Source organism: Stenotrophomonas sp. YAU14D1_LEIMI4_1 (genome assembly GCF_003086815.1).
GTDB lineage: Bacteria > Pseudomonadota > Gammaproteobacteria > Xanthomonadales > Xanthomonadaceae > Stenotrophomonas.
In genome coordinates this window covers 3,098,919-3,214,261 of sequence record NZ_CP025997.1, presented here as the reverse complement: position 1 = coordinate 3,214,261, position 115,343 = coordinate 3,098,919, and the positions used below count along the sequence as shown (strand labels likewise).

The following is a 115,343-nucleotide window of genomic DNA, read 5'->3' as shown; positions in this document are numbered from 1 at the left end:
GCTTCGATGAAGCCGCCGTTCTGCGCGCGCACTTCGTAGCGCAGGCCGCCGATGCAGGGCATCCACTGCGTGGTCTGGTCGCTGCTGCCGTCATCCACCACCAGGATCTCGCAGCGCACCGCCGGTGGGTGCGCGGCCAGTGCGCGCAGGCAGGCCAGCGTGTGCTGCACATGGTTGTAGACGGGAATGACGATGCTGACCTGCGGGGCATCGCTGCTGGGAACGCTGAACGGCGCGAAGGCCTGCGCCGCGGGCAGGTACAGGGGCGTACGCGGTGCCGGCACGGCGCGCTGGGTGTGCACGCGGATGCGCTGCCAGGTGGCCCGCCAGCCGCGGGTACGCAGACTGGCCAGACTGCGCTGCGCCAGGCCGGTCAGGCGGTTCAGCAGGTAGCGCCATTCGGCCAGGGACATCGCCATCCGGTAACAACTCCAGCTTAAGCAGGGAATCGGCGGGAATTCGCCAGCCACAGCGGCTGGGGTAGACTCGCCAGACCCTACATTGTCGCATTCCCGTGCCCCGACGCTACGATTCCGACGACATCGACGATCTCGACGACGACACCCCGACCGGTGACGGCCCCTCCTGGCGCAGCCGCCTGATCACCTGGAGCATGGCCGCGTTCGCGCTGGGCCTGGGCTTCCTGATTCCGTACACGCTGTACCTGAACCAACAGGTGACCCAGCGTTTCGGTGAACTGCGCTGGCAGATTCCCACGCGGGTGTACGCGCGACCGCTGGTCGTGGTGCCCGGCAAGGCCATGGACGCGGCCACCCTGAAGACCGAACTGGCGGCCTCGGCTTACCGCGATGACGGCCAGGGCAAGGAACCGGCCACCTACGCGGTGCAGGGCGGTCGCTTCACCATTTCCAGCCGCGGCTACAACGATGTGGATGGCCGCGTGGCCCCGCGCCGGGTGGAACTGACCCTGTCCGGTGGCAGCATCGCCTCGCTGCGCGACGCCGACAGCCGCAAGGCGCTGAAGGCCGCGCGCCTGGACCCGGCGCGTATCGCCACCCTGTACGGGCAGAAGCAGGAAGAGCGGCGCCTGGTGCGCATGGATGAAGCGCCCGACCTGCTGGTGACCGGCCTGCAGGCGGTGGAGGACAAGGACTTCAACCGCCACCACGGCATCGATCTTTCCGGCATTGCCCGCGCCGTGTGGGTCACGATCCGTTCCGGCGGGCAGAGCCGCCAGGGTGCTTCCACGCTTACCCAGCAGCTGGCGCGCAGCGGCCTGCTGGGCATCGGCAAGGAACAGACCGTCACCCGCAAGTTCAATGAAGTGCTGTACGCGCTCATCATGGAAGCGCGCTACGACAAGCGCACCATCTTCGAGGCCTACCTGAACCAGGTGTACCTGGGCCAGCGCGGCAGCCAGGCGATCCATGGCATGTCCTCGGGTGCGGAATTCTGGTTCGGCCGCGATCTGTCGTCGCTGGAAACCGAACAGGTGGCGCTGCTGATCGGTCTGGTGAAGGGGCCGTCGTACTACGACCCGCGGCGCAACCCGGAACGCGCGCTGGACCGCCGCAACTTCGTGCTGGGCAAGCTGCACGAGGCGGCGCTGATCGACGACGCCGAGTACCAGCGTGCGCTGAAGGCGCCGCTGGGCGTGCCGAAGACGCCCGGCCTAGTGGCGGCCAACCGCTTCCCGGCGTACGTGGATCTGGTGCGCCGCCAGCTGGGCCACGATTACCCCGAAGCCGCCCTGCAGGGCGCCGGGTTGAGCGTGATGACCGGCATGTCACCGTCGGCCCAGGCGTATGCCGAGGGTGCAGTGACGCGCACCATCAAGTCGCTGGAAAGCAAGCGCCGCCCGGAACTCCAGGCCGGCATGGTGCTGACCGACGTGCACAACGGCGACGTGCTGGCCGTGATCGGCAGCCGCGAGGTGTCCGAGGTCGGCTTCAACCGCGCCATCGAGGCACAGCGTCCGGTGGGTTCGTTGCTGAAGCCGTTCGTCTATCTGCTGGCGCTGGCCCAGCCGGACCGCTATTCGCTGGCGACCTGGGTGGATGATTCACCGGTGACCGTGCAGCTGGGCCGTGGCCGCAACTGGAGCCCCGGCAACGCTGACAACCGCAGCCATGGCACGGTGCGCCTGATTGATGCGCTGGCCCATTCCTACAACCAGGCCACGGTGCGCGTGGGCATGCAGGTGGGGCCGGAACGGGTCACCCAGCTGATCCACGTGCTGGCTGGCCTGAAGGCCGAGGCCAACCCGGCGGTCATCCTGGGCTCGACCGACCAGAGCCCCTACGCCATGGCCCAGCTGTACCAGTTCCTGGCCTCGGGCGGCGAGATCCAGCCGCTGCACGCCGTGCGTGGCGTGCTGGACCCGCAGGGCAAGCTGCTCAAGCGCTACGACAAGACCCCGGCGCCGGCGCAGGAAGGCGATTCGATTGCCGCCAACCTGATCAGCATCGGCCTGCAGCAGGTGGTGGCCAGCGGCACCGCCCAGCGCCTGAATGCCGACGGCCTGGGCCGCCTGCAGCCGGCCGGCAAGACTGGCACCACCAACGATGGCCGCGACAGCTGGTATGCCGGTTACACCGGCGACCACCTGGCGGTGATCTGGATGGGCAACGACAAGAACGAGCAGGCCGGCCTGTACGGTGCAACCGGCGCCATGCGGGTGTGGTCGGGCATCTTCCAGCGCCTGCCCAGTGCCCCGCTGAAGGTCAGCAACAAGGGTCTGGACTGGCAGCCGGTGGCCGCCACCGGTACCAACAGCACCGATGAAGGCTGCCCCGGCGCGCGTCGTTTCCCGTTCGTGGTGGGCTATGCCCCGGCCTACGCGCCCTGTGCGCCGGCCAGCGTGCCCGAAGAGCAGGGCGGCGAAAGCGAAGGTGGCGGCTGGCGCAGCTGGTTCGGCTTGGACCGCAAGCCCGATCCGCCCGCCGAACCGGCCGCTGCCCCGGCCGCCACGACCCCTTCCCCCAGCCGGTGATGCCGATGAACCTTCGAACCCTGTATGCGCCGATGGCCGTGGCCACCCTCAGCCTTGCCCTGGCGGCCTGCATGAGCAGTGCGCCGCAGGTGGTCAAGCCGGTGGACACCACCACCCCGGCGCAGCGTCTGGCCGCCGTGGATGCGGCTGCGGGCCCGGACGACAAGGAACTGTCGGTGCAGCCGCTGCGTGATTCGCAGGTGGAAGACCTGCGCCAGGCGGCGTTGGCACAGCGCCAGGGCAATGATCTGGCCGGTGCGGCCGGCAGCCTGGACCAGGCGTTGCAGATCGTGGCCGGCGACCCGTCGGTGCTGCAGGAGCGAGCCGAGATTGCGTTGCTGCAGGGCCAGTGGGCCGAGGCAGAGACCTTCGCGCGCAAGGCGGTGGACCTGGGTTCGAAGACCGGGCCGCTGTGCCGGCGCCACTGGGCGACCATCGAGCAGGCACGGCTGGCGCGTGGCGAGAAGGAAAACGCGGTATCGGCGCATGCGCAGCTGGAAGGCTGCACCGTGCCGGGGATCAAGCGGTACTGAGTTTCCAGCCAACGGCGCAGCCCCTCGTGGCTGGCTGGCGGGCGGTAGAGTCGACTGTTAGTCGACTGACGCTGAGGGTTGGCCGGGCGGGTGGGTTGCGCAGGGGACGCTGCAAGTACGTCCCTGTAAGCTCGTAGGCGCCATCCATGGCGCCTGCGCCCCTGCGCAACCCACCCGCCCGGCCTCTGACAGTTCCCGTGTGCGTCCAGCCACGGAAAAGAAAAAGAAAGTCAAAAGCGGGTCGCGCGCTGCGCGCACTCGCCAGGGGGTCGGATCCGTTTTCCGCAGGAAAACGGCTCCGACCCCTTCTTTTCGGTTACTCACACCGCTTCTGGATCCAGTCGAGCAAGCTCGACTCTACGAAGCATGTCCGTCCGCCCCACCCAGCACGCAGCAACCCTGAGCCATGAACAACGCTTTGGCTTTGGCTTTGGCTTGAAACGGGTGCCGGGCAGCGCCCGGCCCGGTATCCTTTCCCTCTGATGTCCGACCTTGTCCACGCCAGCCGCGAGGCCCTCAGCGACGGCGGCGCGCTCGCCTCGCACCTGGATGCGTTCGTGCCGCGCCCTGCGCAGCTGCGCCTGACCGAGGCCATCGCCGATGCGCTGCAGCAGCGCGATCTGCTGCTGGCCGAGGCGGGTACCGGCACCGGCAAGACCTTCGCCTATCTGGTACCTGTGTTGCTGTCCGGGCTGCGCACCATCATTTCCACCGGCACCCGCGCGCTGCAGGACCAGCTCTACCATCGCGATCTGCCGCGCGTGCGCCAGGCGCTGGGCGTGGGTCTGCGCAGTGCACTGCTGAAGGGCCGCGCCAATTATCTGTGCCGCTACCGCCTGCAGCAGGCGCGCGGCGAGCCGCGCTTTTCCAGCCCGGAACAGGCCGCGCAGTTCCAGCGCATCCTGGCCTGGTCCGGTCGCTCGGAATTTGGCGATATCGCCGAGCTGGATGGCCTGGCCGACGATTCACCGCTGTTGCCCATGGTCACCTCCACCGTGGACAACTGCTTGGGCACCGACTGCCCGTTCTGGGATGACTGTTTCGTGGTGCGTGCACGGCAACGCGCGCAGGCTGCCGATGTAGTGGTGGTCAACCATCATCTGCTGCTGGCCGACCTGGCCCTGAAGCAGGATGGTTTTGGCGAGCTGCTGCCGGGGGCGCAGGCCTTCGTCATTGATGAGGCCCATCAGTTGCCTGAACTGGCTGCGCAGTTCTTCGGCGAAGGCTTCGGCATGCGCCCTTGGCAGGAGCTGGGGCGCGACTGTCTGGCCGAAGCGCGCGGTGTGGGCGGGGCGCAGGCCAGCCTGCAGGACGGCGTCGATCAGTTGCAGCAGGCACTGCTGGCCCTGCGCCTGGCCATGGAAGGGTTGCCGCAACGGGGCACGCAGTGGCGCGCGCTGGCGATGCCGCAGGTGCGCGACGGCTTCGACACCGTGATGCGCTGCCTGGTGGCCCTGGAGCAGACGCTGCAGCCGTTGCGCGATGCCGCGGCGGGCCTGGATGCCTGCCATGCACGGGCACGTGAAGCGGTTTCGCGTCTTGCGCGCTGGCTGGGCGAGGACGAGCCGGTGCTCGATTTCGATGCCGATCCGAACGATGCACCGGCGGCGGCCGATGTGCTCTGGTATGAGCTGACCCCGCGCGGCTTCCGCTGCCAGCGCACGCCGATGGATGTGTCCGGTCCGTTGCGCGAGCACCGCGAGCGCAGCCGCGCCGCATGGATCTTCACCTCGGCCACGCTGACCGTGGGCGGGGGATTCGACCATATCGCCACGCGGCTGGGGCTGGATGATCCGCATACGCTGGTCCAGCCCAGTCCGTTCAACTGGCCCGAGCAGGCACTGTGCTACCTGCCCGAGGGCCTGCCCGATCCGGCCGCGCGGGGCTTTGGTACCGCCTTGATCCAGGCCCTGCAGCCGGTGCTGCGCGCTTCGCAGGGCAGGGCGTTCCTGCTGTTTGCTTCGCACCGCGCGTTGCGTGAAGCCGCCGAAGCGCTGCGCGATGGGCCGTGGCCCTTGTTCGTGCAGGGCGAGGCACCGCGTGCGACCCTGCTGCAGCGCTTCCGCGAATCGGGCAACGGCGTGCTGCTGGGCTCGGCCAGTTTCCGCGAAGGCGTGGATGTGGTGGGCGAGGCGCTGAGCGTGGTGGTGATCGACAAGCTCCCCTTCGCCGCCCCCGATGACCCGGTGTACGAGGCCCGCCTGGAAGCGATCCGCAGCCAGGGTGGCAATCCGTTCCGCGACGAGCAGTTGCCGCAGGCGGTGATCGCGCTGAAGCAGGGCGTGGGCCGGCTGATCCGCAGCGAGACCGATCGCGGCGTGCTGGTGCTGTGCGACCCGCGCCTGCTGAACCGGGGCTACGGCCGGGTGTTCCTGTCTTCGCTGCCGCCGTTCCGGCAGACCCGCGCGCTGGCCGATGTCCAGGCCTTCTTTGCGCCACAATGGACGCCCGTGGCCGGGGACGCTGCCCCGCCGGCGCCGGCCGCTGCGGCGCCCGAGCCTGCTGCGGGCCCACTGCCGGCCCCCGGTGCCACGTTCCCCTTGTTCTGACCTGACCCGATGAAACTGCTCGCCTTTGAAACCGCCACCGAAGCCTGTTCCGTTGCCCTGCATGTGGACGGGCAGGTGCTGGAACGCTTCGAGATCGCCCCGCGCCGGCATGCCGAGCTGAGCCTGCCCTGGGCCGAGGCACTGTTGGCCGAGGCGGGCATCAGCCGCCGCCAGCTGGATGGCATTGCGCTCAGTCGCGGCCCCGGCGCCTTCACCGGTGTGCGCCTGGCCATCGCCATTGCGCAGGGCATTGCGCTGGCGCTGGACCGCCCGTTGCTGCCGGTGTCGACGCTGCAGGTGCTGGCGCTGCGTGCACCGGCCGAGGAAGCGCAGATTCTGTCGGTGATCGATGCACGGATGGGCGAGGTGTACGCCGCACGCTTCGAGCGCGTGGATGGCCTGCCGGTGGCCTGCGATGCCGAGCGCGTGTGCGCGCCAGCGGCTGTGACGCTGCCGGATGGGCTGCGGGCCTACGGGGTAGGCAGTGGCTTCGCTGCTGCCGACGGCGCATTGGTGGCGCAGCTGGGTGCTGGGTTGCGTGGCTTCGATGCAACGGCATTGCCGCGCGCGTCCGATGTGCTGACCCTGGCGGTACCCGCCTTCGCGCGTGGCGAAGCGATTGCCGCCGAACGCGTTGAACCGGCGTACCTGCGCGACAACGTAGCACTGACCCTGGTCGAGCAGCAGGCCGCCCGCGAGGCGAAGGCGAAAGCCAACGGCTGAGCCCCTCGTGGCGGGGGATCGGTAAAGTCGACTGTCAGTCGACTACAACAGCCGTGCTTGGCCGGGCGGGTGGGTTGCGCAGGGGACGCTGCAAGTACGTCCATGTAAGCTCGTAGGCGCCTTGCTCGTGTGCGCTGTCCTGCGCAAACGGCAAGACCGGGGTTGGGCGTCCTGCCCAACCCGCCCGAGGCATGCCTCGGGCCCATGGCGCCTGCGCCCCTGCGCAACCCACCCGCCCAGCCTTTGACAGTTTCCGTGCGCGTCCGCCACGGAAAATCAAAAAAAAAATCAAAGTCAAAAGCGGATCGCTTCGCTCGCATCCACGCATGGCGTGGATCTACCGTGTCGACCAAGGTCGACACCTACCAGAAGCGAAGAAGCGCCGCGATCTGTCAGAGGTGGGGCGGTGTGGGCGTGCAGGACCGCAGGCGCCATGGATGGCGCCTACGAGCCTCCAGGGATGGATTCACGGCGTGTCCTGCACGCCCACACCGCCCCGCCAAGCCCAGACTCTCTACCGCTGCTCTGGCTGTTGCTGTTGCCCTGGCTCTGGCTCTGCAGCGGGTCCCGGGCCGCAGGCCCGGGCGACAAACCCCTACCGGTCGTCGCGCAGTTCGCCGCCGGGCAGGAACACCCATGTGCGGGTTACCTGCAGGATATCCACGCCGTCATCGGTCTTCGGCAACGCCGGGAACGGCTGCGCCAGCTTCACCACCCGCAATGCCGCCTCATCCAGCAACGGCGTGCCGCTGGATTTCAGGATGCGGCTGCTTTCCACGCTGCCATCGCGGCGCACGCCCACGCTGATCACCACCTGGCCACCCAGCCGACGCTGCCGCGCTTCGTCGGGATAATTCAGGTTGCCGACCTGCTCGGCCCGGTCCACCCAGGCGCGCAGATAATTGGCGTAGGCATATTCGCGGGTGCTGGCCGAAACGAACTTGCGGTTCGGTCGCTTTGCATACTGCGCCGAGCGCAGATGGACCTCGGCAGCCAGCCGGGCCATTTCCGCATCGCGCTGCTCGCGCGCGGTCATTGGCGCGTCCGGGGTCGGCTGCAGTGGGGTGGGGCGGGCCTGCGCCTGCGCCACCTGGTCCTGCCCATTGCGGCTGCTCACCACCCGCGCCTGCGGCGGCGGCACCGGCGCGGCCGATTGCTGCTGCTGCGGCACCGGGCTCACGCCCGCCTGCGCCTGCAGCACCACGCCGGTCTGGTTGTCGCGCGGGCGCTGGGCGCGGTCATGCTCGCCGCCGCCCTCCTGGTTGGCGGCGGCCAGGAAATCGGCCTGCTTGGGCGTCAGTGCCGTGCGGGTCTGGCTGAAGATCACTTCCAGGGTGGGCACCAGCGGCGCGTCCCCCTTCACCGCAAAGCCCACCCCCAGCACCAGCAGCACGTGCAGCAGCACCGACAGGGCCAGGGTGGCGGCCAGCCGCTGTGCTTCGCGCGGCGGCGGGGGCAGCACGGCGGACACGGCTTCCATCAGCGCAGGCCGGCCTCGATCGCATCGAACAGGGTGCCGGCGATGTTCAGCCCGTACTGCGCATCCAGTTCGCGCACGCAGGTCGGGCTGGTCACGTTCACTTCGGTCAGGTAGTCGCCAATCACGTCCAGGCCAACGAAACGCATGCCGCGGCGCTTCATTTCCGGGCCCACCTGGGCAGCGATCCAGCGGTCGCGTTCGCTCAGCGGGCGGCCTTCGCCACGACCACCGGCGGCCAGGTTGCCGCGGAACTCATCGCCCTGAGGAATGCGCGCCAGGCAGTAATCCACCGGCTCGCCGTCGACCAGCAGGATGCGCTTGTCGCCGGCGGTGATGTCGGGAATGAACTTCTGGGCCAGCGCCAGCTTGCGGCCGCCGTCGGTCAGGGTTTCCAGAATCACGTTCAGGTTGGGGTCGCCCTGGCCGCTGCGGAAGATCGAGCGGCCGCCCATGCCGTCCAGCGGCTTCAGCACCGCCTGGCCATGCTCCAGCGCGAACGCCTTCAGTGCCTTGGCATCGCGGCTGACCAGGGTGGGCGGGCAGCACTGCGGGAACAGCAGGGCGGCCAGCTTTTCGTTGTAGTCGCGCAGGCCCTGCGGGTTGTTCACCACGCAGGCGCCGGCAGCGGCAGCCAGGTCCAGCACCTGGGTGTCGTAGATGAATTCGGCGTCGACCGGCGGGTCCTTGCGCATCAGCACCACCTGGCCGGGGCCGAACACGGTGCGGCTGAATGCGCCCAGCTCGTACCAGCCGGCCGGGTCGTCGCGCACCTGCAGCGGGGCGGTACGGGCCACGGCCACGCCGCCTTCCAGGGCCAGCCCGCCCGGCTGCACGTAGTGCAGGGCGTGGCCACGGCGCTGGGCTTCCAGCAGCATGGCGAACGTCGTGTCCTTGGCGATCTTGATGTGGGCGATGGGATCCATCACCACGATGACATTCAACGGCATGGGCGCACCTTCAAGGCAAGGCGTTGATGGTAGCGGCAACGCCCGCCCCGTGCCTGCCCCGTGGCCTGCAACGCTGCGTCCCCGAACCGGCGGCCGGGCCCGGTTCTGCGCAGTGTCTGCCAAACCGGTCACGTTCAGCCGGGCGCCACGCCAAGCCCGGTGGGACGGCCTTGAAGCGGGCGCGGAAAGTGCGATATAGATACGCTTTCGCAGCGGCACCCAACCTAGAAGGGCCGCGCGCTTGGGGAATGGCAATGACTGAAAACATGACTGCGGGCGGGGAACTCGCAGGACTCCGGGTGATGGTCATCGATGACTCGAAGACCATCCGCCGGACCGCGGAAACACTGCTCAAGCGCGAAGGCTGCGAGGTGGTGACGGCGACCGATGGCTTCGAAGCACTGGCCAAGATCGCCGACCAGCAGCCGCAGATCATCTTCGTCGACATCATGATGCCGCGGCTGGATGGCTACCAGACCTGTGCCCTGATCAAGGGCAACCAGCTGTTCAAGTCCACTCCGGTCATCATGCTGTCCTCCAAGGATGGCCTGTTCGACAAGGCGCGCGGGCGCATCGTCGGCTCGGAGCAGTACCTGACCAAGCCTTTCACGCGTGAAGAACTGCTGGGTGCCATCCGCACATACGTCAACGCCTGACCAGGGGGGAAAGGCACAATGGCTCGTATCGTTCTGATCGAGGATTCACCGACCGACCGCGCGGTGTTCACCCAGTGGCTGCGCCGTGCCGGCCACGAGGTGCTGGAAGCGGACAACGCCGAAGAGGGCCTGCAGCTGGTCCGCGACCAGGTACCGCAGCTGGTGCTGATGGACGTGGTGCTGCCGGGCATGAGTGGTTTCCAGGCAACCCGGGCCATGGCCCGCGATGCGGCGATCAAGCACATCCCGGTCATCATCGTCAGCACCAAGGCGATGGAAACCGACAAGGCCTGGGGCCTGCGCCAGGGCGCAGCCGATTACATCGTCAAGCCGCCGCGCGAAGAAGAGCTGATCGCGCGGATCAACGAACTGGTGGCCTGATGCGTTCGCCTTTCGACATTCTTGAAGCCTACGAACGGCGCAGCCTGGCCCATGCGGTGCAGCTGCCCGAACGCCAGTTCGCCCAGGACCTGTGGCGCGGCGTGGGCTACCGGGTTGGCCAGCGCCGGCTGGTGTCCGATTTCCGCGAAGTGGTGGAAATCGTGCCGATGCCGCCGGTCACCCCGGTGCCATGCGCACAGCCGTGGCTGCTGGGCGTGGGCAACCTGCGCGGCAACCTGTTCCCGGTGGTCGATCTGAAGTACTTCCTGGAAGGTGCGCGCACCGTGCAGCAGGAAGGCCAGCGCGTGCTGATCATGCGCCAGGCCGGCGGCGACGTGGCCCTGACCATCGATGAACTGTTCGGCCAGCGCAGCTTCGAGCTGGCCCAGCAGATCGATGCCGGTCGCCTGGCCGAGGGCCGCTATGGCCACTTCGTAGATCGCGCCTTCCACGCCGATGGCCACGAATGGGGCGTGTTCTCGCTCTCGTTGCTGTCGCGCACCCCTGAATTCCGGCAAGCCGCGGCCTGAGGCCGGGCAACGCCCCCTGTATTGAACCTCGAGGTTGAACGATGAGTACTGCTTCGGACGCCACCAAGACCGGCAAGCTGCGGCTGGGCGGCAGCAACCTGTGGCTGGCCCTGCTGTTGCTGTCCATGGTCCTGTTCGGCCTGAACACGGGTGTGGCCACCTGGCAGGGCAGCCGCCTGGCCGACGCCGGCTCCAAAGCCGCCGACCTGCAGGTGCTGTCACAGCAGCTGGCCAATCAGGGCCGTGATGCCGTGGGCGGCAACGCGCAGGCGTTCACCGCCTTCAAGGCCACCCGCAACGCGATCGAACAGAACGTGTCCACCCTGCAGGGCCGCTACGGCAGCGAACCGGGCGTGTCCAAGGCCATCGGCACCCTGGCCGAGACGTGGGCGCCGCTGGGCAAGCAGGCCGGCCAGCTGGTGGCCAGCGAACCGGCGGTGCTGGCCCTGGCCGGCAACGCCAACAACTTCACAGGCGCCGTGCCGGGCCTGCAGGCGCAGCTGAATGAGCTGGTGCGGGCGATGTCCGCCTCCGGCGCACCCGCTTCGCAGGTGTACAGCGCGCTGCAGCAGGTGGTGGTGGCCGGCACCATGGCCCGCCGCGTGACCGAAATGCGCGCTGGTGGCAGTGGCGCAGCCACGGCCGGCGATGCGCTGGCCCGCGATATCACCGTGTTCTCGCAGGTGCTCGACGGCCTGCGCAACGGCAACGAAGAACTGGGCATCACCGCCGTGCGCGGCGCCGGCGCGGTGGCTGCGCTGGAACAGTCGCAGCAGAAGTGGGAGGCGATGAAGCAGGACGCCGACGCGATCCTGGCCAGCTCGCGCCAGCTGTTTGCCGCGCAGTCGGCCGCCACGGCCCTGGGCCAGGGCTCGGCGCGCATGCTCGACGACAGCCGCAAGCTGTTCGAAGCGTTCTCCTCGTTCGGCTCGGTGTCCGACACCCGCCTGTTCCCGAATTTCTGGATCGGCGTGGTATCCGGCGCGCTGTCGCTGATCGCGATCATCGGCTTCGTCTCCACCAACGTGCGCAGCCGTTCGCGTGAACAGGAACTGCGCTACCAGACCCAGGTGGAGTTCAACAGCCGCAACCAGCAGGCGATCATGCGGCTGCTGGACGAAATCAGTTCGCTCGGTGAGGGCGACCTGACCGTGAAGGCTTCGGTGACCGAAGACATGACCGGCGCGATTGCAGACGCAATCAACTACGCCGTGGATGAACTGCGCCACCTGGTGACCACCATCAACGACACCTCGGCCAAGGTGGCCGTGTCCACCCAGGAAACCCAGGCCACGGCGATGCAGCTGGCAGAGGCGGCCGGCCACCAGGCCAACCAGATCACCTCGGCCTCGGACCGCATCGGCGAAATCGCTGCCAGCATCGAACAGGTGTCGCGCAACTCGGCCGAGTCGGCTGACGTGGCACAGCGCTCGGTGGTGATCGCCGCCGAAGGTGCCGGCGTGGTGCGCGAAACCATCCAGGGCATGGACCAGATCCGCGACCAGATCCAGGAAACCTCCAAGCGCATCAAGCGCCTGGGTGAGTCGTCGCAGGAAATCGGCTCGATCGTGGAACTGATCAACGACATTTCCGAACAGACCAACATCCTGGCGTTGAACGCCGCCGTGCAGGCCGCGTCGGCCGGTGAAGCCGGCCGCGGTTTCGCGGTCGTGGCCGACGAAGTGCAGCGCCTGGCAGAACGAACCTCGGGCGCGACCCGACGCATCGAAAACCTGGTGCAGGCCATTCAGGCCGATACCAACGAAGCGGTCACCTCGATGGAACAGACCACCGCTGAAGTGGTGTCCGGTGCCCGCCTGGCCGAAGACGCCGGTACGGCGCTGACCGAAATCGAGCGCGTGTCCAACGCACTGAACACCCTCATCAAGAACATCTCGATCGCCGCCCAGCAGCAGTCCGCTGCGGCCTCGGACATCACCCGCACCATGGGCGTGATCCGGCAGATCACCGGCCAGACCTCGCAGGGCGCCGGCCAGACCGCCGAATCGATCGGCCACCTGGCACAGCTGGCCGCCGATCTGCGTCGTTCGGTGGCCGACTTCAAGCTGCCGGCGTGACCACGGCAGGGCGGCGAGCAAGGAACCAGTCGATGAAGCATTTCCATTCCCCAGGCCACGGTCCGCGCGGTAACCGCGCGGCGGCGACCGGAGCGCACCGATGAGCAGCAGTCTGCGCGACGCCATGAGCCATGCAGCGCTGGGCTGGGTCAAGCCCGAGCTGGACGAGACCCTGCGCCTGGTGCGCAACGAGGTCGAGTACTTCGTGGAAGACCCGGCCGACGGCAGCCGCATGCGCATCTGCGCCGGTTACCTGCACCAAGTGCAGGGCACCCTGCGCATGGTCGAACTGTATGCGCCGGCGATGGTGGCCGAGGAACTGGAGCAGCTGGCCGTGGCCGTGGGCGAAGGCCGCGTTGCCGACCGCGACGAAGCCTGCGCCACCCTGATGCGTGGCAGCGTGCTGCTGCCCGATTACCTGGAGCGACTGCAGAACGGCCATCGCGATATTCCGATCGTGCTGATGCCGCTGCTGAACGAGATCCGCGCCGCGCGCGGCGAAGAAGGCGTCAATGACAGCGTGCTGTTCGCCTTCGCGCCAGACAGCGTGACCGCCACCGAGGCCGAGCTGGACCATGCCCGCGGCAGCCTGAGCGGGCGCAACCGCGAGCTGCTGGATACGGTGGGCAGCGCGGTGAAGGAAGAGCTGCTGCAGGTGAAGGATGCACTGGACCTGCACCTGCGCACCGGTGGCGCGCCGCAGCAGTTGCAGGAACAGGTGACCAAGCTGGGTGCCGTGGCCGATACGCTGGGCATGATGGGCCTGGGCGCCGCGCGTGGCGTGGTCGTGCAGCAGCGCGATGCGCTGCTGGGCGTGGTCGAAGGCCGCCAGCAGATCGATGAAGACCTGCTGCTGGATATCGCCGGTGCCCTGCTGTACGTCGATGCATCGCTGGACGACCAGGTCGCCCATCTGGGCGCCGGTGGCAGCGGCGAAGACGATCCCAGCGCCGTGGAAAACCGCCGCACGGTGGAAATCCTGGCGCACGAAGCCATCGCCAATTTCGCCGCCGCGCGTGAGCATTTCGTTGCCTTCATCGAAACCAGCTGGAACCACGGCGAACTGCAGGACGTGCCGCGCCTGCTGGGCGACGTGTCCGGTGCGCTGCGCATGCTCGACCTGGGCACTGCCGCCGACTACCTGCGCGGTGTGCAGCAGTACATCGAAGCCGAACTGATCGGCCGCCAGCGTGTGCCCAGCGGGCGCCAGCTGGACACCCTGGCCGATGCCATGGCCAGCCTGGAGTACTACCTGGAAGCGCTGCGCGACCGCCGTCCTGGCCGCGAAGACATTCTGGACATCACCCGCAGCAGCCTGGAGGCGCTGCGTTACTGGCCGCTGCCCGAGCGCGCTGCGCCGGCCGCTGACGCCCAGCCCGACCCGGTGCTGCGCGAGGCGGTCGCGCTGCCCGCGGCCGCCCTGCAGGTCGAGCCGGTGCAGATCGCGGTGCAGCCTGCCGCGCCGGCACCGGGCGACGTGCCGGTGCCGCTGCCTGATTTCACCTTCGATCCGCCGCCGGCGCAACCGGTTGCCGAAGCCGACGCCCAGTCGCTGGTATTCGGCGCGCTGGAACTGGCCGACACCGAGACCGATGCCGTGCCTGCCGCTGCGGCTGCAGACAGCGCCCCGCTGCTGTTCGCCGCATCCAGCGCACCGCCGCCGGCAGTGCCGCAGTGGGAGCTGGGCAGCCTGGACCACGCCGCGGACAGCGTGCCCGCCGAGCCGATGGCCGAAGAGGATGCGCGTGCGCCGACCTTCGCCAGCTTCGATCCGGTCAGCTATGAAGCCGATGCGGATGCAGGCGACGCATCCATCGCGTCGCACTGGTCGCTGACGGCCGCATCGCTGCAGGTGGCCGACGGCACTGCGCACGTCCACGGCGATGCCGAGGACAGCGTGGCCGTGGCCGAGTGGGACGATGCCCCGGCGGTGTCGTCCTCGGTGGCGTCGTCGTTCGACCCGGTGGCCGCAGAACAGGACGGCCTGGCCGTGGCAGGCGACGACGTGGTGTTCCACTTCGACGCCAGCGAACTGGACAATGCCGAGCACGTGCTGTCGCTGGATGCGATGGAGACGCTGTCGCTGGACGGAGCGCCCCACCTGGACGCAACCCTGGACATCGTCGACGCCTCGCCGCTGGCCGACACCCCCGTGCAGGCCGAGGAAGCCGAGCCGGCGATTGTCGAAGCCCCGATCGAAGCCGAAGCCCAAGCACCGGTGCTCGCCGACGCCGAACCGGTCGCCGTGGCCACCATCGAGGTGGACACCATCGCGCCGATCGATTTCAGCGAGGCCGATGCGCAGTTCCTGGCCGAACTGAGCGCGGCGGCGGCGGAGTTCAATCCGCACCCGGAAGCGGCCCCGGCGGTTGAACCGGTGGCCGTTGCCACCGGCGCTGCCGAGGTCGGCATTGAAGGCGGCTTTGAAGACGATGCCGAAAACATCGACCAGGACATCCGCGAGGTGTTCCTGGAAGAGTTCGACGATGAACTGCAGAACCTGGGCACGCTGCTGCCGCCCTGGCGCATGCAGCCGGACAACATGGACCGGCTGCGGCCGATCCGCCGTATCTTCCACACGCTCAAGGGCAGCGGCCGCCTGGTCGGTGCACGTACGCTGGGCGAATTCGCCTGGAAGATCGAAAGCCTGCTCAACCGCGTACTGGACGGCACCCGCCCGGCCACGCCGGCGGTGCTGGCCATGGTCGACCACGCGCACGCAGCGCTGCCGCAGTTGAACGCCGCGCTGCGCCACGGCCAGCGCATCACCGTCGATCTGCAGGCCATGCAGGCCATCGCCGACCGCGTCGGCGCCGGTGAAGAAACCTTCTACGTGCCGCTGCCGGGCGCAGCAGCGCCGGTCGCCGAAGCACCGGTGGCGGACGTGGCCAGCGAAGACATCAGCGACGTTGCCGAGCAGGCCGCCGAATCGGTTGCCGAGGTGATCGAGCCGGTGGGCACCCCCGCGCAGATCGACAGCGTGCTGCAGGAAATCCTGGAAGCCGAAGTGGAGCTGCACCTGGCCACGTTGCAGGCCTGGCTGCAGGACGCACAGCAGGCACCGCACGGGGTGACCGACGCGCTGCTGCGCGCGGTGCACACCATGAACGGTGCGTTCGCGATGACCGAGGTGCCGGAAATCACCGCCGTCACCGGGGCGGCCGAGTCGTACATCAAGCGCACCCTGGCCGCGCAGGCCGTGCCGGCGGAAGAGGGCGTGTCCGCGCTGTTGGATACCGCGTCGGCCATTGCCGGCACCATGACCGCACTGCAGGCCGAGCAGCCGCGCATCGTGCCGCACGATGACCTGGCGCAGCGCCTGCAGGCGCTGGCGGCCGCGCTGCCCGAAGCGCGCTGGCCGGTGCTGGAAATGGAGGATGACGACGCCGACGATCTGGCCATCGATGCAGTTGAAGCGGCACCCGTGCACGCCGACGCCGCGTCGGCCGATGCGCTGGCCGACATCGAACCGGTGCAGCCGGTCGAAACCGAGCTGGAACGCGTTGAACTGACCGGTGGCGAAGATCTTTCGCCGTTCTTCGATGCCGGCTGGCCCGCGCTGCCGCAGGTCGGGGAAGCCACCGACGCGGTCGAGCCCGAGCCCGAAACCAGCGCCGATGCCGATGCTCCGCTGCCTGCAGAAGCGGCGGTGGTTGCAGAGGTGACGGCGACGCTGCCCGATGCCCCGGCCGACGCCGATGACGCCGATCTGACCGGTGCCGATGATCTGTCGCCCTACCTGGACGCCAGCGCGTTGCCGGTGGACGACAGCGATGTTGAGGACGTGGCCGAACCGGCGTCGATTGACGTAATCGACGCGCCGGCAGCGGCGCAGGCGCACGACGAAATCGCGCTGTACGACGAAGAAGATGAACAGGCGCTCGACAGCACGCTGGCGAGCCTGCACGATGATATGGCTGCGCCCGGCTTTGCCGAGCCGGTCACCCTGGAGGCGGCGCTTGAAGCCGGCCTGCATGTGATCGAGCCGGAACCGGCGCAGGACGAGCAGGCCGACTGGCCCGTGCTCGGCCTGCAGGCCAGCGAACTCGCGCCCGGTGAGGCTGATGCCTTCGCCGAGGCTGCGGACGTCGGCGGGGAGGCGGCGGTCGGTGAAGGAGAGAGCGCCGATCTGCCGTCCCCGGCGACGGTGGATGCAGACGTGACCGAAGCGATTACCCCCGCACCGGCACCCTTGTTCGAGCTGGAAGACGCACCGGGGCAGGGCGCGCACGCGGCTGCGGCTGTTGAAGCCGTTGTCGAGGCCGGCGCCGATGTCACCGCTGCCGTGCCTGCCGCCGAAAGCAGCGGGCATGAAGACGCCCCCAGCGACCAGCTCGACTTCAGCGTGTACGACCGCGAGCTGGTCGATATCTTCGTGGAAGAAGGCAACGACCTGCTCGACCATTGCGACGGGCTGATCAGCGAGCTGCGCGAAGCGCCGCAGGACCGCGAGGCCCTCGCCGGCCTGCAGCGCGATCTGCACACGCTCAAGGGCGGCGCACGCATGGCCGGCATCAACGCCATCGGCGACCTGGGCCACAGCATCGAATCGCTGCTGGAAGCCGTGGCCGCCGGCCGCACCGAGATTGAACGCCCCGACGTACACCTGCTGGAGCGTGGCTTCGACCGCCTGCACCAGCTGCTGACCCGTACCGGCGAACACCGCACGGTGGAGCCGGCGCAGGACCTGCTGGACGCATTCGAAGCCCGCACCCGCGTGGATGCCGGCAGCGCCGGCGTTGCCGCCAGCAGCGAAGCGGAATCGACCGTCGTGCCCATGGCGCCGCTGGCCCTGGCCGATGCACCGCTGTCGGCACCGCTGCCGGTGGAAGGCACGCCGGATGAAGATCCGCTGGCCCGCCCGCAGCAGGAGCAGGTGCGCGTACGCGCCGATCTGCTGGACCGCCTGGTCAACCATGCCGGTGAAGTGGCGATCTACCGTTCGCGCCTGGAGCAGCAGCTCGGGGCGTTCCGCGGTGCGATGGGTGAACTGGAGCGCACCAATGCGCGACTGCGCGACCAGCTGCGCCGACTGGACCTGGAAACCGAAGCGCAGATCGTCGCGCGTTACCAGCGTGAACAGGACCAGGCCGATCAGAAGTTCGATCCGCTGGAACTGGACCGCTTCTCCACCCTGCAGCAGCTCAGCCGCGCGCTGAACGAATCGGCAGCCGACCTTGGCGGCCTGCAGGGCGTGCTGGACGATCTGTCGCGCCAGTACGATTCGCTGCTGCAGCAGCAGTCGCGCGTCAGCTCGGAACTGCAGGATGGCCTGATGCGCGCGCGCATGGTGCCGTTCGATGGTCTTGTGCCGCGTCTGCGCCGCGTGGTGCGCCAGGCCGGCATCGATACCGGCAAGCAGGTGCACCTGACCCTGGAAGGCACCCACGGCGAACTGGACCGCAACGTGCTCGACCGCATGGTCGCACCGCTGGAACACATGCTGCGCAATTCGGTGGCCCACGGCCTGGAAGCGCCCGAGCAGCGCCGCAGCGCCGGCAAGCCGGAGGAAGGCGAGGTTGCCATCCGCCTGCACCGCGAAGGTTCGGAAATCGTGCTGGAAGTGGCCGATGACGGTGCCGGCCTGGACCGCGAAGCGATCCGCCGCCGCGCCATCGACCGTGGCCTGCTGGGCGCCGATGCGCAGCCCAACGAGCAGGAACTGGACAATCTGATCTTTGCCTCCGGCTTCTCCACCGCCGACCAGGTCAGCCAGCTGGCCGGCCGTGGCGTGGGCATGGACGTGGTGCGCAACGAAGTGCGCCAGCTTGGCGGCTCGGTCGACATCCAGTCGGTGCGTGGCCAAGGCGTGCGCTTCACCCTGCGCCTGCCGCAGACACTGGCCGTCACCCAGGCCGTGTTCGTGCAGATTGGCGAAACCACCTTCGCCGTGCCGGTGGCTTCGGTCAGTGGTATCGGCCGCCTGTCCCGCGAGCGTTTCGAAGCGGCCGACAGCAGTTACCGCTACAGCGGCGAAGAATTCCCGCTGTACGACCTGGGCAGCCTGGTCGGTCAGGCACCGGCCCGTGCCGATGGCCAGGACCAGGTGCCGCTGCTGCTGGTGCGTGCCGGCGACCTGCGCGCAGCCGTGGCGATCGACCAGGTGCTGGGCAACCGCGAAATCGTGGTCAAGCCGGTGGGCCTGCAGATCGCCTCGGTACCGGGCATCTACGGCGCAACCATCACCGGCGATGGCCGCGTGGTGGTCATCCTGGACGTGGCGCCGCTGGTGCGCCGTTACCTGGCCAACCCGATCGTGCCGGTGCAGGACAACGCACCGCGCCAGGAACGGCAGGTGCCGCTGGTGATGGTGGTCGACGACTCGCTGACCATGCGCAAGGTGACCGGCCGCATCCTGGAACGCCACAACTTCGAAGTAAGCGTGGCCCGCGACGGTGTGGAAGCACTGGAGCAGCTGGAAGAGCGCGTGCCCGACCTGATGCTGCTGGACATCGAAATGCCGCGCATGGATGGCTACGAGCTGGCCACCGCGATGCGTGCCGACCCGCGCTACAAGGACGTGCCGATCGTGATGATCACCTCGCGCAGCGGTGACAAGCATCGCCAGCGCGCCTTCGAGATCGGCGTGCAGCGCTACCTGGGCAAGCCGTACCAGGAGCTGGACCTGATGCGCAACGTGTATGACCTGCTGGGGATTGCCCGTGTCCGTGAGTGATGTGAATCCGGTTCCGGCCGTTGCCCTGCTGGCCCGCCCGGGCGCGGCGCGCGAGCGCCTGCGCGAAGCCCTGGCCCATGCCGATGTGCAGATCGTGCTGGAAGATGATCCCAGCGGCCTGGAACCGCAGGCGCTGGCCGATGCACAGCCGCAGTTCGTGGTGATCGCCCTTGAGGCGGCCATCGAGGACGCCCTGGAGCGCCTGGAGCCGGCCTTGTCCGCGCCGGGGCTGACCCTGGTGTTCGACGAGGCCGAACTGGCCGCGCGCCGTGACGGCTGGGAAGCCCAGCGCTGGGGCCGCCACCTGGCGGCCAAGCTGCACGGCCACCAGCAGGTACTGCCGCCCGGTGCCGAAGACGAGCCCAGCCTGCAGCTGGAACCGGGCTTGCCGTCCACGCCGCCGCAGCCGCAGGATGCCGCGCTGCAGCCGCACCTGGACCAGGCGCTGTCGTGGGCCGACGACGTGCCGGCCGACGGCCTGTACTCGCCCCCGGCCGACCTGCATGAACCCATCGCGCTGGAACAGGCGCTGGCCGCCCTGCAGCCTGTGCTGCCTGAGCCGCCGCTGCCGTCCGAGGCTGTAGAAGACATCGCTGCGCGGGTGGTCGAACCGCCGCCGGTGCCGTCGGTTGCGCTGGGCGACCACACCGCCTGGTCGCTGGTGGATGAACCCGCCAGCGCGCCGGCCCAGACCACCCCGGCGTCCGCCGCTGTATCGCCGTCCACCTTCGATACCGATCACCTGAGTCTGGTGGACCTGGATGCAGCGCTGCCCGCCGGCGCCCGCGCCGGTGCGCTGCTGGTGCTGGCCGGTATCGGCGGTCCCGATGCGCTGCGTCGCCTGCTGGGCGCGCTGCCGGCCGACCTGAGCGTGCCGGTGCTGGTGCACATGCGCCTGGACGGTGGCCGCTACGGCAACCTGGTCAAGCAGATGGCGCGCGTTTCGCCGCTGCCGGTGCAGCTGGCCGAACCGGGCCAGCGCGCCGTACCCGGTGAAGTGCACGTGCTGGCCGATGATCTGGGCGTGCAGGCGGCAACGGACGGGCTGTACTTCCAGACCCGTGCGCAGGGCATCGCGATCGATGCCCTGCCGCCGGCGCATACCGCCGTGGTGCTGCTCAGCGGCGCCGACCTGGCCCATGTGGGGCCGGCACTGGACCTGGCCGCCGCTGGCGCCTGGGTGGCCGGACAGGTGGGCGAGGGCTGTTACGACCCGGCTGCGGCCACGGCCGTGGTGGCCGCCGGCATGGTCGCCGGTGAACCGCAGGAACTGGCGCAGGCGATTGCCGCCCGCTGGGGCCGGCACGACGATGACGGAGACGCAGCATGAGTTACGCCAGCAATGACGAGATCCGCGGCGTCCTGATCCAGGCCGGTGGCGAGCGCGTGCTGCTGCCCAACGCCACCGTGGCCGAAATGATGTCGCGCGTAGCGATCGAACCAATTGCCGACGCGCCGCGCTGGCTGCTGGGGCAGATTGCCTGGCACGGCTGGCAGGTGCCGCTGCTGTCGTTCGCGCGCCTGACCGGCCTGGGCGACGAAGTGGTGGGCGGGCACAACAAGGTGGTGGTGCTGAAGGCACTGAGCGGCAACGCCCAGCGCCCGTACTACGCGCTGCTGACGCAGAACTTCCCGCAACTGATCTCGGTGCCGCGCGACGGTCTGCTGGCCGATGCCTCGGAAGAAACCCTGCCCGATATCGTGCACATGCGGGTGCTGCTGGGCGAAAAGAGCGCCCTGCTGCCGAACCTGGATGCGCTGGAAAGCGCGCTGGATTCGCTGGCCGCCTGACCCGGCGGCAGCGCGCGCTTGGTAGGTGCCGACCTTGGTCGGCACTGCTTTGCCGCCCTTGGTAGGTGCCGACCTTGGTCGGCACTTCGCTCGCGGGACGCGCCCCTTACCCCAGATCCCCCAACCGTGCCTGCAATGCCGCAATCGCGGCCAGGCCGGCCGTTTCCGTGCGCAGGATGCGCGGCCCCAGCTGCAGACCCTGGAAACCGGCCTGGGCCAGCTGATCGCGGTCACGCGGCGACCAGCCGCCTTCGGGCCCGATGGCGATCACCACGCCCCCCGCCGGTGCGGCCTGCAGCGTGGACAGGCGGTGGCTGCCCAGCGGGTCCAAGGTCAAGCGCAGGGTGTCGGCCGGCAACGCTGCCGTTGCCTGTGCCAGCGACAGGGGGGTGCCCACCCCCGGAATGCGCGCACGCCCGGACTGGCCACAGGCCGAGGTCACCACGTTGTTCCAGTGCGCCACGCGCTTTTCCGCGCGGGCGGCGTCCAGCTTCACCTCGGTACGCTCGGCATTGACCGGCACGATCGCGGCCACGCCCAGTTCGGTGGCCTTCTGCAGGATCAGGTCCATCTTCTCGCCGCGCGCCACGCCCTGCAGCAGGGTGATCGCCAGCGGCGATTCATTGCCGACGGCCTGCACGCTGTCGATGCGCACCTGCACCTCACGCTTGCCGGCCACGGTCAGCACGGCGCTGTAGTCGTGGCCATCGCCATTGAACAGCACGCAGGCATCGCCTTCGCGCAGGCGCATGACCCGTACTAGGTGGTTGGCGGTGTCTTCGGGCAGCGTCAGGGTCTGGCCGCTGTGCAGCGGCAGGTCGATGGGACAGCGGGTCACGCGCATGCAATTGCCTCGTCGATGGCTGCCAACGTGGTGTGGGCCAGCAGTTCCAGTTGTTCGTCGTCCACACAATACGGTGGCATCCAGTACAGCACATCGCCCAGCGGGCGCAGCACCACGCCGCGCTTCAGCGCCGCCTTGTAGGCGTGCAGGCCCAGCCGCAACGCCGGGTCGAACGGGGTGCGGCGATCGCCGTTGCGCGACAGTTCAAACGCCACCACCATGCCGGCCTGGCGTACGTCGGCCACGTGCGCGTGGTCGGCCAGCGGCGCGGCCAGGGTGCCCATCACCGAGGCGATGCCGCGGTTGCGCGCAATCACGTCCTCGTCGCGGAAGATATCCAGCGTGGCCAGCGCGGCGGCGCAAGCCAGCGGGTTGCCGGTATAACTGTGCGAGTGCAGGAACGCGCGCTCGCGCGACTCGTCCAGGAACGCGTCGTACAGCGCCTGCGTGGCCAGCACCGCGGCCAGCGGCAGGAAGCCGCCGGTCAGGCCCTTGGACAGGCACATCAGGTCGGGCATCACCCCGGCCTGTTCGCAGGCGAACAGAGTGCCGGTGCGGCCAAAGCCGGTGGCGATCTCATCGGCGATCATGAACGCACCGTGCGCGTCGCACAGCTCGCGCACCCGCTTCAGATACACCGGGTCGTACATGCGCATGCCGCCGGCGCACTGCAGGCGCGGTTCCAGGATCACCGCGCAGATTTCACCCGGGTGCTGGTCGAACAGCGTGGCCAGGCCGTCGGCGGCCTGCAGGGCGCGCTCAGCGGCGCTCTGCCCGGGTTCGGCCAGGTAGGCATCGGGCGAGGGCGCGAACAGGCCCTCGGCCAGCAGCGGCGCATACACGCGGCGGTACAGCGGGATATCGCCCAGCGCCAGTGCGCCCAGGGTTTCGCCGTGGTAGCCGTTCTCCAGCGCGATGAAACGCGTGCGCCGGCGCTCGCCGCGGTTCTGGAAATACTGGAAGGCCATCTTCAGCGCCACTTCCACCCCGGCCGAGCCGTTGTCGGCGAAGAACACCTTGGCCAGCGGGTCGCGACCGGCCTGGCGCGGCGCCAGTGCCAGCAGGCGCTCGGCCAGGGTGATCGCCGGTTCATGGCTGAACCCGGCCAGCATCACCTGTTCCAGCTGCCCGGCCTGGGCGGCAATGGCGCCGCCGATGCGCGGTTCGGCGTGACCGAACAGGTTTGTCCACCAGCTGCTGACCGCATCCAGGTAGCGGTTGCCATCGTGATCGATCAGCCAGGCACCCTGGCCGCGCGCGATCGGCACCAGCGGCAGGGTGTCCGGGTGCTCGCGCATCTGCGTGCAGGGGTGCCAGAGCACCTGCAGGTCGCGTTGCCGCCACTGCCGGGCCAGCGGGGAAGGGGTTGGGTCTGCTAGCATTTCGGGCTCATGAACATGTTGCTGCCTGCCCATTCTATCGGCCCCGGCGCGCGCGCCGCCCGCCGTGGAGAGTCCGAATGACCGATGACCGCGCCAGCCGTCGCCTGCCGATCATCCATCGGATCACCGACGAGGAAAACGGCCCGTTCCAGCGCCAGCACCTGGACCTGGAGTTTTCCAACGGCGAACACCGGCGCTTCGAGCGCCTGGTCAGCCGCGGCCATGGCGCGGTGGTGGTGGTTCCGATGCTGGATGACCAGACCGTACTGCTGGTGCGTGAATACGCCGCCGGCGTGCACCGGTACGAACTGGGCCTGGTGAAGGGCCGCATCGATGCGGGCGAAACCCCGGAACAGGCCGCCGACCGCGAACTGAAGGAAGAGGCCGGTTACGGTGCGCGGCGCGTGGACGTGCTGCGCGCGATGACCCTGGCGCCGACCTACATGAGCCACCAGTCGTGGCTGGTGGTGGCACGCGACCTGTACCCGGAAAAGCTGGCCGGTGATGAGCCCGAAGAGCTGGAAGTGGTGCCGTGGAAGCTGGCCGAGCTGGACCAGCTGATGCTGCGCGAAGACTTTTCCGAAGGCCGTTCGCTGGCCGCGCTGTTCATCGCGCGGCAGTGGCTGCAGGCGGCACGATGATCAAGCTGACCACCGAACTGCGCGAGACCGCCATCGCCATCGCCCAGGAAGCCGGGCAGGCGATCATGCAGGTCTACAGCAGCGGTTTCGACGTGACCCTGAAGGCCGACGACAGCCCGGTCACCGCGGCCGACCTGGCCGCCGACCGTGTCATCCAGCAGGGCCTGCGCCAGCTCACCCCGGATCTGCCGATCCTTTCCGAAGAATCGGCGCTGGTGCCCTGGGAACAACGCCAGCACTGGGGCGCCTACTGGCTGGTCGATCCGCTGGATGGCACCCGCGATTTCGTCAAGCGCAACGGCGAGTTCAGCGTCAACATCGCGCTGATCTACCAGGGTGCACCGGCGTTCGGCGTGGTGCAGGCGCCGGTCACCGGCATCGTCTGGCACGCCATGCGCGGTGAACTGGCCTACCGCCGCCAGGGCCTGCACGACACCGTGCTGCGCACGCGCAGCCCGGCCGCGACCCCGTTGCGGGTGGCGGCCAGCCGTTCGCACCGCTCGCCGGAAACCATCGCGCTGCTGCAGCGCATGGGCGACATCGAAACCGTGGTGCAGGGCTCGTCGCTGAAATTCTGCCGCATTGCCGAAGGCGGGCTCGACGTCTACCCGCGGCTGGGGCCCACCTCGGAATGGGACACCGCCGCCGGCCAGTGCGTGCTGCACGCGGCGGGCGGTGCCGTGCTGTCGGCGCGTACCGGCAAGCCCTTCCGCTACAACCGCCGCAGCACGCTGCTCAATGGCGATTTCATCGCCCTGGGCGACACCAGCCTGCCGTGGCGCGACTGGTTGACCGACTGAACCTGGAGGCTGCATGAGCGATACCCCCACCGCCGGCAGTGCCGCCAGCACCGAACTGGAGCGCCTGCTTGGCATCATGGCGCGCCTGCGCGATCCGCAGGGCGGCTGCCCGTGGGATCTGCAGCAGGATTTCAGCACCATTGCGCCGTACACCATCGAAGAGGCCTATGAAGTAGCCGATGCCATCGATCGTGGCGACTTCGATGATCTGTGCGATGAACTGGGCGACCTGCTGCTGCAGGTGGTGTTCCATGCGCGCATGGCCGAAGAGCAGGGCAGCTTCGCCTTCGCCGATGTCGCCCGCGCGATCAGTGACAAGATGCAGCGCCGCCACCCGCACGTATTCGCTGATGTGAACGTGGACGACGCCGATGGCGTGATGCGCAACTGGGACGCGATCAAGCGTGCCGAACGTGCGGCCAAGGGTGACCAGGATGGCTCGGCCCTGGCCGGCATCTCGCGCGGCCTGCCCGAATGGCAGCGTGCGGTGAAACTGCAGGCACGCGCCGCGCGCGTCGGCTTCGATTGGCCGGGCCCAATGCCGGTGCTGGACAAGGCCGCCGAGGAACTGCAGGAACTGCGCGAGGAGTTCGAACGCGGTGATGTTGCCGGCAACAAGGCTCGGCTGCAGGAGGAACTGGGCGACCTGCTGTTTGTCTGCGCCAACCTGGCCCGGCATGCCGAGATCGACCTGGGCGCGGCACTGCGTGGGGCCAACCACAAGTTCGAGCGCCGCTTCCGCGCCATGGAAGCGCAGGCCGAGGCACAGGGGGAAGCGCTGGCGGGGTTGGACCTGGATGCGCAGGAAGCCCTCTGGCAGCACGCCAAGGCCGCGGAAAAAGCGTGAAAACGCTGGGTCTGTTCCTGCTGACCGCGCTTGCCGAGATTGTCGGCTGCTATCTGCCGTGGCTGTGGCTGCGCAAGGGCGGCAGCGCATGGCTGCTGCTGCCGGCGGCGGCCAGCCTGGCCCTGTTCGCCTGGCTGCTGACCCTGCACCCCACCGCCAGCGGGCGCGTGTACGCCGCCTACGGTGGCGTGTACATCGGCACCGCGTTGTTCTGGCTGTGGCTGGTGGACGGCATCCGCCCCAGCCGCTGGGATCTGCTGGGCGCCGCCCTGTGCCTGGCCGGCATGGCCGTGATCATGTTCGGCCCGCGCGCCGCCGCCCCGTGAACGGTAGAGTCGAGCTTGCTCGACTGTTTTTGCTGCGGCCTCAAACCCTGCTCGGCCGCTTCTGCTCTTCCGTAGAGTCGAGCTTGCTCGACTGCTGGGAATTGTAGAGTCGAGCCATGCTCGACTGCTTTTGCTGGAAACAGTCGAGCAAGCTCGACTCTACCGAAGCCTGGAGGCAGTCGAGCATGGCTCGACTCTACAACAGCGCTTCAACGCTGAGCCTGGCAGCCCAGCATGCGCAGGTCGATCGCTTCGGCCATCCGCCGGTAGCCTTCATCATTGGGATGCAGGTGGTCGCGGGTGATGTCCGCCGGCAAGGCTTCCGGCGCCGCCGGGTCACGCAGCGCCGCATCGAAATCGACCACGCCATCGAAGCCGGTGTCCTTGCCACGCGCCCACTGGTTGATGGCCGTGCGTGTCGCTGCCGACACCGGCTCGTAGCGCTCGGAACCGCCAAAGGGGGTCAGCGTGCCCAACCATGCGCGGATGCCGTGCGCCTGCAGCCGCGCCGCCACCTGCCGGTAACCCAGCAGCATGTCCGCCGCGTTGCGCCCCGGCACGGGCTTGGCGCCCCCACCATTGCGGATGTCATTGATGCCTTCGAACAGGATCACCTGATCGGCATCGGCCACCGCGATCACGTCGCGATCCAGGCGCGACAGCGCGCTGTGGCTGCGGCCGTGGTCCAGCAGTTTGTTGCCGCTGATGCCCTGGTTCAGCACCACGAAACGGTCCGGGCAGGCCTGTTGCAAGCGCTCGCCCAGCCGCTCGGGCCATTGGTTGAACGAGCCGCGCCGGGCCGTGGCGCCTTCGGTGATCGAATCGCCAAGGGCCACGATCACCTGCGGGCGGTCAGCGCGTTGCACCTGCACGGCGGAAAACACGTTCTGCTGGTAACTCACCTTCACCGCATCGGCCACGCTGGCCTGCGGGCCATCCACCACCCGCACCACCGTGCGGCGCACGGCCGGCCGTGTCGGCTGCGGGAACCACGCGGTCACGCTGATTTCCTGCAGCGCGCCCAGCCGCAGCGGCAGCGGATCGCTCAACAGCGCTGCGCCCACCGGCACCTCGATCGCGCTGCTTCCATCCACCGTCACCGCCAGCGGCGCAGCCTTTCCACCCTTCAACTGCACGCGCACATCTTCCACGCGCAGCGGTGTGGTGCCCAGTTCATTGCTGATGCGCAGCCGCAGCGCATCGCCACGGCTGCCCACGCGCATGTCCTGGCGTACCGTCTGCGCGGCGAACTGCACCGGCGCCTCGGCCGTGCCGTCCTTGCGGTCCGGTGCCGGTGACGCGGTCCAGGCGGTCACCCAGACCGGTGCGGCCTGGGCGACGGGGGCGGCCACGGCAGCGCCGAGAGCCAGCGAAAGCAGGGTGATCCAGCGCTGCATGGGAAGGGTCCGCTCAGGTCAGGAGAAGTAAGTGCCGCCGTTTACATCCAGGTTCGCACCGGTGATGAAGGCCGCTGCGTCCGAGGCCAGGAACACCGCCGCATCCGCCGCCTCTTCCGGCACGCCCTGGCGGCGCAGCGGGGTCGCACCGGCGACCGCCGTGCGCACTTCCGGCTTGGTGAATTCATCGTGGAAGCGGGTGGCGATCATGCCGCAGCACAGTGCATTCACGCGGATGCCCTTCGGCCCCAGTTCCTTGGCCATGGCGCGGGTGAAGGTCATCACCGCGGCCTTGGCGGTGGCATAGATCGAAGCACCCGGGCCGCCGCCATCGCGCCCTGCCTGCGAGGCAAAATTCACGATGGCCGCGCCATCGCCCATGTGCGGCACCACCGCGTGGGTGGTCAGGTAGGTGGAGGTGAGGTTCAGGTCCATCACGGTGTGGAAGAACGCCGGATCGATGTCGGCCAGCGGGCGGCGCTGCACCATGCCGCCGGCCACGTTCACCAGCAGGTCGATGCGCTCACCGAACGCGGCCTGGGTGGCGGCCACCAGGCCGGCCACGGCAGCGGCGTCGGTCACGTCGGCGCGGTGCACGATGGCCTGGCCACCGGCGGCCTGGATGGCGGCCAGCGTGTCCTGCGCGCTGGCTTCGTCGTTGGCGTAGTTGATGCACACGCGGGCACCGGCGGCGGCCAGCTTGATCGAGACGGCGCGACCGATATCACGGCCACCACCGGTGACGATGGCCACCTTGTCCTTGAACGACATGCGGGAAACTCCTTGGTTTGCGGGGGAATGAAAAACGTGGGCTCAACGGCCGGGGCGGTCGAGCTTGTGGATCGGCCCGGTCCACCACCACAGCGCGGCCAGCGACAGCGGCACCAGGGCGGCGACAAGAATGAAAATGGGCGCGTAGGAATGACGGGTCAGCACCGGCACCAGCCAGGTGGTGATCAGGGTGCCGGCCACGGCGGCCAGCCCACCCAGGCCGGCCAGGGTGCCCACCGAACGACCGTCGAACAGATCGCCCGGCAGGGTCTGGATGTTGCCGATCGCCACCTGGAAGCCAAACAGCACTGCGGCAATGGCCAGCACCGCAAGCAGCGGCTGGTTGGCCAGCACCGCGCCCAGCAGGGCAGGGGCCATGATCACGCAGCCCAGCGAGATGGACAGCTTGCGCGCGCGGTCCACACTGTGCCCGGCACGGATCAGGCGCCCGGACAGCCAGCCACCGCTCAGGCTGCCCAGCATGGCGCCCACAAAAGGCACCCAGGCGAACAGGCCGATCTGCTTGATGTCGAAGCCGAACGTTTCGGCCAGGTAGATCGGCAGCCAGGAAACGAACAGCCACCAGATCGGGTCCAGCAGGAAGCGGCAGGCCAGCATGCCCCAGCTCTGCCGATGGGCAAGCAGCGCACGCACGCTCACCTTCGGCGCGGCCACTGCCTGCTGCCCGGCCTGGTCTTCCTGGATCAATCGGCGTTCGGCGTCGCTCACCCAGGGGTGCTTGTCCGGGCCGGCACGGTAGACGAACAGCCACGGCAGCAGCCACAGGAAGCCGATGGCACCGACCAGCACGAAGGTGCCGCGCCAGCCCAGCCACAGGTACAGGCCGGCGATGGCCGGTGCCGAGACAATCGCGCCTACCGACGCACCGGCGTTGAACACGCCCTGCGCCAGCGCCCGTTCGCGGGCCGGAAACCATTCCGCATTGGCTTTCACCGCGCCCGGCCATGCACCGGCCTCGCTGATGCCCAGCATCGCCCGCACCAGGCTGAAGGACAGGATCGAATGGGTGACCGCATGCAGGGCGATGGAGATCGACCACACGCTGATCGACAGGGCAAAACCCAGCCGCGTACCGATCATGTCGAACAGGCGGCCGAACAGGAACTGGCCGGCCGCGTAGAACAGCATGAACACGGTCACCAGCAGCGCGTAGTCATCCTTGGTCGCGCCCACCTCCTTGGCGATCTCCGGCCACATCACCGCCAGGGCGTTGCGGTCGATGTAGTTGATCACCGTGGCCACGGCAATCAGGCCGACGATCAGCCAGCGCACCGCCGAACGCACCGGCACCCTGCGCAGGGTGGATACCACCGCCGGGCCATTCATCGCGCGTCACCCTTGCTGCGGTCCATGCGCGCGTGGCTGCCGCTCCAGCGGTAGACGTGGCCATCAACGGTCACGCTGTGCTCGCCCTTGGCGGTGCTGTCGTCGGCCACGCCCAGGGCGATGCGGGCGCCGCTGGCCAGCCGCAGTTCGATCACCTCGGCATCGCTGCCACGGCTGCGCACGATGTCCTTGATGCGGCTGTCGGCGCCGTGCACGTATTCGGCGGTGCCGTTGTACTCGCCATGCGGCTCCAGCACGCTGTAGAAGGTCACGTCCTTCTGCCCTTCCACGCGCTGCAGCAGGGCCGGTTCGCGGCGCAGGTTGAACTCCGGATCGTTGGCGCCGCTTTCCACCAGCAGGGCCTGTGCAGGCGCGCTGCTGCCGAAGCGGTAAGTGTAGAAGCGCCCATCCAGCAGCCAGGCCAGCGTGCGCGGTTCACTGCCGGGCTTGCTGCGCGCATCCAGCCACAGGTGCTGGTAGCCGTTGTCGCTGCCCAGCACCGGGCGCTGCGCCGGGAAATGCTCGGCCTCGAAGCCGGTGGTGACGATGTGGCCGTTGAAGTGCAGCGGCAGGTCGTAGCGCGCGGCCTTGTTACCGTGCACCTGCAGCAGGTCCAGCACCACCGGCAGGCCCAGTTGGGGGTGGCGCAGCAGCGCCTGGGTGCGGGTGAACACCACGCCGGGGTAAGCATCGCGCATGCTGGCCGAGGCCACCTGGGTATCGGCGTCGGCCTGGAAGAAGCGCACCTGCGGCGCATGTTCTTCGCCGCGCTTCCAGTCGCCCTTGAAGTGGCTGGTCTCGTTCACCACCAGGGTGTTGTGGGCGACCGTCTGCTTGGCCCAGCTGCGGTTTTCGGCCAGGTAGATGCCGCCGCGCTTGGCTTCCACGTTCAGGAAGCGGGCCGCGCCGTAGTCGGTCACCACCGGGTTGCCGTTGTCGTAGAACAGCCAGTTGAGCTTGTCGAAATGCCCATGGCCCATGCCCTGCATGGTGTCCTTCTGCACCAGCGCCTGGCCGCGTTCACCGTTCATGCGCAGGATCGCCAGGCCACCGCGGTCGCCGGCCGGGCCATCGCGCAGCAGCATGGGGCGGAAGTCGAAGGGCTTGGCCTTGTTGGCCGCCAAGGCCTGCGCCACCTGCAGGCCCTCGGGCGAAAGCAGCAGCCGTTTCTGTTTCTGCGCTACCGACAACAGGCGATCATCGCCGCTGCGCGCATAGGCAATGCCGATGCCGGCCACCAGTTCTTCGGTGTCGATGCCCTTGTCCAGGATCGCATCGTTGATCGGGAAGAACAGGCCGTCATAGCTGGTCTGCACCAGCACATCCACCGCCTTCAGCAGCACGCCATCGCGGCGCTGGAAGATCTTCCGCTGCGGTTCGTTGCGCTCGATGGCATTGGCGAACAGCAGGAATGGTGCCAGGGCATAGCGCTGGTAGTACGGGCCTTCTTCGTAATAGCCATCGGGCGAGAACAGCAGGTCGACCTGCCGCAGGAAGCCGAACTGGTCATTCTTCTGGCTGCCGCGCAGCGACTTCTCCACCAGTTCCTGGTCACGCAGCACATAGCCGGTCATGCCGGTGGCCGCGACCGCCCAGGTCGCATGGTTGTGGATCTGGTCGTAGTTCTTCGGCTCGCTCACCAGGAATTCGGCCATCGGCCGGAACACCTGTGATTCGATGGTCTGGCGGTCGGCGGCGGGCAGCGCATCGCGGATCGCGTCGTAGCCCTGGATCGCGTTCACCAGCCACACCGAATCGTTCAGCACCTGCCAGAACACGCGGCCGGGAATCTGTCCGCGGCCTTCGGGGTGCGGGCCCAGGGTGGGGTAGAGCGTGGCGTACTGCAGCAGCATGTCGCGCGCGTAGTCGACATAGGCCTTGTCACCGGTCAGCCGGTACAGCGTGCCGGCCGCCAGCAGCGCCTGGTAATTGCGCTTGTGCTGTTCGTGGGTGCGGCCGCCGCCCTTGTCCTTCGGCACCGGCACGTCGATGCCGGCCTTCATCATCTTCTTCAGCGATTTTTCCGCACGCGCCTGCTCCTTGGCGAACCAGGGGTAACGGCTGCCCTCGCTGGCCATCTGCTGCCACTGCGCAGCGGTTACCAGCACCGGTGCGGTGTCGGCTTGGCGTGCGGCGGGCGCCGGTGCCGCCTGCAGCGGCAGGGCCGGCAACACGGCGGCGGGCAGGGCCAGGGCCAGGGAAACGAACAGCGGCTGCAACCTCATCGATCAACTCCGGTGTTGGTGCGTGACAGGGCAACCTCGCCCACCTTGGGGTACCAGTCCACCCCGGTTGCTTCGCGCGCGGTCATCGTCAGTGCCGGCTCGGCACCCACGGCCGGCAGGGCAGGGCTGGGCGCCCACAGGCCGCTGGCGGCCTGTTGCAGGGTGACGGTGGCGCTGGCCACCCCGCCGGGAAACACCGTGCTGGCCTGCGGTGACTGCACGTTGCCGGCGAAGGTGATGCCCGCCAGCGAACTGGCGGCGGTGGGGGGATTTTTGCTGTTGCGGTTGACAATCAGGTTGGCGCTGAAGCGGCTGTTGCTGGCGGCCACGTCCAGGCCCTTGGCCGGATCGTGGCCGACGCCGAAGCTGATCCGGGCCACATCCACGAAGGTGTTGCGGCTGATCGTGGCGTTCACTACCGGCGCGTAGCCGGACAGTGGCGGGTTGGCCTGCGCGTCCATCACCGCCAGCGCGGCGCGGTTGCTGGAACCGGCCAGGCGCTCGAAGTAGTTGTTGCTGATGGTCTGGTCGGCGTTGATCACGCGCACGCCGCCGGTGCCGGCCTTGTCATCGCCCAGGAACACGTTGTCCAGCACCCGGTTGCCGTTGCCATGGCGCAGGGTGAGCGCACCGGCCGAACGGTAGAACACGTTGCCGCGATAGGTATTGCCACCGGACTTGTTGCTGATGATCTCGGTTTCGCCGTCGCAGCCTTCGAACCAGTTGTTCTCGATGCTGCTGTTGGAATCGCTCAGCGAGGTATCGCTGGTGCCCACGCGTATCGTCTCGCCGCCGTTCACGCCCAGCGCCGGACGCGGCCCGAACCAGGTGTGGTCGATGCGGTGCTGGTTGTCCAGGCCCTGGGTGGCATCGCGCACCACCACCACGGTCGGGCCGGCATTGGTCTTGCCGCGCAACTGGCTGTGGTCCAGGCGGTTGTGGCTGCCGTACAGCGATACCCAGTAGTCCTGGTCGCTGGCATCGGGGTTGCTGTAATCGTCGATCACCAGCCCGGTCACCCGGCTGTGGGTGGCCACGGCCTTGCTCGATTCGCGGAAGGCCACCACCGAATCCCCGGGGGTGTAGCCATCGCGGAACACCAGGTTGGACACCTGCAGGTAGCTGCCCGCCAGGCGAAGGTCGGAGCGGCCACTCAGGATCACCTTGCCCGGGGTCTGCGCGCGCAGCACGATCGGCGCCGCCGCCGTGCCCTGTCCTTTCAGCAACAACCGGGTATCGGTCCAGGTGCCATCGGCCAGCACGATCTCGTCACCGGGCTGCAGGGCGGCGGCCGCGGTGGTGAACTCGGCGGCGTCGTGCACCAGCCAGCTCGCGGCCTGCGCCGAAAAAGTGGACAGGCACATTGCCAGTCCAGTGGTCAGGCAGGAAACCGAAAATGGTTGGGAGCGGCGGTGCGGTAGCGATAAGAGGCGCATGCGAACCTTCCAGGGACAGTGTGAGTGTCGTTTCGGGGCGGGTGTGTATACCACTTCGAGGTCTTTTGTAAGCCAGCTTTCGCGCAAAGTCATGCTGCATCAGCACATAAGTTTGCCGTGAATTGGTCTGAAGCAAAGGTATTAATAAAAACCCAGTCCAATTGGTTGACAACTTGCCATCGGCGTGCCGAAGCTGCGTCCCACGCCTGCCATCCAGGCGATCCTTTGGGAGGAGGAGACCATGCGGCGAACCGCCGGAGCAGTACGCAACACCTCGTTGTGCCCCACGCCACTGATCGTGGCACTGCTGGCAGCGCTGGCGGCAGTGCCCACCGTACAGGCGCAGTCGGCCGCGCAGGACCAGGACGCGACCACGCTGGAGCAGGTGCAGGTCACCGGCATCCGCGAATCCATGCAGAGTTCGATCAACAAGAAGCGCGACGACACGGTCATTGCCGATGTGCTGTCGGCCGATGACATCGGCGATCTGCCGGCGCCGTCGTTGGCCGATGCCATCGAAACCCTGACCGGCGCCGCGTCCACCCGTGACAAGACCGGCGCTTCTGAAATTTCGATCCGCGGCCTCGGCGCGTTCCTCAGCAGCACCAATTTCAACGGTCGCGAGATCACCAACGGCAGTGGCGATCGTTCGGTGAACTTCAACATGTTCCCGGCCGAGCTGGTCAACACGGTGGCCATCTACAAGACCCAGCGTGCGGACATCATCGAGGGCGGCGTGGCCGGCACCATCGGCCTGGAAACTGTACGTCCGCTGGAATACGGCAAGCGTGCGGCGCAGATCGACCTGCGCGGCAGCTGGGCCGAGTATGACAAGAAGTACCGCGACGACGATGGCATCGGCTACCGCGGCACCGCCAGTTACATCGATCAGTTCGAGTTCGGCGATGGGCAGAAGCTGGGCATCTCGCTGGGCTTCCAGCGGCTGGACGGCACCGACCCGGAAGAAAGCATCACCAGCGGCTCCACCTGGTACGCCTGCAACGGCGCGCAGAACGTGGCCAACGCCAACTGCAACGAAGTAAGCGCGCAGGCCATCGCCAACGGGGCGCCGTACTACCTGGTGCCCAGCAGCCGCATCTACCGCTTGAAACAGGAACGCAACGACCGCCAGAGCGAGTTCGCCGCGATCCAGTGGCGGCCCAACGATGTGGTCGAGCTGAACGTGGACTTCGAGCATACCGACCGCAACTGGTATGAAAACCGCAGCGACCTGAGCCTGTCCAACGCCCGCCGCGGCATCACCCAGCGCGAGGTGGACGAGAACGGCATCGTGCGCCATCTGCACGGCAGCACCTCCATCGATTCCACGTCCAACCGCTACTGGCGCGGCGAGGAGTACACCGGTGGCGGCCTGAACCTGATCCTGCGGCCCAGCCCGGCGTGGGAACTGACCACCGATCTTTCCTATTCGCACACCAACCGCCTGGACAGCGAGCGCATGACCCGCCTGCGCGCCAACCAGCGCGACGTCAACAACGCCGTGGTGCCCGGCATCAGCAGCGGTGCCACCGGCTACGTGGACTACGACTGGGATTGGCACGGCGAGGTGCCCAGCATCGCGCTGGCGCCCAACTTCGATGTGAGCAACTGGGATGCGTATTCGGGCGCGGCGCGGGTGACCTCCAGCGCCACCGAGAACGATCACAAGATCAAGGCCGGCCGCTTCGATAGCAGCTTCACGCCCGAGTCGGGCTTCTTCACCCGCATCAAGGGCGGGCTGCGCGCCAGCCAGGCCGACTACCGCCTGCGCGACAACACCCTGGTGACCGACTACGACCAGCGCGTGGCCGCCGACAAGGCGAAGATCATCGCGGCGAACAAGGCGTGCCGTGCGCCGTTCCCGCAGGACGACTTCATGGACGCCTCCAGCGGCAACACGATCTCGTCCTGGGCGTACTTCGATCCGGACTGCCTGTACCAGTCGTTCCGTGGCAGCCTGGCCAGCGGCCTCGATCCGGATTTCCAGGATCCCAACAACGTCGATGTCACTGAAAAGACCCGCGCGCTGTACCTGATGGGTGAATTCAGCAGCACCCTGCTGGGCCTGCCGGTCAGCGGCAACGTCGGCCTGCGCTGGGTGAAGACCGATGTGCGTTCCGAAGGCGTGCGCACCGATCTTGTGGTGCTGGACAACGGCGATGGCACAATCCGCCTGCAGCCCACCGGCAACTACACCACCCAGGTCTTCAAGGCTGGCAATGACAAGCTGCTGCCCAGCCTGAATGCCGCCTTCGAACTGCAGCCGGACCTGCTGCTGCGGGTGGGCGCCTACCGGGCGATGTCGCGTCCGGATATCGCCGCGCTGGGGGCAGGGCGCACCATCAATGTCAGCAGCGATGCCACCTACGGCGACCTGGCCGACGCGCTGGATGACATCAGTGCCAGCGGCAACCCGGCCGCGCAGCCGTTGATGTCCTGGAACGGCGATCTGTCGCTGGAGTGGTACCCGAACCCGGACACGATGCTGGCCGGTGCGGTGTACTGGAAGCAGTTCAACGGCGGCACCGCCACCGCGCTGGTGCCGGAAACCTACACGCTCAATGGGCAGACGGTGACCGTGCCGGTGCGCCAGCAGGTCACCACCGATGAGGACAGCACGCTGACCGGCTTCGAGCTGACCGCGACCCACCGCCTGTCCTATCTGCCCAAGCCGTTCGACGGGCTGGGCTTCAAGGTCAGCTACAACTACGCCGATGCCGACTACCAGACCCAGGATTCGCGGTTGGGCGAGCAGATGGCTGCCGATGGCAGCATCATTCCCGCCATCGTGCCGCCGGCCGGGCTGAGCGGTTTCTCGCGGCACGTGCTGTCCGGCTCCATCTACTGGGACGTCGGCCGCTTCAACATCCAGGCCATCGGCAAGTTCCGCTCGCACTACTACCAGGATTTCACCGGCAACACCGCGCAGCAGAACCGCTACTACGATGACAACACCAGCGTGGACCTGCGCATGCGCTACCGGGTCAGCAAACAGCTGTCGCTGTCGTTGGAGCTGATGAACCTGACCAACGAACCGCGCGTGGCCTACCAGCCGCTTTACGGCAACTTCCGTGAAGTGGTGAGCTACGGGCGACGCGCGTATTTCGGTGTACGATACAAGTTCTGAACAGGGCGGCGCGGCCACAGGTCGCGCCGTCGCTCCAACCGGACCCGCACCGCGCACGGTGGCCCGGGACGGGCCCGGAGGGAACCGCCAAGGGTCAGCCGCATGTCCGCCAACCGTCTCTACCAGACCATCGCCGCCAAGCTCCGCTCGTTGATCGAGGGCGGTGAATTCCCGCCGGGTTCGCGCCTGCCGGGCGAGCGTGAGCTGGCCGAGCGTTTCGGCGTCAGCCGGGTGACCATCCGCGAAGCCGAGATCGCCCTGGAAGCGCAGGGGTGGATCGCCATCCGCATCGGTTCGGGCGTCTACGTGAAGCCGCGTCCGGCCCAGGCCAGCGGCGGCCTGCCCGATGTCAGTGCTTTCGACCTTACCGCCGCGCGTGCCGTGTTCGAGGCCGAAGCGGCGGCGCTGGCGGCCGGCAACATTGATGAAGCGGGCATCGCCGAACTGCAGGTCCTGGCCGAAGCGCTGTGCCGGCGCGACCTGACCGATGCCGAGGCGGGCGACTTCGATCGCCGTTTCCACCTGACCATCGCGCGCCTGTCCGGGAATCCGGTGGTCGAATATTTCGTGCAGCAGATCTGGCGCATGCGCAGCGAGCTGCCGCGGGTGACCGAAGTCTACGCGCGGGTCTGCCATGACGACGGCGCCAGCCGTGCCGACGAACACATGGCCATTTTCGAAGCACTGCGCAGCCGCGATCCGGTGGCCGCCCGCAATGCCATGCGCCACCACTTCCAGCGCCTGTTCGAGGCGATGCTGGCAGCGACCGAAAGCCAGGCCCTGGAAGAAATCCGCCGCCGCACCCAGCAGGACCGCGAACGGTTCCTGGCCACCACCCGCATCTGAGGGGTTTCCAGCCAACGGCGCAGCCCCTCGTGGGTTGGCCGGCGGTGGATTCGACTGGCATTGCGAGCTGGGTCGGGCGGGTTGGGTTCGCGGGGGACGCCGTGAATCCATCCCTGGAGGCTTGGCCGCGGCATCCATGCCGCGGACACCCCCGCGAACCCAACCCGCCCGACCCCTGACAGTTTCCGTGCGCGTCCAGCCCACGGAAAAGAAATAAAGAGCAAAAAGCAAAAGCGCTCGCCCGGGGTCGGAGCCCTTTCCGCTCTTGCCCTTGCCCTTGCCTTTGCCCGCCGTCACCGGTGAACCCGGAAGGGTGGGGCGGTGTGGGGTGGCGGGACCGCAGGCGCCATGGATGGCGCCTACGAGCCCCATGGACGGGTTTACGGCGTGTCCCACCACCCCACACCGCCCCGCCCAAGCCGAATCAACCCAGAGCCGCAGTGCCCTGGCTCTGGCTTTGCGCTCTGCGCTCTGGCATGTAGAAAGCGCCGCCGGCCGCAGGCCGGCCCAACTCACACCACCCCCCGCTGCGCTGCGGCACGCCTGCCGCCGACCGATCTGGGATAATGCGCGTTCTTGTTTCCTCTGCTGCCGGACCCGGTCATGACCCAGAAGACGCTGCTCAACGATACCCACCGCGCCCTCGGCGCCAAGATGGTCGATTTCGGGGGTTGGGACATGCCCATCCACTACGGCTCGCAGCTGGACGAACACCACCTGGTGCGTCGCCAAGCCGGCGTGTTCGACGTCAGCCACATGACCGTGGTCGACCTGCACGGCGAGCAGGTCAAGCCGTTCCTGCGCCGCCTGCTGGCCAACTCCATCGACAAGCTGAAGGTGCCCGGCAAGGCCCTGTACTCGTGCATGCTCAATGCCCGCGGCGGCGTCATCGACGACCTGATCGTGTACTACCTGGCCGACGACTTCTTCCGCATGGTGGTCAACGCCTCCACCCGCGAAAAGGATCTGGCCTGGCTGCGCGAACAGGCCGCACCGTTCGGCGTGAGCGTGGAGCAGCGCCCGGACCTGGCCATTCTGGCCGTGCAGGGCCCGCAGGCCCGCGACAGCGTCGCTGGCCTGGTCGGCGGCGCCGACCGCGAGGCGCTGGCCAAGCTGACCCGTTTCGCCGCCCTGCAGGTCAAGGCCGACGATGGCGTTGACCTGTTCGTTGCCCGCACCGGCTACACCGGCGAGGACGGCTTCGAGATCCTGCTGCCGCAGGACGCGGTGGTCGCGTTCTGGAACCGCCTGATCGACGCCGGGGTGAAGCCGGCCGGCCTGGGCGCGCGTGACACGCTGCGTCTGGAAGCGGGCATGAACCTCTACGGCCAGGACATGGACGAGGAGATCAGCCCGTATGAAGCCGCGTTGGCCTGGACCGTGTCGCTGGACGAAGGCCGCGACTTCATCGGCCGTGATGTGCTGGAGGCGCAGAAGGCCGCCGGCACCGCGCGCCAGATGATCGGCCTGGTGATGGACGAGAAGGGCGTGCTGCGCCACGGCCAGGCGGTGACCACCGCCAGCGGCCAGGGCGAGATCCTGTCCGGCACCTTCTCGCCCAGCCTGGCCAAGGGCATCGCGTTTGCCCGCGTGCCAGCAGGCGAACTGGGCCAGGTGACCGTGGACATCCGCGGCCGCCAGGTACCGGTGCGCGTGGTCAAGTTCCCGTTCGTGCGCGAAGGCCAGGCCCAACCGGGCGTGCTTGCCGACGCGTGATGCGAACGTGCCGGTCGTCACTGACAGCAGTGGCGGCCGGTTGGTTACACTAGCCCCGTTCTTTCCACACCCCTGTATTCCTGGAGCAGTTCCATGAGCGAGATCCCCGGCGACCTCAAGTTCCTCAAGTCCCACGAGTGGGCCCGCGTCGAAGGCAATGGCCGCGTTACCGTTGGTATTTCCGACCACGCCCAGGGCCTGCTGGGTGACCTGGTCTATGTCGAACTGCCCGACGTCGGCGCCGACGCCAAGGCGGGCGAGCAGATCGCCGTGGTCGAATCGGTGAAGGCGGCTTCGGACGTCTACAGCCCGATCAGCGGCAAGGTGGTCGAGGTCAACTCGGCGCTGGCCGACAAGCCGGAAACCATCAACGAAGATGCCTACGGCGAAGGCTGGATGTTCGTGGTCGAGCTGTCCAATGCCGAAGAGCTCAACGAGCTGCTGGATCCGGACGCCTACGCCGAAGCACTGGAAGACGAGGACCACTGAGTCCTGGTTTCCGGCGAACACCAGCGGCCACCTTCGGGTGGCCGTTTTCGTTTCTGCACCCGCGTCGGCCAGGACCGAAGGTGCGTGTGCCGGGTGCGCGTGGCGGCCATCGCTGCGCGCGAACGATGCGTTCGGGCTTGCGCAGTTTTGCGCAAATCCGTGTTTCGGCACCCGCGGAACTGCACCCGGATGTGAAAAGTTTTTGCCCCCGTTGCGGGTCCGTTTGGAGAGCGGCTGCCGCCATCGTGCGGTAGCGACGACAACCGCGCGTGCATCCTGCGTCAGTCACTGCCTATCAACGCAGAGTGCTTATTTCAAGTGTTTTTTATTCAACGTGTTGGTCGGCACGTGCGCCGTCGCACCGCGTTGCAGTGCTCGAACGGGCGCGCGGCGGGAGCTGCCGGGCCCGCAGCGGGCGCGCCGCCAAGGCGCCGCGATGTGAAAATTTTTCGCGGGGGTTGTTGACAGTAAAAAAAACCGTGATTAGGTTTCGCCTCAGCAGACCTTGCCTGCCCAACCGAGTGCGCCGAATCAATCGTCCGATGCGAAGCAATCCCTCCAAGACCACCGCGATCCTCAAGACGGTGGACAGGGCCCTGCTTCCCCCGGAGAAACGCACGGCACTTTCCTTTCCGATGTCCGTCCCGCCGACCGGGGCCGACATTGCCGCATCCGTAACGGCGCGCCTGACGCGCCGGCGGTCCCCGCACGCAGCATCGGCGGGTTTGATCCACCTGGGCGTTTCAACTCCCTATCACTGACGAGGAGCCATCCCATGGCAACCAAGAAAGCTGCGAAAAAGAAGCCCGCCGCCAAGAAAGCGGTGAAGAAGGTCGCGAAGAAGGCCGCTGCCAAGAAGGCAGTGAAGAAGGTCGCGAAGAAGGCAACGGCAAAGAAGGCGGTGAAGAAGGTCGCCAAGAAGGTCGCCAAGAAGACCACTGCGAAGAAGGCAGTGAAGAAGGCGGCGAAGAAGGTAGCCAAGAAGCCGGCGAAGAAGACCGCGAAGAAGGCCGTCAAGAAGGTCGCCAAGAAGGCAGTGAAGAAGACTGCCAAGAAGGCTGCCAAGAAGACCACCGCCCGTAAGCCGGCCAAGAAGGTCGCCAAGAAGGCAGTGAAGAAGGCCGTCAAGAAGACTGCCAAGAAGGCCACCAAGAAGGCTGCCCCGAAGAAGGCAGCGAAGAAGGTTGCCAAGCGCAAGCCGGCCGCTCGCAAGAAGAAGGCCGCTCCGGTCGCTCTGCCGGCCACCCCGGCACCGCTGATCTAAGTTCCATCCCGATCGCCGTACCCTGAAACCCCTTCCCTGTTGCCCAGCAGGGAAGGGGTTTTTTTATGCCCGCGCCCACCGCCTCGCCCTTGTAGAGTCGAGCTTGCTCGACTGCTCCACCGCCCTTGTAGAGTCGAGCTTGCTCGACTGCTTGGCTGGTCAGTCGAGCAAGCTCGACTCTACGAAGCCCGAGCAGTCGAGCAAGCTCGACTCTACGAAGCCCGAGCAGTCGAGCAAGCTCGACTCTACGGAAGCAAAAAGGGCGACCCGCAGGCCGCCCTTTCCAGGTTCACCGGCGTGTGCCCGATCAGCGCGGCGAAGCCACCGCGCGGTTGCTCGAAGCACCCTTGCCCTTGCGCTTGTCCTGCGCCGGAGCAGCACCGTCGGCCATCAGGCTGTCACTGCCGAAGTCGGTATCTACGTCCAGCCAGCGCTGTGCGGGCAGGCCCAGTGCCGAATCGAGCACCGTCGGCAGCAGGCCGCTGGGCAGGCTGCTTTCGCCATTCCACATGATCGCAATGCCCAGGTCGCGTTCGGGTACCAGCGCCACCAGGCCGCGGTAGCCCTGCACGGCGCCAGCATGGAACACCACGTCGTGGCCGGCGTAATCGAACGTGCGCCAGCCCAGCGCGTAGCCGGCCGAATGCAGGCGCTCGCGGCGCCAGCCCGAACGCATCTCGCCCGGGGTGTTGATCAGGCTCGAATGCAGGGTGGCCAGCAGCGGTGCCGGCAGTACGTCGGGGCGGTGGCCGGTGTGGGCCAGCAGCCACTGCGCCATGTCGCTGGCGCTGGCGTTCACGCCTGCCGCCGGCGCGACGCGGTAGTAGGTCGGCTTCGGAGTCAGCGACACCCAGCCGTTGCGGCTGCGCACGTGCGGACGCGCCCAGCGCGAGCTGGCCTGGATGCCGGCCAGGCCCATGCTGGCATCGTTCATGCCCAGCGGCTTGAAGATGCGCCGTTCCACGGACTGTTCATAGAAGCTGCCCGACGCGGCATAGACCACGTCACCGATCAGGCTGAAGGCCACGTTCTGGTACGCGTAGCAGTCACCCGGCAGGCACTTCAGGCTGGTGTTGGCCAGCTTCTGGGTCAGCGTGTAGTACTCGGCGTTGCCTTCGATGTCGCGGTCGTAGGCGTTGTACGGCAGGCCCACGCGATGGCTCAGTACGTCGGCCACGGTCAGGCGGTCGGTGGCTTCGGGCGAATTGAGCCGGAAGCCGGGCACGTAATCGGTCACCTTGCTGTCCCAGCGCAGCGTGCCATCGTTCACCAGCAGGCCGGCCATGGTGCCGGCGAAGGCCTTGGACAGCGATGCCAGGCGGAAAACGGTGTGGGCATCGACCGGCAGCGGGTTGTTGACATCGGTCACGCCATAACCGCGCGCGCTGATGACCCGGCCGCCCTGCACGATGGCCACGGCCATGCCCGGCACGCGCTCGCCGTAGGTCAGCTGCTGCGCCATCGATTCGATGTTGGCCACGTTGAACCCGGCCGCCGGCAACTGCACCTGCGGCACCAGCCCGGTGCGGTAAGCGGCCGGCTGGGTGTGGGCCACGCTGTGGGATTCGATGTTGGCCGGCAGCGGCGGCAGCGGCGGCGGCGTCTGCGCGGTGGTGGACAAGGCAACGGGCATGAGCATGCCCAGCAAACCAGTGGTCGCCGATCGGATCGGACGACGCAGGCTGTTCTTTTTCATCGAGGTGACCCGTGCGCGACTGCTGGGGTCGATTCTAGCGCCGCTTTTCGCCTGTGCACAAACAAAGCGAAGATGAATGCGCATCTCGTTGAAAAAGTTGGATTTTTGACGCTTGCATCGCGCGCTGCGGCGCGCCCTGGCAAGGCGGCTGCAACGCTCGGTTCTGCCGGCCGTGCAGCACCCGGCTGGCGATGTTGCAGTGCATTGGCTAACGTACGCGCTTCATCGCCCCGGAGTCTGCCATGCTGCTGTCCAACCGCCGTTCGCAGGCGAGGGGAACCGCGTGAGCGCGGCAGGCAACAGCGGTGCACTGCGTGGGCTGTTCACGGCCCTGCGCGAATCGCCGGCGCTGTGGTGGTCGTTCCTGTACTTCTTCTGCCTGCTCAGCGGCTATTACGTGCTGCGCCCGGTGCGCGAGGCGATGGCCGCCTCGGCCGATCTGGAAACGGTGTTCCCGCCGCTGCTGATCAGCTGGTTCGCCAGCCATGGCATCGCCCTGAAGGACTTCGTCCTGCAGTTCCTGTTCACCTGCGTGTTCCTGATCATGCTGGTGCTGCAGCCGGTCTATGGCTGGCTGGTCAGCCGTTTTCCGCGCCGGGTGTTCCTGCCGGTGGTGTACGGCTTCTTCATCGTCACCCTGCTGGGCTTCTACGCGCTGTTCGACAGTGGCGTGCCGGGGCGGGGCATGGCCTTCTTCCTGTGGGTGATGGTGTTCAACCTGTTCGCGGTGGCGGTGTTCTGGAGCTTCATGGCCGATGTGTTCAGCAACGCCCAGGCGCGCGCCTGGTACGGCTACATCGGCGCGGCCGGCACCGTGGGCGCGTTCCTGGGGCCGATCATCACCAGTGCGCTGGCCCAGCGGGTAGGCATCGCCAACCTGATGCTGGTGTCGGCCGGGTTCCTGGTGGTCTGCCTGTTCTGCATCTGGCGGCTGCGTCACTGGGCGGTGCTGCGTGAGCGCGAACAGCAGCTGGTGTCGGGTGAACAGCCGATGGGCGGCAGCGTGCTGGATGGCCTGAAGTTGATCGTGCGCGAACCGCTGCTGCGCTGGCTGGCGGTGCTGGTGGTGTTCGGCGTGGGCGTGGGCACCCTGCTGTACAACCAGCAGGCCAGCATCGTGCGCGCCGCCTTCACCGATCCGGCGGCCAGCACGGCGTTCTTCTCGCGCATCGACCTGGCCGTCAACGCGCTGACCCTGCTGCTGCAGCTCAGCCTGACCCGCTGGCTGCTGTCACGCCACGGCATTGCGCCGGCGCTGCTGATTCCCGCATTCGCCATCCTGATCGGGTTCTCGGTGCTGGCCGCCTCGCCACTGCCGATGATGGTGGCGGTGGTGCAGGTGATGACCCGCGCCAGCGAGTTCTCGCTGTTCAAGCCCGCGCGCGAGACGATCTACACCCGCGTGGACCGCCAGTGGCGCTACAAGGCCGGCGCGGCCATCGACACCGTGGTGTACCGCGGCGCCGACCTCAGCTTCACCTGGGTGCACAAGGCGCTGTCGCTGTTCGGTTCGCACGTGGTATTCGTGGGCGGCATCCTGGCAGCGGCGTGCATGACCGCTGCCGCGTTCGGCGTGCTGCGCGAAGAGAAGAAGCTGCCGCGCGACCGCTGAGCCGCGCGGGGTCGGATCCCTCTCCCACGGAGAGGGCTCTGACCCCATCACCCCATCCATCCATCCAAGGAATCGCCCATGTACTGGATCGCACTCGCCCTGACTCTTCTGGTCGCCCTGCTGCACGTCTACTTCCTGGTGTTGGAAATGTTCCTGTGGACCCGTCCGCTGGGCCTGAAGACGTTCCGCAACACGCCGGAGAAGGCCGAGATCACCCGCGTGCTGGCGGCCAACCAGGGGCTGTACAACGGCTTCCTGGCTGCCGGGCTGTTCTGGGGCCTGTTCGACCACCTGCCGATGCTGGTGAATTTCTCGCTGGGCTGCGTGATCGTGGCCGGTTGCTACGGCGCCTGGAGCGTGAACAAGCGGATCTTCTTCATCCAGGCACTGCCGGCGGTGCTGGCCGCCGTGGCATGGTGGTTCGTGCCGGCGTAATCGCTTGGTAGAGTCGAGCTTGCTCGACTGCTTTTCGGGCACCGCAGTCGAGCAAGCTCGACTCTACGGGGGCGGTGCACAAAAAAACGGCGGGCCGAAGCCCGCCGTTTTCATGTCCGCGTCTTCCAGGCGATCACGCGGCCTGCGAATGCGGGTCCTTGTGCTGGCGGTCGTAGTAGCTGGCTGCACGCAGTTCGTGGGTGTCGAAGTCGTCCACGGTGATGGTGTCCAGGGTCAGCGTACGCAGTTCTTCCAGCAGGCTGCGCTCGTCCTGGGTGATCACGCCTTCGGCTACGGCCTCGTCCAGCTGCGCCTTGAAGTCGAGCGCCTCGATGCCCTTGCTCTTCAGCGCCTTCAGGAACTTTCGCTCCACCGGCTCGGCCATGATCGCCTTGCTCAGGTAGCTGTTGATGCGACCGCCCGGGTTGTTCTCGCACGGGGTCAGGAACACGCCACTGGCCAGACGGTCGCGGGCTTCGTTGGGGGCCATCAGCAGGGCGGCCACGCGGCGGCTCAGGCGATCGCCCGGGGCTTCGGCACGACGGCCCAGCGGGAAGATCAGCGCCCACATCAGCCAGCCGATCGGACGGATCGGGAAGTTGCGCAGGGCCGCCGACAGCGACTCTTCGATCTTGTGCACGCTGTCATGGAAGGCCCAGGCCAGCAGCGGCTGGTCGGCCTGCGGTGCGCCTTCGTCGTGGTAACGCTTGAGCATGGCGCTGGTCATGTAGACATGGCTCAGCACGTCGCCCAGGCGGCCGGACAGCGATTCCTTGAACTTCAGCTTGCCGCCGAGGGTCATCATCGAGATGTCGGCCATCAGCGCCAGGTTGGCCGAGTAACGGTCCAGCTTGCGGAAGTAGCGGCGGGTGTAGGCGTCGCCCGGGGCGGCACCGAAGCGCGCGCCGGTCAGGCCGAACCAGAACGAACGCACCGCATTGGAAATGCCGTAGCGGATGTGGCCGAACAGGCTGCGGTCGAAGTCCTGCAGACCGGCGCGGGTGTCCGGATCCTGTGCGGCCTTCATTTCCTTCAGCACCCACGGGTGGCAGAGGATCGCACCCTGGCCGAAGATCAGCAGGCTGCGGGTCATGATGTTGGCGCCTTCCACGGTGATCGCGATCGGCGCGGCCTGCCAGCTGCGGCCGGCGAAGTTGCGCGGCCCCAGGATGATGCCCTTGCCGCCAATCACGTCCATCATGTCCGAAATCACTTCGCGGCTCATGTTGGTGCAGTGGTACTTGGCGATGGCCGACGGCACCGACGGCACGTCGCCACGATCCACCGCGGCAGCGGTGGCCTGCGACAGCGCGCTGATCTTGTAGGCCTTGCCGCCGATGCGGGCCAGCGCTTCTTCCACGCCTTCGAAGCGGCCGACCGACAGGCCGAACTGCTTGCGGATGCGGGCGTACGCACCGGTAACGGCCGCACCGGCCTTGGCGCCGCCGCTGGCGGTGGAGGGCAGGGTGATCGAGCGGCCCACGGCCAGGCACTCGTTGAGCATGTTCCAGCCCTTGCCGGCCATGGCCGCACCACCAATCAGCTGGGTGAGCGGAATGAACACGTCCTTGCCCTTGATCGGACCGTTCTGGAAGGTCGAGTTCAGCGGGAAGTGGCGACGGCCGATCTCAACACCGGCGGTGTCGCGCGGCAGCAGGCCCAGAGTGATGCCGATATCGCGGGTATCGCCGATCAGACCGTCCGGGTCGTACATGCGGAACGCCAGGCCGATCAGCGAAGCGACCGGGGCCAGGGTGATGTAGCGCTTGTCGAAGGTCAGCTTGACGCCCAGCACCTGCTCGCCGTTCCACTCGCCCTTGCAGACGATGCCGTAGTCGGGAATCGAGGTGGCGTCGGAGCCGGCGAACGGACCGGTCAGGCCGAAGCAGGGCACTTCGCGGCCATCGGCCAGGCGCGGCAGGTACTGGTCCTTCTGTTCCTGGGTGCCGTAGTGCACCAGCAGTTCACCCGGGCCCAGCGAGTTCGGCACGCCCACGGTGGAGCTGACCACCGAAGACACCGAGGCCAGCTTCTGGATCACCTTGTGGTGGGCCAGCGCGGAGAAGCCCAGGCCGCCGTATTCCTTCGGAATGATCATGCCGAAGAACTTGTTCTTCTTGATGAAGGCCCACAGTTCTGGCGGCAGGTCAGCGTGGACGTGGGTGATTTCCCAGTCGTTGACCATGGTGCACAGCTCTTCCACCGGGCCATCCAGGAAGGCCTGTTCTTCGGCGGTCAGCTGCGGCTTGGGGTAGTTCAGCAGGATGTTCCAGTCCGGATCACCGGTGAACAGCTCGCCCTCGAAACCGACCGAACCGGTTTCCAGCGCGATGCGCTCGGTCTGCGACAGCGGCGGCAGCACCTTGCGGAACACCTTCATCATCGGGCCGGTCAGCAGCGGCTTGCGGATGAACGGCAGCAGCAGCGGCACGGCAATCACGGCCAGCACGGCGGCGGCCACGATCGTGGCGGTCTGGTTCACGTAGGGCACGAACCAGCAGATGGCCAGCAGGGCCACGCTGATCAGCGTCCAGGTAACCAGGCGCATGCGGTGGTAGGCGACGAACGCGCCTGCCAGCAGCAGGGCGAGGAAGGGAAGAACGATGCTCATGAGCGTGCTCCGGTGACGTGCTCGTTTGTGGCGGACGAAGCCGCAGCATCCGCTGCGGGCAACACGTCCAGATAGTCCAACACAGTAGCGGTAAAGGCGTCGTTGTCATCACCGGCGACCATGTGCGTGGCCTGCGGCAACTGTACGTGGCGCGCGTGCGGCGCCAATGCCAGGAATTCGGCCACGGTCTGCGGCGTGACCAGGTCGCTGCGGCCGCCACTGACCAGCAGCAGCGGGCACTTCACCTGGCGCGCGGCCTCGGCCAGGGCGCCCTGGTGCTGTTCGCTGTCGCGGGCCAGCTCGGCCACCAGGCGCGGGTCCCAGTGCCAGCGCCAGCGGCCGTGGCCATCCTCGCGCAGCAGCGCCTGCAGGGATGCTTCGGATTTGCGCGGGCGGTGCGGCAGGTAGGCGGAAATCACATCGGCTGCATGCGCCAGCGAGGTGAAGCCATCGGGGTGGGCGGTCATGAAGGCCAGGATGCGTTCCACCCCAGCGGTGTCCCAGCGCGGGGTGATGTCCACCAGCACCATGGCCGAAAACAGGCCCGGCCAGCGCGCTTCGGCCAGCAGGCCGAACAGGCCGCCCATGGAGGCGGCCACCAGCACCGGCGGTCGCGGTTGTTCGCCGGCCAGCACGATCAGGTCATCGGCAAACTGCTCGCCGTGGTAGGGCAGGTCGGCCGCATTCCAGTCCGAATCGCCATGGCCGCGCGCATCGTAGGCCAGGGTCTGCAGGCCGGCGGCGGACAGTGCGCGGGCGGTGGCATTCCAGGCGTGCCGGGTCTGGCCGAAGCCGTGCGCGAACAGCACGCGGCCGCGTCGCCCGGCCTGGTTGGCCGTGGCGGCCAGGCGCGCGCCGTGAGCCGCTTCCAGGCGCAGATCAGTGAACACAGCGGCAGCAACAGGGGTAACCATACTTGATAGTATGGATGGGCCGTCGAGGAAGTCAATACTGCCCGGTATGGTGCGCTGCAGAAGCCGCCCCCCAAGGGTCATGACGGTTTCCAGCGCAACGGCATACTGCAACGAACCCCGGCGTATGGTTAAATCAGCCCATGAATCAACCTGACACTTCCGCCGGCGAACCGCGCGCCGGCCGCAACAGCCGCCTGAGTGCCGAAGACTGGGCCCAGGCCGCCCTCGACCTGATTGCTGAACAAGGGGTAGGTGCCGTCGCGGTGGAGCCGCTGGCTCGCCGCCTGGGTGTCACCAAGGGCAGTTTCTACTGGCACTTCCCCTCGCGCGATGCGCTGCTGCAGGCCGCGCTGGAACGCTGGGAACTGTTCGAGCAGGAGCAGGTGTTCGGCAGCCTGGAAGACGTGCCCGACCCGCGCGCGCGCCTGCGCCAGTTGTTCCAGATGGTGGCCCATGAGGTGCAGCCGCACATCATCTACAGCGAGCTGCTGAAGGCGCTGGACCATCCGATGGTGCGACCGGTGATCGATCGCGTATCGCAGCGTCGCTTGGACTACCTGATCGCCTCGTTCCGCCAGGCAGGACTGAGTTCCACCGATGCCCGCCACCGTGCGCGGCTGGCGTATGCGGCCTATGTCGGTTTCCTGCAGTTGTCGTTGCAGCTGCAGCAGCCCAAGCAGGCACGCGAAGATTTCGAAGCCTATGTCGAACACCTGATCGAGACGTTGATTCCCAACGGTTGATCCTGGAACGGACCACAGGTGCTGGCCAAGGGCCGTGGCATTGCCACGGCCTTTTTCGTTGCGCGCTGTGCGGAACAGAAGCAGAAACAGAAACAGAAACGGGGCCCCGAAGGGCCCCGTCCTGGTGTTTTACGCTACGAACAGGCCTCGATCAGAAGCGCTGACGGTACTCCATGTACATGTAGCGCCCCGGGGTGTCGTACTGGTAATCGAAGGAGTTGGCGAAGGCCTGGGTGGCCACCGGCGGTTCCTTCTCGAACACGTTGTTCACGCCCACCGACACGGTACCGTTCCACGGCAGGTTGTAGCGCAGCTGCAGGTCGTGGTAGGTGGTCGAAGCCAGGTGGTTGCGCGGATCAACTGCGCCGCCGCGGCCGATGCGGTCCGGGTTGCTGCACAGGTTGGCCACGTCCGGGTAGGCGCAGTCTTCTTCCAGGCCCGAGAAGTAACGCACGGTCCAGCTGGCGCCGAAGTCACCGTAGGTCCAGGTGGTGCTCAGGTTCGAACGGATGCGCCAGGTCGGTGCGCTCTGCGAGTACAGGCCCACTTCCGACGGATCCCAATCCGATTCCGGGGTCGCCTTGGTGCGGTACTTGCTCATGTAGACGCTGTCCCACACGAAGGAGAACGAACCGAAGCGGGTATCCGGCAGCTGGTAGCGCATGGTCAGGTCGTAGCCTTCCACTTCCAGCTCACCCAGGTTCTGCAGCGAGCGTGCGAAGTAGGTGATATCGCCCAGCGCGTTGCGGGTGATGCCCGAGTTGGCCACCACGTCGCACCAGCCGCTGTTACCTTCAACGTAGCACTGGTTCAGCATGTAGCCCACGGTCGGGCGGCTGATCACGTCCTTGATGTTGATCTTCCACCAGTCCAGCGACACGTCGAAGCCGGACACGAAGCTCGGGCTGAACACGATGCCCAGGCTCTTGGAGGTCGAGGTTTCCGGCTTCAGGCCTTCGTTGGAGGTCCACTCGAACGGATAGGCGGTCTGGCTGTTGTAGCCATCACGCTGGGTGTAGGCCGGCGAGATGCCGGCTGCAGCGCAGCGCTGGGCCACGGCAGCGGTGCCGATGTACGGGCTGTCGCTCGAGCAGGGATCGCCGTAGGTGTCGTAGGACTGGCTGGCGCCGCCGAACAGGTTGGAGATCGACGGAGCGCGGAAGCCCTCGGCCCAGTTACCACGAACCATCACGTCTTCGATCGGCTTCCACTTGAAACCGAACTTGCTGTTGATGGTGTCACCGAAGTTGCTGTAGTCCGAACGGCGGGTGGCGGCGCTGAATTCCAGCGACTTGGCACCCGGCAGGTCCTTCAGCAGCGGCACGGCCAGTTCCAGGTAGACGTCGGTCAGATCGTACGAACCGGAGGTCGGCTGGCGGGCGTTGCCCGAGCTGAGGCCGGCCGAGACGAAGGCGTCCGGCATGTCGTAGCCCGATTCCTTGCGCCGTTCGACACCAGCGGCGAAGCCCATCATGCCGCCCGGCAGTTCGACGATGTCGCCGGACAGGTTGGCGGTGAACGACTTGGACTTGTTCTGGTACTTGTCCTTGGCGTTGAACAGGATGTAGTCCAGCTGGTCCTGCGGCATGTTGCCGGCGCTGCTGAACGGGTTGAACGGCACGCAGCCAGCAATGACGGCGCCCGGGGCACCGCACTTGACCACGCCATCGGTATCCATGAACGACGCGCCGGTGGCGGCGTACAGGTTACCCATGTTGACGTCGCCGATCTGGGTGTCGATCTGGTCGGACACGTTGTAGCTGGCGCCCGCATCCCAGTTGAAGTAGCGGCCAGCTGCTTCGAACGAGCCTTCCAGACCACCGTACCAATGGAAGGTCTTGACGTCCTGTTCGTAGAAGCGGTCCTGCTCGACCAGGCGGCGGTTCCAGTTCAGTTCGCGCGCGTTGGCAGTGCCGTTGGTCGGGTTGTAGTAGCTGTCTGCCGACAGGCCCTGGTCACCGCCCAGGTAGCTGCCCGCGCTCAGCGGGTAACCGGCCAGCTGCTGGGCCGAGGTGCGCTGGTTGTACAGGGCATCGGTACGCAGGGCGATCGAATCGGTCAGGTCGTAACGGCCCTGGATGTAGATCGACTTGCGTTCCTGCGGGGTGCGCAGGTAGTTGTCGGCGGCGTAGTTATAGCGGTCGGCGTTGGTGAACGAGTGATAGTTGGCCAGGTTGCGGCCATCTGCATCAGCATTCACAACGCGACGCACCAGACCGGCGCGGTCGGCGGTGGCATCGTCGTCGCTGCCAGCCAGGGTGCTCCACGCATCGTAGTCGTCGGTGCCGACGCCATCGATGGTCATGTCCCAGAAGCCGCCCGAAGCGGTCTGGCCGCTGTACTGCGATGCGCCCAGGCTGTAGACCGGGTCAGCCGAGATCTTGCGCGCGCCGGCCATCACGGCCTTTTCCTTCACGTAGCTCGCGCCGAACACCAGGCTGCTGCGGTCGTTGCTGCTGCCCAGGGTCAGGTCCAGGGCCTGGCGTTCGCCGTCACCCTTGCTGAACTGGCCGTAGTAGACGTGTGCTTCGCCACCGTTGAAGTTGTCGCGGGTGATGATGTTGACCACACCGGCGATCGCGTCCGAACCGTAGATCGACGAGGCGCCGTCCTTCAGGACTTCAATGCGCTCGACGATGGCGGTCGGGATGGTGTTCAGGTCGACGGTACCGTCCAGGGCCTGCACCCAGCGACGGCCATTGACCAGCACCAGGGTGCGCTGCGAACCCAGGTTGCGCAGGTCGACGCCGGCCGAGCCGTCGCCACCGTTGTTGAACTGGGTATTGATCGCGGCACCGTTGGTGGCGATCTGCTGCAGTACTTCGGCCACGTTGGTGCGGCCGGTCTGCTGGATCGCTTCGCGGCTCAGGGTCAGGACAGGCTGCTGGGTTTCCAGATCAACCGAACGGATGCGCGAACCGGTGACCTGGATGCGATCCAGATTGGTTGCACCGGTCGCCTCCTGGGCGTGGGCGGTCGCGACGGAAGCACCGGCGACCAGCGCGATGACAACCGCATCGCGCAGCTTGTTGGACTTGAAATTCATTGGCTCTCTCTCTCCAAGGAAATCTTGGCTGGGGTAGTGCCTGGCGACGGGGCCCAAAGTGGGCTCCAAAAACGCAAGGCTGAACCGATAGTAACGAGCCTCGCTGGAAAATTAAAGGTGTGTTAATTCATGTCTCACTTTTCACGAATATCCAGCAAAACCCTTTAATTTCAATGGCCTGAAATTTAACTGCGCAGTGGCTGGCGGTTTATGGCACGTGGCGGGGGCGTAAAAAGTTTCAGTTGATGCATGTCGCGGCGTGTCGTTGTGTAACCGTTGTGCCCGGCAGAGGCGCCATCTGACGCGCGCGGAAACAAAAAAGGCGCCCCGAGGCGCCCTTGTTGCGACATGGCCGGTTCACCGGCCAGAGGTGGGATCAGAGATCCTGTTCGTAGCGCACGTACGGCACGGTGCCGTCGTCGTTGCTCTCGTTGCGCGGGGAGAACGGATTCTTGCCGCGGCTGATGACGTTTTCCGCGCCGACGGTCAGCTGGCCCGACCACGGGGTGCGCCATGTCAGGCCGATGCCCAGGCCTTCCCACTTGCCCGGCTTGCCGGGCACATCGACCACGCGGCCGATGATGCTGCCGCTGAAATTGCCGTAGCCGGCGCCCAGGCTCAGGCTCTTGCTGTCCCAGCGGTCGACGATGGCCGGTGCGGCGTCGGCCAGCGGCACCAGGCGCGCCTTGGCGTAGGTGCCGGCAATGGAGACGAAGCCCTCGCGACCGATGTTGCGCTGTGCAAACACGGTCAGATCGTTCTGCTCGGCGCGCAGCGCAGGGGTCTTGTTCGGCGAAGCCAGCCACGCCGGCAGGGTTTCACGACCGGTACCGGCGGTGATGCCCAGGCGGTTGCTGCCTCGGTTGAGTGCGGCGGTACCGGTGAAGCGGCGGTTGTTGGCACCGATCGCGTCATCTTCATCGCCCAGGCTGGCCAGCATGCAGTGGCTGGCCAGACCGCTGATGCTGGTGCCGCTGCTGCTGTTGCACAGCAGGCCCAGCGAGTCGCCCGAGGACAGACCGAAAGCGGCATCAAGCGAATTGCGACCGAAGTGCCAGCGAGCGCCAGCGGCCTGTTCGCCGGTGGGCTCCAGGTACAGCAGGGCTTCGACCTTGCCGCTGCCCTTGTTCCACACCGGAATGACGGTGCGGGTGTCCTTGCTCTGCGCATGCGCGCCCGTGATCGCGCCAAGGGCGATCAGCAGGGCCAGCGGTAGACGCAGGAAGGTACGCATCGGACCAGTTCAGACAGGGGCGGACGACGAAAGTTCCCGCTGGGGCGGGAACTCGATCCTAGGGTGTTTATGAATTCTTAACAAGCCTTGATCCTCCCCAGAACACAAGACCTGTCTGTTTTACTGAAGCCGTTCAGGCGCCGGTGCATTCCCCTCGGCACCGTGGAACAGTATGCCGAACTCCGTCAACGGAAAGTGATACTCCTGTCCGCAGAATTCGCATCGCACTTCCACCGCGCCGGTGTCCTCGGCGGCCGCACGGGCTTCTTCTTCACCCAGCGATTCGAGCATGGAGGCGACCCGCTCGCGCGAGCAGGAGCAGGCGAAGGACAGCGGCTTGTCCCCTACCAGCACCGGCTTTTCCTCGTGGAACAGGCGGTGCAGCAGGTCTTCGGCCGGGGTGGCCAGCAGCTCGGCCTTGCCTAGGGTCTCGAACAGCGCGCTGGTGCGCACCCAGCCATCATCGTCGCCCTCGTCGCCGGGCAGCTTCTGCAGCAGCAGGCCGCTGGCGCCGTCGCGGTCGGCGGCCAGCAGCAGGCGGGTCGGCAGCTGTTCGGACTGCTGGAAGTAGTCCTCGAAAGCTTCGTCCAGCTCGGCCGCGCTCAGGCCGACCAGGCTCTGGTAACGCTGCGGCTCGCGCGGGTCCAGGCCCGGGTTCTCGATGGTGATGGCCAGCAGCGCGCCCTCGCCCAGGGTAGACAGGTCACGCGGGGCATCGCCGCCGTCGGCCAGCTGGGCAATGCCGCGCAGGGTGCCGGCGGCGGTGCATTCGGCGAACAGGGCGCGCAGGGCGGTATTGCTGCGCAGCTGGATCGACAGACGGCCATCAACCTTGGTATGGCCGGTGAACAGGGCCGAGGCGACGCTGGCCTGGCCCAGCAGTTCGGCGGCGTTGTCCGGGTAGACCGCGTGCGACAGGATCTTCTGCCAGGTGGCGTGCAGGCGCACGTGGACACCGCGGACGCCGGCGTCGGGCAGCAGGAAGCGGATCAGGGAATCGGATTGGGCGGTCATCGGCTCACATCGCGCGGAAACAGGGGCGGTTGCCGGATAATGCGCCGACAACCAGATAGAAGAAGGATGCACCAGTAATGGGGGCAGGGGGAGAGCAGGACAAGGTGGCGGCCGCCCCGGTCGCGCAGCGCCGGCGCTGGCGCTGGCGGCAGCTGCTATGGCTGCCGGTGCTGTTTGTGGCGTTCAGCTGCCTGCAGGTGCTGGTGCTGCGCTTCATCGATCCGCCGCTGTCCGCGGTGATGCTGTGGCGCTATGGCGAAGCCCTGGGCCAGGCTGACTGGTCCTACCGGCTGCATTACCAGTGGCGCGACCTGGACGACATGGCCCCCAGCCTGCCCATTTCGCTGGTGGCCGCCGAAGACCAGCGCTTCCCCGACCACAATGGCTTCGACCTGCAGGCCATCGAGAAGGCGCGTGACCACAACGCGCGCGGTGGTCGCCTGCGCGGCGCCAGCACGATCAGCCAGCAGGTGGCCAAGAACCTGTTCCTGTGGCAGGGCCGCAGCTGGGTGCGCAAGGGCTTGGAGGTCTGGTACACGGTGCTGATCGAAGCGTTCTGGCCCAAGCAGCGCATCCTGGAGATGTACGCCAACATTGCCGAGTTCGGTGACGGCGTCTATGGCGCGCAGGCGGCGGCGCAGACCTTCTGGCGCAAGGATGCCGCGCGCCTCAGCCCGGCCGAGAGCGCGCGCCTGGCGGCGGTGTTGCCGGCGCCGCGCCGTTACAACGCGGCCAAGCCCGGGCCGTACGTGCAGCGGCGAGCGGCGTGGATCCAGCGCCAGGCACGGCAGCTGGGCGGCGCGGGATATCTGCAGGAGTAGGGCAGCGGCGGGCCGCAGGCGTGCCTGCGACGTACAATCCGGGCATGAATCGTGACCGCCTGACGTTCGTCATTGCCGCCCACAACGAAGCGCTGGCGCTGCCGCAGCTGCATCCGCGCCTGTGCGCGGTGCTCGATGGCCTGGCCGATATCGACGGCCACGTGCTGTATGTGGACGACGGCAGCAGCGATGAGACCTGGGCGGTGATCTGCGGTCTGGCCGCCATGGATGCGCGGGTGTCGGCCCTGCGCCTGTCGCGCAACTTCGGCAAGGAAGCGGCGCTGACTGCCGGCCTGGACCAGGTGCGCGAAGGTGCCGCCATGATCCTGGACGCCGATGGCCAGGACCCGCCAGAACTGGTGCCGCAGTTCGTCGCGCGCTGGCGCGAAGGCTTCGACAATGTCTATGGCACCCGTCTGGTGCGTGACGGTGAAAGCTGGAGCAAGCGGACCACGGCGGCGCTGTTCTACCGCGTGATCGGGCGCCTGTCGCCCACGCCGATTCCGGCCGACACCGGTGATTTCCGTCTGCTGTCGCCCCGCGCGCTTTCGGCGCTGCGTGAGCTGCGGGAGCGCCATCGGTTCATGAAGGGGCTTTTCAGCTGGGTCGGGTTCCGGCGCGTGGCGGTGCCCTACCACCGGCATGCGCGCCTGGCCGGCAACAGCAAGTTCAGCCTCTGGCGCTTGTGGAATTTCGCGCTGGAAGGCATCACCGGCTTTTCCACGGTGCCGCTGCGTGCGGCCACTTACCTGGGGCTGGCGACGGCGGCGGTAGCCTTTGTGTTCGGCCTGTGGGTGATCGTGAAGGCGGCCCTCTACGGCGACCGTGTGGCTGGCTGGCCGACGATGATGGCGGTGATCCTGTTTCTGGGCGGGGTGCAGTTGATCGCCCTGGGGCTGATCGGCGAGTACCTGGGCCGGCTGTACGAAGAGTCCAAGCAGCGGCCGCTGTACCTGGTTGACGCGTGGTTGGCACCGGGCGTGGCAGAATCGGCCCTGCAACCCACCCTGGGAGGGCAGGCAGATGACGTCGGTACGGCAACTGTTGGACGGCAAGTCCCCTGAAGTGCACGCGGTCGCCCCTGGCGCCGCGGTGATCGATGCGATCCGGCTGATGGCCGAAAAGGGCATCGGTGCGGTGCTGGTGATGGACGGCCCGCGCCTGGTCGGCATCCTTTCCGAGCGCGACTACGCACGCAAGATCGTGCTGCGCGACCGCTCCTCGCGTGACACCGCCGTTGCGGAAATCATGACCGCGCAGGTGGTGACTGTGGCACCGGGAGAGCAGGTGGAGCATTGCCTGCAGCTGGTGACCGATTACCGTATCCGCCATCTGCCGGTGGTGGAAGGCGGGCAGGTGCTGGGGGTGATTTCCATCGGCGATCTGGTGAAGTCGGTGATCGATGCGCAGCGGCGCGAGCTGGATCATCTGCAGCAGTACATCGTGGCCGGGTAGTTTTTTCGCTGGCGGGCTTGCAGCCCGCCGGCCCGCTTTTGAGAAGCCAGAGCCAGAGCCAGAGCGCAAGAGCAGCGCCTTCCTGATGCGTGGGGAGGCGGAGGGCATGGCCGTGCAGGACACGCGGTAAATACGTCCATGTAGCTCGTAGGCGCCGTCCTTGGCGCCTACGGTCCTGCACGGCCATGCTCTCCGCCTCTGGATACGTTCCTGCGAGCGCGGTGCGTTTCAGCGCCGACCATCTGCGTCTGCCGATCACGCGCTTCTGCCGATCATCCGCTGCTGCCGACCACCCGCTTCTGGTAGGTGCCAACCTTGGTTGGCACAGCTTTTGATTTTGATTTTGAGTTTCCGCTCTCGTTCCGCGCGCGCAGCAAACTGTCGAGAATGGGGCGGGTGGGCCAGGCAGGACCGCAGGCGCCAGGGGCCCGAGGCATGCCTCGGGCGGGTTGGGCAGGACGCCCAACCCCGGTCTTGCCGTGCGCGCAGGACAGCGCGCACGAGCAAGGCGCCTACGAGCCCCCATGGATGGGTTTACGGCGTGTCCTGACTGGCCCACCCGCCCCACTCAAACGAAGATCAAACGCGGCGCCGCGAACAACCGCTCTTACTTCGCGTACTGCCCACCGCAGTTGGCGTCCTTGCCCGGGCCAGTCTCGATCGTTGCCAGCAGCGCGGCCGGCGGGGCGATGCTGCCCAGCGCCAAGGCCACTGCGCCGCGCAGACCCAACGCCTTGAAGTCCGGGCGGAACGACGGGTCCTTGAAGGTGCCGCCGATGCGCAGTGGCGAGCGCAGTACCAGGATGCTCTTGTCCTTCGGCCGTGGCCGCAGCAGCAGGTCCAGCGATTCGTCGCGCAAATTCACCGTTCCCTCGCCAATCACGATGGTATCGGTGGTGTCCACCGCCAGTGCGCGGCTGGTCATCAAGCCATCGCGCACGCCGAAATCGGCGAAGGCGCAGCGCAGGGGAATCTGCCGGTCCCCGGTGAACAGGAACTTCACCGATTCGGTGATGTCCAGGCCGGCCAGCTCCATCACCAGGTTGCCCACGTGGCCGCGGCCCATCGCCACGCCCACGTCGCCGCTGCTGCCACCCAGCATCGCGGCGATCGAATTGCCGCGACCGCTCAGGTCGATCTGTCCGCTGATGCCGCCCTTGGCCTGCTCGGCCAGCTTCGCGTCCGGGAACAGCTGCCCCAACTGTACGCCTCGAACGCTGGCCTTCAGCGTGGTGGCAATCTGCGGCTGCCGCGCATCCATGCGGATCGTGCTGCGGATATCGCCACCGGCCACACCGAAATTCAGGGGATCCAGGCGCAGCAGGCCGTCGTCCAGCAGCAGATGCGCGTCCATGTCGTCCAGCGGCAGCGACGGTGCATTGATGCGGTGCGCTTTCCAGCGCACGTCGGCGTCCATCGCGCGCAGCTTGCCCAGGTTGTACGGCGTGTCCGGCAGCACACGGCTGCTGGCCGCCACCTGCGCTGCTTCGGCTTTCTGCTCGGCATTGGCGGTCTCGCCGCTGCCGGTCCTGGGCGGAGCGCCGACGAAGCCGGCCAGATCATCGAAATCCAGTCGGCGCGATTCCAGCGTGGCGGTAAGGCGTGGCCGGTCAAGGCCCACTTCGAACTGCAGGTTGCCGCCCAGATCGCTGTCACCGACTTTGCCGGTGAAGCGCTCGTAGCGCCACACACTGTGGTCGCGCTTCAGGCGGCCATTCAGGGCATACGGCGGCGATGGGGGAATGGCGATGCCCAGCAGCGGGTACAGGTCGGCCAGGTCCTGGCCACTGAGGGCGAACTGCAGGTCGAACAACTGCAGTGCGAACGGATTGGTCAGCGTGCCGCTGGCCACGGCATGGGTGCCGCCGGCACGGCCGTCCAGGTGGATGCGGAAGGGATGGGCGCTGTCGGTGAGCTGCAGGGGCGATTCGGTGCCGCCACTGAGGGTGAACGCATTGCCCTGCCAGCGGCCCTTGCCGGCCACCAGCAGGGGCGGCGCGGCGTCGCCTTGGCGCGGTTGGCCACTGCGCACGTTCAGACGGATATCGGTGCGGCCGCGCACATCGGAAAACTGCAGGCGTCCGTCGTCGATGAACAGGCGTTTCAGTTGCGGCGTGGTGCCACCGCTGCTGTCGCCGAGGAAATCCCAGTTGCCGGCCTCGCCTTCACGCGGCGCGGTCTGCAGCAGCACGTCGGGGCGGGTCAGGCGTACCTCGGGCAGCTGCACACTGCCGCGCAGCAGCGGCCAGACCCGCACGTCGATCTCCACCCGGTCGGCGCTGGCCATGTTCGGCTGCCGGGCCCAGACGGCGTTGGCGAAGGTGATGGCATCGGCGCGCACGGTGGTGGTGCGGCCCAGGTCCACGTCCAGATTACCGATGTGCAGGGCGCGCCCGGTGCGGGCCTGCACGGCACGCTCTACCGGGCCCTTGAACCAGTTCCAGTCCCACAGGGCGATGAGGACCAGGATCGCGGCCAGCACGAATACCAGAGCGGCCAGCCAGCGCTGGCCCCGGCGGCCGGGGCGGCGGAGGCGCCAGCGCGAACCGCGCGGCGTCGCAGGGGAAGGGGCAGCATTCACGCTGGCATCGTTGCCCCACCGGAGTGGACGCAGCGCGAAGCGCTCATGTGCATGGTGTGCACAGAAGCGCCGGACAGCAGGGCTACAGCACCTGCATGGTGACGGCCACGAAGTGGCAGACGCTGCCACCGATCACGAACAGGTGCCAGATCGCATGCGAATAGGGAATCGATTCGCGGTGGTAGAAATAGGTGCCAAGGGTGTAGGACAGGCCGCCACCGAACAGCCAGGCCAGGGTGCTGCCGTCGATGGAGGCCCACATCGGCTTGATCGCCACGATCACCAGCCAGCCCATGGCGATGTAGATGCCGGTGGAAAGCGCCTTGAAGCGGCCCGTGTAGAACAGCTTGAACACCACACCGCCCAGCGCCAGCGCCCAGATGGCCGTGAACAACCCCCAGCCCCAAGGGCCGCGCAGGCCGATCAGGGTGAAGGGGGTGTAAGTGCCGGCGATCAGCACGTAGATCGCGCAGTGGTCGAACACCTTCAGACGGCCCTTGGCCGTGGGGTGCTGGATGGCGTGGTACAGCGTGGAGGCGGTGTACAGCAGCAGCAGGGCGATGCCGAACACGATGGCGCTGGCCAGCTGCCAGCCGTCGCCGTAGATGGCGGCCAGGGTGATCAGTACGGCGCCGGCGGCCAACGCGAATACGGCGCCGAGCCCGTGGGTCAGGGCGCTGGCGATTTCTTCGCGGATGGAAGCAACAGTCGTGGTGGACATGGCGATGACGTGGTTCGCGGGGAGGGGGACCCGCAGCCCCCCTATCATCGCCGCGATGGCGGTCGCTTGCACCCCCGCCACCGTATGGTGGGTGAACCGGCGCCCATCCACGCATGGCGTGGATCTACCGGGCGCCGATCCGACCCCCGGCCGGTCAGGCCACCGAGACGGTGTGGGCGGCTTCGCGGGTGGCCGAGAAGCGCACGTCCGGCGCGCGTTCCTGCGCCAGCTGCAGGTTCACCCGGGTCGGGGCCAGGTAGACCAGCTGGCCGGCCGCATCCAGGGCCAGGTTCAGTGCGTTCTTCTCGCGGAACTCTTCCAGCTTCTTTTCATTGCTGCAGGTGACCCAGCGCGCGGTGGTCACGCTGACCGGCTCGAAGGTGGCTTCCACGCCGTACTCGTCCTTCAGGCGGTAGGCGGCCACGTCGAACTGCAGCACACCCACCGCGCCCAGGATCAGGTCGTTGCTGGTCAGCGGGCGGAAGAACTGGGTCGCACCTTCTTCGGACAGCTGGGCCAGGCCCTTCTGCAGCTGCTTCAGCTTGAGCGGATCACGCAGGCGCGCGCGGCGGAACAGTTCCGGGGCGAAGTTCGGGATACCGGTGAAGGTGACCGCTTCGCCTTCGGTGAAGGTATCGCCGATGGAAATGGTGCCGTGGTTGTGGATGCCGATCACATCGCCCGGCCAGGCTTCGGCGGCGATCTCACGGTCACTGGCCATGAAGGTCAGCGCGTTGGCCAGCTTCATCTCCTTGCCAGTGCGCACGTGGAAGGTCTTCATGCCGGCGTTGAAGCGGCCCGAGCAGATGCGCATGAAGGCCACGCGGTCGCGGTGCTGCGGGTCCATGTTGGCCTGGATCTTGAACACGAAGCCGGTCAGCTTGTTTTCCTGCGGGGCGATCTCCCGGCCGGTGGTGGCGCGTGCCTGCGGGGCGGGGGCGTGTTCGACGAAGAAATCCAGCAGCGGCTGCACGCCGAAGTTGTTCACGCCCGAACCGAAAAACACCGGGGTCTGCTTGCCGGCGCGGTAGGCGTCCAGGTCGAACGGGTGGCTGGCGCCCTGCACCAGTTCCAGTTCGTCGCGCAGCTCGGCCAGCATCTGTGCGCCGATCTTTTCGGCCAGGCCCGGCGCATCGATGGACGGGAAGATGGTCGAATCCTGGCGGGTGAAGTTGCGGCCCGGTTCGTACAGATGCACTTCGCCGGTCAGCAGGTGCACCACGCCCTTCAGGCGCTGGCCCATGCCGATCGGCCAGGTGACCGGGGCGCACTGGATGCCCAGCACGGTTTCCACTTCATCCAGCAGCTCGATCGGGTCCTTGCCCTCGCGGTCGAGCTTGTTGATGAAGGTCATGATGGGGGTGTCGCGCAGGCGGCACACTTCCATCAGCTTGATGGTGCGCTCTTCCACGCCCTTGGCCACGTCGATCACCATCAGCGCCGAGTCCACCGCGGTCAGCACGCGGTAGGTGTCCTCGCCGAAGTCGGCGTGGCCGGGGGTGTCGAGCAGGTTGACGATCTTGCCCTCGTAGGGGAACTGCATCACCGAGGAGGTGACGGAGATGCCGCGTTCCTTTTCCAGCGCCATCCAGTCGGAGGTGGCATGGCGGGCGGCCTTGCGGCCCTTCACCGAACCGGCCATCTGGATCGCGCCCCCGAACAGCAGCAGCTTTTCGGTCAGCGTGGTCTTGCCGGCGTCAGGATGGGAAATGATGGCGAAGGTGCGGCGGCGCGACGCTTCGGTGGCGACTTCGGACATGGCAGTGGCGCCCGCCCGGGGCGCTTTTCAAAGAGATAAGCGGCCGATTATACCGGCCGGGGCCGGTCAGCGCCCGGCACTGCCTTCGGCGCTGCTGTCACGGGCGAACTGCAGCTGCCCCTGCGCGGTGAAAATGCGCACCGGCACCGAGCGCAGGCCCATGCCGCGGTTCACCTGGACCACGAAGTGCAGGTGCGGGGCGGTGCTGAAGCCGCTGTTGCCCGACAAGCCGAGCGGCTGCCCGGCCTGCACCGCCTGGCCGGGCCGCACCCGCATGCCGCCGGCCTGCAGGTGCGCGTACAGCCCCATGCTGCCGTCGCTGTGCAGCACGCGGATGAAGTTGGCCCGGCCGCCATCGCGCTGGCGGTCCTGGCCATTGGCCTGGAAGCCGTCCTGCACCTGCATCACCGTGCCCTCGCGCGCGGCCATGACCAGGGTGCCTTCGGCCAGGGCGAAATCCACCGCATCGCGGTTCTCTTCGTCCTGGTGGCTGAAGCGACCATTGGGCGCCTGGTCCACGCGCAGCTGCGTGGCCTCGAAGGGCAGGCGATACGCCACGTCCTCGGCCTGCGCCGCTGGCGTGCCGGGCACCGCGTTCATGCGGACTTCCAGGGGGCGCCCATCGGCCGGGGCCGCCAGATGACCGACCACCAGGGTGCCGCCGCCCTGCACCAGCGACTGCACGGGCAGCCCTTCGATGGCCTGGCCAGGCGCGGCGCGCAGTTCGATCTGCAGCGGACCGGCCAAGGGGTTGTCGATCCGGGCCTGCCATTGCTCGCCAACCTGTTGCAGCCGCAGCTGTGCCAGCGGCGCAGCGTGTGGCGCTGTGGCGCGTTCTGCCGGGGTCGGGCCCGTCGACACCAGGCCCCAGCCCTGGCGCCAGTCGCTGGCGTGGGCAGGGGCTGCGGCCAGCAGGGCAGACAACAGGCAGCACAGGGGCAGGCGGGGCATCAGCGGTTCCGGCGGGGCGGGCGCCGGACTGTAGCCGATCCTGAACGGCGCTGGCGGTACTGCTTCCCGTTTCACCGTCCGGCATTCATTCATCGCTTTATCCGCATGAAGGGATTGACAGGCCCGGAATCCGCTGGCATCGTGGTTCCACCATCGAGACCGGCAGAGGGACAGGCCCTTTGAAGCCGGGGCAGCCCGCAGGCATGCAAATGCCGGCGTAGGTGCCAAATCCTGCGGGGACCGTGGCGTCCACCGAAAGATGGTTCGAGCGTGCACCGCCGGTGCATCTTGAACGCGAGCCCCGCGAAGGCTCGATGGCCGATTCCCAACTGGATCCCGCCATGAGCTTCGCCCCCAGTACCGTGCTTCGCCCCGAATCCTTTGCCCCCGTCAGCGTGCCGGTCGATGACCGCGTGCACGCCGAGCGCGGCGAGTTCGCCGCGGTGCTGTCGATGCGCCACGCCGGCCCGTGCCCGGTGCGCCTGCGCTACGAGTGGGTCGGCCCGGCCACTGCGCCGGTGGTGGTGCTGGCCGGTGGCATTTCCGCCCACCGCCATGTGGCCAGCAACCCGCAGTTCAGCGAAAAGGGCTGGGCCGAAGGCCTGGTCGGCGCCGGGCGCGCGCTGGACCCGCAGCAACTGCGGGTGCTGGCCTTCGATTTCATCGGCGCCGACGGCGCGCTGGATGTGCCGATCGACACGGCCGACCAGGCCGACGCCCTGGCCCTGCTGCTGGACCATCTGGGTGTGCGCACACTGAAGGCCTTCGTCGGCTATTCCTATGGCGCGCTGGTGGGCCAGCAGTTCGCCGTGCGCCACCGTGCGCGGGTGCGCCAGCTGGTGCTGGCCAGCGGTGCGCACCGCCCGCATCCCTATGCAGCCGCCTGGCGCGCGCTGCAGCGCCGTGCCGTTGCGCTGGGCCAGCTGCAGTGTGGCGAAGACCACGGCCTGGCCCTGGCCCGTCAGTTCGCGATGCTCAGCTACCGCACCCCGGAAGAGTTCGGCGAACGCTTCGACGCTGCGCCGGAAGTGGTCAACGGGCGCGTGCGGGTCGCCGCCGAAGACTATCTGGACGCGGCCGGTGCGCAGTACGTGGCGCGCACGCCGGTGACCGCGTACCTGCGCCTGTCCGAATCGATCGACCTGCATCGGGTGGACCCCGCCGCCATCCTGCCGCCCACCGTGGTGGTGGCCGTGGAAGGCGACCGCCTGGTGCCGCTGGCCGACCTGGTCGGCCTGGTCGAGGGCCTGGGCCCGCGCGGCAGCCTGCGCGTGCTGCGCTCGCCCTACGGCCACGATGCCTTCCTGAAAGAAACCGATCGCATCGACGCGATCCTCGCTACCGCCTTCCGCACTTCTGGAGAGACCGCATGAGCCTGCACGCCACCGAGCCGTCCTGTAGCCGCACCACCGCCGCGGTCCGCGCCGGGATCGACCGCGACACCGCCCACGGTGCGGTCACCCCACCGATCGTGCTGTCCTCGAATTTCAGCTTCGAAGGCTTCGGCAACAAGCGCCAGTACGACTACACCCGCAGTGGCAACCCCACCCGCGATCTGCTGGGCGAAGCCCTGGCCGAACTGGAAGGCGGCGTAGGTGGCGTGGTCACCGCCACGGGCATGGGCGCCATCAATCTGGTGTTGAACGCGCTGCTGCAGCCCGGCGATACGCTGGTGGTGCCGCACGATGCCTACGGCGGCAGCTGGCGCCTGTTCAACGCGCTGGCCAAGAAGGGCCACTTCGAACTGGTCACCGCTGATCTGACCGATCCGCGCGCGCTGGCCCAGGCCCTGGCCACCCAGCCGAAGCTGGTGCTGGTGGAAACGCCGTCCAACCCGCTGCTGCGCATCACCGACCTGCGCTTCGTGATCGAAGCCGCACACAAGGCCGGCGCACTGGTGGTGGTGGACAACACCTTCCTGTCGCCGGCACTGCAGCAGCCGCTGGCCTTCGGCGCCGACTTGGTGCTGCATTCCACCACCAAGTACATCAATGGCCACAGCGATGTGGTGGGTGGCGCGGTGATCGCGCGCGATCCGGCCGTGCATGAACAGCTGGTGTGGTGGGGCAATGCGCTGGGCCTGACCGGTTCGCCGTTCGATGCCTTCCTGACCCTGCGCGGCCTGCGCACGCTGGATGCGCGCCTGCGCGTGCACCAGGAAAACACCGCGTCCATCGTCGCGCTGCTGGACGCACACCCGGCGGTGGCGCGGGTCTACTACCCGGGCCTGGCCGATCATCCCGGCCACGCCATCGCCGCGCGCCAGCAAAGTGGCTTCGGCGCGATGCTGTCCTTCGAACTGGCCGACTGCGAAGGCGACGATCCGCATGCGGCGGTGCGCGCCTTCGTTGATGGCCTGCGCTGTTTCACCCTGGCCGAATCGCTGGGCGGTGTTGAAAGCCTAGTCGCGCACCCGGCCACCATGACCCATGCGGCGATGACCGCCGAAGCCCGTGCCGCGGCTGGGATCAGCGAGGGCTTGCTGCGTCTGTCGGTCGGCATCGAGGCCGAACGGGACCTGCTGGCCGACCTGGACGCGGCGCTGCAGCGCGCCGAAGCGGCGATCGACCATGCCGCACGCCGCAAACAGGTGGTGGATGCATGAGCGCAGTGGCCGCTGAACTTCCCGCCGTTGCCACAGGCCGGTTGGCACTGCTGGGTACCGGCACGGTGGGCACGGCCTTCGTGCAGCGCTACCAGGCCCTGCAGGCACGTGGGCTGACACTGCCGGGCGTGCAGTGGCTGGCCAATTCGCGCACCGCACTGGCCATCGATCGCGATCTGGCGGTGCCGCTGGAACTGGCGCGGCGTGCCCCGCGCGACGGCCAGGGCGCGCCGCGCTGGGCCGGTACCGAAGGCCTGGAACGCGGTGACGTGGTGGTGGATGCAACGGCCAGCGAAGAGGTGGCCGCACGCCACGTGCAGTGGCTGGCGCGGGGCGTGCACGTGGTCACCGCCAACAAGCTGGGCCGTGGTGCACAGCTGGCGCGTGCGCAGGCCATCGCCCACAGCTGCGCCGACAGTGGTGCGCGCTACGGCGACAGCGCTACGGTCGGTGCCGGCCTGCCGCTGCTCAGCAGCCTGCGCGCGCTGGTGGCCGGCGGTGACCACATCCATGCAATCGAGGGCGTGCTGTCCGGGTCACTTGCCTGGCTGTTCCATCGCTACGACGGCCAAGCGCCGTTCTCGGCCGCGGTACGCGAAGCGCTGGCGGCGGGCTACACCGAGCCGGACCCGCGGGTGGATCTGTCCGGTGAAGATGTGCGGCGAAAGCTGCTGATCCTGGCGCGAAGCAGCGGTCTGGCGCTGGACGCCGCACAGGTGCAGGTGGAATCGCTGGTGCGTGAAGCGCTGGCCGCGTTGCCGCTGGAACAGGCGCTGGCTGCACTGGAACAGTTGGATGCGCCGCTGCAGGCGCGTTGGCAGCAGGCGCACGCGCAGGGCCGCGTGCTGCGCTTCGTCGGTCGCGTGGATGCGCAGGGCGCACAGGTGGGCCTGCGCGAGCTGGCCGCCGATCATCCGCTGGCACAGGGCGCTGGCACCGACAACCGCGTGGCCATCCACAGTGATCGTTACCGCCAGCAGCCGCTGCTGATCCAGGGGCCCGGGGCCGGTGCCGAAGTGACGGCGGCGGCCCTGCTGGATGATGTGCTGCGCATCGTGGGTTGAGGCATCGCCGGGCATGGCCCGGCGCTACCTGGATGGCGCACCGGTAGCGCCGGGCCATGCCCGGCGGACCGCCGTCAACGCGTCTTCAACGCCTTCAGCAACGCGGCATTGAACTGCTTCGGATCCTGCACCTGCGGCGAATGCCCCAGCGCAGCGAATTCCACCAGCGTTGCCCCGGGAATGGCGGCGGCCGCCGCCTTGCCCAGTGCAGGGTAATTGCCCAGCGTCGCCTTCAGTTCCGCCGGTGCCTGGTCGCGGCCGATGGCGGTACGGTCCTTCTGCCCGATGAACAGTGTGGTGGGCACCTGCAGGTTCTTCAGTTCGTAGACCACCGGCTGGTTGAACACCATGTCCGAGGTCAGCGCCTGGCTCCAGGCTACCGCCTGCTTGCCCGGGCCGGCGTACATGCCCGACTGCATGCGTGCCCAGGTTTCATAGGCCGGCTTCCATTTGCCGTCGTAGTAGACGTCCAGCTGGTAGCGGCGGATGCTGTCATAGCTGATGTTCATTTCACCGGCGTACCACGCATCCACGCTGCGCCACGGCACGCCCAGCGCCTTCCAGTCTTCCAGCCCGATCGGGTTGACCAGCGACAGGCTGCGCAGATCCTGCGGATAGGTAAGCGCGTAGCGCACGCCCAGCATGCCGCCCATCGAATGGCCGACCAGGTGGACCGGCAGTTCGCCCAGTTGCAGGTGCTGCAGCAGGGCGTGGGTGTTGGCTGCCAGCTGCCCGAACGAATACTGGTAGCGCTCGGGCTTGCTGGATTTGCAGAAGCCGACCTGGTCGGGGGCAATGACCCGGTAGCCGGCGGCCACCAGCGGCTTGATGGTTTCCTTCCAGGTGGCGGCGCAGAAATTCTTGCCATGCAGCAGCACGACCACGCCGATGGGAGACTTCTTCGGCGCGATGTCCAGGTAGGCCATCTCCAGCGGTTGCTGCTGCGATTCCAGGCTGAAGGTCTTCACCGGATAGCCGTAGTCGAAGCCCTCCAGCCGCGCACCGTAGGTCGGGGGCGGCGCGGCCAGTGCGGACAGGGGCAGGCAGGAAAGCAGTGCGACAGCGACCAGGCGCATGGGGTTCTCCGTGGCAGGGAACCCCGAGCCTAACCGCAAAACGTTACCGCCGCTGCCGCCGGTAGAGTCGAGCTTGCTCGACTATCGCGCGTAGCGCGGGTTCACGCAGCCTGCCTGTAGAGTCGACTGTCAGTCGACTATCGCGCGTAGCGCGGGATCTCGCGGCCTGCCGGTAGAGCAGTCGACTGACAGTCGACTCTACCCCACGCACGTGATCAGCATTCGATCACGTTCACCGCCAAACCACCGCGGCTGGTTTCCTTGTACTTGTCCTGCATGTCGCGGCCGGTATCGCGCATGGTCTTGATCACCTTGTCCAGCGATACCTTGTGCTTGCCGTCGCCACGCATGGCCATGCGCGAGGCATTGATCGCCTTCACCGCCCCCATGGCGTTGCGTTCAATGCACGGAATCTGCACCAGCCCGCCAATCGGGTCGCAGGTCAGGCCCAGGTTGTGTTCCATGCCGATTTCCGCAGCGTTCTCGATCTGGCTGGGGTTGCCGCCCAGCGCAGCGACCAGGCCGCCGGCAGCCATCGAACACGCAACGCCCACTTCGCCCTGGCAGCCCACTTCGGCGCCGGAAATCGAGGCGTTTTCCTTGTACAGAATGCCGATTGCCGCCGAGGTGAGCAGGAAGTCGAACACGCGCTGTTCGTTCGCGCCGGGGCAGAAGCGGTCGAAGTAATGCAGCACGGCGGGCAGGACGCCGGCGGCGCCGTTGGTCGGCGCGGTCACCACGCGGCCACCGGCAGCGTTCTCTTCGTTCACCGCCAGCGCGTACAGGTTCACCCAGTCCAGCGTGGTCAGCGGGTCGCGCATGGCGGCCTCGGGCTTGGAGGACAGCTCGCGGTACAGCGCCGGTGCGCGACGGCCTACCTTCAGCCCGCCGGGCAGCACGCCTTCCTCGCGGATGCCGCGTGCCACGCACGACTGCATCGCGCTCCAGATCTCGCGCAGCTTCTCGCGGATCTCCTCTTCGCTGCGCCAGCACTTCTCGTTCTCGAACATCAGCTGGGCAATGCTCAGGCCGCTGCGCGCGGTCTGCGCCAGCAGTTCGTCGCCGCTCTTGAACGGGTAGGGCAGCGGGGTCTCGTCGGGCACGATGCGGTCGTCGGCGGCATCGTCCTGGTTGACCACGAAGCCGCCGCCCACCGAGTAATAGTCGCGGGTGGCGATCACTTCATCGTCGGCGTTGTAGGCGGTGAAGCGCATGCCGTTGGTGTGGTAGGGCAGCTTCTGCCGCTTGTTCATGCCCAGGTCGCGCTTCTCGTCGAAGGCGATCTCGTGCTGGCCCATCAGCAGGATGCGCTTGCTGCTGCGGATGCGTTCCAGCGTGGCCGGAATGATGTCCGGGTCGATCAGGTTCGGGCGCTGGCCTTCCAGGCCCAGCAGGATGGCCTTGTCGGTGCCGTGGCCGCGCCCGGTCAGGGCCAGCGAGCCGTAGACATCGGCGCGGATGCGCGCCACCTCGTGCAGGCGGCCCGGGTCCAGCAGCCAGCGGTGGATGAAGCGTTCGGCGGCCTTCATTGGCCCGACGGTGTGGGAGGAGCTCGGGCCAATGCCGATCTTGAAAACGTCGAACGTGCTGACAGCCATGGTTGCCGTACTGCGGGTACCGGAAGAGGCCGCTATTCTAGCCGTTCGTGCTGCAGGGCCATGCCTGCGGCGCAGCATTTCCGCCGGCGGAGCCTGAACCGTGCTGACCCTGTTCCAGCGAGACGATTGCCATCTGTGTGACCTGGCCCTGGCCGAACTGGCCAAGGCGCGGGCGCCGGAGTTCGATTCGGTGTTCCTGGATGACCAGCCGGCGCTGGAAAGCCGCTACGGCACGCGGGTGCCGGTGCTGCGGCATGAGGCCAGCGGCCGCGAACTGGATTGGCCGTTCGATGCCGCGACCGTGCAGGCCTGGCTGGCCGTGGGGTGAAGCCGCCGGACCATGCCCGGCGGCGGTCCCGCATTATTTCGCGTCGAACTTGACGATGGTGCTGATCGCGGTTTCGTCCGGGATGGTCTTGGTATCGGCCCAGTCGCCGCCGCCCACACCGAAGTCCAGGCGCTTCACGGTGGCCTTGCCGGTCAGCACCGGCTGGGTGCCTGGCTTCCAGCTGAAAGTGAAGGTGACCGGCTTGCTCACCCCGCGCAGCTCCAGCGTACCGTCAGCGGCGAACTGGTCGTTGCCCACCGCGCGGAAGCCCTTGGCGGTGAAGTGGGCGGTGGCGAACTTGCCGACATCGAAGAAGTCCGCGCCCTGCAGGGTGGAATCACGGTCGCTGTTGCCGCTCTTGGCGCCGGCCAGCGGAATGGTCACGTCCAGAGAGCCTGCGGCCGGATTGGCCGGGTCGAAGCTGAGCTTGGTGCTGAACCCCGGGAAGGTGCCGGTGAACACTTCACCGTCGTACTTGCTGGCAAACACCAGGATCGAGCCGGCGCCAGCGGCCTGGGTGTAATCGGCGGCCAGCACCGGGGCAGTGGCCAGCAGGCCGGCCAGGGCAGCGGCCACGGCGGCCGGGGTGGTCAGTTTCAGGGTCATCGGTCAGTCCTTCTGTGGGGTGGCGAGCCAGCCACGCGGCAGCATCCGCGACAAGGTGGCATCACGCTGGAACAGGTGGTGGTAGAAGGCAGCGCCGGCATGGGCCAGCACCACCGCGATCAACAGCCAGAAGCCATATTCGTGCAGGGCGTGGGAGACGGCCACCACCTGCGGGTCAGGCCCGCTCAGCTTCGGCACATCCACCAGGCCGAACCAGCGGAACGGCCGCAGGCCGCTGGCCGAGTCGTACAGCCAGCCGGACAGCGGAATGGCGAACATCAGCACATACAGCAGCACGTGGGTGGCGCTGGCGATGCGTTCCTGCCAGCTGGGCGTGCCCGGCACCGGGTTGGGCGCGCCGGCGTACAGGCGCCACACCAGGCGCAGCAGCACCAGGGCCAGCACGGTGATGCCGATGGATTTGTGCGCGGTGTAGACCCAGAAATACTTCGGTGTCTTCGGCAGTTCGCCCATGGTCAGGCCGATGATGCCCAAGGCGAGGATCAGCAGGGCGATCAACCAGTGCAGGGTCTGGCTGACGCTGCCCCAGGCAGCGGGCGTGTTCTTGGCGGTCATGGCGTGTCCTTCGGGGCCGTCGGGCTGTCGGAGTGGCTGTCGGGGGCAGGAGTTCCCGGGCGCGCGCTGCGGTCCAGCGCCGCTTCGGCTTCGATTCTGATCTGTACGCTGTCGCCGATCACGCCCGGCCAGGCGGTGATGCCGAAGGCGCGGCGGCTGAGCGTGGTGGTGGCCGAGAAGCCGGCGGTGCGGCGGAACGGCGGCAGCGGGTAGCGCTTGACCGCGTTGAGGGTGACATCCAGCACCACTTCCTGGCTGACCCCGCGCAGGGTCAGCGTGCCAACCACGCGCGCATGGGTGGGATCGATCGGTTCCACCCGGGTGGATACGAAGCGCGCACTGGGGAAGCGTTCGCCATCCAGCAGGCTGCTGGCCAGGGTGGCCTGGTTCCACTTGGCATCGCCCAGGTCCAGCCGCGCCACGGGAATCTCGACCTCCAGCGTGGCCTCGCGCCAGCTGTCGCCATCGAACTGCACGATGCCCTGGCTGCCGGAGATGGTGCCCAGTGCCTGCGAATAGCCGGCGTGGTCGATGGCGAACAGCACGCGGGTATGCACCGGGTCGATGCGCCAGGCGTCGGGGGCGGCCCAGGCCGGTGCAACCGCAAGCAGCAGGGGCAGCAGGGCCAGGCGTAAACGCATCGGGCACGTACTCGGTTGGAAGAAGCCCCGATCATACGCACAGCACCGCGGCCTGGACGTGTGCACGGCTGCAACAGTTCGTGGTGGCAATGCGGCTGGAAACAGGCTGTTGCAGCAGTGCCGCCGGTGCTGTGTGACAATCGGGGCCAGGACAGGGGGTTCAGGATGAAGACCGGTTGGCACAGGTGGTGCCGTGGCTTGGCCGCACTGGCACTGGTGGTGTCGCTCGCGGCGGCGGCCACGCCACAGGAGATGGCAGGGGAAACGCCGCGACTGCGCCGCTTCGGTGCGGCCGAAGGCTTGCCCTCGCGCATGGTGGTGGCATTGGCCGAAGACCGCCAGGGACACATCTGGGCGGCCACCGACGGCGGCCTGGCCCGTTACGACGGCAGCGCCCTGCGGGTCTGGCAGCATGACCCCGAACAGGCCGGGTCGTTGCCGGGCAATGAGATCGAAACCCTGCTGATCGATCCGCGCGACCGCGTCTGGCTGGGCATCAACGGCAAGGGCCTGGCCCGCCTGGATGCCGACCGCGATCGCTTCCGTACCTTCGATGGCATTGATGCGCAGTGCCAGGGGCAGTTCTGGACCCTGGCCTATGCCGGCGACGCATTGTGGATCGGCACCAGCACCCACGGTGTGTGCCGGTTGGCCGAAGATGGCCAGCTGCAGGTGTTCCGCCACGATGCGTCCGATCCTTCCGGCCTGCCCAGCGACACCATCTACAGCAGCCTGGTGGATGCGCAGGGGCGGCTGTGGATCGGCACCGAAGCGGGCGTGGCGCGCTGGGATGGCACCCGCTTCAAGGCCATCGCGGCGGGCGTGCTGGGCCATGTGAGCGTGCTGCGGCTCAGCCGCGATACCGATGGCGCGGTCTGGATCGGCAGCCAGAACGATGGGCTCTACCGTGTGGACGCCCACGATGCGGTCAGCCGCCCGACGTGGCCAGACAGCCCGGCCCTACGCGCGGCCCTGGTCATCCCGGATCGCCAGGGCGGCTACTGGGCCGGTACTGCGGATGGCCTGCTGCGCGGCGACGCCGATGCGCTGTGGCGCCTGCAGGGCGACCGCGGCAGTGGCTTCCTGACCGGTCACAGCGGCGTGCTGGACATGCTGCAGGACCACGAAGGCGGGCTGTGGGTGGGCCTGTTGACCCAGGGCCTGGCCTATCTGCCCCCCGACTGGCGGCGCTTTTCCACCTGGTACCAGCTGGACGGCAAGCCGTTGGACAGCCAATACCTGCTGAGTGCCGCCAGTGATGGCAACAACTACTACGTGGGTTCGGCCCATGGCGTCTATCGCATCGACGCGCAGGGCACCCTGAGCCTGCTGGCCAGCGACAAGGAGCTGGGCAGCGGTGCGGTCTGGTCGGTGCTGCCGCGCCCGCAGGGGCGCCTGTGGCTGGGGCGCGCCGGACGCCTGAGTGTGTACGACCCGGCCAGCGGTGCACTGCGCAACCTGCCGATCGGCGGCGGCGCGGACCTGCGCCAGCGCATCGACCTGATGCGGCAGGCGCCGGACGGGTCGGTGTGGATTTCGGTGATGAACCTGGGGTTGCAGCAGCGCGCTGCTGACGGCCGCCTGCTGCGCACCGTTCCGCTGTCGGCCCTGCACGGCGCCTCGGATGTGCCGATCGAACAGATCCGCTTCGATGCGCGCGGCCGGGTCTGGGCCATGGGCGAAATGGGGCTGTGGCGCGAGCAGGCCGACCGTTTCGAAGCCGTGCCGGGGGTATCCAGTGGCGCCATCTACGATCTGGTGTGGGTCGATCCGCAGCAGCTGTGGCTGGCCCGGCAAGGCGCGTTCGAGCGCTACCAGTGGGACGGGCTCACCCTGCGCCTGATCCAGCGCATCGACGCCAGCCACGGCATGCCGCCGGTCAGCATGGGCGGCCTGGCCCTGGCCGAGGATGGGCGCGTATGGGCGACCTCGCCACGCGGCCTGTTGCGCTGGGACCCCAAGCAGCGGCGCCTGCAGCAGATCAACGAACGCGACGGCCTGCCAGACGCCGAATTCACCGGGCGGCCGCCGGCGGTGGGGGCCGACGGTCGTGTGCTGGCCGTCACCCAGACCGGCATGGTGGGGTTCGACCCGAACGCAGCTGACGTCGCGCTGCCCGCATCGCAGCTGGTGATCGCGCAGGTGCGCGTGCGCCGCGACGACGCGCGCGGGTGGCAACCGCTGCCGACGGGCGGCGAGCTGCTGCTGGGCCCGGATGACCGTGACCTGCAGATCGATGCGCGGCTGTTGTCCTATGCAAACCCGCAGGGCAACCGCTACCGCTTCCGCGTCGGTGGTTACGACCAGAACTGGGTGGAGCAGGGCAGCGACGGCCAGCGCACGCTGTCGCGGCTGCCGCCCGGGCCGTACCTGATCGAAGTGCAGGCGGCCAGCAGCAGCGGCGCCTGGAGCCCCTCGCAACAGCTGCAGGTGAAGGTGCTGCCGCCGTGGTGGCGAAGCGGCATGGCCATCTTCGGCTACGTGATGCTGGGCTCGCTGTTGCTGTTGGCCCTGGTGTGGTCGATCCGGCGCCGGCTGCGGCGGCGGCAGCAATGGCAGTTGACCGTGCACAAGCAGCAACTGGCCGAGCAGGCGTCGCAGGCCAAGAGCCGCTTCCTGGCCACTCTGGGCCACGAAGTGCGCACGCCGATGACCGGTGTGCTGGGCATGAGCGAACTGCTGCTGGCCACCGAACTGGACCCGGTGCAACGCAGTTACGCGGGCTCCATCCAGCAGGCCGGCAGCCATCTGCTGCGGCTGGTGAACGACGCCTTGGACCTGGCCCGCATCGAAGCCGGCCGGCTTGAGCTGGATATCCGCCCGTTCGATCTGACCGGGCTGCTGGACCAGGTGCAGGCGCTGATGCAGCCGATGGCCCACCAGCGCCAGCTCGGCTTCCTGCGCGAAGACCGCCTGCCCGGGCCGGTGAGTGTGAGTGGCGATGAAATGCGGGTGCGGCAGATCCTGCTGAACCTGCTGGGCAATGCGATCAAGTTCACCGAGCGCGGCCACGTCGCGTTGGGCGTGCAGCTGCAGGACGATGGTGGCGTGCTGGTGTTCGAAGTGAGCGACACCGGGCCTGGCATCAGCACCGAGCAGCAGCAGCGTCTGTTCCACCGCTTCGAACAGGCCGATGGGCCGCGCACGGCGTCGCGCTACGGCGGCAGTGGGCTGGGCCTGGCCATCTGCCAGGAGCTGGCGGTGGCCATGGGCGGTCGTATCGACGTGGACAGCCAGTTGGGGCGCGGTGCGCGCTTCCGCGTCCGCCTGCCGTTGCCGTGGGCGCCGCAGGCGTCGCCACCGTCCGGCGAATCCATTGCCGTCGTTCCGGTGCTGCCGGCGTTGCGCATCCTGCTTGTGGAAGACGACACCACCGTGGCCGAGGTGATTGCCGGCCTGCTGCGCGCACGGGGTCACCAGGTCGTGCATGTGCTGCATGGCCTGGGCGCGCTGGCCGAAATCGCCACCGGCGGCTTCGATGTGGGGTTGCTGGATCTGGACCTGCCGGCCCTGGATGGCACCGCCATTGCGCGCCAGCTGCGGGCGATGGGCTACGAGTTGCCGCTGGTGGCAGTCACCGCGCGGTCGGATGCCTACGCCGAAACACAGGTGCTGGCCGCCGGTTTCGATGGCTTCCTGCGCAAGCCGGTGACCGGCGATCTGCTGGTGTCGGCGATCGCCCATGCGCGCAACAAACGTCAGATCACGGCGTAGTTGCGCAGCTTAATGGCGTGAATTGCGCGCCTTTCGGTTTACCATGCCGACGCCCGCCCTGCGGGCACCATCCATGGGCGCGTGAGGAGGCAATCGGTGGCGTATCTGCGGGCGGCGACGCTGCTGCTGATCCTGTTCGCCCTGGTGCCCGCGCTGGCCCAGCCGGTGGCGCCCACGCCCCGCCAGGTGACGGTGTTCGACGGCCTGCCATCGAATACGGTCAATCGCATGGCCGAAGATCGCTACGGTTATCTGTGGATCGCCACCAACGATGGCCTGGCACGCTACGACGGCCGCAACTACCGGATCTGGCGCTCCGAGGATGGCCTGCGCGACAACCGTATCTGGAGCGTGCTGGTCGACGCCCACAATGAACTGTGGATCGGTACCGAGAACGCGGGGCTGGTGCGCATGTCGGCCGACCGCCGGCAACTGCGCTTCTACGACCGCAGCAGCCAGCCGCTGATGGGCAGCAACACCGTGTGGAGCCTGGCGACCACGCCCGATGGCGCGATCTGGTTCGGCACCCATGAGGGCGGACTGTACCGGCTGGATCGCAATGAACGGCTGCAGCGCTTCCTGCCCGAAGCGAACAACCCGCGCAGCGTGCCGGCCGTGTCCGTGCCCTACCTGGCCACGCTGGCCGACGGCAGCCTGTGGGTGGGCACCAAGCACGGCGTGGCGCGCTGGACCGGCACCGACTTCGAGCGGATCGGCAGCGATGTGATTCCCAGCCCGATGATCAACGGGCTCAGTACCGAACCCGATGGCAGTCTGTGGATCAGTACGCTGGCCGGCGCCATCGTGCGGCGGCCCGACGGCCGCTTCGAGGCACCGCCATGGGCGCTGCCGGCCGGCGACCAGGTACTGGGCATGATGCTGCGCGACGAACAGGGCGGGCACTGGCTGGACACCCGCAGTGGCCTGGGCCGGGGCGTGGATGGCAAGTTCCAGAACGTACCGCTGTACAGCGCGATTGCCCGCGGCCGCGTGCGTCCGAACTGGACCGGCGCGTATGAAGACCGCGAAGGCGGCATCTGGCTGGCCAGCACCAATGCCGGCCTGTGGCACCTGCTGCCACGCTGGTGGCAGTTCTCGGTGTTTTCGCGGCTGGAAGACGACCCTGCGTCCCTGCGCAATGCCTTCGTGCTGGGCACCAGCCCGTCCAGCAGCGGCGGGGTGTGGACGGTGGGCAGCCATGGCGCACTGGACCGTTTTGACCCGTTGACCGGGCAGATCGAGCAGCACCGCACCTTCGTCAATGGCATGCACTGGCTGACCTCGGTGCGCGAGGATCGGCGTGGCCAGGTCTGGATCGGGTCCAGCGATGCGGTGATGCGCTATGACCCGCGCACCCGCGAGCTGCGCCGCTGGGGACGTGATGCGGCCACCGACGCGCCGATGGAGGGCACGGTCGAGGCGATGATGACCTGCGATGGCGACAGCCTGTGGCTGATGCTGCCGTCGGGGTTGCAGCAGCGCGATCTGGATGGCCATGTGCGGCGCGAACTGGAAAGTGGTCGCGACGGCCTGCAGCTGGGGCAGTTGAACCTGGACGTGGAGTGCGGCCCGCTGGACCACATCTGGCTGGCCAGCAGCCGCGGTCTGCTGCAGTGGCTGCCGGAGACCGGCCGCTTCCAGCCCGTGCCCGGCGCGCCTGCTTCGGCGGTCTACGCCATGCATGTGGGCCTCGATGGCCAGGTCTGGCTGTCCGAAGATGGTCGACTGGCCCGCTACCAGTGGCGCCAGGGGCGGCTGGAGCGGCAGGCGGTGATCGGCGCCGAGCAGGGCTATCCGGCCATTTCCGCCACCGGCGTGGTGGTCGACGCGCAGGGCGTGGTCTGGGCCAGCAGCGCCCGCGGTCTGGTGCGCGTAGGCGCCGACGGGCAGAGCGTGCGCCTGTATGGCGTGCATGACGGCCTGCCCAGCCAGGAGTTCCGCGAACACACGCTGATCAGCACCGCGTCCGGGCGCATGGTGGCCGGTACGCCTGCAGGCGTGGTGGTGTTCGACCCCGAGCAGGTACGACCCTCCACCCGGCGCGCGCCGCTGGTGATCGAGCGGGTGGAAGTGCGCCGCAACGAACAGGTGCTGGACCTGACCCACGACACGCCACTGCAGATTGCCGACGGTGACCGCGACCTGCGCATCGTCGCGCGCCTGCTGTCCTTTGCCGATTCGGCTTCCAATACCTACCGCTACCGCTTGGCTGGCTACGATCCGGACTGGGTGGAAGTAGGCCCGGCCGGCGAGCGTCTGTTCTCGCGCCTGCCGCCGGGCAGCTATCGCCTGGAAGTGCAGGCCCGCTCGGCCGACCATGTCTGGTCACGGGTGCAGAGCCTGGAATTCCATGTGCAGCCGCCGTGGTGGCGCAGCCTGTCCGGGCTGCTGGTGCTGGCCTCGATCGCGCTGCTGCTGACCAGCTGGTTCGCCTGGCTGTACCGGCGCCGCCTGCAGCGCCGCCACGCCTACCAGCTGGCGCTGCACAAGCAGGAGCTGGCCGAGCAGGCATCGGCGGCCAAGACCCGCTTCCTGGCCAACCTGGGCCATGAGATCCGCACGCCGATGACCGGTGTGCTGGGCATGAGCGAACTGCTGCTGTCATCGCCGCTGGACCCGCAGCAGCGCGGCTATACCCAGTCCATCCGGCACGCTGGCGAGCACCTTCTGCACCTGGTGAACGACGCGCTGGACCTGGCGCGGATCGAATCGGGGCGATTGGAACTGCAGTCGCGTCCGTTCGCATTGAACGCCCTGTTGCAGGACCTGGCGGCGCTGATGGGGCCGCTGGCCGCACAGAAGGGCCTGCGCTTCAGCCTGGACAACGCCCTGCCGCCAGGGCTGCAGGCCACCGGCGATGCCATGCGCGTGCGTCAGATTCTGTTGAACCTGTTGTCCAACGCGGTGAAGTTCACCTCGCGCGGCGGCATTACCCTGCACGCGCGCTGCGACGATGATGGATTGTACTTCGACGTGCGCGATACCGGTCCGGGCATCAGCCAGGAGCAGCAGCAGCGTCTGTTCCGCCGTTTCGAACAGGCCGATGGCGCACGCACCGCCGCCCAGTACGGCGGCAGCGGGCTGGGCCTGGCGATCTGCCGCGAACTGGCCCTGGCCATGCAGGGCCGCATCCGGGTGGAGAGCCAGCTGGGCACGGGCACCGCGTTCGCGGTCTGGCTGCCGTTGCCGCTGGCCTTGGAGGAGGGCAGTGACCCCGCTGCCGGGCTGCAGGGTGATGGCACGGCCAGCCCCCTGCCGGCGCTGCGCGTGCTGCTGGTGGAAGACGATGGCACCGTGGCGGATGTGGTGACGGGCCTGCTGACCGCGCGCGGTCACGAGGTGGTCCATGCCGAGCATGCACTGGCGGCATTGCGCGAGATCAGCGCGGGCGAATTCGATGTGGGCCTGCTGGACCTGGACCTGCCCGGCCTGAGTGGTTTCGAACTGGCCCAGCACCTGCGCAACCAGGGCTACACCCTGCCGTTGCTGGCGGTGACCGCGCGCACCGATCCGGATCTGCAGCAGCAGGTGGAAGCGGCCGGCATTGAAGGCTTCCTGCGCAAACCCGTGACCGGTGAGCTGCTGGTCGAAGCCATCGCCCGCGTGCTGGGGCGCTAGGGCGTGCTGGCAGGGCTTGCAGCCCTGCACCTGCTGACGTCAACTCTGCTGTTGGTAGGTGTCGACCTTGGTCGACACAATCTGTCCGATATCGAATTATCTCTGGGGTCAGAGCCCGTTGCGAAGCAACGGGATCCGACCCCGTGCCGTTCCGACAGATCGCGGCCAACTGTCGAAGGCGGGGTGGGTCCGGTTGCGGGGGCGTGAGCGCCATGGATGGCGCGACCGAGCCTACAGGGACGTATTTACGGCGTCCCCCGCAACCGGACCCATCCCGCCATCCCTCGGATACCCAGCTTTTGACGTTGACCTTGCCGTTGCTCCAAGCAGGTGCAGGGCTGCAAGCCCTGCCGAAAACACTACTCCGCGACCGATTCGACCTGGCGCGGTTCGGGCTTGGTGTCGGGCAGCTGCCAGAAGATCATCGTCGAGGTGAGGGTGATCGCACCCACGCAGATGAAGGTGGCATGCAGCGCCGCTGTGGCGCCATGGCCTTCCAGGTGCGTGCCGAACGCTGCCAGCAGGCTGCCTGCGGCCGCCGCACCGAAACCGGCCGCCAGCATCATCACCATCGACAGCAGGCTGTTGCCGGAACTGGCGAACTCGCGATCCAGATCGCGCAGGGTCACGGTGTTCATCACGGTGAACTGCAGTGAATTGACCGCGCCGAAGAACGCCAGCTGCAACAGGCGCCAGCCCAGGTGCTGGCCCGGCGTCATCAGGATGAAGCTGGCCATCGCCAGGCCCACCAGCACGGTGTTCACCATAAGCACGCGACGGTAGCCGTACTGCTCCACCAGCTTCACTGCCAGCTTCTTCGACACCATGCCAGCGGCGGCCACCGGTACCATCATCAGGCCGGCGTGCATCGGGCCCAGGCCCAGGCCCACCTGCAGCAGTAGCGGAATCAGCATCGGCATGGCGCTGCTGCCGATGCGCGAAAACAGATTGCCCAGGATGCCGATGCGGTAGCTGGGTACGCGGAACAGCGCCAGTGAGAACAGCGGCGCAGTGGAATTGGCCGCGTGCAGCCAGTAGCCCACAAGCGCTGCCAGGCCAGCCACGGTCATCAGCATCACCAGTGCGTGCGGCGTGCCCAGTCCGGAAATGCCATCCAGTGCCAGCGACAGCACCACCATGGCGAAGGCCAGCATGATGTAGCCGCGCAGGTCGAAGCGCACGCGGTGGCTGGCGTAGTGGTCGGGCATGATCTTCATGGCGGCGATGAAACCGATCACGCCGATGGGAAGATTGATCAGGAACACCCAGTGCCACGATGCGATCTCCACCAGCCAACCGCCCAGGGTCGGGCCGATCAGCGGGCCGATCAGCGCGGGAATGGCGATGAAACTCATCGCGCGCAGGAAATCCTCGCGCGGCACCGAGCGCATCACCGCCAGGCGACCGACCGGCAGCAGCATGGCGCCGCCGATGCCCTGCAGTACGCGGGCGCCGACCAGTTGATGCAGGTGCTGGGCCAGCGCACAGGCCAGCGAGCCCAGGGTGAACAGGATGATCGCCACCAGGAAGGTGCGGCGCGTGCCGTAACGGTCGGCGATCCAGCCCGAGGCCGGAATGAACGTGGCCACCGCCAGCGCGTAGCTGAACACCACCGACTGCATCTGCAGCGGGCTTTCGCCCAGGCTGGCGGCCATGGCCGGCAGCGCGGTGTTGACGATGGTCGAGTCCAGCATCTGCATGAAGATGGCCAGTGAAACCAGCCACAGCAGGGGACGGAAGCGGGCGTAGTCGGACGGCGAAGCCGGCACGGACGGGTCGGACATGGCGTGGGGAGCCGGTGGAGCGGGGCGGCCATGATCGCCCATGTGAAGTCACGGCGCGATAAACGTCGCGCCGTGACGTATTTGGCTCGATCAGCGACGGCTGAGGCTGTGCACCGCGTCCACCAGCACCTGCACGTGCGCTGGATCCATGTCCGGCGACATGCCGTGGCCCAGGTTGAACACGTGGCCCTCGCGCGAACCGCCGTTGCCGGCCGCGTAGGTGTCCAGCACGCGTGCGGCCGCGGCGGCGATCGCATCGGGCGAGGCGTACAGCGTGGTCGGGTCCAGGTTGCCCTGCAGGGCAACCCGGCCACCGGTGCGGCGCAGGGCCTCGTCCAGGTCCAGCGTCCAGTCCAGGCCCAGTGCATCGGCACCGGTCTGCGACAGCGCTTCCAGGTGCAGGCCGGTGCCCTTGCCGAACAGGATCAGCGGCGTGCGCTCGCTGCCTTCGCCACGCTCCAGGCCTTCGGCAATGCGCTGCAGGTAGCGCAGCGAGAATTCGCGGTACATGGCCGGCGAAAGCACGCCGCCCCAGGTGTCGAACACCTGCAGGGCCTGCGCACCGGCGGCACGCTGCGCGCCCAGGTAGGCGATCACCGCCTCGGTGGTCACCGCCAGCAGGCGGTGCAGCGCCTGCGGGTGGTTCAGCGCCATCGCCTTGATGCGCGCGAAATCCTTGCTGCCGCCGCCTTCCACCATGTAGCAGGCCAGCGTCCACGGGCTGCCGGAGAAGCCGATCAGCGGCACCTGGCCGTCCAGTTCGCGGCGGATCAGGCGCACCGCGTCCATCACGTAGCCCAGGTCCTGTTCCATGTCCGGCACGGCCAGCTTGGCAATGGCGGCCTCGTCACGCACCGGGTGGCGGAACTTCGGGCCTTCGCCTTCGACGAAGTACAGCTCCAGGCCCATCGCATCGGGAATGGTCAGGATGTCCGAGAACAGGATGGCCGCATCCAGCGGGAAGCGGCGCAGCGGCTGCAGGGTCACTTCGCAGGCGATTTCCGGGTTCTTGGCCATGCCCAGGAAACTGCCGGCCTTGGCCCGGGTCGCACGGTATTCCGGCAGGTAGCGGCCGGCCTGGCGCATCAGCCAGACGGGGGTGCAGTCCACCGGTTCACGGCGCAGGGCGCGCAGCAGGCGATCGTTGCGGAGGGGGCTGGTCACGATGGGCATTCCTTGGGCGAAGAGGGGCAGCGGCTCAATCGCCGTGCGAAAGAATCTGGAAGCCGCGATGCAGTTCGGCATCGCGGGCCTTGTCGAAGGCATGGCGGGCTTCATCGGCCTGCAGGAACAGCTCGCGCCGCAGCTGCGAGCGCGCACCGACGCGGCCGCTCTCGCGCAGCAGTTCCCAGCCGCCGAACAGGTCCGGCAGCAGGGTCAGGCGCAGGAAGCGCGGCGCCTGCGCACCGGCATCGGGATGTTGCAGGTAGACATGCATGGGCCGATTGTAGCGGGGCAGGGGTGAGCCCTGCCGCAACGCGCCGTCGGCAGCGCCGGGCCATGCCCGGCGAACACGGGCCCGCTCAGCCTGCGCCCAGCACCTTCAGCACCGCCGCTTCATCCACGTCCGGCACCACTTCGGCGCGGCCCATGCCCCGCCACAGCACCAGGCGCAGGCGGCCGGCCACGTTCTTCTTGTCCAGCCGCATGCGGCCCAGCAGGGCCTGCGGGTCCAGCCCGGCGGGGATCGCCACCGGCAGCCCCAGCCGTTCCAGCAGCGCCTGCAGGCGCACGCGGTCGGCATCGTCGGCCAGGCCCAGGTCGGTGGAAAGCCGCGCGGCCAGTACCATGCCCACTGCCACGGCCTCACCGTGGTTCAGGGCATCGCGGCCGGGCGCCGAGTAGCCCTGCTCGGTCTCGATGGCGTGGCCAAAGGTGTGGCCCAGGTTCAACAGCGCACGCTCGCCCTTCTCGAAGGGGTCGCGTTCGACGATGGCGGCCTTGTGCCGGCAGCTGCGTGCGATGGCCTCGGCCAGCGCGGCCTGCTCACCGGCCACCAGCGCCTCGGCGTGCTGCTGCAGCCATTCAAAGAACACCGCATCGCCCAGCGCACCGTACTTCACCACTTCGGCCAGGCCCGCGCGCAGTTCGCGCGGCGGCAGCGTGGCCAGTACGCGCGTATCGGCAATCACCGCGCGCGGCGGGTGGAAGGCGCCGACCAGGTTCTTGCCGGCCGGAATATCCACCGCGGTCTTGCCGCCCACCGACGAATCCACCATGGCCAGCAGGGTGGTGGGCAGCTGCACGCAGTCCACGCCCCGCATCCAGCAGGCCGCGGCGAAGCCGGCCAGATCGCCGACCACGCCGCCGCCCAGGGCGAACACACAGGCATCGCGGGTGGCACCCAGCGCGGCCAGTGCTTCGATGGCGCGGCCGAATTCGGCCAGGGTCTTGGATGCTTCGCCGGCGGCCAGCACGTGTTCGCCCACGATCAGGTCCGGGCGCGCGGCCAGCAGGGCCTCGCGAAGGGCGGCCAGGTACAGCGGGGCCACCTCGCTGTCGCTGAGCAGCAGCACGTGGCGGCCGCGCACGTGCGAGGCCAGCGCAGCGCCGTCGGCCTGGGCGCCGGCGCCGATGGTGATGGTGTAGGGACGGTCGCCGGCAACGGAGACCTGCAGCAGAGAAGGGGTGGTCATGCGTTCAGGTCCTGGCGCTGCCATTGCGCGGCCAGCTTGACGACAAGCTGGGCGGTCGCATCGGCGGCGGTGTACGGGTCGGTGTCAAGCGTGATGTCGGCCAGCGCGTGGTACAGCGGGTCGCGCACGGCGGCCAGGTCGTGCAGTACCTGCTCACGGTCCGGGCGCTGCAGCAGCGGGCGCCCCTTGTCGCGGGCCAGCCGTTCCAGCTGTGCCGCCACGCTCACATGCAGGTGCACCACGAAGCCGCGCTGGGCGATCAGGGCGCGGTTGTCCGGGTCCAGCACGGCGCCGCCGCCGGTGGATACCAGCTGGCCCTGGCCAGCCAGCACCTGGGCCAGGGCCTGGCGTTCATGGGCGCGGAAGCCGGCTTCGCCGGAGTGCTCGAAGATGGTCGGAATGCTGGCGCCGGCGGTATCGACGATGGCCTGGTCCACGTCCACGAAGTCCAGCGTGAAGCGTTCGGCCAGGCGGCGGCCGATGCAGGTTTTGCCGGCGCCCATCGGGCCGATCAGGATCAGGTTCGGAGCAGGATTCATGCCCTGTGATGCTAACACCTTCACGCCCCGGGCCCGGCACGATGGTTGCGTTTGGAAGCATCCGCGCGGCGTTGTCAGCGCACGGCCTGCACCTGCCGTTGCCCGTCCAGCTGCACCACGTGGTCGGCCAGCGCGGGCAGGGCGCGCAGCGCCTGGCGGCTGACCCGCTCGTAGTACTGCACGAAGCGTTCCAGTTGCGGCCGGGTCATGCCATGCCGACCGGGCTGCGCTGCCTGCAGGTTCTGTTCCTGCTGCCAGCGCCAGCGCGGAACCACCGAGAAATTCGGCGGCTGCAGGAACCACAGGCGGTCACAACGCTGCCACAGCGCGGGGTAGTGGTCGGCCAGGGCCTGGTTGCACCAGCGCCGCCAGCGCCCGTCCGGGTCGGCCTCCTGCTCCAGCGCGTTCAAGGGGCGGTCCAGCTCGGCATCGGTCTGCGCGGGCGTGCCCAGGAACCACCCTTCGAACACCAGCAGGTCCAGCGGTGCATCCAGCGCCGACCACTGCGCTTCGGGCAGGCGCTCATCGGCCAGCTTGTCGAAGCGCGGCAGTGCCAGCGGCTGGCGCGCGGCCACCGCGTCGAGCACGGCGTGCGCCAGCGGCAGGTCGTGGGTGCCGGGCGGGCCGCGGGTGATCAGCAGCGGATGCACCTGGCGGGCCAGGCGTTGCCGCTGGGCGCGGGTCAGGTAGACATCGTCGATGGACAGGGCCGCCGCGTTCAGGCCGCGTGACCGGGCACGCGCCACCACCTGTGCGGCCAGCGTCGATTTGCCGCTCCCCTGCACGCCACTGATGGCCAATACTGGCACCGTGGCAGAACTGGCCAGCGCGTCATCCAGCGCCTGCTCGGCAAGCGTTTCGGGGAATCCTTTCACCACGGGCATGTACGCAGCAGCAACCATGCCGCCACAATAGCCCAATCCGAGTGAGAAGAAGCGAACCATGAGCGACCTTTACGCCGAAGCCCTGTCCACCTTTGCCGCTCTGTTCGAGGAGGCCAAGCAGAGCCGCGAGGTCGAGCCCAATGCGATGACCGTGGCCACTGCCGATGCGCAGGGCCGTCCGTCGGCGCGCACCGTGCTGCTGAAGGCCTTTGATGAGCGCGGCTTCGTGTTCTATACGCATCTGGACAGCCACAAGGGCCGCGAGCTGCAGGCCAACCCGCAGGCGGCCCTGCTGTTCCTGTGGCGCAGCCTGCGCGAGGCCGGCATCCAGGTGCGCATTGAAGGGCGCGTGGAGCCGGTGGCCGATGCCGAGGCCGATGCCTATTTCGCCAGCCGCCCACGCATGAGCCAGATCGGCGCCTGGGCGTCACTGCAGTCGAAGACGCTGGCCAGCCGCGAGGAATTCGATGCGCGTGTGGCCGAGGTGGAAGCACGCTTCGAAGGCCAGGACGTGCCGCGCCCGGATGGCTGGAGCGGCCTGCGCGTGGTGCCCGACCGCATCGAGTTCTGGTACGGCGCGCAGTTCCGCCTGCACGAGCGCTGGTGCTATGAAGCCGGTGCCGAGGGGCGCTGGAGCAAGCGCCTGCTGTACCCGTGAGCGACGCTGGGGCGACTATCCGAAAGGCCACGCCGGCCGATGTGGCTGTGTGGGCACAGCTGCGGCTGGGATTGTGGCCCGATGCCGATGAGCCGCTGGAGGCACTGTCGCAGTCGCTGGCCGACCACGATGGCGCGGTGTTCCTGGCCTGCCTGGCCGATGGCGGGGCGGTGGGCTTTGCCGAAGTGCGGCTGCGCCACGATTACGTAAACGGTACCGACACATCGCCGGTAGGCTTTCTGGAAGGCTGGTACGTGCAGCCAGCGTGGCAGGGCCATGCTCTGGGCCGGGCCTTGCTGGTGGCCGTGCGGGACTGGACGCGTGCGGCCGGCTGCCGCGAACTGGCCTCGGACAGTCGCGTCGAGGATGAGCACGCGCATGCCGCGCACCGTGCCTGCGGTTTCGAAGAGACCGAGCGGGTGGTCTACTTCCGCATGCCGTTGGACGCTGCTTTGTAGGGTCGAGCTTGCTCGACCGCTTTTCCCAGTCGAGCAAGCTCGACGCTACAAGAGCGGTCGACCACGGTCGACACCTACCGGGGGGCTGTCAGCAGGCCTTCCAGCGCCTCCACGTCCACAGGGTCGCGCTGTGCTGCCGTCATGAATCGCTCGGCAAATACATCCCACAGCCGGCTGCGCAGGAAGTAGCGGAACAGTTCCGCATCCAGATGCTGCTCGTTGCACATCAGGGCCATGATGCGCAGCGTTTCGCTGAGCGGCTTGGCCGGCTTGTAAGGGCGGTCAGCGGCGGTGAGTGCCTCGAACACGTCGCACAGTGCCATCACCCGGTCCAGCAACCCCAGCTGGTCGCCGGGCAGGCGCCGCGGATAACCCTTGCCGTTCAGCCGCTCATGATGGGTGGCGGCCAGCTCCGGCACCTGTTCCAGGCCCGGCGGCCAGGGCAGGGCCTTCAGCATCACGTAGGTCTGCACGATGTGGTTGTTGATGCGGAAGCGGTCTTCGTCGGTGAGCGTGCCGCGGCGGATGCCCAGGTTGTACAGCTCGCCGATGTTCTGCTCGCACGGGGGCAGTTCCATGTTGAAACCCAGCGTGTTGCGCGGGTCGTCCGCTTCCACGGCGGGTCGGTCACTGCCCCACGGTACGCGGTGTTCGGGCAGGTCCTGCAGCAGGGTGGCCGCGGCCGGCAGGGGCGGAGCCTGCGGGCGCTGGGTTTGCAGATGGCGAAGCTCGGCGGCCGACAGGCCCAGGCGGTCGTCGAAGTGGCGCTGCCAGGGTTGCTGGCCGATGGCCTGCAAGCGCGCGATGGCTTCGTCGGCCATGAACTCGCCGCCCAGGTTGCAGCCGGCCACGAACGCGAAATCATCCTGCAGCTGCTGCTTTCGGCTGGCGAGCTGGGTTGCAGTGGTTTCGCCACGTGCGGCGGACAGTTCCGCATCGCGCCACAGGATCTCGAAGCGCAGGCGCACCTCGTGGATGCGGTTGCGGATGACCTCCAGCTTGGTCGCCTTGTCCACGATGTGCTCGGGGCTGATGACCTTGCCGCAGTCGTGCAGCCAGGCGCCAAGCCGGAACGCTTCACGCTCGCCCTCGCTCATGCGGAACGTGGCGTAGCGCCCGTCATCGGCCTGGTGCAGGTGCTCGGCCAGCTCGATGGCCATCTGCGGTACGCGCTCGCAGTGGGCGCCGGTGTAGGGGCTCTTGGCATCGATCGCATCGGCCAGCAGGCGGATGAGTGCCTCGAACAACAGCCGTTGCGCCTCGGACAACTGGCGGGTCTCGATGGCCACCGCCAGCATGCCCGACAGGCGCTGGGTGAACTGCAGGAAGGCCGCATCGTCGTGGGCGGCATCGGTGGGGTGCTCCAGGACCAGCAGTCCCTGCAGGTTGCCCTGCCGGCCGCGCAGGGGCAGTCGCAGTTGTCCGGCCGGAGGCTGGTCGTGCACGTCGTCGGTCGGCCACGCGATGTGCGCAGGCAGGGGTGTGTGCAGCGTGCCCACCTGGACCGTGCGGTGCAGGGCGCCGGTGGGTGCGTCTGGAAGATAGACCGCCGCCGCACGCGATTGGGTGGCCTTGACCATCTGCTCCAGCACCCGCTGCAGCATGCGCTCCATCTGCGGCTCGGTGGCCAGGCATTCGGTCAGGTCCAGGAACGCGGCAATCGTGCCGCCCATATGCTGGATGGCCTGCGACAGCTCGCTCACCTCGCGCACGCGGCTGGCCGGCAGGGGCGCGCCGGTGAAATCGAAGCGGGCGATACGCAGGCTGCGTTCGCGCAGGCCGACCAGGCTGCGGCCCAGGGCGCGCCCGGCCAGCCAGCCCAGTGGCAACAGCAGCAGGGTCAGCAACAGCGCCAGGCCCAGCGTCTGCGCGGCACGCCGGCGCGCGTCGGCGGCCAGCTCGTCCATGGGCAGCGCTTCCAGCAGATCGAACGTCTGCCCGTGCCCGGTCTGCAGCCGCGAGCGCAAGCCGATCCAGGTGCGACCTGCGGTGTTGAACTGCACGGGCAGGCCGTTGTGCGTGGCGCGTGCCTGGACCTGGGCCAGCGGGGTGTGGCCTGCTGGCGCGGCCAGCGTGCTGGCAATGATCTCGCCGTTGCCATGCAGCAGCGCCAGCTCGGTGCCGGGCGTGGCCCGCAGCGTGGCCAGCACCTGGGCCAGATCGTCCAGCGCCACATCAACGCCGACCACGGCATCGGCGGTGCTGGCACGTTCGCTCAGCGTAACGCCCATGCGGCCGGTGGTGGCAAAGCGATACGGCGCCGAGGCATGCACGCTGCCCGGGCGCTGCCACGCCTGCTGGTACCAGCTGCGCTGGCGCGGATCGAAGTCGTGGCTGGGCCACGGGCGTGTGGGCAGTGGCCGGCCTTGCGCATCCAGGAAGTGGAAGCGTGACACGCGCGTGCCGTCGGCCTGTTGGCTGAGCGTCTGCAGCAGCATGTCGGCAGTACTGGGCGCCGCCACGCTTTCGCGCACGGCCGGCACCGCCAGTGACCGGGCCAGCAGCAGATCGCCATTGGGGTAGGCCACGTACACCGAAGCCGCCACCGGTGCCGCGCGCAGTGCGGCCAGCAGCGGCGCGGCGTGTTCCAGGCGGCTGCGTTCGTCGGCCAGGGCGGGCAGCTGGCCGGCGCCGATCTGGCCCAGCGCCACCTGTGCCGGGGCAAACTGCAGGCGCAACTGTTCGGCCAGCAGGGTGGTATCGCGCATGGCGCGCTGCCGGGCATCCGCGCCCAGGCGCTGGTAGGTGGCGATCACCCCCCAGCCGATCAGCAGTGCGGCGACCAGGGCCATGCAGGTCATGGTCAGCGCGGTGATATGGACGCGGATGCGGAACTGGCGCGGACCCGGTACGGCGTGGCTCATCAGGCTTCCCCCCCTATGCCGATAGCCCTACGCAGGTTGCGTGGATAACCGGACAGGGCTGGGACGCCTTTGTAGAGTCGAGCTTGCTCGACTGCTTGGGCCAGTCGAGCAAGCTCGACTCTACAGAAGCAGTCGAGCAAGCTCGACTCTACAACCCCTCTGCGCGCAGCCAGCGCCACAGCGTGGTGCGCGATACACCCAGGGCCTGGGCCATGCCTTCGCGGTCGTTGCGGTGTTCCTGCAGCAGGCTTTCCAGCCGGGCGCGGGGCGGGCGCTTGCCGTTGCTTTCCAGTGACAGCGCCGGTGTGCCTTCGCGCAGCAGTTCAGGTGCGAGCTGCAGCAGGCGCGCGGCGTCGATCAGTCCTTCGCCCGGCTGCCAGTGGATGCGCAGGCGATCAACCAGGTTGCGAAGCTCGCGCACGTTGCCCGGCCAGCCGGCGGTGGTCAGCACGGTCATGGCTTCCTCGGCCAACGGCGCATCGATGCCACGCAGCTGGCGGAAGAAGTGCTGGACCAGCAGCGGCACATCGCTGCGGCGTGCGCGCAGCGCGGGCAGGGCAATGCGCAGTGCGGCCAGGCGGTAATAGAGATCACGACGGAAGCTGCCTGCGGCCGCGCGCTGTTCCAGCGACTGCAGGGTGGCGGCCACCACGCGCAGGTCAACCGAGGTGGGCTCGGTGGCGCCCACGCGCAGCACTTCGCGTTCTTCCAGCACCCGTAGCAGGCGTGTCTGCAGGGGCAGCGGCAGTTCCCCGATTTCATCCAGGAACAGGGTGCCACCATCGGCCGCTTCCACCAGGCCCACGCGGCCGCCACGGCGTGCGCCAGTGAACGCACCATCGCTGTAACCGAACAGTTCCGACTCGAGCAGCGATTCGCTGATCGCTCCGCAGTTCAGTGCCACGAAACGGCCGCGGCGGCCGCTGGCGGCGTGCAGCTGGCGTGCCACCAGTTCCTTGCCGGTGCCGGTCTCGCCGGTCACCAGTACGGTGCTGTCGTGGGGTGCATACAGTGCAATCTGTGCACGTACCTGTGCCATTGCATCGCTGTCACCCAGCAGTTCGTGCGCCTGGCTGCGCACCGTTGCACTCCGGCGCGGTGCGGGGCGGGCGCCACCGGAACGGGCCAGGGCCTGGGTCAGTTCCAGCGCATGTTCGAACGCCTGCCGCACCGAGTCGGCCGAGTACAGCAGCACGCCGGGCAGGCCCATCTGCTCGGCGTGGTCGATGGCCATGCCGGTGCCCACGATCACCTCGATGCCGTTGGCGCGCAGATCGGCGATGCAGTCGCGCGCGTCCTCGCGGGTGACAAAGCGGCGGTGCTCGATGTCCAGCCCGAAGCTGTGCTGGAAGTTGCTGAACACCGGTACGTCGCTGGCGTGGGTGACCAGGCCGATGCGGCTGGCGATGCGCCGCGCCCGCGCCAGCGCTTCCATCAGGTCGAAGCCGTTGGCCTGGATCGGCACCAGCGGCAAGTCCAGTCGGCCGCGCAGCCAGGCCGCGTTCGAGCCACCGGCAATGACCACGTCGCAATGCTCGCGGCGCAGGCGCTGGCCGATCACCTCCACCGCCTCCTCGAAGCCGAGGTTGATCTGTTCGATGCGCGCGCGGCGGTCGAACTCGGGAATGACATCGCCGAGCAGGCCGGTCAGGCGCGAAACGCTGACGGTCCAGATCACCGGGCGATCGGCATCGACAGGGGGCAGGGGCGAGCGGGGCAGGTACATGGCGCAGCCGTCACTGAGGATGTTTCATGATACGCCTGTTTCAATGTTTCACATGTTTCATGTTTCGGTAATGGTCACTCTTTTGAAATCAATGGCTTGCACGTTGGCACGGTGTTTGCGCCTGTACCCTCGACTTATCTACTGGACTGCCGCATGACTGCTTCCACCCCTGCTTCCGCCGGTGCCCGCTTCCGCCAGGCCCTGGCTGCCGAATCGCCGCTGCAGGTGATCGGCGCGATCAACGCCAACCATGCGCTGCTGGCCAAGCGCGCCGGCTTCCGCGCCATCTACCTGTCCGGCGGCGGCGTGGCCGCAGGCTCGCTGGGCCTGCCGGACCTGGGCATCAACACCCTGGAAGACGTGCTGATCGATGTGCGCCGCATCACCGATGTCTGCGACCTGCCGCTGATGGTGGATATCGATACCGGCTTCGGCCCGAGCGCCTTCAACATCGCGCGCACGGTGAAGTCGTTGATCAAGGCCGGTGCGGCCGCCTGCCATATCGAAGACCAGGTCGGCGCCAAGCGCTGCGGCCACCGCCCCGGCAAGGAAATCGTCTCGCAGGGTGAAATGGTCGACCGGGTGAAGGCCGCCGCCGATGCCAAGACCGACCCGGACTTCTTCCTGATCGCGCGTACCGACGCCATCCAGGTGGACGGCGTGGACAAGGCCATCGAGCGCGCCATCGCCTGCGTCGAGGCCGGTGCCGACGGCATCTTCGCCGAGGCCGCCTATGACCTGGACACCTACCGCCGCTTCGTCGATGCGGTGAAGGTGCCGCTGCTGGCCAACATCACTGAATTCGGTGCCACCCCGCTGTTCAGCCGCGACGAACTGGCCTCGGCCGGCGTGGCCATCCAGCTGTTCCCGCTGTCGGCCTTCCGTGCCGCCAACAAGGCTGCCGAGAACGTCTATGAGTCGGTGCGCCGCGATGGCCACCAGCGCAACGTGGTCGACGCCATGCAGACCCGCGAAGAGCTGTATGACCGCATCGGTTACCACGCCTTCGAACAGCAGCTCGACGCCCTGTTCGCCGCCAAGAAATAAGCAGTACCCTGCACCATCAGTTTTCGGAGGGAAAACATGAACGATACGACCGCAACCCCGACCTTCAAGCCGAAGAAGTCCGTCGCCCTGTCCGGCACCGCCGCCGGCAACACCGCGCTGTGCAGCGTGGGCCGCAGTGGCAACGACCTGCACTACCGCGGCTACGACATCCTGGACCTGGCCAATACCAGCGAGTTCGAGGAGATCGCCTACCTGCTGGTGCACGGCAAGCTGCCGACCCGCGCCGAACTGGTCTCGTACAAGGCCAAGCTGAAGTCGCTGCGCGGCATTCCGGCCGCGGTGAAGGCCGCGCTGGAAGAGCTGCCGCCGTCGGCCCACCCGATGGACGTGATGCGCACCGGCGTTTCGGTGCTCGGCTGCGTGGCGCCGGAAAAGGATGACCACAACCATCCGGGCGCGCGTGACATCGCCGACAAGCTGATGGCCTGCCTGGGCTCGATGCTGCTGTACTGGTACCACTGGAGCCACAACGGCCGCGCCATCGACGTGGAAACCGACGACGACTCCATCGGTGGCCACTTCCTGCACCTGCTGCACGGCGAAAAGCCGCAGGATTCGTGGGTGCGTGCGATGCACACCTCGCTGATCCTGTACGCCGAGCACGAGTTCAATGCTTCCACCTTCACCTGCCGTGTCATCGCCGGTACCGGCAGCGACATGTACAGCGCGATCTGTGGTGGCATCGGCGCGCTGCGCGGCCCCAAGCACGGTGGCGCCAATGAAGTGGCCTTCGAAGTGCAGAAGCGCTACGACAGCCCGGATGAAGCCGAGGAAGACATCAAGGCCCGCGTCGAGCGCAAGGAAGTGGTGATCGGTTTCGGCCACCCGGTCTACACCGTGTCCGACCCGCGCAACAAGGTCATCAAGGACGTGGCCCGCGAGCTGTCCGAAGAGCAGTCCAGCATGAAGATGTACGACATCGCCGAGCGCCTGGAATCGGTGATGTGGGACATCAAGAAGATGTTCCCGAACCTGGACTGGTTCAGCGCGGTCAGCTACCACATGATGGGCGTGCCGACGGCCATGTTCACCCCCCTGTTCGTGATCGCCCGCACCGCCGGCTGGAGCGCGCACATCGTCGAACAGCGCATCGACGGCAAGATCATCCGCCCGAGCGCCAACTACATCGGCCCGGAAGACCGCGAGTTCGTCGCCATCGACAAGCGCGCCTGATCCACCTGCTGTCTGCACCCGGCCGGCCCTCTGCCGGCCGGGTGATTTCGCCGCCGCATCGCCGGCACCCGGCCCGCCCCAAGCATTCCGCCAGCCCATGAATACCGACTACCGCAAGAACCTTCCCGGCAGCACGCTGGACTATTTCGACGCGCGCGCCGCCGTCGATGCCATCCAGCCCGGCGCCTACGCCACGCTGCCGTACACCTCGCGTGTGCTGGCTGAAAACCTGGTGCGCCGCTGCGAGCCGGCCACCCTGGTCGATTCGCTGAAGCAGCTGATCGAACGCCGCCGCGATCTGGATTTCCCGTGGTTCCCGGCGCGCGTGGTCTGCCATGACATCCTGGGGCAGACCGCCCTGGTCGATCTGGCCGGCCTGCGCGATGCGATCGCCGACAAGGGCGGCGATCCGGCCAAGGTGAACCCGGTGGTGCCGGTGCAGCTGATCGTCGATCACTCGCTGGCGGTGGAGTGCGGTGGATTCGATCCGCAGGCATTCGAGAAGAACCGCGCCATTGAAGACCGCCGCAACGAAGATCGCTTCCACTTCATCGACTGGACCAAGCTGGCGTTCCAGAACGTGGACGTGATTCCGCCGGGCAACGGCATCATGCACCAGATCAATCTGGAGAAGATGTCGCCGGTGGTCTACGTGCAGGACGGCGTGGCCTTCCCCGATACCTGTGTGGGCACCGACAGCCACACCCCGCACGTGGACGCGCTGGGCGTGATCGCCATTGGCGTGGGCGGCCTGGAAGCGGAGAACGTGATGCTGGGCCGCGCCTCGTGGATGCGCCTGCCGGACATCATCGGCGTGGAGCTGACCGGCAAGCCGCAGCCGGGCATCACCGCCACCGACGTGGTGCTGGCCCTGACCGAGTTCCTGCGCAAGGAACGCGTGGTCGGCGCCTGGCTTGAATTCTATGGCGAAGGCGCTGCGGCACTGACCATCGGTGACCGTGCCACCATTTCCAACATGTGCCCCGAGTACGGTGCCACCGCGGCGATGTTCTACATCGATGCGCAGACCACCGACTACCTGCGCCTGACCGGTCGCGAGGAATCGCAGGTAGCGCTGGTGGAGAATTACGCGCGCACCACCGGCCTGTGGGCCGACGATCTGGTCACTGCACAGTACGAGCGCGTGCTGCGTTTCGACCTGTCCAGCGTGGTGCGCAACATGGCCGGGCCGAGCAACCCGCACAAGCGAGTGGCCACCGCCGAGCTGGCCGAGCGCGGCATTGCCGATGAAGCCAAGCTGGCGGCCGGTCGTGGCGAACAAGCGCAGGGCCTGATGCCCGACGGCGCGGTGATCATCGCCGCCATCACCAGCTGCACCAATACCTCCAACCCGCGCAACGTGATCGCCGCGGCGCTGCTGGCGCGCAACGCCAATGCACGCGGCCTGCAGCGCAAGCCGTGGGTGAAGTCGTCGCTGGCACCGGGCTCGAAGGCCGTGCAGCTGTACCTGGAAGAATCCGGCCTGCTGCCCGATCTGGAACAGTTGGGCTTCGGCATCGTGGCCTTCGCCTGCACCACCTGCAACGGCATGAGTGGCGCGCTGGACCCGAAGATCCAGCAGGAAATCATCGATCGCGACCTGTACGCGACGGCCGTGCTGTCGGGCAACCGCAACTTCGATGGCCGCATCCACCCGTATGCCAAGCAGGCCTTCCTGGCCTCGCCGCCGCTGGTGATCGCCTACGCCATCGCCGGCACCGTGCGCTTCGATATCGAAAAGGATGTGCTGGGCGTGGATGCCGAAGGCAACGACGTGCGCCTGAAGGACATCTGGCCGAGCGATGCCGAGATCGATGCCGTGGTGAAGGCTTCGGTGAAGCCCGAGCAGTTCCGCAAGGTCTACAACCCGATGTTCAACGTGCGCGTGGACCATGGCGCGGCGGTCAGCCCGCTGTACGACTGGCGCCCGCAGAGCACCTACATCCGCCGCCCGCCGTACTGGGAGGGCGCGCTGGCCGGTGAACGCACGCTGGCGGGCATGCGCGCGCTGGCTGTGCTGCCGGACAACATCACCACCGACCACCTGTCGCCGTCCAATGCGATCCTGGCCTCCAGCGCCGCCGGTGAATACCTGGCGAAGATGGGCCTGCCGGAAGAGGACTTCAATTCCTACGCCACCCACCGTGGTGACCATCTGACCGCACAGCGCGCCACCTTCGCCAACCCGAAGCTGTTCAACGAAATGGTGCGCAATGACGACGGCAGCGTGAAGCAGGGTTCGCTGGCGCGGGTGGAGCCGGAAGGCAAGGTGATGCGCATGTGGGAGGCCATTGAAACCTACATGGACCGCAAGCAGCCGCTGATCATCATCGCCGGTGCCGACTACGGCCAGGGCAGCTCGCGTGACTGGGCCGCCAAGGGCGTGCGCCTGGCCGGCGTGGAAGCGATCGTGGCCGAGGGCTTCGAGCGCATTCACCGTACCAACCTGATCGGCATGGGCGTGCTGCCGCTGGAGTTCAAGCCGGGCACCACCCGCCTGACCCTGGGCATCGACGGCACCGAGACCTTCGACGTGGTGGGCGAGCGCACCCCGCGCGCCGATCTGACCCTGGTCATCCATCGCCGCGACGGCCAGGACGTGGTGGTGCCGGTCACCTGCCGTCTGGACAGCGACGAGGAAGTGGCGATCTACGAGGCCGGCGGCGTGCTGCAGCGCTTCGCACAGGACTTCCTGGAAGGCGCCAAGGTGGCGTGAGGCAACCGACGGCCCGGCAACGGGTCGTCTTTCATTGCAAGGAATCTTTCATGGCATTTCTCCCGCAACTCCGTATTCCCGCCACCTACATGCGCGGTGGCACCAGCAAGGGCGTGTTCTTCCGCCTGCAGGACCTGCCCGAAGCGGCGCAGGTGCCGGGCCCCGCCCGTGATGCGCTGCTGATGCGGGTGATCGGTTCGCCCGATCCCTATGGCAAGCACACCGACGGCATGGGCGGGGCAACGTCGAGCACCAGCAAGTGCGTGATCATTTCCGCCGCGTCGGTGCCGGATCACGACGTGGATTACCTGTATGGCCAGGTCTCCATCGATACCGCTTTCGTCGACTGGAGCGGCAACTGCGGCAACCTGAGTACGGCGGTGGGCCCGTTCGCCATTGCCAATGGCCTGGTCGACCCGGCCCGCGTGCCGCGCGACGGCCTGTGCACGGTGCGCATCTGGCAGGCCAACATCGGCAAGACCATCATCGCCCACGTGCCGATGTGCAATGGCGAAGTACAGGAATCCGGTGATTTCGAGCTGGATGGCGTGACCTTCCCGGCGGCCGAGATCCAGCTGGAGTTCATCGATCCGTCCGATGACGGCGATGCCGGCGCGATGTTCCCCACCGGCAACCTGGTGGACACCCTGGACGTGCCGGGTGTGGGCAGCTTCGAGGTGACGATGATCACCGCTGGCATCCCAACCATCTTCCTCAACGCCGCCGACCTGGGCTACACCGGTACCGAACTGCAGCCGGCCATCAACGAAGACAAGGCGGCCCTGCAGAAGTTCGAGACCATCCGCGCCCACGGCGCATTGCGCATGGGCCTGATCTCGAAGCTGGAAGAGGCGGCGACCCGCCAGCACACGCCGAAGGTGGCCTTCGTGGCACCGGCACAGGACTACGTGTCGTCCAGTGGCAAAGCCATCCCGGCCTCGGCCATCGATCTGCATGCGCGCGCTCTGTCCATGGGCAAGCTGCACCACGCGATGATGGGTACGGCGGCAGTGGCCATTGGCACCGCCGCGGCGATTCCGGGCACCCTGGTCAACCGCGCGGCCGGTGGCGGCCAGCGTGAGGCGGTCACCTTCGGCCATCCCTCCGGCACCCTGCGGGTCGGCGCCCAGGCCGGGCAGGTGGACGGCCAGTGGACGGTGACCAAGGCGATCATGAGCCGCAGCGCCCGGGTGCTGATGGAAGGCAAGGTGCGGGTGCCGGCCGAATAAGGCCCCGGTGGCTGCATGAAGCCCCGGTAGCTGCCCACCTTGGTGGGCAGGCGCGCGCCAGCGCGTGCGTGGGGCCCGGCGCCAACCAAGGTTGGCGACTGCCGGCCAGCCGCCGTCAACACCTTGACGCGGCGGCCCTATAATGGCCGCCTCGATCAAGGAGTGACGACATGAGCGGTCCGGCACGGCGGAAGCGGTGGGGTTGGGCGGCGGCTGTTCTGGCAGGAGGCCTGTTGCTGGGCCTGGCCGGTTGCCGCAACGACAGTGGGCAGCTGCCCAAGGCCAGTGGTGAAGCGATCACCGCCCAGGCCGAGCAGGTGAAGGACTTCACCCTGCTGCGCGCCTATCCGGACCAGAAGAATGATGGCCTGTCGCTGGCACTGGAGTTCTCGCGCCCGCTGGTCGGCACCCAGGATTTCGACAAGCTGGTGCGCTTCGAAGAGAAGGTCGGCACCGAAGACAGCAGCTGGACCCTGTCCGATGACGGCCTGACCCTGCGCTACCCGTTCGTGGAGGCCGGCAAGGAATACAGCCTGGTCGTGTCCCCGGACCTGCTGGCCGCCGACGGCAATCGCCTGGGCAAGGAACTGAAGCAGAAGGTGTTCAGTGGTGAACTGAAGCCGGTGGCCGGGTTTGCCTCGCAGGGCAGCGTGCTGCCGGCCAAGGATAGCCGCGGCCTGCCGGTGGTGTCGGTGAACGTGCCGGAAGTGGACGTCGAGTTCCTGCGCGTGCGCGAGAAAGACCTGCCGACCTTCTTCAGCCAGTACCAGCGCGGCGGCCGTCGCGGCAGCTGGGAACTGAGCAGCGACTACGAGCGCAGCCCGATCAACAAGCTGGCCGAGCCGGTCTACGTCAACCGCTTCATCCTGGGCGGCAAGCAGAACGAGCGCGTTCTGACGTATCTGCCAACCCAGGACATCAAGGAGCTGCAGGAACCGGGCCTGTACTTCGCCCTGCTCAAGCGCACCGGTGATTACGAAGGCGAATTCGACACCGCGTTCTTCTCGGTCAGCGACATCGGCCTGCATACCCGCGCCTACAAGGACAAGCTGTTCGTCCACACCGCTTCGTTGAAGGATGGCGCCGCGCTGAAGAGCGTGGACCTGCGCGTGCTGGACGCCAAGGGCGAGGTGGTGCTGAAGGGCAGCACCGACGGCAACGGCAACGCCCTGCTGAACTACACCCTGGACGCAGCCCATGTGCTGGTGGCCAGCAGTGGCAAGGACACCAGCTTCCTGCCGTTCAACCAGCCCGCGCTGGACCTGAGCGAGTTCGCCGTGGCTGGACGTGACAACGCCTGGTTCGATGTCTACGCCTGGTCCGGGCGTGATCTGTACCGCCCGGGCGAAACCGTGCGCCTGTCGGCGCTGCTGCGCGACAACGACGGCAAGCCGGTCAAGCCTCAGCCGGTGTTCCTGCGCCTGAAGCAGCCCGACGGCAAGACCTTCCGTGAGACCCGCCTGCAGCCGGGCGAGCAGGGCTACATCAATTTCGAGCAGGTCATTCCCGCCGAGGCGCCGACCGGGCGCTGGCAGGTCGAGTTCCGCACCGATCCGGCCAGCAAGGAAGCGATCCAGGGCATGACCCTGCGCATCGAGGAGTTCCTGCCCGAGCGCATGAAGCTGGACCTGGACAGCGCGCAGAAGACGCTGAAGCCGGGCGAGGAACTGCGCCTGCAGGCCAACGGCGCCTATCTGTATGGTGCGCCGGCCGATGGCAACCGCTTCACCGCGCGCATGGCCGTGGCCGCCGAGCAGAAGCCGGTGGAGGGCCTGCCGGGCTACTTCTTCGGCGACCCGACCCTGCAGCTGCCGCGTGATGCCAAGGACGTGATCGACACCACGCTGCCGGCCAACGGCCAGCTGCGCCAGGACGTTGCACTGCCCGAAGAGGCGGCCAAGGCCAAGGCGCCGATTGCCGTGGTGCTGTCGGGCAGCCTGTACGAGACCGGTGGCCGCACGGTCACCCGCACCCTGAAGCGGGTGATGTGGCCGGCGGACGACCTGGTCGGCGTGCGCCCGCTGTTCAACCCCGATGATGGCGCCGATTCCAATGGCAATGCGCGCTTCGAGCTGCTGCGCGTGGATGCGGCGGGCACGCCGAAGCCGGCCAAGGGCCTGAAGGTGACCCTGGTGCGCGAGCTGCGCGACTACCACTGGACCTTCAACGACAACCGCTGGGACTACGATTTCACCCGCCGCTTCGAGAACAAGGAAACGCGCACCGTCGATGCCGGCAGCAGCGCGGTGGCCTTCGATTTCCCGGTGGAGTGGGGCGAGTACCGGGTGGACGTGTTCGATCCGTCCACCGGCCTGACCAGTCGCTATCCGTTCCGTGCCGGCTGGAGCTGGGGCGATGACAACCGCGGCCTGGACGCCCGCCCGGACAAGGTCAAGCTGGGCCTGGACAAGACCGGCTACAAGGCCGGCGATACCCTGCAGGTGACGGTCACCCCGCCGCACGCCGGCAAGGGCCTGCTGATGGTCGAATCCGATCGCATGCTGTACGTGCAGGAGATCGACGCCAAGCCGGGCGCCACCTTCAAGATTCCGGTCACGGCCGACTGGGAACGCCACGACGTCTACATCACCGCGCTGGTGTTCCGTGGCGGTACCGCGCCCAGCAAGATCACCCCGGCGCGTGCGGTGGGCGTGGTACACGTGCCGATGGACCGCAAGGGCCGCACCGTGGCCGTGGGCCTGGTCGCGCCCAAGCAGATGCGTCCGGAACAGGACCTGCCGGTGACGGTCAGCGCACCGCAGCTGGCCGGCAAGACCGCGCATGTCACGGTCTCGGCGGTCGATGTGGGCATCCTCAACATCACCCGTTTCCCGGTACCCGATGCCGGCGCGCATTTCTTCGCCCAACGCCGCCTGGGCATCGATGCCTACGACATCTACAGCCGGGTGATCGAAAGCTTCGACGGCGGCAGTGGCAAGCTGAAGTTCGGCGGCGACATGGGCCTGCAGGCACTGCCGCAGGCCAAGCGGCCGACCGCGCGCGTGCAGACCGTGGACCTGTTCTCCGGCCCGGTGCAGCTCGATGCCAAGGGCATCGCCCGCATCCGCCTGAAGGTGCCCGACTTCAACGGTACCCTGCGCGTGTCGGCGGTGGTCTACAGCGACGACCAGTACGGCAAGCGTGACGTGGAAACCGTGGTGCGCGCACCGATCCTGGCCGAAGCCAGCATGCCCCGCGTGCTCGCCCCGGGCGACCGCAGCACGGTCACCTTGGACGTGCAGAACTTCACCGGCAAGCCGGGCGCGTTCAACGTGCGGGTGGAAACCGAAGGTCCGCTGTCGCTGGCCGAAGGCACGCGCAGCGTGCAGTTGAATGCCGATGCCAAGAGCACGCTCAGCTTCCCGCTGTCTGCACGCGAAGGGCACAGCGTGGCCAAGGTGCGGGTGCGGGTGGACGGCAACGGCTACAAGGCCGACCGACGCTACGAACTGCCGGTGCGTGCGGCGTGGCCGCAGGTAGTGCGCTCGCAGGTGCGCACGCTTGATCCGCTGGCCGCGGTCAGCCTGGATGGCGGCCTGACCGAGGGCCTGATGGCCGAATCGGTGAACGCGCGCCTGCTGGTCAGCCCGCTGCCGCCCATTCCGTTCGCCAGTGCGTTGCAAGGTGCGTTGAACTATCCGTATGGCTGCGCCGAGCAGACCACCAGCAAGGGCTACGCGGCGTTGATCCTGGACCCGGCCACCTCGTCGATGCTGGGTGCCGATGGCCTGGATGCCAAGACCCGTCGCGAGCGCATGGAAGGGGCGTTCGGCCGACTGGCATCGATGCAGGTGGCCAACGGCAACTTCTCCATGTGGGGTGACGATGGCTACGTGAACCCGTGGCTGACCCCGTACATCACCGAGTTCCTGCTCGATGCCAAGGACGCCGGCTTCGCCGTGCCGGACAACGTGCTGCAGAAGGCGCTGAACCGGTTGAGCGAGGACCTGCTGTCCGGTGGCAACCCGTTCTATGGCCAGGACGAACGCGAAAAGCTGAAGTTCGCCAACCAGGCCTATTCGGGGTACGTGCTGGCGCGGGTCAACCGTGCCCCGCTGGGCACCCTGCGCACGCTGTACGACAACGAGCGCAGCAAGGCGGTCGGTGGCCTGTCGCTGGTCCATCTGGGCGTGGCGCTGTCGCTGCAGGGCGATGCCAAGCGTGGCCAGGCTGCATTGGCGGCGGCGTTCGCCAAGTCCAGCAGCGAGCGGCCGTCGTACTTCGGCGACTACGGCAGTGCCATCCGTGACGACGCGCTGATGATCGCGCTGACCCATGAAAACAAGCTGGCCAAGCCGGCCTGGGATGCCCGCGCCGTCGATCTGGGCCGTGGCCTGGACGCACGCCGCAATGCCGGCTGGATGTGGCTGAGCACCCAGGAACAGGTCGCCATCGCGCGCCTGGGCAAGGCGTTGTCGGCCAACCAGAAGGCGCTGGTCGCCGGTGAGCTGGTGATCGGTGGCAGCACCGAGGCGATCGGTGAGCGCAAGCTGTTTGGCCGCAACTTCAGCGCTGGCGAACTGGCCAGCGGCGTGCGCTTCAGCCCGCAGGGGCAGCCGCCGATGTTTGCCAGCATCGACGTGGCTGGCATTCCGCGCACGGCACCGGCACCGGACAACAGCGTGCTGGGCGTGGAGCGCAGCTACTACGGCACCGATGGCAAGCCGTGGACGCCGCGCCCGCTGAAAGAAGGCGAGGCACTGATCGTGCGCGTCACCGTCACCGCCGATACCACCATGCCCGATGCACTGCTGACCGACCTGTTGCCGGCCGGCCTGGAGATCGAGAACTTCAACCTGGGCGACGCCAAGCAGTGGGCGGAAGTGGTGGTCGATGGCATCACCATCAGCGACCGCGGCGAGGCAGCCGACACCAAGCACGAAGAGTTCCGCGACGACCGCTACGTGGCGGCGCTGAAGCTGTCCCGTGGCAGCAAGGCGAACGTCTTCTATCTGGTGCGCGCGGTCACCCCGGGTACCTACACGGTGCCGCCGCCGCTGGTGGAAGACATGTACCGCCCGCTGCTGCGTGGCGTGGGTCGCAGCAACCCGACCACGATCACGGTGGTGCAGCCGTGATTGCGCGGACGGGCCGCGGTGGCGCGGCCCGTCCTGCTGACCGCAGACCATGAAGCGATCGATCAGAATGCGGCTGGCGGCCCTGCGCCGCCGGCTGCGGCCCCTGTGGCCGTGGCTGCGCTGGGGCACCGCCGCGCTGCTGGCCCTGCTGCTGGTACTGGATTGGGCGTTCCCGCCGCCGCTGCCGAAGCAGCGCGACACCAGCACGCTGGTGGTGGCCGCCGATGGCAGTCCGCTGCGGGCCTTCGCCGATGCCGAAGGCGTGTGGCGCTACCCGGCCACGGTGGACAGCGTGTCGCCGCTGTACCTGCAGGCCCTGCTGACCTACGAAGACCGCTGGTTCTGGAAGCACCCTGGCATCAATCCGCTGGCGATCCTGCGTGCCGGAGGCCAGCTGCTGCGCGGCGGCCACATCGTGTCCGGTGGCTCCACCCTGACCATGCAGGTGGCGCGCATCCTCGACCCGCACTCGCGTACGCCATGGGGCAAGCTGAAGCAGATGCTGCGCGCGGTGCAGCTGGAAGTGCACCTGTCCAAGGCGCAGATCCTGGCCTTGTACCTGGAACGGGCGCCCTACGGCGGCACCATCGAAGGTGTGGAGGCAGCCAGCTGGGCGTACCTGGGCAAGTCGGCGGCGCAGCTTTCGCATGCCGAGGCGGCCCTGTTGGCGGTGCTGCCGCAGGCACCAAGCCGCCTGCGCCCCGACCGCCATCCGGAGGCAGCGCAGAAAGCACGTGACAAGGTGCTGGCGCGCATGGCCCTGCAGCGCGTGTGGTCGGCCGACGAGGTGTCTGATGCACGCGTCGAAAACGTGGTGGCGCGCTCGCTGCGGCCGCCGATGCATGCGGCCCTGCTGGCGCAGCGGCTGCACGCGGCCTATCCCGGCCAGGCGCGCATTGAAAGTGGCATCGATATCGGCCTGCAGCGCACCCTGGAAGAGCGCGTGGCCAGCTATTTTTCCGGCCTGCCCGAGCGCACCTCGGCCGCGCTGCTGGTGGTGGACAACCAGACCCTGCAGGCACGCGCGTACGTGGGCACGCTGTCCTTCGGTGATCGGCAGCGGCTGGGGCACGTGGACATGGTGCAGGCCTGGCGCTCGCCCGGCTCCACCCTCAAGCCCTTCCTGTACGGCATGGCGCTGGACGACGGGCTGATCCATTCGGAAAGCCTGCTGGTGGATGCGCCGCAGAGCTTCGGCAGCTACCGCCCTGGCAATTTCGACATGGCGTTCAACGGCCCGGTGGGTGCGGCCACCGCGCTGCGCCTGTCGTTGAATGTGCCCTCGGTGGACCTGCTGCAGCGGGTGGGGGCCGCACGCTTCGCCGCCCGTCTGTCCCACGCCGGCATCCAGCTGCGCTTCCCGCCGGGCGCGCAACCCAATCTGTCGTTGATTCTCGGCGGCACCGGCGCACGCCTGGAAGATCTGGTGGGCGCGTTCGCCGCATTGAATCGCAATGGCATTGCCGGTCGCGTGCGCTATACCGCCGACGAGCCGATGGTGGAGCGGCGGCTGGTGTCGCCGGGCGCGGCGTGGATCGTGCGCGAGATGCTCGAATCCAATCCACGGCCAGGCTACGGCGTGGGCACCTTCGATGTCGGCGGGCGCCCGCGCGTGGCGTGGAAAACCGGCACCAGCTACGGCTTCCGCGATGCCTGGGCGATCGGCGGCACCCGCCACTACACCGTGGGCGTGTGGGTGGGGCGGCCCGATGGCACGCCGCTGCCCGGCCAGTACGGTGCGGTGACCGCCTTGCCGCTTATGTTCGAAGTGGTGGACAGCCTGCCGCGCCAGCGCGGTGATTCGGCGGCTGCGCCGATGCCGGCCAGTGTCAGCGAAGCGGACGTGTGCTGGCCCACCGGTGAGCGCGCCGAAGGGCTGCCGGCCGCGCTGTGCCAACGACGCATGCCCGCATATCTGCTGGACGGTGCGGCGCCGCTGACCTTCCCCGAACGCGAGGCGCGGCGTTGGCAGCCAGGCCGGCAACGCTATGTGGCCGACGCGCGCAGCGGCTTGCGCCTGTCTGCCGATTGCAGCGCGCCGCATGTGGAAGTGCCGGGTGAGATCGCGCGCTGGCCGGCGTTGCTGTCACCGTGGCTGGCCAAGGCCACGCGCGATGCCTCGCAGTTGCCGGCGCTCTCCCCGGATTGTCGCGACGATGGCCGCGAGGCCAGCGTGGCCCTGCACATCGATGGGTTGAATGACGGCGCCGCACTGGCGCGCGCGCCCAACGCCGAACATGGCGTGCGCCTGCAGCTGCGCGCACTGGGCAGCGAGCAGCGCGTGGACTGGCTGCTGGATGGCCGCTGGATCGCGCAGACGCAGGGCGCACAGCTGATGCAGCGCGAGTTTGCCGAGCCAGGCGCGCATACCTTGACCGCGCTGGCGTCCGATGGCGCCTGGACCCAGGTACGGTTCAACGTGCTGCGGTAGCGCCGCGACACGCTTTGGTAGGTGCCAACCTTGGTTGGCACGCGTCGGAACAACTGCCCACCAAGGTGGGCATCTACCAGAGCGCGCGCCGGGCCGCTATTTCCCGATCCAGCCATCCAGCAGATCGGCGAACTCATCGGCGTGTTCTTCTTCCTGCGCCAGGATCTCTTCCAGGATGCGCTTGGTGGTGGTGTCGCGGTCGCCGACGAAGTTGATCATCTCGCGGTAACTGTCGATCGCGATGCGCTCGGCCACCAGGTTTTCCCGCACCATGTCGCGCAGGTCGCTGCCTTCCTTGTACTCGGCGTGCGAGCGCGCCGAGAACGTGTCCGGGTTGAGGTCGGGTTCACCGCCCAGCTGCACGATGCGTTCGGCCAGCTTGCCGGCATGGGCCTGTTCCTGCTGGGCGTGCTCCAGGAATTCGGCCTTCACCGCATCGGCCAGCATGCCTTTGGCCATGAAGTAGTGGCGGTAATAACGCAGCACGCACACGTACTCGGTGGCCAGTGCATCGTTGAGCAGCTTGATGACCGCCTTGCGGTCGGCGCTGTAGCTGTCGGTGATGGCACCGTCTTCGATGTTGCGGCGGGCCCGCTCGCGCAGCGCCTTGCGGTCGCTGATGGCGGTGACGGTGGCGCTGGGCTTGCTGGTCTTGGCTGGCTTGGTGGACATGGCTGGCCGTTTCCTCTGGTGTGGGGTTAAGTGGGCAGGTGCTCCAGCACGTACTGCGCCGAAGAGACTTCAAACTGACCGGGTTCCTCGATCCACAGCGCCTGCACCACGCCGTCGTCGGCGTACAGGGCGAAGCGGCGCGCGCGTATGCCCATGCCCGAGGCGCTGGCATCCAGCTCCAGGCCCAGCGCACGGGTCAGCGCCGCATTGCCGTCGGACAGCATCAGCAGGCCGTCGGGCACGCGCTGGTCGGCCGCCCAGGCCTTCATCACGAACGGATCGTTGACGGCCAGGCAGTAGACCTCGATGCCGCGCTGGCGGAACGCATCGAACGCTTCCACGTAGCCGGGCAGGTGGCGGGCCGAACAGGTGGGGGTGAATGCACCGGGCACGGCGAACAGCACGACCTTGCGGCCGTCGAACAGGGCGTGGGTATCGAGGGTCTCGACGCCTTCGCGGATGCGCTTGAGGGTGACTTCCGGAATACGGTCGCCGACGTGGATGGTCATGGGAACTCCTTGCGGGGGCAGGCTAGAAGGGTGGGTGGGATGAACGCGTCAAGACATTGGAAACCCGGCGTGCACGCCCCATCTTGGAACGTTGCGGCGGGGGCCGCCAGCTTCAGCCTGCCGCACCGGCAGGGTGGCTGCATTGCGCAGGATCAGTCGGCCTCACCAGGGCCGCACGGTGCGCGGCGTAGCATCGCCGGCGCGTAGAATGAACCCGGGGCGGCGCCACCGGCGCGGCCGAAGCAGATCGAGGTAGCTGGATGGAATTCAAGGATTACTACGCCACCCTGGGGGTGGAGCCGAGCGCGGGCGATGCGGAGATCAAGACCGCCTATCGCCGCCTGGCACGCAAGTACCACCCGGACGTCAGCAAGGAGGCCGGGGCGGAAGACAAGTTCAAGGCGGTGAACGAGGCCTACGAGGCGCTGCGCGACCCCGAGAAGCGCGCGGCCTATGACCAGCTGCGTGCGCAGGGCTACCGGCCCGGCGAGGAATTCAACGTGCCGCCCAACTACGGCGGCGGCGGTTTCAACTTCGAGGAAGTGTTCGGCGGCGGCGGTGGTGCCGGCGGTGGCTTCAGCGATTTCTTCGAAAGCCTGTTCGCACGCCAGCGCGGCGGCCAGGGGCCGGGCGCCGGTCCGGGCTTCAGCAGCCAGGGCCACGCCCCCAACCGCGATACCCGGGCCAAGCTGTCGGTACCGCTGGAAGCGGCCTACAAGGGTGACAGCCTGCGCATCACGGTCAACGGCAGGCAGCTGGACGTGCGCGTGCCCAAAGGTATCCGGCCGGGGCAGGTGATCCGCCTGGCCGGGCAGGGCAACCACGGCGGGAACCTGTTGCTGGAAGTGGAATATGCCGCGCACCCGCAGTTCGAGGTGGACGGGCGCAACATCCTCTACACCCTGCAGGTGACGCCCTGGCAGGCGGCGTTGGGGACCAGCATCAGCGTGCCCACCCTGGGCGGTAGCGTGGAGCTGAAGATCCCGGCCGATTCCGATGCCGGCCGCAAGCTGCGCCTGCGCGGTCGCGGGTTGCCGGGCAACCCCGACGGCGACCAGATCGTGGAGCTGGAGATCGTGGCCCCGGCCGCGACCGACGATGCGCAGAAGAAGGCCTATCGCAACCTGGCCAAGGCGTTCGGCGAAACGATCTGAGATCGCCCTGGCGCCATGAAATGTAGAGTCGAGCCATGCTCGACTGCTGCAACCAAGAGCAGTCGAGCATGGCTCGACTCTACAGAAACGGGTTCAGCCCTGGCCGGCGAACACCCGCTCCAGCACTTCGGACAGCTCGTCTTCCGAGAACGGCTTGGTGATGTAGGCCTTGGCGCCCTGGCGCATGCCCCACATGCGGTCGGTATCCTGGTCCTTGGTGGTGACCAGGATCACCGGAATGTGCCGGGTGGCCTCGTCGCGGGCCAGCGTGCGGGTGGCCTGGAAGCCATTGAGGTTGGGCATCACAACGTCCATCAGCACCAGGTCAGGCAGCTCGGCCTTGGCGGTTTCCACGCCGGCCGCGCCATCGGTGGCGGTCAGGATCTGGTGCCCGAGCTTCTCGACGATGCGCTGTATCCCCAACAGCTGCGACGGTGAATCGTCGACGATCAGAATGCGTGCCATGTTGTTCCCCATGTGTTGCCCGCAGTGTAGTGCGGGCAACGTGATGGCGGGAGGGCCGCGCCCTGCCGTCCGTCGCCTGCCTGCAACGCTCAGTCGATCCGCACCACCGTGCGCCCCAGCGAGCCGCCGGCCAGCATGCGTTCGAACACACCGGGCAGTTCGTCCAGGCCCACTTCAGCGGTGCAGATGCGGTCCAGGTGCTGCGGCTTCCACGAGCCGCCCAGCTTGGCCCATACCGCTTCGCGCAGATCGCGCGGGGCGCTGGCCGAGGACACCCCCAGCAGCGACACGCCGCGCAGGATGTACGGCATGACCGTCATCTCCAACGCCGGGCTGGCGGCCAGGCCGGCGCTGACCACGCTGCCGTAGGGCACGGTCTGCGCCAGCAGGCTGGCCAGCATCGGGCCGCCGGCATTGTCCAGGCCGCCGCCGAACCGGGCCGACTGCAGCGGGGCGGTATCGGCCAAGGCCTCGCGCGGCAGCACCTCGGCCGCACCAATGTCGCGCAGGAACCCGGCCTGTTCGGGCTTGCCGCTGATGGCATGCACGCTGTAGCCGGCGCGGCTGAAGATGTCCACGGCCAGCGCGCCCACCCCGCCACTGGCGCCGGTGACTGCCAGCGGACCGTGCCCAGGGGTCTGCCGGTTGTCCTGCAGGCGCAACAGCGCCAGCGCGGCGGTGAAGCCGGCGGTGCCCAGCACCATGGCCTCGCGCGGGGTCAGGCCGCTGGGCTGGGCGATCACCGCGCTCGATTCCAGGCGCACGTACTGGCTGTAGCCGCCGTCGCGGGTCTCGCTCAGGCCGCAGCCGGTGGCCAGCACCGCATCGCCCTCGCGCCAGGCCGGGTCGCTGGAAGCCACCACGGTGCCGGCCACGTCGATGCCCCCCACCAGCGGGAAGCGCCGCAGGATCCGGCCCTTGCCGGTGCCGGCCAGGGCGTCCTTGTAGTTCACCGATGACCAGTGGGCGCGGATCAGCACCTGGCCGGGGTTGAGGTCGTCCACGCCCAGCCGGGTCAGGCCGCTGCGGTAGCCGGCACTGTCGTTTTCGATCCGGAAGGCGGTGAACGGAGGGGTGGGGGCCATCGGCGTTGCCTGACTTCGAGGAAAACACAACCTTACCGCGTCAGCACCCTTTCAATCCTGCCGGTCCGCCCCATCTTGTATGATCGGAGATGGTTCACGGCTGGCGTTGCGGGAAGGGCCCGCGTCGCAGCCCATATCTTGATGGAGCGTGCATGGCCTGGAATACACCCGGCGGCAACAAGGGCGGACAAGGCCCCGAGGACAATCGACGTGGGCCGTTCCGGTCGCGCGGCGGTGGTAATGGCGGTGGCTGGGGCGGTCTGCCCGGGCCGCTGAAGGATCTGTTCGACGGGGGCATCCTGCGTTGGGTGGCGGCGGCCGTGGTGCTGCTGGTGCTGTTCTCCAGCTTTCAGCTGATCGGCGAACAGCAGCGCGGCGTGGTGCTGCGCTTTGGCCAGTTCTCGCGCATCCTGACCCCTGGCCCGAACTTCAAGCTGCCGTGGCCGATCGAGTCGGTCACCAAGGTCAACGCCACCGAGATCAAGACCTTCTCGATCCAGGTGCCGGTGCTGACCCGCGACGAGAACATCGTCAATGTCTCGTTGAACGTGCAGTACCGCATCGACGACCCGCAGCAGTACCTGTTCGGCACGGTCGATGCCAACCAGGTGCTGGAGCAGTCGGCGCAGAGCGCGGTGCGTGAGGAAGTCGGCCGTGCCGACCTCAATGCCGTGCTGAACAACCGTGGTCCGCTGGCCGTGGCCGCCGAAGAACGCCTGCAGGCGCTGCTGAAGGCGTTCAAGACCGGCCTGACCGTGACCGGCCTGACCCTGCAGGACGCCCGTCCGCCGGAAGAGGTCAAGCCGGCCTTCGACGAGGTCAACGGCGCCCAGCAGGTCAAGGAACGCCTGATCAACGAAGCGCAGGCCTACGCCGCCAAGGTGGTGCCCGAAGCGCGTGGCCAGGCCTCGCGTGCCCGTACCACCGCCGAAGGCTACAAGCAGGCCGTGGTGTCCAAGGCCGAGGGTGATGCGCAGCGCTTCAGCCTGTTGCAGGCCCAGTACAAGAACGCCCCGGAAGTCACCCGCAAGCGCCTGTGGCTGGAAACCGTGCAGCAGGTGCTGAGTGAGAACCGCAAGGTGATCGGTGGCGATGGCCGCCAGCTGATCTACGTGCCGATGACCGGCGATACCCGCCCCAGCGCCTCGGCGCCGGCCCCGGTGGTGAACCCGGAGGTGGTGATGCCGTCGCTGCCGGGCGCCACGGCGGTGGAAGCTTCCCGTGACCCGGGCCGGCCGGTCGGCCGCCCGACCGGGCGACCCAGTGGCCGTGAGGAGGGCAGCCGATGAGAAGTTCGATGTGGATTGCGGTCGCCGTAGCGGCCCTGCTGGGCCTGCTGGGCTCGGTCTATGTGGTGCGTGAAGACCAGACGGCGATGGTGCTGAACCTGGGCAAGGTGGTCCGTTCGGACATCAAGCCGGGCCTGCACTTCAAACTGCCGGTGGTGGAGACGGTGCGTGTGTTCGATCGCCGCTTCCAGGTGCTGGACACCGCCCCGGCACGTTACTTCACCGCCGAACAGAAGGACGTCAGCGTCGACTTCTTCGCCATCGGCTACATCTCCAACGTGGGCGACTACTTCCGAGCCACCGGTGGCGACCCGCGCGTGGCCAATGCCCGCCTGGCGCCGATCATCACCGATTCGCTGCGCAACCAGATCAACTCGCGCACCCTGCAGCAGCTGGTCTCCGGCGACCGCAGCGAACTGATTGCCGAACAGCTCAAGGGCATCAACGAAGCGGTGGCCGGGCTGGGCATGCAGATGATCGACCTGCGCATCAAGCAGGTGGACCTGCCGACCGACAGCCAGGTGATCAACGACGTGTACGAGCGCATGCGCGCCCAGCGCAAGCAGGAAGCGGCCAAGCTGCGCGCCGAGGGCGAAGAGCAGTCGCTGACCATCCGCGCCCAGGCTGACCGCGACAGCACCGTGCTGATCGCCGAGGCCGAGCGTGATGCCCAGCGCCTGCGCGGTGAAGGCGATGCCGATGCCGCACGCATCTACGGCCAGGCCGGCGCTGCCGACCCGTCGTTCTATGCGTTCTACCGCAGCCTGGAGGCCTACCGTGGCTCCATGACCGACGGCAACGGCGTGATCGTGCTGGACAAGAACGACCCGTTCCTGCAGTACCTGAAGAACGACCGCTGAGTTTCACGCATCACCCACGGGGCCCGGCCAACAGCCGGGCCCCGTGCTTTTTCCGGAGTACCCCCATGAAAGACCTGTTCGCCGCCCTCTGCCTGGTGGCCGTGCTGGAAGGGCTGCTGCTGTTCGCCGCGCCGCTGGCCTGGAAGCGCATGGCCGAGCGCCTGCTGGACCTGCCCAGCCCGGCCCTGCGCAGCTTCGGCGGGCTGGTGCTGCTGGCCGGCCTGAGCCTGCTGTGGTGGGCCCGGCACTAGTGGCGGCGGGCCGGGGTCAGAGCCCTTTCCTGCGGAAAGGGATCCGACCCCTTCCGGGCGACCCCACCCAGGCGCCTGAGCGGCCGGTGAAGCCGTCCGTCGGAAGGGTGGCAGCGGACCCCGGAAACCCGGATAATGCACAAAAGCCGGACGGGCCTCCCCGTTCGGCTTTTTCCGTGTTTGGGCCATCCATCGCCGGCCGCTCCCCGTTTGGAGCCGCCACCCACGCGCTGGCCAGCCCCGCCACGGGTCAACCGTCCGCGGCCCCGATGGCCGCAACAAAATCGAGGAGCCCGTCATGGGTCAGTCTGTCGTAGTGTTGGGTGCCCAGTGGGGCGATGAAGGCAAGGGCAAGATCGTCGATCTGCTCACTGAGGAAATCGGCGCCGTCGTGCGCTTCCAGGGCGGCCACAATGCCGGCCACACGCTGGTCATCAACGGCAAGAAGACCGTCCTGCACCTGATCCCGTCGGGCATCCTGCGTGACGATGCGCTGTGCCTGATCGGCAACGGCGTGGTGATCTCGCCGGCCGCACTGCAGAAGGAAATCGCCGAGCTGGAAACCTCCGGCGTGGAAGTGCGTTCGCGCCTGAAGATCTCCCCGGCCGCGCCGCTGATCATGCCGTACCACATCGCCCTGGACCAGGCGCGCGAGCGCGCTGCCGGTGGCAAGGCGATCGGCACCACCGGTCGCGGCATCGGCCCGGCCTACGAAGACAAGGTGGCGCGTCGCGGCATCCGCATCGCCGACCTGCATTACCCCAAGCAGCTGGAAGAACTGCTGCGCACCGCGCTGGATTACCACAACTTCGTGCTGACCAAGTACCTGGGCACCGAAGCGGTCGATTTCCAGAAGACCTACGACGAAGCGCTGGCCTTCGGCGAATACGTGCAGCCGATGAAGTCCGACGTGGCCGGCATCCTGCACGACCTGCGCAAGCAGGGTAAGCGCGTGCTGTTCGAAGGCGCGCAGGGCGCCCTGCTGGACATCGACCACGGCACCTACCCGTACGTCACCAGCTCCAACACCACCGTCGGTGGCGCGCTGGCCGGTACCGGCGTGGGCGCCGATTCGATCGACTACGTGCTGGGCATCGCCAAGGCCTACGCCACCCGCGTCGGCGGCGGCCCGTTCCCGACCGAGCTGGACGATGAAATCGGCCAGGGCATCCGTGACCGCGGCGCCGAATACGGTGCCTCCACCGGTCGCCCGCGTCGCTGCGGCTGGATGGACATCGTCGCGCTGAAGCGCGCCGTGGCCATCAACGGCATCAGCGGCCTGTGCATCACCAAGCTGGACGTGCTGGACGGCATGGAAAAGCTGAAGGTCTGCATTGCCTACGAATACAACGGCAAGCGCACCGAGTACGCGCCGCTGGACGCGCAGGGCTGGGAAGACTGCACCCCGGTGTACCTGGAGTTCCCGGGCTGGAGCGAGAACACCCACGGCATCACCAACTGGGACGACCTGCCGCCGGCCGCACGCGCCTACCTGCGTTCGCTGGAAGAGCTGGCCGGCTGCCCGATCAGCATCGTCTCCACCGGCCCGGACCGCGACCACACCATGGTGCTGCAGGACCCGTTCGCCTGAGCGATTGACCGGTAGCGCCGGGCCATGCCCGGCGTCGTTGCAAGGAGAAGCCCCGCGCAAGCGGGGCTTTTTCGTTACTGTGTGGGCCATGCCTGCAGGGAAGTAGTGCAATGACTAGGACAACGGTGAAGGGCGAGACGGTCGCGCGGATCACCCTGTGGGTGTTGTGGAGCCTGTGGGGGCTGGCCTGCGTTGTGCTGCTGCTGGGCGCGGTCGCCAACCATCTCGCGTCGCGCACGCAGACGCTGCCGCTGCGGTTGCAGCCGGGCGCGTCTGCACAGGTGACGGTCTACCGCTTCATTGATGATCGCCTGCGGCTGCGCCTGCGCTATCTGCCCGAGGCAGCGGATCCGGCGCTGGACCCCACGGTGCGGTTCAGCGTGGAAACCCCCACACAGCAGGCGCAGTTCCGCACCAGCGTACGTGCCGGCCCTCCGACCACGGACGTCGTGCGCCGGCTGGAAACCATCGCGGGCGGGGGACTGTTTGACGCGTACTTCGGTTACGGCCGCGGCGATGCGCTGCCGCGCGGCCGTTCCTGGTTGCGGGTGACCGTGCTGGATGTCGAGCCGGCGCTGGCTGGACGTGCGGCTTCGGTGGAGTTGTTGCCGCCAATGGACGTGCTGAAGCTGACCGATCTGGACTACGTCTGGTTGTGGCCGTTCTTCTTCTGGCAGCCGCTGGCCTTGGTCCTGCTGATCGTCGGCGCCGGGCTGGCGATCGCCAGCATCGCCCTGCGCCGCTGGCGCCGACGCGTACCCGCCCGGTAGCGCCAGGCCATGCGTGGCGAGGGCACTTGCTAAATGCCCAATATGGGCACAATAATGCCCAATATGGGTACACCTGCCGCCACTGCTTCTTCATCAGGCCCCATCGGCCTGGCCGACGCGCTGTTCACCCAGACCCAGCAACGGGTGCTGGCCCTGCTGTTCGGGCAGGACCGCAGCGATTTCAGCATTTCCGAACTGATCAGCGGCAGTGGCGCCGGCTCGGGCGCCGTGCAGCGCGAAGTGGCCAAGCTGGTGGCCAGCGGTCTGGTTAACCAACGCAAGGTGGGCAACCAGAAGCGCTACCGGGCCAACGCGCAGTCGCCCATCTACGCTGAACTGGTGTCGCTGGTGCACAAGACCGTGGGCCTGGCCGGTCCGCTGCGCGATGCATTGCAGCCGCTGCAGAGCCAGATCACCTGTGCATTCGTGTACGGATCGGTGGCCAAGCGCAGCGACACCGCACACAGCGACATCGATCTGCTGCTGGTGTCCAATACCTTGGGCTATGCTGACCTGATGGCCACGCTGGACCCGCTGGAGGAACGCCTGGGGCGTCCCGTGAATCCGACGCTGTACACGCACGACGAACTGAGCGAGCGCCTGCGCAAGGGCAATGCCTTCCTGCAGCGGGTGCTGGAACAACCCAAGCTGTGGGTGATTGGAGGAAAGGATGACCTCGCCTTTGCAGAATCTGGTCGGGCCGGGTAAGCCGCTTTCGCTGGAACCGCCGGACGCGCGCGAGATCGAGGGACTGCAGCGTTCCGGCCTGGCGCGGTTGCGCGATGCACGCAATGGCACGCTTTCGCTGGAAAGCCGCTTCGACCTGGCCTACAACGCGGCCCACGCGCTGAGCCTGGCGGCACTGCGCGGGCAGGGCTACCGGCCCAGCAACCGCTACATCGTGTTCCAGTCACTGAAGCACACCTTGGGCGTGGGCCCGGAGGTCTGGCGCGTGCTGGACAAGTGCCACCAGCAGCGCAACCTGGCCGAGTACGAGGGCGAGCTGGATGTCAGCGGTCGTCTGGTGGAAGACCTGATTGCCGCGTGCGAGGCGGTGCGGGTTGCTTCTGGGCTCTAGAACAGCGGGCTTTATAACAACGGGTACGGGTTGATCGATTCACCCTTCCACCACTGCTTCTCCGGCCCCAGCACATGCACCTCGAAATGCAGGTGCGGGGCATCGGCGCTGGCATTGCCGGTGCTGCCCACATAACCGATCACATCGCCGCGCTTGACCGCCTGCTTTTCCGCCAGGCCGTCGGCGTAGCGCTGCAGGTGCGCGTAGTAGTAGCACCATTGCCCGCTGGGTTCGAACTGGTAGACGGTCAGGCCACCGCGCTCGCTGTCGAACAGCTTCTCCACCGTACCGTCGGCCACCGCCAGTACCGGCGTGCCGGCCGGCGCCATGATGTCGATGGCATCGTGCACGCGGCCTTCGCTGCGCGCATCGGTGAAGGTGTCGCGCAGTTGCGCGCGCTGCACGCCCTGCACCGGTAGCAGCAGGCCGATCGGTTGCGCAGCGGCGGCGGCAGCGGTTGGCGCCACGGTGGGCGCGGGCGTCGGCGCAGTGGCCGGCGCAGGCGCAGCCAACGCCGCTGGCGCGGCCTGCGCCGTGGCCTGCGTTGGCGCTGGTACGAAAGCACGCGCAGGCTCGGCATCACGCCGCAGCCACCATCCCAACCCCAGGCCGAGCACCACTCCCAGCACGATCAGCTGCGAAAGCCGCATGGCATCACTCCTGCATCACCACCGGCACCGATTCGTCCACCGCATCGGCCACGCGCAGCGCATCCCAGTTGGTCATGCGCACGCAACCATGCGATTCGGTCTTGCCCACGTGTCCGGGTTCGGGGGTGCCGTGCAGGCCGTAGTGCGGCTTGGACAGGTCGATCCAGACCCGGCCAACCGGATTGTTCGGGCCCGGCGGCAGCGTCGCCTTCTTGTCGCCCTTGCGGGCATCCCAGAACAGCTTCGGGTTGTAGTGGAACGGCGGGTCGCGGAACACGCCGAGGATCTTCCACTCGCCGATCGGCAGTGGATCGTGCTCGCTGCCCGAAGACACCGGCACCTGCGCGATCACCTTGCCCTGCGCATCCAGCAGCTGCAGGGTGGAATCGGATTTGTCGATCAGCACCTTGGCCGCTTTCGCCAGCGGCGCCGGGGCGATGTTGGGTACCTGGATGCGATTGCCGGCCTTGCCCAGGTCCACGCCGGGGTTCAGCGCTTTCAGCAGCTCGGGCGAGGCGTGGAAGCGCTCGCCCAGCGCTTCTTCCACGCTGGCATAGCCCAGGGCTTTCAGCTTGGCTTGCGCAGCAGGTGTCTTCGGTACCGGCTGGAACGGCCCGGCCACGTCTTCTTCCGTCAGCGTGTAGCTGGCCAACGGCGCGGTGGCATCGGCCTGCAGCGCCTTCCAGGTGGCATCGTCCAGTTCACCGGTCACTGTCAGCCCGTGCGCGGCCTGGAAGCCCGACACCGCGCGGCGCTGGTTGCTGCCCACTTCGCCATCGATCTGGCCGGGCGAAAAATTGGCGCGGTCCAGCAGTACCTGCGCGTGCAGCGGCGAGCGCAATGCGGTGTCCGGGCCGGCCTGTTCGGCAATGGGCGCGGGCAGACCGGCGGGTGGCGCCTGCGCGAACACAGGGCTGGCCAACAACGAGAGCGCAAGGACGGCTACACGGGGTGAAAGCATGGAAAACTCCGGCGTGGTACGCATCCACCATGCCTGTGCCCCGCGGCCAGCCTGCGTGAACGCGCCGCCTTGGGTCTGTGAAGCGGGACGGTCACGGCGTGTCTGCCTTCTCGACCGCAGGCCGCGCAATCCGTTGCAGCTGCAGTACGCCGAACGCCACTTCGGCCGCGGTGAACAGCAGCACGATGCTGCTGGCCCCGTGCACCACCGCGTACACCTGCCAGACAGCAAACAAGCCGCGGGCGACGGCATCCAGGCGTCCCATCAGCACGCTGGGCGCCCACCAGCGCGCCAGTGACCACACCACCACGACCGATCCCAGCAGGTTGGCCAGCAGCATGTGCAGCGGGTCCAGCGCCGGCACTGTGCCGGGCAGCGACCAGGCGGCGGCCAGTGCGTCCATGGCCGTGTGCACGGCGGAAAAGCCCCAGGGCAGGGCGAAGGGCAGGGTGACCAGCAGGTCGTAGGCGGCGCTGGCACGGACGATACGCAGATAGGAGGGGAGCTGCATGGAGCACTCGTTCGCTGGAAGAGCGCCCACTGTCAGGCCTGAAGTAAACTTCAAGGTCAAGCTTTGTTGGAGCATCCAT

Annotated in this window: 89 protein-coding genes and 1 riboswitch (2 of these 90 cut by a window edge); of the genes, 49 read left to right on the top strand and 40 right to left on the bottom strand. The window is 67.7% G+C overall.

Going from position 1 to position 115,343, the window contains the following annotated elements:
* Positions 1-419 carry the beginning of a glycosyltransferase gene (locus C1932_RS14930; protein ID WP_108762689.1) on the bottom strand. The gene continues 1,681 nt to the left of window position 1, outside the view, so only the first 419 of its 2,100 coding nucleotides appear in the window; the start codon lies at positions 417-419; its stop codon lies off the left edge, out of view.
* Positions 420-514: 95 nt separating this feature from the next.
* Between C1932_RS14930 and mrcB the strand changes: the two genes are divergently transcribed.
* The 4 genes from mrcB (at position 515) to tsaB (ending at position 6,758) form a co-directional block, all read left to right on the top strand.
* Positions 515-2,953, top strand: coding sequence for a penicillin-binding protein 1B (gene mrcB, locus C1932_RS14925; protein ID WP_108756955.1), 2,439 nt, complete (start codon positions 515-517; stop codon positions 2,951-2,953).
* Entirely contained in the window at positions 2,953-3,486 is a 534-nt protein-coding gene (locus tag C1932_RS14920) for a hypothetical protein (protein WP_108762688.1), read from the top strand. The genes mrcB and C1932_RS14920 overlap by 1 nt, the downstream gene beginning before the upstream one ends.
* Before the next feature lie 482 nt (positions 3,487-3,968).
* A complete protein-coding gene (locus tag C1932_RS14915; protein WP_108762687.1) occupies positions 3,969-6,035 on the top strand; it encodes an ATP-dependent DNA helicase in 2,067 nt (688 codons plus the stop codon).
* 9 nt (positions 6,036-6,044) lie between these two features.
* Positions 6,045-6,758, top strand: coding sequence for a tRNA (adenosine(37)-N6)-threonylcarbamoyltransferase complex dimerization subunit type 1 TsaB (tsaB, locus tag C1932_RS14910; protein ID WP_108762686.1), 714 nt, complete (start codon positions 6,045-6,047; stop codon positions 6,756-6,758).
* Between the two features lie 595 nt (positions 6,759-7,353).
* On the opposite strand, the gene C1932_RS14905 is transcribed toward tsaB, so the two are convergent.
* Positions 7,354-8,238, bottom strand: coding sequence for an energy transducer TonB (locus tag C1932_RS14905; protein ID WP_108762685.1), 885 nt, complete (start codon positions 8,236-8,238; stop codon positions 7,354-7,356).
* The gene (gene gshB, locus C1932_RS14900; RefSeq protein ID WP_108753894.1) at positions 8,238-9,185 is read right to left on the bottom strand and encodes a glutathione synthase; all 948 of its coding nucleotides are present in this window, start codon (positions 9,183-9,185) and stop codon (positions 8,238-8,240) included. Before gshB ends, C1932_RS14905 begins: the two co-directional genes overlap by 1 nt.
* A gap of 254 nt (positions 9,186-9,439) precedes the next feature.
* Here gshB and pilG point away from each other — a divergent pair, with 254 nt between their 5' ends.
* The 7 genes from pilG (at position 9,440) to C1932_RS14865 (ending at position 21,297) form a co-directional block, all read left to right on the top strand.
* The gene (gene pilG / locus C1932_RS14895) at positions 9,440-9,841 is read left to right on the top strand and encodes a twitching motility response regulator PilG (protein WP_042614342.1); all 402 of its coding nucleotides are present in this window, start codon (positions 9,440-9,442) and stop codon (positions 9,839-9,841) included.
* A gap of 18 nt (positions 9,842-9,859) precedes the next feature.
* Positions 9,860-10,222 (top strand): response regulator, encoded by a 363-nt coding sequence (locus tag C1932_RS14890; RefSeq protein ID WP_049466295.1) that lies wholly within the window; start codon positions 9,860-9,862, stop codon positions 10,220-10,222.
* Positions 10,222-10,752 carry a chemotaxis protein CheW gene (locus C1932_RS14885; RefSeq protein WP_108750815.1) on the top strand — a complete coding sequence of 177 codons (531 nt, stop codon included), beginning with the start codon at positions 10,222-10,224 and terminating at the stop codon, positions 10,750-10,752. Before C1932_RS14890 ends, C1932_RS14885 begins: the two co-directional genes overlap by 1 nt.
* A 41-nt stretch (positions 10,753-10,793) precedes the next feature.
* Positions 10,794-12,830, top strand: a complete 2,037-nt coding sequence (locus C1932_RS14880; protein WP_108762684.1) for a methyl-accepting chemotaxis protein — start codon at positions 10,794-10,796, stop codon at positions 12,828-12,830.
* 100 nt (positions 12,831-12,930) lie between these two features.
* Positions 12,931-19,506: an Hpt domain-containing protein gene (locus C1932_RS14875; protein ID WP_108762683.1), complete on the top strand. Its 6,576-nt coding sequence runs from the start codon at positions 12,931-12,933 to the stop codon at positions 19,504-19,506.
* A complete protein-coding gene (locus C1932_RS14870; RefSeq protein ID WP_108763462.1) occupies positions 19,493-20,836 on the top strand; it encodes a chemotaxis protein CheB in 1,344 nt (447 codons plus the stop codon). The genes C1932_RS14875 and C1932_RS14870 overlap by 14 nt, the downstream gene beginning before the upstream one ends.
* Entirely contained in the window at positions 20,833-21,297 is a 465-nt protein-coding gene (locus C1932_RS14865; protein ID WP_108750812.1) for a chemotaxis protein CheW, read from the top strand. The genes C1932_RS14870 and C1932_RS14865 overlap by 4 nt, the downstream gene beginning before the upstream one ends.
* A 106-nt stretch (positions 21,298-21,403) precedes the next feature.
* Here C1932_RS14865 and C1932_RS14860 read toward each other — a convergent pair whose 3' ends face one another.
* A complete protein-coding gene (locus tag C1932_RS14860) occupies positions 21,404-22,141 on the bottom strand; it encodes a 16S rRNA (uracil(1498)-N(3))-methyltransferase (RefSeq protein ID WP_108762682.1) in 738 nt (245 codons plus the stop codon).
* Positions 22,132-23,523: an adenosylmethionine--8-amino-7-oxononanoate transaminase gene (gene bioA / locus C1932_RS14855; protein WP_234412162.1), complete on the bottom strand. Its 1,392-nt coding sequence runs from the start codon at positions 23,521-23,523 to the stop codon at positions 22,132-22,134. Before bioA ends, C1932_RS14860 begins: the two co-directional genes overlap by 10 nt.
* A 77-nt stretch (positions 23,524-23,600) precedes the next feature.
* On the opposite strand from bioA, the gene nudE reads away from it, so the two are divergent.
* From nudE to C1932_RS14835, 4 genes are read left to right on the top strand one after another with little or no spacing between them, the layout of a single operon-like run.
* Positions 23,601-24,164 (top strand): ADP compounds hydrolase NudE, encoded by a 564-nt coding sequence (gene nudE, locus C1932_RS14850; RefSeq protein ID WP_108750809.1) that lies wholly within the window; start codon positions 23,601-23,603, stop codon positions 24,162-24,164.
* Positions 24,161-24,964 (top strand): 3'(2'),5'-bisphosphate nucleotidase CysQ, encoded by an 804-nt coding sequence (gene cysQ, locus C1932_RS14845; protein ID WP_108750808.1) that lies wholly within the window; start codon positions 24,161-24,163, stop codon positions 24,962-24,964. Before nudE ends, cysQ begins: the two co-directional genes overlap by 4 nt.
* A 13-nt stretch (positions 24,965-24,977) precedes the next feature.
* Complete coding sequence (gene mazG, locus C1932_RS14840; protein ID WP_108762680.1) at positions 24,978-25,811, top strand: nucleoside triphosphate pyrophosphohydrolase; 834 nt, start codon at positions 24,978-24,980, stop codon at positions 25,809-25,811.
* Positions 25,808-26,137 (top strand): YnfA family protein, encoded by a 330-nt coding sequence (locus tag C1932_RS14835; RefSeq protein ID WP_108756940.1) that lies wholly within the window; start codon positions 25,808-25,810, stop codon positions 26,135-26,137. Before mazG ends, C1932_RS14835 begins: the two co-directional genes overlap by 4 nt.
* A gap of 209 nt (positions 26,138-26,346) precedes the next feature.
* Here the strand turns inward: C1932_RS14835 and C1932_RS14830 are convergent, their stop codons facing one another.
* From C1932_RS14830 to C1932_RS14810, 5 genes are read right to left on the bottom strand one after another with little or no spacing between them, the layout of a single operon-like run.
* A complete protein-coding gene (locus tag C1932_RS14830) occupies positions 26,347-27,534 on the bottom strand; it encodes a GDSL-type esterase/lipase family protein (RefSeq protein WP_108762679.1) in 1,188 nt (395 codons plus the stop codon).
* 18 nt (positions 27,535-27,552) lie between these two features.
* Positions 27,553-28,305: a glucose 1-dehydrogenase gene (locus tag C1932_RS14825; protein ID WP_108762678.1), complete on the bottom strand. Its 753-nt coding sequence runs from the start codon at positions 28,303-28,305 to the stop codon at positions 27,553-27,555.
* A gap of 42 nt (positions 28,306-28,347) precedes the next feature.
* The gene (locus tag C1932_RS14820; RefSeq protein WP_108762677.1) at positions 28,348-29,652 is read right to left on the bottom strand and encodes an MFS transporter; all 1,305 of its coding nucleotides are present in this window, start codon (positions 29,650-29,652) and stop codon (positions 28,348-28,350) included.
* A complete protein-coding gene (locus C1932_RS14815) occupies positions 29,649-31,877 on the bottom strand; it encodes an oligoalginate lyase (protein WP_108762676.1) in 2,229 nt (742 codons plus the stop codon). The genes C1932_RS14820 and C1932_RS14815 overlap by 4 nt, the downstream gene beginning before the upstream one ends.
* Positions 31,874-33,241: a polysaccharide lyase 6 family protein gene (locus C1932_RS14810; RefSeq protein ID WP_234412160.1), complete on the bottom strand. Its 1,368-nt coding sequence runs from the start codon at positions 33,239-33,241 to the stop codon at positions 31,874-31,876. The genes C1932_RS14815 and C1932_RS14810 overlap by 4 nt, the downstream gene beginning before the upstream one ends.
* 313 nt (positions 33,242-33,554) lie before the next feature.
* Here C1932_RS14810 and C1932_RS14805 point away from each other — a divergent pair, with 313 nt between their 5' ends.
* The 5 genes from C1932_RS14805 (at position 33,555) to C1932_RS19950 (ending at position 40,755) form a co-directional block, all read left to right on the top strand.
* The gene (locus C1932_RS14805) at positions 33,555-36,440 is read left to right on the top strand and encodes a TonB-dependent receptor (protein WP_108762674.1); all 2,886 of its coding nucleotides are present in this window, start codon (positions 33,555-33,557) and stop codon (positions 36,438-36,440) included.
* A gap of 102 nt (positions 36,441-36,542) precedes the next feature.
* Complete coding sequence (locus C1932_RS14800; protein ID WP_108753879.1) at positions 36,543-37,286, top strand: FadR/GntR family transcriptional regulator; 744 nt, start codon at positions 36,543-36,545, stop codon at positions 37,284-37,286.
* 603 nt (positions 37,287-37,889) lie between these two features.
* Positions 37,890-39,002: a glycine cleavage system aminomethyltransferase GcvT gene (gene gcvT, locus C1932_RS14795; RefSeq protein WP_108762673.1), complete on the top strand. Its 1,113-nt coding sequence runs from the start codon at positions 37,890-37,892 to the stop codon at positions 39,000-39,002.
* Between the two features lie 93 nt (positions 39,003-39,095).
* The gene (gene gcvH / locus C1932_RS14790; RefSeq protein ID WP_108756933.1) at positions 39,096-39,491 is read left to right on the top strand and encodes a glycine cleavage system protein GcvH; all 396 of its coding nucleotides are present in this window, start codon (positions 39,096-39,098) and stop codon (positions 39,489-39,491) included.
* 505 nt (positions 39,492-39,996) lie between these two features.
* A complete protein-coding gene (locus C1932_RS19950) occupies positions 39,997-40,755 on the top strand; it encodes a histone (protein WP_199911967.1) in 759 nt (252 codons plus the stop codon).
* A 307-nt stretch (positions 40,756-41,062) separates the two neighbouring features.
* On the opposite strand, the gene C1932_RS14780 is transcribed toward C1932_RS19950, so the two are convergent.
* Positions 41,063-42,451, bottom strand: a complete 1,389-nt coding sequence (locus C1932_RS14780) for a serine hydrolase domain-containing protein (protein WP_108762671.1) — start codon at positions 42,449-42,451, stop codon at positions 41,063-41,065.
* 283 nt (positions 42,452-42,734) lie between these two features.
* Between C1932_RS14780 and C1932_RS14775 the strand changes: the two genes are divergently transcribed.
* The gene (locus C1932_RS14775) at positions 42,735-44,063 is read left to right on the top strand and encodes an MFS transporter (protein WP_108762670.1); all 1,329 of its coding nucleotides are present in this window, start codon (positions 42,735-42,737) and stop codon (positions 44,061-44,063) included.
* 78 nt (positions 44,064-44,141) lie between these two features.
* Positions 44,142-44,498 (top strand): DUF1304 domain-containing protein, encoded by a 357-nt coding sequence (locus C1932_RS14770; RefSeq protein WP_108750793.1) that lies wholly within the window; start codon positions 44,142-44,144, stop codon positions 44,496-44,498.
* A gap of 133 nt (positions 44,499-44,631) precedes the next feature.
* On the opposite strand, the gene C1932_RS14765 is transcribed toward C1932_RS14770, so the two are convergent.
* Together C1932_RS14765 and C1932_RS14760 are read right to left on the bottom strand one after the other, a co-directional pair.
* Entirely contained in the window at positions 44,632-47,109 is a 2,478-nt protein-coding gene (locus tag C1932_RS14765; protein WP_108756929.1) for an acyl-CoA dehydrogenase, read from the bottom strand.
* Positions 47,106-48,023 (bottom strand): alpha/beta hydrolase, encoded by a 918-nt coding sequence (locus C1932_RS14760; protein ID WP_108762669.1) that lies wholly within the window; start codon positions 48,021-48,023, stop codon positions 47,106-47,108. Before C1932_RS14760 ends, C1932_RS14765 begins: the two co-directional genes overlap by 4 nt.
* Before the next feature lie 140 nt (positions 48,024-48,163).
* Between C1932_RS14760 and C1932_RS14755 the strand changes: the two genes are divergently transcribed.
* Positions 48,164-48,766 carry a TetR/AcrR family transcriptional regulator gene (locus tag C1932_RS14755; RefSeq protein ID WP_108762668.1) on the top strand — a complete coding sequence of 201 codons (603 nt, stop codon included), beginning with the start codon at positions 48,164-48,166 and terminating at the stop codon, positions 48,764-48,766.
* Positions 48,767-48,917: 151 nt separating this feature from the next.
* Here C1932_RS14755 and C1932_RS14750 read toward each other — a convergent pair whose 3' ends face one another.
* From C1932_RS14750 to C1932_RS14740, 3 genes are all read right to left on the bottom strand, one after another.
* Positions 48,918-51,812 (bottom strand): TonB-dependent receptor, encoded by a 2,895-nt coding sequence (locus C1932_RS14750; RefSeq protein ID WP_108762667.1) that lies wholly within the window; start codon positions 51,810-51,812, stop codon positions 48,918-48,920.
* Positions 51,813-52,188: 376 nt separating this feature from the next.
* Positions 52,189-53,046, bottom strand: a complete 858-nt coding sequence (locus C1932_RS14745; protein WP_108753870.1) for a hypothetical protein — start codon at positions 53,044-53,046, stop codon at positions 52,189-52,191.
* Between the two features lie 120 nt (positions 53,047-53,166).
* The gene (locus C1932_RS14740; RefSeq protein ID WP_108762666.1) at positions 53,167-54,060 is read right to left on the bottom strand and encodes an Hsp33 family molecular chaperone HslO; all 894 of its coding nucleotides are present in this window, start codon (positions 54,058-54,060) and stop codon (positions 53,167-53,169) included.
* A gap of 77 nt (positions 54,061-54,137) precedes the next feature.
* Between C1932_RS14740 and mtgA the strand changes: the two genes are divergently transcribed.
* The 3 genes from mtgA to C1932_RS14725 are packed head-to-tail and all read left to right on the top strand — an operon-like array spanning position 54,138 to position 56,336.
* Positions 54,138-54,881 (top strand): monofunctional biosynthetic peptidoglycan transglycosylase, encoded by a 744-nt coding sequence (gene mtgA / locus C1932_RS14735; protein WP_108762665.1) that lies wholly within the window; start codon positions 54,138-54,140, stop codon positions 54,879-54,881.
* Positions 54,882-54,925: 44 nt separating this feature from the next.
* Positions 54,926-55,945: a glycosyltransferase family 2 protein gene (locus tag C1932_RS14730; RefSeq protein WP_108762664.1), complete on the top strand. Its 1,020-nt coding sequence runs from the start codon at positions 54,926-54,928 to the stop codon at positions 55,943-55,945.
* Complete coding sequence (locus C1932_RS14725) at positions 55,905-56,336, top strand: CBS domain-containing protein (RefSeq protein ID WP_108753866.1); 432 nt, start codon at positions 55,905-55,907, stop codon at positions 56,334-56,336. Before C1932_RS14730 ends, C1932_RS14725 begins: the two co-directional genes overlap by 41 nt.
* A gap of 607 nt (positions 56,337-56,943) precedes the next feature.
* On the opposite strand, the gene C1932_RS14720 is transcribed toward C1932_RS14725, so the two are convergent.
* The 4 genes from C1932_RS14720 to C1932_RS14705 all read right to left on the bottom strand — a co-directional run bounded on the left by C1932_RS14720 (position 56,944) and on the right by C1932_RS14705 (position 62,348).
* Positions 56,944-58,917, bottom strand: a complete 1,974-nt coding sequence (locus C1932_RS14720) for an AsmA family protein (protein WP_108762663.1) — start codon at positions 58,915-58,917, stop codon at positions 56,944-56,946.
* 82 nt (positions 58,918-58,999) lie between these two features.
* Positions 59,000-59,638 (bottom strand): hemolysin III family protein, encoded by a 639-nt coding sequence (locus C1932_RS14715; RefSeq protein WP_108753864.1) that lies wholly within the window; start codon positions 59,636-59,638, stop codon positions 59,000-59,002.
* Positions 59,639-59,792: 154 nt separating this feature from the next.
* A complete protein-coding gene (locus C1932_RS14710; protein WP_108750781.1) occupies positions 59,793-61,397 on the bottom strand; it encodes a peptide chain release factor 3 in 1,605 nt (534 codons plus the stop codon).
* A gap of 66 nt (positions 61,398-61,463) precedes the next feature.
* Positions 61,464-62,348, bottom strand: coding sequence for a M23 family metallopeptidase (locus C1932_RS14705; RefSeq protein ID WP_108763461.1), 885 nt, complete (start codon positions 62,346-62,348; stop codon positions 61,464-61,466).
* 147 nt (positions 62,349-62,495) lie between these two features.
* Positions 62,496-62,614, top strand: a riboswitch (SAM riboswitch).
* A 75-nt stretch (positions 62,615-62,689) separates the two neighbouring features.
* Between C1932_RS14705 and C1932_RS14700 the strand changes: the two genes are divergently transcribed.
* From C1932_RS14700 to C1932_RS14690, 3 genes are read left to right on the top strand one after another with little or no spacing between them, the layout of a single operon-like run.
* Positions 62,690-63,721: a homoserine O-succinyltransferase gene (locus C1932_RS14700; RefSeq protein WP_108754858.1), complete on the top strand. Its 1,032-nt coding sequence runs from the start codon at positions 62,690-62,692 to the stop codon at positions 63,719-63,721.
* Positions 63,718-64,953, top strand: a complete 1,236-nt coding sequence (locus tag C1932_RS14695) for an O-succinylhomoserine (thiol)-lyase (protein ID WP_108756919.1) — start codon at positions 63,718-63,720, stop codon at positions 64,951-64,953. Before C1932_RS14700 ends, C1932_RS14695 begins: the two co-directional genes overlap by 4 nt.
* Positions 64,950-66,017, top strand: coding sequence for a homoserine dehydrogenase (locus tag C1932_RS14690; RefSeq protein ID WP_108762662.1), 1,068 nt, complete (start codon positions 64,950-64,952; stop codon positions 66,015-66,017). Before C1932_RS14695 ends, C1932_RS14690 begins: the two co-directional genes overlap by 4 nt.
* Before the next feature lie 74 nt (positions 66,018-66,091).
* Here the strand turns inward: C1932_RS14690 and C1932_RS14685 are convergent, their stop codons facing one another.
* Together C1932_RS14685 and C1932_RS14680 are read right to left on the bottom strand one after the other, a co-directional pair.
* Positions 66,092-67,093, bottom strand: a complete 1,002-nt coding sequence (locus C1932_RS14685; protein WP_108762661.1) for an alpha/beta hydrolase — start codon at positions 67,091-67,093, stop codon at positions 66,092-66,094.
* Positions 67,094-67,308: 215 nt separating this feature from the next.
* Entirely contained in the window at positions 67,309-68,691 is a 1,383-nt protein-coding gene (locus C1932_RS14680) for an L-serine ammonia-lyase (protein WP_108750776.1), read from the bottom strand.
* Positions 68,692-68,791: 100 nt separating this feature from the next.
* Between C1932_RS14680 and C1932_RS14675 the strand changes: the two genes are divergently transcribed.
* Positions 68,792-69,019 carry a glutaredoxin family protein gene (locus C1932_RS14675; RefSeq protein ID WP_108762660.1) on the top strand — a complete coding sequence of 76 codons (228 nt, stop codon included), beginning with the start codon at positions 68,792-68,794 and terminating at the stop codon, positions 69,017-69,019.
* Positions 69,020-69,052: 33 nt separating this feature from the next.
* Here C1932_RS14675 and C1932_RS14670 read toward each other — a convergent pair whose 3' ends face one another.
* Genes C1932_RS14670 through C1932_RS14660 form a run of 3 tightly spaced genes read right to left on the bottom strand, consistent with a single transcriptional unit; the run spans position 69,053 to position 70,842 of the window.
* A complete protein-coding gene (locus C1932_RS14670) occupies positions 69,053-69,625 on the bottom strand; it encodes a YceI family protein (protein ID WP_108750774.1) in 573 nt (190 codons plus the stop codon).
* A 3-nt stretch (positions 69,626-69,628) separates the two neighbouring features.
* Positions 69,629-70,201 (bottom strand): cytochrome b, encoded by a 573-nt coding sequence (locus C1932_RS14665; protein WP_108762659.1) that lies wholly within the window; start codon positions 70,199-70,201, stop codon positions 69,629-69,631.
* Entirely contained in the window at positions 70,198-70,842 is a 645-nt protein-coding gene (locus C1932_RS14660) for a YceI family protein (RefSeq protein ID WP_108762658.1), read from the bottom strand. Before C1932_RS14660 ends, C1932_RS14665 begins: the two co-directional genes overlap by 4 nt.
* A gap of 165 nt (positions 70,843-71,007) precedes the next feature.
* Here C1932_RS14660 and C1932_RS14655 point away from each other — a divergent pair, with 165 nt between their 5' ends.
* Both C1932_RS14655 and C1932_RS14650 read left to right on the top strand, forming a co-directional pair.
* A complete protein-coding gene (locus C1932_RS14655) occupies positions 71,008-74,556 on the top strand; it encodes an ATP-binding protein (protein ID WP_108762657.1) in 3,549 nt (1,182 codons plus the stop codon).
* 96 nt (positions 74,557-74,652) lie between these two features.
* A complete protein-coding gene (locus C1932_RS14650) occupies positions 74,653-78,174 on the top strand; it encodes a hybrid sensor histidine kinase/response regulator (protein ID WP_108762656.1) in 3,522 nt (1,173 codons plus the stop codon).
* 359 nt (positions 78,175-78,533) lie between these two features.
* Here the strand turns inward: C1932_RS14650 and mdtD are convergent, their stop codons facing one another.
* The 6 genes from mdtD to C1932_RS14620 all read right to left on the bottom strand — a co-directional run bounded on the left by mdtD (position 78,534) and on the right by C1932_RS14620 (position 84,035).
* Complete coding sequence (gene mdtD / locus C1932_RS14645) at positions 78,534-79,958, bottom strand: multidrug transporter subunit MdtD (protein WP_108753854.1); 1,425 nt, start codon at positions 79,956-79,958, stop codon at positions 78,534-78,536.
* Positions 79,959-80,048: 90 nt separating this feature from the next.
* Positions 80,049-81,131, bottom strand: a complete 1,083-nt coding sequence (hemE, locus tag C1932_RS14640; RefSeq protein WP_108762655.1) for a uroporphyrinogen decarboxylase — start codon at positions 81,129-81,131, stop codon at positions 80,049-80,051.
* Between the two features lie 25 nt (positions 81,132-81,156).
* Complete coding sequence (locus C1932_RS14635) at positions 81,157-81,396, bottom strand: WGR domain-containing protein (protein WP_108753853.1); 240 nt, start codon at positions 81,394-81,396, stop codon at positions 81,157-81,159.
* An 85-nt stretch (positions 81,397-81,481) separates the two neighbouring features.
* Positions 81,482-82,594, bottom strand: a complete 1,113-nt coding sequence (gene aroB, locus C1932_RS14630; RefSeq protein WP_108762654.1) for a 3-dehydroquinate synthase — start codon at positions 82,592-82,594, stop codon at positions 81,482-81,484.
* Complete coding sequence (locus C1932_RS14625) at positions 82,591-83,133, bottom strand: shikimate kinase (protein WP_108762653.1); 543 nt, start codon at positions 83,131-83,133, stop codon at positions 82,591-82,593. Before C1932_RS14625 ends, aroB begins: the two co-directional genes overlap by 4 nt.
* A 74-nt stretch (positions 83,134-83,207) precedes the next feature.
* The gene (locus C1932_RS14620; RefSeq protein ID WP_108762652.1) at positions 83,208-84,035 is read right to left on the bottom strand and encodes a kinase; all 828 of its coding nucleotides are present in this window, start codon (positions 84,033-84,035) and stop codon (positions 83,208-83,210) included.
* A 40-nt stretch (positions 84,036-84,075) separates the two neighbouring features.
* On the opposite strand from C1932_RS14620, the gene pdxH reads away from it, so the two are divergent.
* Complete coding sequence (pdxH, locus tag C1932_RS14615; protein WP_108762651.1) at positions 84,076-84,675, top strand: pyridoxamine 5'-phosphate oxidase; 600 nt, start codon at positions 84,076-84,078, stop codon at positions 84,673-84,675.
* Positions 84,672-85,133, top strand: a complete 462-nt coding sequence (gene aacA / locus C1932_RS14610) for an aminoglycoside 6'-N-acetyltransferase (RefSeq protein WP_108762650.1) — start codon at positions 84,672-84,674, stop codon at positions 85,131-85,133. Before pdxH ends, aacA begins: the two co-directional genes overlap by 4 nt.
* Positions 85,134-85,207: 74 nt before the next feature.
* Here aacA and C1932_RS14605 read toward each other — a convergent pair whose 3' ends face one another.
* Together C1932_RS14605 and prpR are read right to left on the bottom strand one after the other, a co-directional pair.
* Positions 85,208-87,997, bottom strand: coding sequence for an HD domain-containing phosphohydrolase (locus C1932_RS14605; protein WP_108762649.1), 2,790 nt, complete (start codon positions 87,995-87,997; stop codon positions 85,208-85,210).
* Positions 87,998-88,145: 148 nt separating this feature from the next.
* Positions 88,146-89,723, bottom strand: a complete 1,578-nt coding sequence (gene prpR / locus C1932_RS14600) for a propionate catabolism operon regulatory protein PrpR (protein WP_108762648.1) — start codon at positions 89,721-89,723, stop codon at positions 88,146-88,148.
* A gap of 153 nt (positions 89,724-89,876) precedes the next feature.
* On the opposite strand from prpR, the gene prpB reads away from it, so the two are divergent.
* The 6 genes from prpB (at position 89,877) to pbpC (ending at position 103,418) form a co-directional block, all read left to right on the top strand.
* Entirely contained in the window at positions 89,877-90,770 is an 894-nt protein-coding gene (gene prpB / locus C1932_RS14595; RefSeq protein WP_108762647.1) for a methylisocitrate lyase, read from the top strand.
* A 36-nt stretch (positions 90,771-90,806) separates the two neighbouring features.
* Positions 90,807-91,964 (top strand): 2-methylcitrate synthase, encoded by a 1,158-nt coding sequence (prpC, locus tag C1932_RS14590; protein ID WP_108753844.1) that lies wholly within the window; start codon positions 90,807-90,809, stop codon positions 91,962-91,964.
* 97 nt (positions 91,965-92,061) lie between these two features.
* Positions 92,062-94,680 (top strand): Fe/S-dependent 2-methylisocitrate dehydratase AcnD, encoded by a 2,619-nt coding sequence (gene acnD / locus C1932_RS14585; RefSeq protein WP_108762646.1) that lies wholly within the window; start codon positions 92,062-92,064, stop codon positions 94,678-94,680.
* Between the two features lie 50 nt (positions 94,681-94,730).
* On the top strand, positions 94,731-95,909 hold the full coding sequence (gene prpF, locus C1932_RS14580; protein ID WP_108762645.1) for a 2-methylaconitate cis-trans isomerase PrpF: 1,179 nt from the start codon (positions 94,731-94,733) through the stop codon (positions 95,907-95,909).
* 170 nt (positions 95,910-96,079) lie between these two features.
* Positions 96,080-100,987, top strand: coding sequence for an alpha-2-macroglobulin (locus tag C1932_RS14575; protein ID WP_108762644.1), 4,908 nt, complete (start codon positions 96,080-96,082; stop codon positions 100,985-100,987).
* Between the two features lie 49 nt (positions 100,988-101,036).
* Positions 101,037-103,418 (top strand): penicillin-binding protein 1C, encoded by a 2,382-nt coding sequence (gene pbpC, locus C1932_RS14570; RefSeq protein ID WP_108762643.1) that lies wholly within the window; start codon positions 101,037-101,039, stop codon positions 103,416-103,418.
* Between the two features lie 96 nt (positions 103,419-103,514).
* Here the strand turns inward: pbpC and C1932_RS14565 are convergent, their stop codons facing one another.
* Positions 103,515-104,090, bottom strand: a complete 576-nt coding sequence (locus tag C1932_RS14565) for a ferritin-like domain-containing protein (RefSeq protein WP_108753837.1) — start codon at positions 104,088-104,090, stop codon at positions 103,515-103,517.
* A gap of 26 nt (positions 104,091-104,116) precedes the next feature.
* Positions 104,117-104,599: a peroxiredoxin gene (locus C1932_RS14560; RefSeq protein WP_108762642.1), complete on the bottom strand. Its 483-nt coding sequence runs from the start codon at positions 104,597-104,599 to the stop codon at positions 104,117-104,119.
* Positions 104,600-104,859: 260 nt separating this feature from the next.
* Here C1932_RS14560 and C1932_RS14555 point away from each other — a divergent pair, with 260 nt between their 5' ends.
* Positions 104,860-105,753 carry a DnaJ C-terminal domain-containing protein gene (locus C1932_RS14555; RefSeq protein ID WP_108756896.1) on the top strand — a complete coding sequence of 298 codons (894 nt, stop codon included), beginning with the start codon at positions 104,860-104,862 and terminating at the stop codon, positions 105,751-105,753.
* A gap of 93 nt (positions 105,754-105,846) precedes the next feature.
* Here the strand turns inward: C1932_RS14555 and pilH are convergent, their stop codons facing one another.
* Positions 105,847-106,218, bottom strand: a complete 372-nt coding sequence (gene pilH, locus C1932_RS14550; protein WP_005410644.1) for a twitching motility response regulator PilH — start codon at positions 106,216-106,218, stop codon at positions 105,847-105,849.
* Positions 106,219-106,307: 89 nt separating this feature from the next.
* Complete coding sequence (locus C1932_RS14545) at positions 106,308-107,303, bottom strand: YhdH/YhfP family quinone oxidoreductase (protein WP_108762641.1); 996 nt, start codon at positions 107,301-107,303, stop codon at positions 106,308-106,310.
* A gap of 152 nt (positions 107,304-107,455) precedes the next feature.
* Here C1932_RS14545 and hflK point away from each other — a divergent pair, with 152 nt between their 5' ends.
* From hflK to C1932_RS14510, 7 genes are all read left to right on the top strand, one after another.
* The gene (gene hflK, locus C1932_RS14540) at positions 107,456-108,592 is read left to right on the top strand and encodes an FtsH protease activity modulator HflK (protein WP_108753833.1); all 1,137 of its coding nucleotides are present in this window, start codon (positions 107,456-107,458) and stop codon (positions 108,590-108,592) included.
* A complete protein-coding gene (locus tag C1932_RS14535) occupies positions 108,589-109,452 on the top strand; it encodes a protease modulator HflC (protein ID WP_108750747.1) in 864 nt (287 codons plus the stop codon). Before hflK ends, C1932_RS14535 begins: the two co-directional genes overlap by 4 nt.
* 65 nt (positions 109,453-109,517) lie before the next feature.
* Entirely contained in the window at positions 109,518-109,703 is a 186-nt protein-coding gene (locus C1932_RS14530; RefSeq protein WP_108750746.1) for a DUF2065 family protein, read from the top strand.
* 298 nt (positions 109,704-110,001) lie between these two features.
* Positions 110,002-111,294, top strand: a complete 1,293-nt coding sequence (locus C1932_RS14525; protein ID WP_108753832.1) for an adenylosuccinate synthase — start codon at positions 110,002-110,004, stop codon at positions 111,292-111,294.
* 125 nt (positions 111,295-111,419) lie between these two features.
* Positions 111,420-112,064 (top strand): hypothetical protein, encoded by a 645-nt coding sequence (locus C1932_RS14520; RefSeq protein WP_108762640.1) that lies wholly within the window; start codon positions 111,420-111,422, stop codon positions 112,062-112,064.
* Between the two features lie 63 nt (positions 112,065-112,127).
* The gene (locus C1932_RS14515; RefSeq protein ID WP_234412157.1) at positions 112,128-112,772 is read left to right on the top strand and encodes a transcriptional regulator; all 645 of its coding nucleotides are present in this window, start codon (positions 112,128-112,130) and stop codon (positions 112,770-112,772) included.
* Complete coding sequence (locus C1932_RS14510; protein WP_108753829.1) at positions 112,735-113,142, top strand: hypothetical protein; 408 nt, start codon at positions 112,735-112,737, stop codon at positions 113,140-113,142. The genes C1932_RS14515 and C1932_RS14510 overlap by 38 nt, the downstream gene beginning before the upstream one ends.
* Before the next feature lie 11 nt (positions 113,143-113,153).
* Here C1932_RS14510 and C1932_RS14505 read toward each other — a convergent pair whose 3' ends face one another.
* From C1932_RS14505 to C1932_RS14495, 3 genes are all read right to left on the bottom strand, one after another.
* The gene (locus C1932_RS14505; RefSeq protein ID WP_108762638.1) at positions 113,154-113,792 is read right to left on the bottom strand and encodes a M23 family metallopeptidase; all 639 of its coding nucleotides are present in this window, start codon (positions 113,790-113,792) and stop codon (positions 113,154-113,156) included.
* 4 nt (positions 113,793-113,796) lie between these two features.
* Positions 113,797-114,753: a L,D-transpeptidase gene (locus C1932_RS14500; RefSeq protein WP_108763460.1), complete on the bottom strand. Its 957-nt coding sequence runs from the start codon at positions 114,751-114,753 to the stop codon at positions 113,797-113,799.
* Between the two features lie 91 nt (positions 114,754-114,844).
* Positions 114,845-115,264, bottom strand: a complete 420-nt coding sequence (locus tag C1932_RS14495; RefSeq protein WP_108762637.1) for a hypothetical protein — start codon at positions 115,262-115,264, stop codon at positions 114,845-114,847.
* Positions 115,265-115,341: 77 nt separating this feature from the next.
* Between C1932_RS14495 and C1932_RS14490 the strand changes: the two genes are divergently transcribed.
* Positions 115,342-115,343, top strand: a 2-nt sliver of a protein-coding gene (locus tag C1932_RS14490) for a MerR family transcriptional regulator (protein WP_108762636.1). Its footprint extends 358 nt past the window's final position; a 2-nt sliver of its 360-nt coding sequence is all that appears in the window; the start codon is cut by the window's right edge — 2 of its three bases fall inside, at positions 115,342-115,343; the stop codon falls past the right edge of the window.

What these genes read in the sequence shown, in the direction of transcription:
- C1932_RS14660 (WP_108762658.1), bottom strand. Translation starts at nt 70,842, where the DNA reads ATGCGTTTACGCCTGGCCCTGCTGCCCCTGCTGCTTGCGGTTGCACCG.
- C1932_RS14745 (WP_108753870.1), bottom strand. Translation starts at nt 53,046, where the DNA reads ATGCGTACCTTCCTGCGTCTACCGCTGGCCCTGCTGATCGCCCTTGGC.
- tsaB (WP_108762686.1), top strand. Translation starts at nt 6,045, where the DNA reads ATGAAACTGCTCGCCTTTGAAACCGCCACCGAAGCCTGTTCCGTTGCC.
- C1932_RS14695 (WP_108756919.1), top strand. Translation starts at nt 63,718, where the DNA reads ATGAGCCTGCACGCCACCGAGCCGTCCTGTAGCCGCACCACCGCCGCG.
- C1932_RS14500 (WP_108763460.1), bottom strand. Translation starts at nt 114,753, where the DNA reads ATGCTTTCACCCCGTGTAGCCGTCCTTGCGCTCTCGTTGTTGGCCAGC.
- C1932_RS14765 (WP_108756929.1), bottom strand. Translation starts at nt 47,109, where the DNA reads ATGAGCATCGTTCTTCCCTTCCTCGCCCTGCTGCTGGCAGGCGCGTTC.
- C1932_RS14620 (WP_108762652.1), bottom strand. Translation starts at nt 84,035, where the DNA reads ATGGTTGCTGCTGCGTACATGCCCGTGGTGAAAGGATTCCCCGAAACG.
- C1932_RS14865 (WP_108750812.1), top strand. Translation starts at nt 20,833, where the DNA reads ATGAGTTACGCCAGCAATGACGAGATCCGCGGCGTCCTGATCCAGGCC.
- prpR (WP_108762648.1), bottom strand. Translation starts at nt 89,723, where the DNA reads ATGTACCTGCCCCGCTCGCCCCTGCCCCCTGTCGATGCCGATCGCCCG.
- C1932_RS14625 (WP_108762653.1), bottom strand. Translation starts at nt 83,133, where the DNA reads ATGAATCCTGCTCCGAACCTGATCCTGATCGGCCCGATGGGCGCCGGC.
- C1932_RS14740 (WP_108762666.1), bottom strand. Translation starts at nt 54,060, where the DNA reads ATGACCGCCCAATCCGATTCCCTGATCCGCTTCCTGCTGCCCGACGCC.
- C1932_RS14755 (WP_108762668.1), top strand. Translation starts at nt 48,164, where the DNA reads ATGAATCAACCTGACACTTCCGCCGGCGAACCGCGCGCCGGCCGCAAC.
- C1932_RS14605 (WP_108762649.1), bottom strand. Translation starts at nt 87,997, where the DNA reads ATGAGCCACGCCGTACCGGGTCCGCGCCAGTTCCGCATCCGCGTCCAT.
- C1932_RS14820 (WP_108762677.1), bottom strand. Translation starts at nt 29,652, where the DNA reads ATGAATGGCCCGGCGGTGGTATCCACCCTGCGCAGGGTGCCGGTGCGT.
- cysQ (WP_108750808.1), top strand. Translation starts at nt 24,161, where the DNA reads ATGATCAAGCTGACCACCGAACTGCGCGAGACCGCCATCGCCATCGCC.
- C1932_RS14710 (WP_108750781.1), bottom strand. Translation starts at nt 61,397, where the DNA reads ATGTCCGAAGTCGCCACCGAAGCGTCGCGCCGCCGCACCTTCGCCATC.
- C1932_RS14825 (WP_108762678.1), bottom strand. Translation starts at nt 28,305, where the DNA reads ATGTCGTTCAAGGACAAGGTGGCCATCGTCACCGGTGGTGGCCGTGAT.
- acnD (WP_108762646.1), top strand. Translation starts at nt 92,062, where the DNA reads ATGAATACCGACTACCGCAAGAACCTTCCCGGCAGCACGCTGGACTAT.
- pilH (WP_005410644.1), bottom strand. Translation starts at nt 106,218, where the DNA reads ATGGCACGCATTCTGATCGTCGACGATTCACCGTCGCAGCTGTTGGGG.
- C1932_RS14690 (WP_108762662.1), top strand. Translation starts at nt 64,950, where the DNA reads ATGAGCGCAGTGGCCGCTGAACTTCCCGCCGTTGCCACAGGCCGGTTG.
- gshB (WP_108753894.1), bottom strand. Translation starts at nt 9,185, where the DNA reads ATGCCGTTGAATGTCATCGTGGTGATGGATCCCATCGCCCACATCAAG.
- C1932_RS14875 (WP_108762683.1), top strand. Translation starts at nt 12,931, where the DNA reads ATGAGCAGCAGTCTGCGCGACGCCATGAGCCATGCAGCGCTGGGCTGG.
- prpC (WP_108753844.1), top strand. Translation starts at nt 90,807, where the DNA reads ATGAACGATACGACCGCAACCCCGACCTTCAAGCCGAAGAAGTCCGTC.
- C1932_RS14555 (WP_108756896.1), top strand. Translation starts at nt 104,860, where the DNA reads ATGGAATTCAAGGATTACTACGCCACCCTGGGGGTGGAGCCGAGCGCG.
- C1932_RS14810 (WP_234412160.1), bottom strand. Translation starts at nt 33,241, where the DNA reads ATGTGCCTGTCCACTTTTTCGGCGCAGGCCGCGAGCTGGCTGGTGCAC.
- C1932_RS14575 (WP_108762644.1), top strand. Translation starts at nt 96,080, where the DNA reads ATGAGCGGTCCGGCACGGCGGAAGCGGTGGGGTTGGGCGGCGGCTGTT.
- C1932_RS14505 (WP_108762638.1), bottom strand. Translation starts at nt 113,792, where the DNA reads ATGCGGCTTTCGCAGCTGATCGTGCTGGGAGTGGTGCTCGGCCTGGGG.
- C1932_RS14535 (WP_108750747.1), top strand. Translation starts at nt 108,589, where the DNA reads ATGAGAAGTTCGATGTGGATTGCGGTCGCCGTAGCGGCCCTGCTGGGC.
- C1932_RS14725 (WP_108753866.1), top strand. Translation starts at nt 55,905, where the DNA reads ATGACGTCGGTACGGCAACTGTTGGACGGCAAGTCCCCTGAAGTGCAC.
- mazG (WP_108762680.1), top strand. Translation starts at nt 24,978, where the DNA reads ATGAGCGATACCCCCACCGCCGGCAGTGCCGCCAGCACCGAACTGGAG.
- C1932_RS14805 (WP_108762674.1), top strand. Translation starts at nt 33,555, where the DNA reads ATGCGGCGAACCGCCGGAGCAGTACGCAACACCTCGTTGTGCCCCACG.
- C1932_RS14830 (WP_108762679.1), bottom strand. Translation starts at nt 27,534, where the DNA reads ATGCAGCGCTGGATCACCCTGCTTTCGCTGGCTCTCGGCGCTGCCGTG.
- hflK (WP_108753833.1), top strand. Translation starts at nt 107,456, where the DNA reads ATGGCCTGGAATACACCCGGCGGCAACAAGGGCGGACAAGGCCCCGAG.
- C1932_RS14715 (WP_108753864.1), bottom strand. Translation starts at nt 59,638, where the DNA reads ATGTCCACCACGACTGTTGCTTCCATCCGCGAAGAAATCGCCAGCGCC.
- C1932_RS14770 (WP_108750793.1), top strand. Translation starts at nt 44,142, where the DNA reads ATGTACTGGATCGCACTCGCCCTGACTCTTCTGGTCGCCCTGCTGCAC.
- C1932_RS14885 (WP_108750815.1), top strand. Translation starts at nt 10,222, where the DNA reads ATGCGTTCGCCTTTCGACATTCTTGAAGCCTACGAACGGCGCAGCCTG.
- prpF (WP_108762645.1), top strand. Translation starts at nt 94,731, where the DNA reads ATGGCATTTCTCCCGCAACTCCGTATTCCCGCCACCTACATGCGCGGT.
- prpB (WP_108762647.1), top strand. Translation starts at nt 89,877, where the DNA reads ATGACTGCTTCCACCCCTGCTTCCGCCGGTGCCCGCTTCCGCCAGGCC.
- nudE (WP_108750809.1), top strand. Translation starts at nt 23,601, where the DNA reads ATGACCGATGACCGCGCCAGCCGTCGCCTGCCGATCATCCATCGGATC.
- C1932_RS14920 (WP_108762688.1), top strand. Translation starts at nt 2,953, where the DNA reads ATGCCGATGAACCTTCGAACCCTGTATGCGCCGATGGCCGTGGCCACC.
- C1932_RS14860 (WP_108762682.1), bottom strand. Translation starts at nt 22,141, where the DNA reads ATGCGCGTGACCCGCTGTCCCATCGACCTGCCGCTGCACAGCGGCCAG.
- pilG (WP_042614342.1), top strand. Translation starts at nt 9,440, where the DNA reads ATGACTGAAAACATGACTGCGGGCGGGGAACTCGCAGGACTCCGGGTG.
- C1932_RS14635 (WP_108753853.1), bottom strand. Translation starts at nt 81,396, where the DNA reads ATGCATGTCTACCTGCAACATCCCGATGCCGGTGCGCAGGCGCCGCGC.
- C1932_RS14655 (WP_108762657.1), top strand. Translation starts at nt 71,008, where the DNA reads ATGAAGACCGGTTGGCACAGGTGGTGCCGTGGCTTGGCCGCACTGGCA.
- mtgA (WP_108762665.1), top strand. Translation starts at nt 54,138, where the DNA reads ATGGGGGCAGGGGGAGAGCAGGACAAGGTGGCGGCCGCCCCGGTCGCG.
- C1932_RS14890 (WP_049466295.1), top strand. Translation starts at nt 9,860, where the DNA reads ATGGCTCGTATCGTTCTGATCGAGGATTCACCGACCGACCGCGCGGTG.
- pdxH (WP_108762651.1), top strand. Translation starts at nt 84,076, where the DNA reads ATGAGCGACCTTTACGCCGAAGCCCTGTCCACCTTTGCCGCTCTGTTC.
- gcvH (WP_108756933.1), top strand. Translation starts at nt 39,096, where the DNA reads ATGAGCGAGATCCCCGGCGACCTCAAGTTCCTCAAGTCCCACGAGTGG.
- C1932_RS14545 (WP_108762641.1), bottom strand. Translation starts at nt 107,303, where the DNA reads ATGGCCCCCACCCCTCCGTTCACCGCCTTCCGGATCGAAAACGACAGT.
- C1932_RS14700 (WP_108754858.1), top strand. Translation starts at nt 62,690, where the DNA reads ATGAGCTTCGCCCCCAGTACCGTGCTTCGCCCCGAATCCTTTGCCCCC.
- C1932_RS14510 (WP_108753829.1), top strand. Translation starts at nt 112,735, where the DNA reads ATGACCTCGCCTTTGCAGAATCTGGTCGGGCCGGGTAAGCCGCTTTCG.
- C1932_RS14565 (WP_108753837.1), bottom strand. Translation starts at nt 104,090, where the DNA reads ATGTCCACCAAGCCAGCCAAGACCAGCAAGCCCAGCGCCACCGTCACC.
- gcvT (WP_108762673.1), top strand. Translation starts at nt 37,890, where the DNA reads ATGACCCAGAAGACGCTGCTCAACGATACCCACCGCGCCCTCGGCGCC.
- C1932_RS14685 (WP_108762661.1), bottom strand. Translation starts at nt 67,093, where the DNA reads ATGCGCCTGGTCGCTGTCGCACTGCTTTCCTGCCTGCCCCTGTCCGCA.
- C1932_RS14515 (WP_234412157.1), top strand. Translation starts at nt 112,128, where the DNA reads ATGGGTACACCTGCCGCCACTGCTTCTTCATCAGGCCCCATCGGCCTG.
- C1932_RS14495 (WP_108762637.1), bottom strand. Translation starts at nt 115,264, where the DNA reads ATGCAGCTCCCCTCCTATCTGCGTATCGTCCGTGCCAGCGCCGCCTAC.
- C1932_RS14760 (WP_108762669.1), bottom strand. Translation starts at nt 48,023, where the DNA reads ATGGTTACCCCTGTTGCTGCCGCTGTGTTCACTGATCTGCGCCTGGAA.
- mdtD (WP_108753854.1), bottom strand. Translation starts at nt 79,958, where the DNA reads ATGTCCGACCCGTCCGTGCCGGCTTCGCCGTCCGACTACGCCCGCTTC.
- C1932_RS14680 (WP_108750776.1), bottom strand. Translation starts at nt 68,691, where the DNA reads ATGGCTGTCAGCACGTTCGACGTTTTCAAGATCGGCATTGGCCCGAGC.
- C1932_RS14665 (WP_108762659.1), bottom strand. Translation starts at nt 70,201, where the DNA reads ATGACCGCCAAGAACACGCCCGCTGCCTGGGGCAGCGTCAGCCAGACC.
- C1932_RS14530 (WP_108750746.1), top strand. Translation starts at nt 109,518, where the DNA reads ATGAAAGACCTGTTCGCCGCCCTCTGCCTGGTGGCCGTGCTGGAAGGG.
- C1932_RS14525 (WP_108753832.1), top strand. Translation starts at nt 110,002, where the DNA reads ATGGGTCAGTCTGTCGTAGTGTTGGGTGCCCAGTGGGGCGATGAAGGC.
- C1932_RS14750 (WP_108762667.1), bottom strand. Translation starts at nt 51,812, where the DNA reads ATGAATTTCAAGTCCAACAAGCTGCGCGATGCGGTTGTCATCGCGCTG.
- hemE (WP_108762655.1), bottom strand. Translation starts at nt 81,131, where the DNA reads ATGCCCATCGTGACCAGCCCCCTCCGCAACGATCGCCTGCTGCGCGCC.
- C1932_RS14730 (WP_108762664.1), top strand. Translation starts at nt 54,926, where the DNA reads ATGAATCGTGACCGCCTGACGTTCGTCATTGCCGCCCACAACGAAGCG.
- C1932_RS14560 (WP_108762642.1), bottom strand. Translation starts at nt 104,599, where the DNA reads ATGACCATCCACGTCGGCGACCGTATTCCGGAAGTCACCCTCAAGCGC.
- C1932_RS14915 (WP_108762687.1), top strand. Translation starts at nt 3,969, where the DNA reads ATGTCCGACCTTGTCCACGCCAGCCGCGAGGCCCTCAGCGACGGCGGC.
- C1932_RS14905 (WP_108762685.1), bottom strand. Translation starts at nt 8,238, where the DNA reads ATGGAAGCCGTGTCCGCCGTGCTGCCCCCGCCGCCGCGCGAAGCACAG.
- C1932_RS14780 (WP_108762671.1), bottom strand. Translation starts at nt 42,451, where the DNA reads ATGAAAAAGAACAGCCTGCGTCGTCCGATCCGATCGGCGACCACTGGT.
- pbpC (WP_108762643.1), top strand. Translation starts at nt 101,037, where the DNA reads ATGAAGCGATCGATCAGAATGCGGCTGGCGGCCCTGCGCCGCCGGCTG.
- C1932_RS14670 (WP_108750774.1), bottom strand. Translation starts at nt 69,625, where the DNA reads ATGACCCTGAAACTGACCACCCCGGCCGCCGTGGCCGCTGCCCTGGCC.
- C1932_RS14800 (WP_108753879.1), top strand. Translation starts at nt 36,543, where the DNA reads ATGTCCGCCAACCGTCTCTACCAGACCATCGCCGCCAAGCTCCGCTCG.
- aroB (WP_108762654.1), bottom strand. Translation starts at nt 82,594, where the DNA reads ATGACCACCCCTTCTCTGCTGCAGGTCTCCGTTGCCGGCGACCGTCCC.
- C1932_RS14880 (WP_108762684.1), top strand. Translation starts at nt 10,794, where the DNA reads ATGAGTACTGCTTCGGACGCCACCAAGACCGGCAAGCTGCGGCTGGGC.
- C1932_RS14705 (WP_108763461.1), bottom strand. Translation starts at nt 62,348, where the DNA reads ATGCCCCGCCTGCCCCTGTGCTGCCTGTTGTCTGCCCTGCTGGCCGCA.
- bioA (WP_234412162.1), bottom strand. Translation starts at nt 23,523, where the DNA reads ATGCTAGCAGACCCAACCCCTTCCCCGCTGGCCCGGCAGTGGCGGCAA.
- C1932_RS14815 (WP_108762676.1), bottom strand. Translation starts at nt 31,877, where the DNA reads ATGAGGTTGCAGCCGCTGTTCGTTTCCCTGGCCCTGGCCCTGCCCGCC.